Source organism: Natronosalvus vescus (genome assembly GCF_023973145.1).
Classification (GTDB): domain Archaea; phylum Halobacteriota; class Halobacteria; order Halobacteriales; family Natrialbaceae; genus Natronosalvus; species Natronosalvus vescus.
The window spans coordinates 1,647,680-1,761,820 of record NZ_CP099546.1; the positions used below are offsets into that span (position 1 = coordinate 1,647,680).

Sequence of the window (114,141 nt, forward strand, 5' to 3'; positions counted from 1 at the left end):
AGTCGAATTTCGTCGTCGGTGATCCGCTCGACGTTGGTGTCGTCGAGTTCGTAATTCTCCCCGGAGACGTCACCCCAGCCGAGTTTGGATTTGATCGTATCGGCCATACCCGGATCCGGGTTGACGTAGGCGGTTCCGTCGCGAACGTCCTCGACGATACCGATTCGGTCGCCGTTTGCGTTCACGACTGTTTTTCCTTGGTCGTCGCCGCTGAATCGTGCGGACATACAGACTACCGTCACCGAACGACCGAATATAAGCCGACCTTGAAATTGCGCGTCGAGTCCTGAATCCGGAACGTTACTGCCCGTGCAGTTCGTCCATGTGGTCGATCCGTCGCTGCACCAGATCCGCTTTTCCGATGTCGTGGCGCATGTGCAGCCCCTCGTCGCCGGCGACGCCGAGTGCGTCCTCCGCGATCTCTTCTGCCGCGGCAATCGTGTCGGCGAGGCCGACGACCGCGAACGATCGCGAGGTGGTCGTGTAGATGCCGTCCGCTCGCTCGTCGACGCTGGCGTAGTACAGCAGCGCATCACCTGCGCTCTCTTCGTCCACCCGTACCTTCGCGCCCGCTTCGGGGTCGGTGGGGTAGCCCTCGGGAACGGCGTACTTACAGACGGTCGCCTGGTTCGTGAACGCGAGTTCCGGAAGCGGGTCGCGATCCCGGGCGGCCGTCAGCACCTCGAGGAACGGCGTCTCGAGCACGGGCAGGGTGTTCATCGCCTCGGGGTCGCCGAATCGGGCGTTGAACTCGATCACTTTCGGCCCGTCTGCGGTGAGCATGAACTGGCCGTAGAGGATTCCCTTGTAGCCCTCGAGTGCCTCGACGGTTTCCTCGATGATGTCGACGGCGGCCTCGTACTCGGCCGCGGTCATGAACGGGAGTTCCCGCGAAGCATCGGAGTAACTGCCCATGCCGCCGGTGTTCGGCCCCTCGTCGCCTTCGTAGGCGCGTTTGTGATCCTGCACGGCGGGGGCGGTGCGGACGTCGCCGTTGGCGACGAACGCCTGGACGGTGAACTCCTCGCCGATCAGGCGCTCCTCGAGGACGAGGCGGTCGTAGTCCGAGTCGCGGATGTAGGCCTTGCCTTCCTCGGGCGTGACCTGGTCGCCGATGACCTTGACGCCCTTGCCGCCGGTGAGGCCGGCCGGCTTGATCACGAGGTCACCGTCGTACTCGTCGATGTAGTCGCAGGCGGCCTCACCGTCCTCGAACGTCTCGAAGTCGGGACAGCCCGTGATGTCGTTCTCGCGCATGAACCGCCGCTGAAACGCCTTGTCCGTCTCGATCCGGGCTTCGTCCTGGTTCGGGCCGAAGGCGTAGACGCCGGCGTTCTCGAGTGCGTCCGCAACGCCTGCCTCGAGTGGCGCTTCAGGGCCGACGACGGCGATGGTCGCCTCGACCGACTCGGCGTACTCAAGGACGGCCTCGGGGTCGGTCGTCTCGAGGGTCTCGAACGCGCTCGCGAGTCGAGCGATACCCGGGTTTTTGTTCCCTGCACAGGCGTACAGTTCCGCCTCGCTGTCGGCCAGCGACCGGGCGATGGCGTGCTCGCGGCCGCCGCCGCCGATCAGCAGTACGTGTTCGCGCATGGTCGAATCCGGTACGCAGGAACCTGTAAAGGTTGCCCTTTCTCGAGGAAGAGGTATGCACGGTCGTGGTGTTTCTGTGGATTCGAGGCGGAGCGAGGCGGTAGATGTGGCGGCAACGACGTGCCATACACGGAACTATTTTCGTTCGGCGTTCAAACCACCCGACGATGAACCCGCCCCCGACCAGACGCGAGAACGCGAGCTACGAACGTCACGGCACCGTCGTCGAGGATCCCTACCGCTGGCTCGAGAACGGCGAGGACGAGCGTGAGGCTATCGACGAGTGGGTCGACGCGCAGAACGATCACGCCGACGCCTCCCTCGAGTCCGCGGCAGTCCGCGACGCGCTCCAGCCGGAGTTCGAATCGGTCGCCAGGGTCACCGACTACGGCTCGATCGCGGCCCGACCGTCCGGGTACTTCCAGGAAATCGAACGTGAGGACGACGATCAGGCCGTCCTCACCTACCGGGAGTCGCTCGAGGACGATCGCGAGGTGCTTCTCGATCCGAACGAATGGAGCGAGGACGGCACCGTGGCGATGGGGTGGTGGTCGCTCTCGCCCGACGGCGACCGCCTCGCCTACGGCGTCGACGAGGGCGGGAACGAACAGTACGACGTGACCGTCATCGAGGTCGCCTCCGGCGACGTGATCGACGAATTACCCGACCTCGGGCGGTGCCACAGCGTCGGCTGGGCGTCCGACGGCCTCTACTACTACCGGACGGGCGGTGCCGACGACGGCGGCCAACTCGAGAAGTCGATCCACTACCACGCCTTCGGCACCGATCTCGCGGACGACGCCCTTCTCTACGAGATCGACGACCCCTCGACCTGGCCGCAGTTGCAGACCGACCGCGACGGCGAACACCTGCTCGTCACCCTCGTCAGTGCCTGGGAGCGTAGCGAGATCCTGTACGCGCCCGTCGGCGAGACCGAGTTGACGCCCGTCTTCGAGGGCACCGACCACCTCTACGTGCCGCTGGTCGACGGCGACACGGCCTATCTGCGGACGAACCTCGAGGCCCCCACCTACCGGCTGGTCGAACTCGACCTCTCGAGCGTCGACGGCCCGGTCGATCCGCATGAACTGCCCGAGGTGATCTCGGCTCGAGATGGGATTCTCAAGACCGTCACGCTCGCCGACGATCGGCTGATCTGTCGGTACGAGCACGCGGCGGTGTCGGAACTCGAGGTGTTCGACCCGGAGGGGACGTCACTCCACACTGTCGACCTCCCGGGACTCGGTACCGTCACTGGGCTGTCGGGCAACCGCGACGAGCCGGAACTGTTCTTCGGCTACGAATCGTTCGACCATCCGCCTGCGGTGTTTCGATACGACCTTGCTGCTGAAACCGACGGCGATGGGAACGGAGACGGAAACGGAAACGCCGACGGAAACGAGAATGAGATCGGAAACGGAGGCGACGCCCTCGAGGAACTCGACCGTCCCGATCTCGAGTCCGACGTCGACCTCGTCGTCGAACAGGTCTGGTACGAGTCGACCGACGATGTCGAAGTGCCGATGTTCGTGATCCACCGCGAGGGGCTCGAACGCGATGGACACAATCCGACGCTGCTGTACGGCTACGGCGGCTTCGAGATCAGCGTGACGCCGTCGTACTCCCGATTCGGACAGGCCTTCCTGCGCTCGGGCGGCGTCTACGCCGTCGGCAACTTCCGGGGCGGCGGCGAGTTCGGCAAGGACTGGCACCGGGCGGCCCGCCACGAGCGCAAACAGCACACCTTCGACGACATGATCGCCGCCGCGGAGTACCTGATCGAGCAGGGCTACACCTCGAGCGACCGGCTCGCGATCCAGGGCGGCTCCAACGGCGGCCTGACGGTCGGTGCGGTGATGACGCAGCGACCCGACCTGATGCGGGCCGTGCTCTGTCACGTTCCGCTGCTCGACATGCTGCAGTTCCACACGTTCCTGCTCGGTGAGTCCTGGACGACCGAGTACGGCTCGCCGGACGATCCCGACGCCTTCGAGTGGATCTACGAATACTCGCCGTACCACAACCTCGAGGAGCGCGACTACCCCGCCGTGTTTTTCAAAACGGCCGAGAGCGACACCCGCGTTCATCCGGTACACGCCTGGAAGATGGCTGCCCGAATGCAGGAACTCGACACGGGCGAGCACCCGATCCTCTGTAAGACCGATCGCGACACGGGTCACGGGACTGGCAAGCCGACCTGGATGATCGTCGAGGAGGCGCTCGACACCTGGTCGTTCGTGTTCGAGGAACTGGGGCTCGAGTACGTCGCGCCGTAAACCGCTCCGCTCGTCTCGCCTAATGTTCTAATGTTATGTAGCTCCAACCGCAACGGAGCCACAATGCGACAGTACCTCGACCTCGTCGATTCGGTGCTCTCTTCGGGTTCGTACAAACCCAACCGAACCGGCGTCGACACCATCTCCTCGTTCAGCCAGCACTACGAGATCGACCTCGAGCGAGGCTACCCGCTCCTGACGACCAAGAAGATGGACGGCTACCGCTGGAACTCGATGATCCACGAGATGTGCTGGTACCTCTCGGGCGACGAGCACATCCGCGACCTGCGCGAGGAAACCAAGATCTGGAACGCCTGGGCCGACGAAGACGGTAGGCTCGACACCGCCTACGGCCGTTTTTGGCGACGGTATCCAATTCCCGACGACGAGAGTAAACTCGAGGGCGAGTCCTGGGCCGGCATCGACGCCGGCGAGGCCTCGAGCGGATCGGTTCCCGGGAGCCAGTGGGTCAACGAGGAAGCCGATGGCCGGCAGACGTTCGACCAGCTCGGATACGTGCTCGACCAGCTCTCCGACAATCCGAACTCCCGCCGACTCGTCGTCAACGCCTGGCACCCCGCGAACGCGGCGGTCTCGACGCTGCCGCCGTGTCACTACACGTTCGTGTTCAACGTACAGGGCGACCAGCTCAACTGTCACCTCACCCAGCGATCCGGCGACGTCGCCCTCGGCGTTCCCTTCAACATCGCTGCGTACTCGCTGCTGACGAAACTCGTCGCCCAGCAGACGGGGCTCGAGGCAGGCACCTTCGGCCACACCATCGTCGACGCACACGTCTACTGCGGCACCGGTGAGCGCGGGTCGTGGTACGAAGACAATCTCGAGGCGCTGCAGGCTCGTCTCGACGACGTCGACAGCCCCGACGGGTACGCCGACGTCCGCGAGTGGCTCCTCGAGGAAGCTCCGGCCGAGGCCGAGGGCGAGGAACGATTCGATCACGTCCCGAACCTGCTCCGGCAGTGTACGCGCGACCCACTCGAGCGACCGACGCTCGAGATCGCCGACGTGACGATCGACGACCTCTCCCACGACGACGTCGAACTGATCGGGTACGAGTCCCACGATGGACTTCGGTTTTCGGTCGCCGAATGACGACGGAACGAGCCCCCTCGAGCGCCGATCTCGAGACCGATCTCGAACTCGTCGGCATCGTCGCCGTCGCCGAGAACGGAATCATCGGCCGCGACGGGGAGATGCCCTGGCACGTCCCCGAGGATCTCGCTCACTTCAAACGCCAGACCACGGGCCACCCGGTCATCATGGGCCGAATCACCTACGAGGGCATCCTCGAGGCACTCGGCGAGCCTCTTCCGAACCGAACCTCGATCGTTCTCACGAGTCGCGACCTCGAGACGCCCGAAAACGCCGTCGTTGCGTCGAGTCTCGAGGGGGCGCTCGAGGCTGCCGAGCAAGCGGCTGCCGAACGCCACGGCGGCACTGACCGCGCGTTCGTCGCCGGTGGCGCGACGGTCTACGAACAGTTGCTGCCCGCCCTCGATCGGCTCGTCGTGACCGAGATTCACGACCGGCCGGAGGGAGACACGTCGTTCCCGGCGTGGGATCGCTCGGACTGGGACGAAGTCGACCGCGAGGAACACGACGGATTTGCCTTCCTCGAGTACGTGCGGCGGGAGTGACTTGTGGCCGACGTAAACCGGTTCAAACCGTGAAGGGAGAACTCGAGGCGGCGCTGTCCGCTGCGCTCGACTCGACCCCCGAGCGCGTTACCGAACTCGAGGGCGGGATGATCGGCTCCGTTTTCAGGGTCGCGCTCGAGGACGGCCGAACGGTCGTCGCCAAAACTGGCGAGACGCCCCTCGAGACCGAGGCGTTCATGCTTCGCTACCTCGCCGACGAGGGCGACCTTCACGTCCCCGACGTGTACCACGCGAGCGACGACCTGCTCGTGCTCGAGCACGTCGCGGGAGCGACAGCTCACGACGACCGAGTGGCCCGGGACGCTGCGATCCACCTCGCGTCGCTCCACGAAATCAGCGAGGACGGCTTCGGCTTTCCGCGGGACACCCTCACCGGGCCGGTTCGCCAGCCCAACCAGTGGACGGACTCGTGGCTCGAGTTCTATCGTGACCAACGGCTTCGACACGTCGCGTCACTCGCGGCTGATCCGCGACGGGGGTCGGGGATTCTACCGTCGGACACACGGAGCCGGGTCGAGGCCGTCGCCGACGATCTCGAGGCACTGCTCGAGGGTCATGCGACGGAACCTTCGTTGATCCACGGCGACGTCTGGCGAACGAACATCCTCTCTCGAGGCGGATGGGTGACGGCATTTCTCGATCCCGCAACGTACTACGCCGATCCGGAGATCGAACTGGCGTACGTCGACTGGACGGACACCTTCGGCTCGGCTTTCTTCGACGCGTACGAGCGGCGGCGCGGTATTCGCGACGGGTTCTGGAACCGGCGTCGGTTCGTTTATCGCCTCTATCCGCTGCTCGTCCACGTCCACCTCTTCGGTGGGGCATACCTGGACGAACTCGAGGGGACGTTGACGGGGCTCGGGTACTAGCTGCTCTATGAGGTGTGAGCTTGTATTTGAGGTGAGGTTCGAGAGATAGTAGGACGGGCCGCTGTATGCTATGGCGGCTGTTTATCAGCCACTGAACTACCGACCCCATTGGTGGTTTCAGTTATACTTTTGACACTCGGTGTCGAACCGTCCGCGTATGAACACCTGGCAGCGCCGCTCGAGACACCTCGAGACCTTCGTGAGCGTCGTCGCTGAGCGCCAGACCTACCGAAACCTGGCGTACCTGCTGCTGGCGATTCCGCTCGGATTTGCCTACTACGTCGGTATGCTGTTCGGGTTCGTCCTCGGGATCATTCTGGTGCTCGCTATCGTCGGCATCCCGCTGGTCGTCCTCTCCCTAATCGGGTCGCGGTACGTCGTCGATTTCGAACGGCGACTCACGAACGCCTTGCTCGCGACCGAAATCGAGGCTCCAAACGACGTCCCATCGGTCAGCGACGATGGGATCATCTCGACCGTCGTCGGGCTGATCCGTGCGGAATCGACGTGGAGAGGGCTGGGCTTTCTCGTCCTCAAATCGGTGATCGCGTTCGTGGCGTTTCTGTTCCTCTTCATCGCCGGGTTTACCGCGCTCGCACTCACGCTCGCTCCGCTCAGCAGTTCAGTCGAGATCTGGGAGGTCTGGACGATCGAGACGCGCTGGGAGTCCGCCCTGGCCGTCCCGATTGGGGTCGTTGTCGGCGTGCTCGTTCTCCACGCGATCAACGCGATCGCTGACATTACGTCGACGATTGCGGTGGCGTTACTCGGCACCGCTCACGGATCGGCGAACGCCGAGAGCGTCTCCGCGAACGGTGATGGCCAGAAACCGGGAAAACCGTGACACTGTGTCCCATTCGATGGCAGATTTTGCGCCACGAGACCGATAGGTTCACACGGCCCCCCTTCCTCGTTCTAGCCAATATCGATGACTGAAGATACCACCGCTGATCCGTTCGGAGCGATTCGCGAGCTCGAACGGGACGGCGAGACGTACAAGTACGCCGACCTTACCGTGCTCGAGGAGGAAGGACTCTGTGACCTCTCGAGCCTGCCCGTGAGCATCCGCGTGCTGCTCGAGTCCGTCCTGCGGAACGTCGACGGCGAGATGGTGACCGAATCCGACGTGAAAAACGCCGCCTCCTGGCAGCCGGAGGTGCCCGACGTCGAAGTGCCGTTCAGTCCCTCGCGGGTCGTCCTGCAGGATCTGACCGGCGTGCCGGCCGTCGTCGACCTCGCCGCGCTGCGCTCGGCCGCCGACCGCGCGGGCGAAGATCCCACTATCGTCGAACCCGAGGTTCCCTGTGACCTCGTGATCGACCACAGCGTCCAGGTCGACTACTTCGGCAGCGCGGACGCCTACGAGAAGAACGTCGAAATCGAGTACGAGCGCAACGAGGAGCGCTACCGCGCGATCAAGTGGGCCGAACAGGCCTTCGAGGACTTCAACGTCGTACCTCCAGGGACGGGGATCGTCCACCAGGTCAACCTCGAGTACCTCGGTCAGGTCGTCCACGACCGCGAGATCGGCGGCGACCAGTGGCTCCTGCCCGACACCCTGGTCGGCACCGACAGCCACACCCCGATGATCAACGGCATCGGCGTCGTCGGCTGGGGTGTCGGCGGCATCGAAGCCGAGGCCGCACTGCTCGGCCAACCGATCACGATGACCCTGCCCGAAGTGGTGGGCGTCGAACTCACCGGCGAGCTTTCCGAGGGTGTCACCGCGACAGACCTCGTGCTCCACATCACCGAAAAGCTCCGTCAGGTCGGCGTCGTCGACAAGTTCGTCGAATTCTTCGGCCCCGGCGTCTCTCAGCTTTCCGTGGCGGATCGGGCGACCATCTCCAACATGGCCCCCGAGCAGGGGTCGACCATCTCGATGTTCCCCGTCGACGAGAAGACCCTCGAGTACCTCGAGTTGACCGGTCGCGACGAGGAACACATCGACCTCGTGCGCGAGTACCTCGAGACCCAGGGCCTCTTCGGCGAGCACGACCCCGAGTTCACCGATGTTGTCGAATTCGACCTCGGCGAGGTCGAACCCAGCCTCGCCGGCCACAAGAAGCCCCACGCCCGCATCCCGATGGGCGACCTCGACGAGCACTTCCCGACGTTGCTCGAGGAGGAAGGCGTCATCGACTCCGGAGCGGCGGAAAGCGACGGCGGCCTCGTCGCCGAACGCCAGCCCGGCCTCGACGAGAAGGTACCCGTCACGCTCGAGGACGGTACCGAGATCGAGATCGGTCACGGCTCCGTGCTCGTGAGCGCGATCACCTCCTGTACAAACACGTCGAACCCCTCGGTAATGGTCGCCGCGGGTCTGCTCGCGCGCAACGCCGTCGAAGCCGGTCTGGAGGTGCCCGACTACGTCAAGACCAGCCTCGCCCCCGGGAGCAAGGTCGTCACCGAGTATCTCGAACAGGCCGACCTGCTCGACGACCTCGAGGCACTGGGCTACCACGTCGTCGGCTACGGCTGTACGACCTGTATCGGCAACGCCGGCCCGCTAGCCGATCCCATCGAGGCCGCCATCGACGAGTACGGCCTCTGGACGACCAGCGTCCTCTCGGGCAACCGAAACTTCGAGGCCCGGATCCACCCGAAAATCCGCGCGAACTACCTCGCCAGCCCGCCTCTCGTGGTCGCCTACGGCCTCGCCGGCAAGATGGACATCGACCTCGAGAACGAGCCCATCGGCACGAACGACGACGGCGAGGCAATTTACCTCGAGGACGTCTGGCCCGACCCCGAGGAGATCCGACAGACCATCCACGACAGCGTCTCCGCCGAGCTGTTCGAGGCGAAGTACGCGAGCATCTTCGAGGGCGACGAGCGCTGGGAGGCCCTCGAGGCCCCCACGGGCGACGTCTACGAGTGGGACGACGAGTCGACGTACATCCGCGAGCCGCCGTTCTTCCAGGACTTCCCGCTCGAGGAACCCGGCGTCGAGGACATCGAGGGAGCGCGCTGCCTGCTCACCCTCGGTGACACCGTGACGACCGACCACATCAGCCCCGCGGGGCCGTTCAGCGAGGCCCTTCCTGCAGGTCGATGGCTCGCCGCGCAGGGCGTCGAACCCTACGAGTTCAACACCTACGGTTCGCGCCGCGGGAACCACGAGGTCATGATGCGCGGGACGTTCGCGAACGTCCGCATCCAGAACGAGATGCTCGACGGGAAGGAAGGCGGTTACACCATCCATCACCCAACCGACGAGGAGACGACCGTCTACGACGCCAGCATGCGGTATCAGGACGAGGACACGCCGCTGATCGTCATGGCCGGCGTCGAACTCGGTACCGGCTCGAGTCGCGACTGGGCGGCCAAAGGAACCGACCTGCTCGGCATCCGCGCGACCATCGGACAGAGCTACGAGCGGATCTACCGTGACAACCTGCTCGGCATGGGCGTGCTGCCGCTGCAGTTCACAGACGGCGAGGGCTGGGCGGAACTCGGCCTCGACGGCTCCGAAGTGTTCGAGATCCGCGGCCTCGAGGACGGCCTCGAGACGAACGCCGAACTGACGGTGATTGCGGAGGATGAAAACGGCGAGACGACCGAGTTCGACGTCACCGCCCAGGTCGGCACGCCTGCCGCAGTGAAGTACGTCGAGAACGGCGGCGTCCTGCACCTCGTGCTGCGCCGTCTACTGACGGAGTAAGTAGAACGGCGTTTTACTGTCTTCTTCGGTTACTCGAGCCCCGTACGTCGGCCTTTTACAACTCCCGTCCGTACACACACCTATGGATTCCACCGAGGGCACCCCTACCGAGCGCAATCGCCTCGAGGACGCGCCCAGTCCCTACCTGCGCCAGCACGCGGACAATCCCGTCAACTGGCAGCCCTGGGACGAGCATGCGCTCGAGACGGCGAAAGCACACGACGTCCCCATCTTCCTCTCGATCGGCTACTCGGCGTGTCACTGGTGTCACGTCATGGAGGAGGAGAGCTTCGAAGACGACGGGGTCGCCGAGTTGCTGAACGACCACTTCGTCCCCATCAAGGTCGACCGTGAAGAGCGCCCCGACGTCGACAGCATCTACATGACCGTCTGCCAGCTGGTGACGGGTCGTGGCGGCTGGCCGCTCTCGGCCTGGCTCACCCCCGACGGACGCCCGTTTTACGTGGGTACCTACTTCCCCAGGGAACCCCAGCGCGGAATGCCCGGGTTCCGTGATCTCCTCGAGAACATCGGCCACTCCTGGGAGCAGGATCGCGAGGAGATGGAAAACCGAGCTGATCAGTGGACGGCCGCGGCGCGCGACCAGCTCGAGGACACCCCCGCACCGCCGGAGGGCGTCGAGACGCCGGGGAGCGACCTGCTCGAGTCGGCCGCCGGCACGGCTCTCCGCGGGCTCGACGAGCAACACGGCGGCTGGGGCTCGAGCGGCCCAAAATTCCCCCAGCCATCGCGGCTCCACTTGCTCCTCCGGGCGGCCGACCGCACCGGCCGGCGTCAGTCGCTCGAGGCGGCGATCAAAACGCTCGACGGGATGGCCACCGGCGGGCTGTACGACCACGTCGGCGACGGCTTCCACCGCTACTGCGTCGACCGGGACTGGACGGTGCCACACTTCGAGAAGATGCTGTACGACAACGCCGAGTTGACGCGGGCGTACCTGGCGGCCTATCAGGCCGTGGACGACGACCGATACGCCGACGTGGCCCGGCGGACGCTCGCGTTCGTCGAGCGCGAACTGACCCACGACGACGGCGGCTTCTTCAGCACGCTCGACGCCCAGAGCGAGACTCCGGAGGGCGAACGCGAGGAAGGGGTTTTCTACGTGTGGACGCCCGAGGAGATCAGGGAGGCGCTCGAAGACGACCGTGACGCGGATCTCGTCTGCGATCGCTACGGCGTGACCGCCTCGGGGAACTTCGAGGGATCGACGGTACTGACCATCTCGGCGTCGGTCGCGCATCTCGCCGAGGAGTACGACCTCGAGCGGGGTGAGGTGGAATCGCGACTCGAAGACGCTCGAGAGACGCTGTTCGAGGCCCGGAAGGAGCGTCCACGGCCGAACAGGGACGAGAAGGTGCTGGCCGGCTGGAACGGGTTGATGATCGCCGCGTTCGCCGAGGCTGCGATCGTTCTCGGCGAGGACGCCTACGCCGAGACGGCGACCGAGGCGCTCGGATTCGTCCGGGATCGGCTCTGGGACGACGAGGCGGGTCGGCTCTCGAGGCGATACAAGGACGCCTCCGGTTCGGGACTGACGAACGGTGATACCAATGGCGACGGTACAGACGGTGAGGTCGGTATTGACACCGAGAGCGAGGTCGGTATTGACACCGAGGGCGAGGTCGGCATCGACGGCTACCTCGAGGATTACGCCTTCCTCGCTCGCGGCGCGCTGACGTGCTACGAGGCGACCGGCGACGTCGAACACCTGGCGTTCGCCCTCGAGCTGGCGAGGGTGATCGATGCGGAGTTCAGGGACGGCGACCGGGAGACGTTGTATTTCACCCCAGAGAGCGGCGAGTCGCTCGTCACGCGACCGCAGGAACTCGACGATTCGTCGACGCCCTCCTCGACCGGCGTCGCCGTCGAAACCCTGCTCGCGCTGGATCACGTGTCCGACGACCCATTTGGCGAGATCGCCGCGGCCGTGATCGACACTCACGCCAGCCGGATGCAGTCGAGTCCGCTCGAGTACACGAGCCTCGTCCTCGCAGCGGATCGACTCGACACCGGACTCGCGGAGCTGACGGTCGCGGCCGACGAGGTGCCCTCCGCCTGGCGCGACCGGATCGGCTCGACGTTCCTCCCCGACCGGTTGCTCGCCCGTCGTCCACCGACTGACGACGAACTCGAGGGCTGGCTCGACGCGCTCGACATCGACGCTGATTCCGACCTCGATACCGAAGCCGCCCCGCCGATCTGGGCCGGCCGGGAGGCTCGAGACGGCGAACCGACGCTGTACGCCTGCCGGGAGCGGACGTGCTCGCCGCCGACCCACGACGTCGAGGAAGCGCTCGAGTGGCTGCTCGAGGGCGGTACGTAAGCTGCGCAACGAAACGGATCCGAAAAGGGCGGTCAGTTCGTGGTCTCGAGCGCCGCCTCGATCTCCTCGGCGATGAAGACCGCTGGCGGGAGCGCTTCGCTCTCGACGAATCGGGCGACCTCGGTGCCGTCGTCGGCTTCGACGACGATCGTCGGAATGTACTCGACGTCGTAGGCGTCGACCTTCGGCCCCTCCTTGTCCGTGTCGACGGCGAGTTCCTCGATTCGATTTTCCGGAATATCTGCCGCCTCGAGCGCCGCCCCGAAGTCCGGGAGCAGCGCGCGGCAGTCCTTACACCAGTCACCGCCCCACACGAGGTACGTCAGGTCGTCGCGGTGGGCCGCGAGGGTGTCGACGGTGTCCTCGTAGGAGGCGCTGTCCCAGGTCGGGTTCGGGCGCATGGTCTCGAGCGTCATCGTTGGTCACGATATCGTTCCCAGGGGCTTAACGAATCGGTTTGGTCACCGGCACGTCCTGCCTCAGCCCGCTACGGCTTTCCGTCTCGAGTTCGTAGCAGCGATCGATGAAAGGCAGTATCCTGGACACGATCGGTTCCCCGCTCGTCCAGGTCGAGTCGCCGGAGGGTGCGACGGTCGCCGCCAAAGTCGAGTCGTTCAACCCCGGCGGCTCGGCGAAGGATCGGCCCGCCGTAGCGATGGTTCGAGCCGCCGAACGCGAGGGCGTCCTCGAGCCGGGCGATCACATCGTCGAACCGACGAGCGGCAATACAGGTATCGGCCTCGCGCTCGTCTGCGCCGCCCGGGGGTACGACCTGACGATCGTCATGTCGGCGTCGAAGTCGAAAGAGCGCCAGCAGCTCATGGCCGCCTACGGTGCGAGCCTCGAGTTGATCGATGGCGATATGGAAGCCGCCCGCAAGCGCGCAAACGAGATCGAAGCCGAGGGTGCGGTACAGCTGGGACAGTTCGAGAATCCGGCGAATCCGGAGGCCCACTACCTGACGACGGGGGAGGAGATCGTCGAACAGGTCGGCGACCGCACCATCGACGCGTTCGTCGCCGGCGTCGGTACCGGCGGGACGCTGTCGGGGGTAGGCCGTCGACTCCGCGAAGAGTTCCCCGAGATGGAGATCGTCGCCGTCGAACCCCAACGCAACGCCGTCCTCTCGACCGGCGAAGCAGGGCAGGACGACTTTCAGGGGATGGGTCCCGGCTTCGTCAGCGACAACCTCGACACCGATCTCATCGACCGAATTGAGACCGTCGCACTCGAGGACGCCGAAGTCGAGTGTCGTCGACTCGCTCGCGAGGAGGGGATACTGGTGGGGCAATCGAGCGGGGCGACGAGTCTCGTTTCCCAGGCGGTCGCGCGCGACATCGCCGACCCCGGGCTCGAGTGTCCGGAGGTGCCCGACGCGTTCGACGGCGAACTCGCTCGAGCGACCCAGACCGACGGTGGGAGCGACGTCGACGACTGTCCGCTGGTGGTCACCGTCTTCTGGGACAGCGGGGAGCGATACCTCTCGACGGGTCTGTTCGATCGGTAACAGAAGCGCTCGAAATCGTTTCACGTCGACGACGGTGCTGATCGCGAGAGCTACGGCGAAAACTCCGACTCGGTGAGTCGGACGACCAGCGTGTCCTCGACGTCGCGGAGGTCGTATTCGGGTACCTCGCCGTCGACCCGGCGGACGTAGAGCGGTTCGACGAGTTTCGGGCGGACGGTGGCGGTTCCGGGGGACGGATCAGTGGCTTCAGACGACCCGCTCTCGGCACTCGAGGTCGGATCCGAATCGGTCTGTGGCTCCTCCCCCTCGCCAGTCACGGTGGCTGCCTGATCAGTTGCAGGAGTCGCGTCGGGCCGTTCGAGGCCGAACAGTTTCAGGTGCTCACCGGTGTCCTCTGGCTCGATGTCACCGTTTCGGAGGGCCACGGCGAGGTTTCGCGAGAGCCACTCTTCGTCGCTCACGCTCGGTTCCTGGATCAGTACCTCGTCGACGAACCGCACGATGTACCACTGGAGGTCGTTACAGAGCGAGACGGCCGCGCCGAGGCTGACCGTCCGGACGGCGATGGAGTTTTCGAACGGGCGCGCCAGGTCGTAGGTCGCGAGCGCCTCTCGAGACGTCTCTCGGGAGAGGAGCTCGTACTGCAGGGTGACGTCGGGGGAACCGACGAAGCAGACGCGCGTCACTGTTCAGTACTGTGTGCGTCGCCGTAATGTATTTTCGCCTCGAGGTGGAGACTGTGTGAACCTGACAGTATCGGATCGTGGTGCCGTTCTGGCTCGTTTCACACACTTTCGTTTGTATCACCGATTTCGGGCCGTGCCACCCGTTTCGTCTCGAGCCAGAACACTTTCGTCTGAGCCAGAACACTGGCCACCCGCGTGGTACTCCACCTCATTTTACCTAGTCACAACTAATTTAATGAACCGAGTGAATAGTAACGTTATGACACGGTCGATTCGAGCTGATTTTCCGATCCTCGAGCGTGAAATCGACGGCCACCCCCTCGTCTACCTCGACAACGCGGCGACGACTCAGACGCCGCGACCTGTCTACGAGGTGTTCGAGGAGTACTTCACGGGGTACAACGCGAACGTCCACCGCGGCATCCACACGCTGAGCCACGAAGCTTCGGTGGCCTACGAGGAGGCTCACGACCGCCTCGCCAAGTTCGTCGGTGCGAGCGGCGGTCGAAAGGAGATGATCTTCACGAAGGGGGCGACCGAGAGCATCAACCTCGTCGCCTACGGACTGGGACTGAACGAACTGGAGCCCGGCGATCAGATCGTGACGACGGAGATGGAACACCACGCCTCGATGGTGACCTGGCAGCAGGTCGCGAAGAAGACCGGTGCCGACATCGAGTACATCCGCGTGACCGAGGACGGCCACCTCGACGTGGAACACGCCAAATCCCTCATCGGCCCGGAGACGGCGATCCTCTCGGTGGTGCACGTCTCGAACGTCCTCGGGACGATCAACCCCGTCGAAGCCCTCGCTGCAATGGCCCACGAACACGACGCCTACGTGGTCGTCGACGGGGCCCAGTCCGCACCCAACCGACCGGTCGACGTCGAGTCGATGGGTGCCGATTTCTTCGCCTTTTCGGGACACAAGATGGCCGGCCCGACCGGGATCGGCGGCCTCTACGGCAAGCAAGCGATCCTCGAGGAGATGGAGCCGTTCCTCTTCGGCGGCGAGATGATCCGTCACGTCACGTTCACTCGCTCGAGCTGGAACGAACTCCCCTGGAAATTCGAAGCCGGCACCCCGCCAATCGCGGAGGGGATCGCCCTGGCGGCCGCCGCCGACTACCTCGAGGCGATCGGGATGGACGCCATCGCCGCCCACGAGAACGAACTGGCGCAGTACGCGCTCGAGGCACTCGAGGCGCGTGACGACGTGACGACGTACGGGCCGCCCCTGGGCGAGGAGCGCTCGGGCCTCGTCGCGTTCAACGTCGACGGCGTCCACGGCCACGACCTCTCCTCGCTGTTGAACGACCGGGGAATTGCCGTCCGTGCGGGCGATCACTGTACCCAGCCGCTGCACGACAAACTCGACATACCCGGCTCCGTCCGAGCATCGTTCTACGTCTACAACACGACCGAGGAGATCGATCGACTGCTCGAGGCGATCGACGACGCCCCGGCGAAACTCGAGGCCTACTTGCGTTCCGGTCGCTACCACGAGCGGCTGGTCGACCACCACGAGAACCCGCGCAACGCCGGCGGTCTCGAGGACGCCACGCTGGTCAAATCCTCCGAGGAGACCTCCTGTGGGGACGACGGCGAGTTCCACGTGGACGTCACCGCAGATGGAACGATCGAGGACGTCGCCTTCGAGAGCGAGAGCTGTGCGGTCAGCAGCGCCGTCGCGAGCATCCTCTCGACGGAGCTCGTGGGGATGACCGTCGAGGAGGTCGCCGACCTCGAGGGTATGATCGTCGACCATCTCGAGGGGCAGTACCCGTCGCTGCGTCACGAGTGCGTGGTCGGGCCGGAGGACGTGATTCGGACGGCTGCACAGGAGTACCTCGAGACATTGGAGCGGTAGTCTAGAGGTTCGAACCCCGAAGATATAATTTCTATAGTGTGCTGATACAGTTACTGTAGCAAATGTTGGAGGTCACCGCGAGTGCATCGTGTCACGAGACACGTGTCCGACTATTAAGAGGTATCAGTCGGTATGTGGCCACATGATACGAGTTGCCGAGAGCCCCACACCAACCACGCACGCGCCGGCCGACTGGCCGACCGACGCGGAGCGAGTCTACGCCACCCAGCAAGCCCGCCTCGCCGACCACTACAACCTCGAGGTCGAGTCCCGGTCGCTCGAGACCAAGGTTGCCGGGCGGGTGCACTACCTCGAGGCCGGCGACCCCGACGGGGAACCGGTCGTCTTGCTCCACGGCGTCTCGATGACCGCGGCGACGTGGCTGCCGATGGTCTCCGCACTGACCGACGAGTATCGGGTGTACATCCCTGACCGTCCGGGACGAGGGCTGTCGGACGCTCCGAGCTACCGCGGTCGCGACCTGCGACGGTTCATGGTCGCGTATCTGCTCGAGCTGTTCGACGGGCTCGCCCTCGATCAGCCTCACGTCGTCGGCAGTTCCCTTGGGGGCCAGCAGGCGTTCTTGCTCGCGATCGATCACGACCACGTCGACCGGCTGTGTCTCGTGGGTGCCCCCGGCGGAATCTCACGCGAGTTCCCCGTGCTCCAGCGACTGTTGACCGTCCGCGGGGTCAACCGACTCCTCTTCTGGCTCGAGGGGCGCGGTGATCCAGTCGAGAACGCCATGGATGCGGCCGAACAGGTGCTCGTCGACGACACGTCGGCGATTCCGGACGAGTTTTACGAAGTCATCGCTGCCAGCAAGGAGCTACCGGGGCGTCAGGAAAGTCTGCGATCGCTGACGACCGAGCAGGGCTCGTTCGGCCGGATGCACCCGTTGTTCGATCTCCGCGACGAAATCATCGACATCGAGCGCCCGACGGCGTTCGTCTGGGGCACCGAGGACGCCTACTGGCCGCCCGAGGTCGGCCGTCCCGTCGCCGATCGAATGGTGAACGCGACGTTCGAGGTGCTCGAGGGACACGGCCACGTGCCCTGGATGGAGCCAGGCGACGAAACGGAAACGCGGATTCGGTCGTTCCTGGACGGGTGACGGGAGGGAGCCTCGAGTATCGATGCGAACGACCAGCGGAGGACTCTCACTCGAGACAATAGAGATCCGCTCAAGACAGAAGTGAGATTCACTCGAGCCTACAGCGGATCTACCCAACCTACAGCGAAATCCGATCGGCGTTCGCCGCCGCCGCTTCCGCGCGATCGAACAGGTCGTCGGGTTCGACCTCGAGCAGGCGCTCGAGTAGAGCGTTGGTCTCGGCGCGGTCGGGGGCGACCCGGTTACAGCCGGCGTTGATCGTCGAGTCCCGGTAGGTACCGATCTCGCGGGCCGTGGCGACGATATCCTGTTTGTCCCAGGTCAGGAGGGGGCGGTGAATCGGCAGGCGGGTCGCCCGGCTGGTGACGCCGACGTTCTGGGCCGTCTGGCTCGACTTCTGGCCGATCGCCTCACCGGTCACGATCCCGCTGGCGTCGTGCTCGTGGGCGATGTGCTCGGCGGTGCGATAGAAGAACCGACGGAGTGAGAGCATGCGGCCTTCCTCCATCGTCTCGGCGAGCAAGGAGACGGTCTCGCCGCCTGGGACGCGGTAGACCGAAAGGTCGACGTTCGGCGCATACCGGGACAGCGAGCGGATCGTTTCGATCGCCCGCGCTTCGTGATCCGGGCCGCCGTAATCGCCGAGGGCAACGTAGACCGGGATTACCGGCGACCCCCGGCGCATGATCTCGTAGGCGGCGACCGGGGAGTCGATCCCGCCGCTGACGAGGGCGACCATCGGGGCCTGGGATCGTAGCGGGAGCCCGCCGGGGCCGGAGAATCGATCGAGGAAGAGGTACGCGGCGTCTTCCCGAACCTCCACGCCGAACGTGATGTCGGGGTCGTCGAGGTCGACTTCGGGGTCGAACTCGTCCTCGACGGCCTCCCAGATGGCGGTGCCACCCCGCCGAGCGAGATCCTCGCTGGTAAACGGAAGGCGCTTGTCGGCCCGGCTGGCGTCGACGGCGAACGTACCGACGTCGGCGTCGTAGCTCGCGAGGGCTGTCTCCGCGAGCGCGTCACAGATCGTCTCGAGCTCTGGTTCCACGACGAGGGCTGGGCTGGTCGAGACGACGCCAAAGACGTCCGACGCAGCCCGGGCAGCGTCCTCGACGGCGGCTTCGGTGGTCTGGATCAGCGGTCGGTTCCAGTTCCCCTCCACGTCGCCCGACACCGAGCGGTCGGCGAGGGTGGCCTCGAGGTTTTCCGCGAGGATGTCCACCATGTACCGCTTGACGGTGTTGCTCTTCGTGTTGAGATCCCCGTGTCGGACGAGGACGGTGTCGGCGCCGGGCGGGTGCATGGATCAGGATAGATGGGCTGCGCTATAAGGGGGTTACGGGGTGGGACGACCGTCTGTACTCGCCTCGACGACGGTGTGAAACCAGCCCACACCGTACCGGGAACACGGCATTTATTCGCCCTCGAGCCCTGGTACCGTCGATGACCAGCGGGGACGTTGCCGCCTTCACCCACCTCGGCTCGCGCGTTCGCGATGCCCTCTCAGAGCGCGGGTTTGCGACGCCGACGGCGCCACAGCGACTGGCGATTCCGCCGCTCGCGGCGGGCGAGGACACGCTCGTGATCGCCCCTACCGGGAGTGGAAAGACCGAGACGGCCATGCTCCCCGTCTTCGACGACCTCGTCGCCGACCCGCCGGAGGGGTTCGGCGCGCTCTACGTCACGCCGCTGCGCGCGCTCAACCGCGACATGCGCGATCGCCTCGAGTGGTGGGGCGAGTACCTCGACCTCGAGGTGGACGTGCGCCACGGGGACACCACGCAGTACCAGCGCGGGAAGCAAGCCGAGTCGCCACCGGACGTCCTGATCACGACGCCCGAAACGCTGCAGGCGATGCTCACCGGTGAACGGCTCCGGGAGGGGCTCGAGGACGTCTCCCACGTCGTGATCGACGAGGTACACGAACTGGCGGCCTCCAAACGAGGTGCGCAGTTGGCCGTCGGCCTCGAGCGCCTGCGCGAACTGTCTGGGTCGTTCCAGCGCATCGGCCTCTCGGCGACCGTCGGCGACCCCGAATCCGTGGGCCAGTTCCTCACGGGTGGGCGACCGTGTACGATCCGGGAGATCGACGTCGGGAGCCTGATCGACGTGCAGGTACGGCGTCCCGCGGTGACGAGCGAGGACGAGCGACTGTCGGGAAAACTCGCAACTGACGCGACGACGGCCAGCCACGTCCGGTTCATCCGCGACCTCGTCGACGACCACGAGTCGACCCTCATTTTCGTCAACACCCGCCAGACGGCCGAAGCGCTCGGATCGCGGTTCACTCAACTCGAGTTACCGATCGGGGTTCATCACGGCTCGCTCTCGAAGGCGGCCCGGATCGACGTCGAGGATCGGTTCAAAGCCGGGGAACTCGACGCGTTGCTCTGTACGTCCTCGATGGAACTCGGCATCGACGTCGGTCGGATCGATCACGTAATCCAGTACCAGAGCCCGCGCCAGGTCTCGCGGCTGCTCCAGCGGATCGGGAGGGCAGGTCACCGTCGGGACGCTGTGTCGAAGGGTACCATCGTCACCACCAGGCCCGACGACACCCTCGAGGCGCTGGCGATCGCCCGACGGGCGAAAGCCGGCGAGGTCGAGCCCGCCTGGATTCACGAAGGGAGCCTCGACGTGGTCGCCAACCAGCTCCCCGGCATCGTGCAATCGACGGGATCGCGCCACCTCACCGAGGTGTACGGCCTCCTCACGCGAGCGTACCCGTTCGCCGACCTCGAGGAGGAAACGCTCAGGACTGTCGTCGAGGAACTCCACCGCAACCGGATCGTCTGGTTCGACGAGAGCGCCGACCGAATCGAGACCACCGGCGGCACCTGGCAGTACGTCTACGCGAACCTCTCGATGATCCCCGACGAGGCGACCTACGAGGTTCACGACATCGCCTCGAGCGGCCAGATCGGCACCCTCGACGAGCGGTTCGTGACGACGTTCGGGCAGCCGGGAGCCACCTTCATCCAGCGCGGGGAGATGTGGCGGATCGTCGAGATCGACGACGACGAAGAGCGGGTGAACGTCACCCCGATCGAGGATCCCGCCGGCGAGGTACCGTCCTGGATCGGCCAGGAGATCCCAGTACCGCAGGCGGTCGCCCAGGAGGTCGGCGAGATCCGTACCGCTGCCGGCTCCCAACTCGAGGTCGGAGCCGACGTGGAGGCCGTCGGTCGCGACCTGGCCGAACGCTATCCCGGCGACGAATCGACGCTCGTCGACGCCTGCGAACAGCTTCGTGACCAGCTCGACGGCGAGGCCCCGATGCCGACGGACGACCGAATCGTCCTCGAGCGACAGGGGCCGACCGTCGTGATCAACGCCTGTTACGGCCACCGGACGAACGAAACGCTCGGTCGCGTGCTGTCGGCCCTGCTCGGTCAACGTTCGGGCTCGTCAATCGGGCTCGACACCGACCCGTACCGGATCGAACTCGAAGTGCCGACGTCGGTCGCGACGAGCGAGATCGTCGAAGTGTGCACCGAGACGGATCCCGACCACGTGGAGACGATCGTCGAACTGGGTCTCAAGCGATCCGATGCCCTCGCCTTCCGCCTCTCGCAGGTCTCGGCGAAGTTCGGCGCGCTCAAGCGGTGGCAGGGATCGGGACGCCTGTCGAACGAACGCTTGCTGGCCGCGCTCGAGGAGACGCCGATGTACGCCGAGTCGATCAGGGAGGTGTTTCACGAGGATCTCGACACGGTGAGTGCAGGCCAGGTGCTTGCGGGGATTCAGTCGGGTTCGATCTCGCTCGAGACGGTTCGCGGCCGGACGGCCATCGGAAGCGCCGGTCGCTCAGGCGGCAAGGAGCTGTTGGCGCCCGAAAACGCCGATGCGAGCGTCATCAAGACGGTCAAAGAGCGCCTGCACGACGATCGGGTCGTCCTGGTGTGTACCCACTGTACGGAGTGGCTCTCGCGGACGAAAATAAAGCGAGTTTCCGACCAGCCCGAGTGTCCGAACTGTGGCTCGACCCGCATCGCCGCGTTGAGCCCGTGGGCCGATGAGGTGGTACAGGCCATCCAGGCGGATTCGAAGAGCGCCGAACAGGTGGAGCATACCCAGCGGGCCGTTAGAAACGCCGGACTGGTGCAAAGCCACGGCAAGAAAGCCGTCATCGCGATGTCAGCCCGCGGGGTCGGCCCGCACAACGCCGCCCAGATCATCAGTCGGTTACGCGAGAACGAAGCGGATTTCTACCGGGACATCCTCGAGAAAGAGCGCCAGTACGCGCGGACGAAGGCGTTCTGGGATTGATTTGGGATGTGATATGTCGGTGCCAGCACTCGAGCCAAAGATCACCGACTGCGTAACCGCCGACCAGTGGCCCGAAACGTTATTAGTTTCTGGTTTGTCAGCACGAATATGTCTGCACAGACAACTGACGGGGGAAGCGACATAGAGAAATGGAAACTACCGACGATCGCCGGCATCGTCGCGTTTCTCGGCGGATTTTTGGTCACCTACGTATTGAAGGGGAGCGACGTCAGTGGTGAAATCGCGGAAGAGTGGAACGGTGGCGCAGAGGAAGTCGGCGAACCGAGCACGTTTGAGGCCGTCTCCTGGCTCTTTTTCGAAGCCCACCAGGTGTCGATTGAGATGTCCGGTTCGTGGGGCGACGAGTCATTTACCGAACCGGCAGAAATTCAGGAGCTAGCCGCATGGGACGGCTACCTTCAGTTGATTCCGATCATCGCCATCATTGCGGTCGCCTTCGTCTTCGTCAAAAACTACACGCAGACGGCATCGGCAGAGGAGGGGGCAAAGCAGGGCGCAATGATCGCAGCAGGCTACGCACTCGCAGCGCTCGTTATCGCCTACACCGGCACGTACTCGGAGTCGATGACCGACGACTTCGTCGGCACGGTTTCGATGTCCATCGGTCCGGATCTCGTCGAAGCCCTGTTGCTCGCCGGACTCGTCTATCCAGCCCTTGGTGGCGCGCTCGGCGGTTACTTCGGCCACGAACAGCGGCCGGTGGCCGAGAATGCGGCACCCGAAAACGGGGTGGAGCAAACCTACGATGAGTCTGACGACACGGTCACCGCCCCATCGGTGGAACAATCCGATGGTACGTCCTCGGAACCTCCGGCAGAAACCGAACAGACGCAGTAACGCAGGCAAACTACCGTTTTCGAAAACCGAATTCGACCGTAATCGGCCACGAGCGGCGTCGTCGATCCCGGTCAGAAACGACGCTCGAGAGGGTACTCAGAATCTCGTTGGTCGCTCGAGCGCCACCGGTGGTACCGAGGACGACCAGGATCATTCGGCGTTGCAGTGGCCATGCAGTCCGTAACGGCCAAAACGTTCCGCTTCATTGTTTCGGTATGAAGTTTGCGCCGGGCGCATGGCGGTACGCCCTCCTCCCACTGCTTGCAGCCCCGTTCGCGTTCATCTTTAGCGTGACCGCGAGCGTCGTTCTCCTCGTTCTGGGGGCCGCGACGCTCGGCTTCTTTCGCGACCCCGAACGAACGCCGCCACCGTCGGGCGTAGTCGCCCCCGCCGACGGCACCGTCTCGGTCTGCCGGGAGGAAGGCACGCGGGTTCGCCTCGGGACGTTCATGAACGTCCACAACGTCCACGTGGTTCGCGCCCCCTTCGACGCGACAGTCCACGAGGCCGAACACGTTCCTGGCGCACACAAACCGGCCTTCTCGAAGGACTCCGACCGGAACGAGCGAGTGCACCTTCGGCTCGAGCCTACCACGGGCCGGGCGTCGACCGAACCGGACACCACTGACGAAACGAACGCCGACGACGACTCGAGTCCGGCCGCCGAGGTGACGTTTATCGCCGGTGCGTTCGCCCGCCGGATTTTCCCCTACGTCGAAACCGGCGAGTCGATCGAACGCGGCCAGCGGATCGGACACATCGCCTTCGGCAGTCGGGTCGACGTGGTGTTCCCGCCCTCCGTTTCACCGGACGACCTGGCCATCGAGATGGGCCAGAAGATGACCGCTGGCGAGACGGTAATCCTCGAGCCCGATGCTGATACGGGGCTCGGGATGAGTAGCCTCGAGGGCGAAACGGGGCTCGAAATGGGTGGCCTCGACGATGAGGCGGTCGACAGCAACGGCGACGGTTCCACAGAAGACGTCGCGAACTGACGCTACGGACACCAACGGTCGACTCGCGGAAACAGTGGTCGACTCGCGGAAACAGTGGTGAACTGCCCAAAAAACTGTCCTGACGGCCTCAACTACCGCTTGTCGTCGACCGCCGCCCGTGCGTCCTCGAGGTGGCGGCGTTCGACGACCACCTCGTCGGCGCGGTCGTTCGCTTCCGCCGGGCCGTACTTCGTCGCGACCTCCCGAATCGCCCGCATCGAGGCGTCGCGGACGAGCGCCTCGAGGTCGGCGCCGGTGTACCCCTCGAGGTCGGCGGCCACCTCGTCCAGGTCGACGTCGTCGGCGAACGGTTTGCCGCGGCTGTGTACCTCGAGAATCTCGCGGCGGGCCTCGAGATCCGGTTCGGGAACGAGCACGTGGGTGTCGAGTCGGCCGGGGCGCAAGAGTGCGGGATCGAGGTGCTCCTTGCGGTTGGTCGCTGCGAGCACGACGAGGTTCGGGTTCTCCCGCATTCCGTCGAGTTCTGTCAGCAGCTGTGAGACGACCCGTTCTGTCACCTCGTGGCTGTCCGCGCCGCGGCTGGCGGCGATGGCGTCGATCTCGTCGAAGAAGACGATGGATGGTGCTGCCTGTCGGGCGCGCTCGAAGACTTTTCGGATCGCTTTCTCGGACTCGCCGACGTAGCGATCGACGATTTCGGGGCCGTCGACCCGGACGAAGTTGACGTCGGTCTCGCCGGCGAGTGCCCGCGCGAGCAGGGTCTTCCCGGTTCCCGGCGGGCCGTACAACAGCACGCCGGATGGCGGATCGGTGTTCGTCCGTTCGAAGAGCGTCTCGTAGGTCAGCGGCCACTCGACGGACTCCCGAAGCACCTGTTTGGCGTCCTCGAGGCCACCGACGTCGTCGAAGTCCATGTTTGGCGACTCCGCGACGTACTCCCGCATGGCCGACGGTTCGACGGCCGCCAGCGCCGTGTCGAAGTGGGTCTTGGTTACGGTCGGGTTCGTACTCCAGGTGGCACGCTCCTCGGCGTCGGTCGGTCGGCCGCGGATCGCCGCCATCGCGGCCTCCGTGACGACTGCGTCGAGGTCAGCACCGACGAAGCCGTGGGTGCGACTGGCGATTTTCTCGATGCTCACCCCTTCGTCGAGGGGCATCCCGCGGGTGTGTACCTCGAGGATCTCGCGGCGACCGTCCCTGTCGGGGACGCCGATCTGGATCTCACGGTCGAAGCGCCCGCCGCGACGGAGCGCGGGGTCGATCGAGTCGACCCGATTCGTGGCCCCGATAACGATGACCTCACCGCGGGCGTCGAGACCGTCCATGAGGGTGAGCAACTGGCCGACGATCCGGTTCTCGGCGTCACCCTCGTCGTTTCGCGTGCCCGCGATGGAGTCGATTTCGTCGAAGAAGATGATCGTCGGGGCGTTCTCGCGGGCCTCCTCGAACGTCCGGCGAAGCTGTTCTTCGGACTCGCCTTTGTACTTCGACATGATCTCCGGGCCGGAGATGGTGACGAAGTTTGCTTCGACCTCGTTGGCGACCGCGCGGGCGATAAGGGTCTTCCCGGTGCCGGGCGGGCCGTAGAGGAGGACGCCCGAGGGTGGATCCACGCCGAGGCGTTTGAACAACTCGGGCTCCGAGAGCGGCAGTTCGATCATCTCTCGCACCTGCTCGAGTTCCTCGTCGAGGCCGCCGATGTCCTCGTAGGTCACGCCGGATGGCCGATCCGGCTTCGAGGGTTCAGACGGTGAGGCGGACGGCTGAGACGGCATCGACGGCCCGGAGCCGTCTGTATCGTCGAACACGAGGACGGTCGTCGAGCCGGTGATGCGGACGTCACCGGCGGGCTCGGTTTCGACGACGCTGAACGGCTCCGGCGCGACGCCCTCTATACGGATCTGTTCGCCGGCTTTGATCGGCCGGTTCCGGAGTTTCTGGTTGGCGACGCGCTCGGCGAGCCGTGATTCGGCGTCGCTCAGCGATGGTGGTGGAGACAGCGTTACCGTTTCTGCCTCCCGGATTAATGTCTTGTCGGCGGCCATCACTCGGACTGTATCACCGACGTTGACGCCAGCATTCGCTCGCGTGTCGCCGTCGATCTGTACCACCTGTTCGGGTATCGCCGGATCGGCCGGCCACATCTTCGCGACGGTCTGTGTCTCGCCCTCGATCACGACCGTGTCGCCGCTCAACACGCCGAGCTTTCGTCTGGCTAACTCCGGGATGCGAGCGACGCCACGACCTGCATCGCGCTTTTCGGCCGCGCGAACCGTCAGCGTCACACCATCGTCGTCCGACTCGCTCATGATCGTTCCTTGCAGTCGAACGACCTTGAGAATTGCCCACGTCGATGCGGACTCGAGACAATCGATAGGCTTCTTGCCCGGGCGTGGAAAAGCCAGGTATGGTGTGTCCGGGAACCGAAGTTCGCACTGACATCGACCGCCTCCGCTCTGTCGATCGGTCTTCATCTACTGGGTCAATCGTGTGTCGTACCCACCGACGGATACGCTGGCACGGATGGGGACGATAACGATGTTCGGACGGATGCGCGAGGACGTTCGCGCGATGGCCGAACGCGATCCGGCTGCGAAAAGTGCTCTCGAGGTGTTCCTCTGTTATCCCGGGTTACACGCCCTCTGGATGCATCGACTCGCCCACCAACTGTGGCGTGGCAACTGGCGACTGCTCGCTCGAGTCCTCTCACAACTCGCCCGGTTTCTGACGGGGGTCGAAATCCATCCCGCCGCACGGATCGGCCGGCGGGTAACGATCGACCACGGCATGGGCGTCGTTATCGGCGAAACGGCGATCGTCGGCGAGGACGTCCACCTGTATCACGGCGTCACTCTCGGTGGGGCGACGAACGAACCGGTGAAGCGGCATCCGACGCTCGAGGACGGGGTACTCGTCGGGGCCAATGCGACACTGCTCGGCGACATCACCATCGGCGATGAGGCGACCGTGGGCGCCGGTTCTGTCGTCACGGACTCCGTCGAGCCAGGTGCGACCGTTGCCGGCGTACCGGCCCGGAGAGTGGACTGATCGGCTCTGGCGGAACTGTTTTCGGGAATCGTTTCATGACCACCGACGAGAGCCTCGAGTGAACGACCTCGATCCCGGAGCGGAGCGACACCGATTCCGGAGCAGGACGACATCGATCACGGATCCGACTGACGATCGTCCTGTACCGCTAAGGGGTTCGAGCCCCGAGACACACTCGAGACGTACATGTCGCCCTCGCACGACCGAACGAATCCACCCGACTCGTCGCGAACGCCGGCAGCTAACGCCGAACTGGCGCTGTTACTCGAGGTTGCAGGGACGCCGAAACCCGGAAACGTCGACCGACGCCGCGATTTTCCCGACCTGCGATTCGAACACTTTCTGGCCGGTGCGGTCGGCGCTCGGCCAGGTCTCGAGCGCGCGGAACGCGGCGAGGCGATCGGGGCGACGTTCGAACGAGCCGTCGAGGGGATGGCAGCACAGCGGGGTGGAAACACCCAGTTTGGTAGTCTCCTGTTGCTCGTCCCCCTCGTCGCCGCGACTCGAGCGGAACGCGAACTGGATCACCAGACCGCCAGATCGACCGTCGAGGCGACCACGGTCGAGGACAGCGTCGGGTTCTATCGCGCGTTCGATCACGTCGACGTCTTCGTCGACGACCCGCCGGCTGACCTCGAGCCACTCGACGCTCGTCGGGGCAAGGATGCGATCCCGGCGCTCGAGGAACGGGGCATAACGCTGTACGACGTGATGGACGCGAGCGTCCCCGGCGACGACGTCGCCCGGGAGTGGGTCACCGGGTTCGAACGGTCGTTCGAGACCGCCGATCGACTGGCAGCGCTCGATCCGGCCCGTTCGGCGACCGACCGCGTCGCCTCGGTGTTCCTCTCCTTGCTCGCGGAGCGGCCGGACACGCTCATCGAGAAGCGTCACGGCGAGACGGTCGCCGCTGACGTCACTGACCACGCCACCGACCTTCTCGAGTCGGGTGGCCTCGAGACCGTCCCTGACCGGGTCGACGCCTTCGCGGCCGATCTCGTCGACCGCGGCGTCAATCCGGGAACGACGGCCGACATTACCGCTGCGGGGCTGTTCATCGCCCTCGATCGGGGAGGGTTCGACCTGTGAGCGATCCCGAGGCCGACGGCGGAGCGGAACACGATGGAGAATCGATTGGCTGGCCGATCGACCTGGACGGCGTCGCCGAAACCGTCGTCACGACGCTCGGCCCCAACGGGCTGTGGAACGTCGCAGCCCTCGGCGTGTTCGCCGGCGACCCCGCTCGAGCCCGCACCTGGGGGAACACCCGGACGCGCCGAAACTTCCACCGGCAGGGCGAGGGCTACGTTCAGTTCGTCCACGACCCCGTCGACTTCGTCGACGCCGCCTTGACGATCACCGAACGGGACGACCCCGTCCTCGACTCGGCCGACGCCTGGGTGCGGGTAGCAGTCGAGTCGGTCGATTCGGGGACGATCGACGGCACCGACTGGGAGGAGTGGACGCTCGAGCCACTCGAGTCGGTAATCGAACACGAGACGGTGACGCCGATCAACCGCGGGTTCGGTGCTGTCATCGAGGCGACGGTCGCCGCTTCGCGACTGGAAGTCGACGGCTACGATCGGACTGATCTGGAGAGCCGCCTCGATCACGCACTCGACGTCGTCGATCGAGCAGGCGGGACGCGTGAGCGCCAGGCCTTCTCGAGGCTCGTCGCCGTCAGCGAGTGGACGCCCTCGCGCGATCGTCGTGCGGTGATCGAGTGGCTGTAGCTGGAGTTGCCACGCGTCGAGCGGGCGGCGAACGGGTACTGTGACCGAACCGTCACCTGCCGTCGCAAAATGGTGCGATATAAGAGTCTCTAGACGGAAGCCCACGTATGGCCATCAAACCGGCATACATCAAGAAGACCGGGAACGTCCTCCTCGAGAAGTACCCGGAGGCGTTCACCACCGACTTCGAACAGAACAAAGACAGCGTCACGGAGCTGACGAACATCGAATCGAAAGGCGTTCGAAACCGAATCGCCGGCTACGTCACACGGAAGAAGGGCGCAGCCATTTCGGCCTGAACTGACTGTTTCACTCACTCGAGAACGGACGTTCCGAGCGACGGCACTCGTCCGTGCAACGTCCTCGTCTTTCAGGTCGTTTCGACCTCATCCACGATCGGGTCTGAGTTCGTCGATCACCCGACAGGCGTTTTTCGAGAACGCCCGACGGAGTTTGTCCGCGGACACGTCGAGTGTGAGGATCTCCATGATCGCCACGTTCGGATGCGATGCCGGCGCGCCGCTGCCGAAAAACACACGATCGGGATGCTCGAGTAATGCCCGCTCGAGAACGTCCCGGTAGCGGACGACGCTCGTGTCGAGATAGCAGTCGTCGATGAATTCGAGGCGATCGATCAGCTCGTGCATGAGCGATCGGTTCAACGGATGACCGCCGAAGTGTGAGACGATGACCGGAAAGCCGCGCCCGAGTAGGGTCTCGGCGAGGGTAGCGGGGGGTGCGCCCTCGCCACCGGCGACGATCACCGGGAGGCCGACGGTTTCCAGTTGCTCAAGGACGGCGTCGTCCGGCACGCCGTCGACGGTCGGGTCGAGGACGAAGCCGTGGAAGCGGTCGTCGTAGGCGTACTGCTCGACGTCCTCTGGGGTGGTGTGGTACGGCTGTCGTCGACGAAGGGCGTTTCGCAGCCGACCGGTCTGATCGGTGTCCGGTGCTTCCGCGCCGTTGATTCGGGCAAACGCGACGAAGGGGCGTTCGACGCTGAGTCGGGCAACGCCGTTGTTCGGGGCGACGTACGATTCCCCGGGTGTCACGCCCGGGAAGACGACCGATCTGACGATGCCGGCCTGATGCATCTCGCGCTCGAGTCGGTCTGGAGAGGCGGGCGTCGGCCCACCCCGCGGTCTGGTGGTCGCGTCGGGCGTCAACTGGGCGTGGACGTCGACGACGCGGAACTCGTGTTCCAGCTCGAGCATTCGTCCGGGTGTTGTAGCCCATCCCTCAAGGTGCTACCGGCTGCGTCCGTCTCACGACCGTGTGTCGACCTGTCGCACACAATCGCCAGAGGGGAGCGAGTTGGCACCGAAACAGTTTTATAGAAGTGCTGACGATACATCTACTGAGGTTCAACATGGCACAACAGCAACGCATGGGCGGACAGCCCCTGTTCATCCTGAGCGAGGACAGCAAGCGAACGCAGGGTCGGGACGCACAGTCGTCGAACATCATGGCCGGCAAGGCCGTCGCAGAGGCCGTACGGACGACGCTCGGGCCCCGCGGCATGGACAAGATGCTCGTCGACGGGAGCGGCAACGTCGTCATTACGAACGATGGGGCGACCATCCTGAACGAGATGGACATCGAGCACCCTGCCGCACAGATGATCGTCGAAGTGGCCGAAACCCAGGAGGACGAGATCGGCGACGGCACGACGACCGCCGCCGTTCTCGCCGGGAACCTCCTGGCCGAGGCGGAGGATCTCATCGAGCAGGACGTCCACGCGACGACGATCGTCGAGGGCTACCACGAAGCCGCTCGCATCGCGCTCGAGGCCATCGAAAACCAGGTACTCGACGCCGATGTCGACGACGATCTGCTCCGTCAGGTCGCCGAATCGAGCATGACCGGCAAAGGAACCGGTGGGCTGACGACCGAAGCCCTCAGCGAGACGGTCGTCGAAACCGTTCGGCACGTCGACACCGACGACGGCGTTCAGCGTGACAACATCGACATCCACACGCAGGTCGGCGCGTCCTCGAGTGCGACCGAACTGATTCCGGGTATCGTTCTCGACGAGGAACCCGCCCACGACGACATGCCTTCGACCGTCGAAGACGCCTCCGTGGCGATCCTCGACGTCGAACTGGGCGTTCGAACGGGTGAGATCGACGCCGAGTACTCGATCGACTCGATCGACCAGCTTAGTGCCGCGATCGACGCCGAAGAGGCCGAACTCCGCCAGTACGCCCAGGATGTCATCGACAGCGGCGTCGACGTGCTCTTTACGACTGATGACGTCGACGACCGTGTCGCCTCGCTGCTCGCTACCGAAGGCATCCTGACGTTCGACGACATCAGCAACAAGAAGGCCCGGAAGGTCGCCAACGCGACGGGTGCCCGCCGCATCGGCGCGCTCGAAGACCTCACCGAGGACGCCTTCGGTCAGGCCGACCGCATCCGCACGGAAACCTACGGCGACGACGACCTCGCGTTCGTCGAGGGTGGTGCGGCCGCCGAAGCCGTCACCGTCTTCGTCCGTGGCGGCACCGACCACGTCGTCGACGAACTCGAGCGAGCTATCAAAGATGCCCTCGACGTCGTCACCGCAGCCCTCGATTCGGGCGAGGTCGTTCCCGGTGCTGGCGCTACCGAAATCGCCATCGCCGACCACGTCCGCTCGGCTGCCGCCGGCATCGAAGGCCGCAAACAGCTCGCCGTCACGGCGTTCGCTGACGCCCTCGATATCGTCCCACGGACGCTCGCCGGTAACAGCGGCCAGGATCCGATCGACTCGCTGGTCGACCTCCGTGCGGCCCACGAAGCCGAGGGACGCGCTGGGTTGATCACCAACGGCGAAACCGTCACCATCGACGACCCCGTCGAGTACGGCGTCGTCGACCCTGCCGACGTCAAGCGTGAAGCTGTCGAAAGTGCCACCGAAGCCGCAACGATGATCGTTCGTATCGACGACGTCATCGCCGCCGAGTAAGGCGATCTTCCGTTTCTATTTCGTATCATCTTCAATGTAATTAGCCGACACTGTTAAGTGTTAACATGTGATATCTACAATCGTAATGTCCCACAGCCCACCGACTGATCGACTGACCCGTTTTGGGGGGCCAGCGAACCGGCCGGTCTACTACGACGACCGACGGGGGACGTACCACACGTGGTACGATCGTGGGGAGTACGAACCGGTGAGTACCGCTATCTTGATGGCCGTTTCATCGATTCGCGGTATCGACCCGGAGTATCTCGAGCCGCTTCGGGATGCGATCGATCCGGATGCGTTAAACGAGTTATTCAACGACTGGGACGGTCAAAAAAGGGGGCTCGAGTCCGTCGCCGTTTCGTTTATCTACGGACAGTGTACGGTCACGGTTCACGGCGATGGCGAGATCGTCATCGAACCGATGGCGTTACCAGTAACCTGATACTCGCCGAACCGGTTATCGCTCCATTCGAGCTACCCAGTGGCGTGGCGCATCGAGTTCGCTGTCGGATGGGAGGTTGTCGGGATGGTTCCAGACCTGGCTGGCGAACGTGAGGTCTCTGGCATCCGTGACGGCTTCGAAGAAGGCTTTTCCGCGTTCGTACTGGCGCTGTTTTAACCCCAGTCCGAGCAGTCGCCTGAACAGTTGCTGGAGTGGGCCACGACCCTGTCTCCGGGCGTCGAGTTTTCGACGGAGATCCTCGTACTCGTCGTCGAACGCGTGATCCATCAGGAGTTCGGCGTACCCCTCGACGACGGTCATCGTCGTATCGAGTTCACGAAACACGCTCCGGTCGAACGACCCCTCGGCGAGTGCGTCGATGCCGTCTTGCATCCGCGACTCGAGATGGGTCGACAGCCAGGGGGCAGCGCCGAACTCCGCGGCGTGGGTCACCTCGTGGAAGGCGATCCAGCGGCGGAACCGATCGGGATCGACCTCGAGAACCTCGGCCGCCTTCAGGATGTTCGGTCGGACGAAATATAGCGCGTGGTCGTCCTCTGGCGTCTCCGCGAGCAGGAGTGGGTCGTACTGGCCGAGCACGTTTCGGCCGAGAAACGCCAACAGGACGGTCATCGTCCCGGTATTGATCGTTCGCGCAGCACCCGGGAACGCGCCAAGCTGGGATTCCATCGGGGCCATCACGCGTTCGAACGTCTCGATGTTGGCGTCGATCCAGTGATGTCGGTTCTGAATTTCGACCACCTCGGGAACGTCGAACTCGAGTCCGGCGGCGGCCCGGACGCCCGCTCGCGCATCGCGGACGTCTCGAGCGTAAGCGGCCTGTTCGTCGGATTCGAGAGAGATCGATCCAGGCTCCGTGGCGGCCTTCGCGGCCTCAGAAGCGGCGTGCCAGTCCACGGCGGCGTCGCCGGAGGCGCCGGCAACGGCACGAACGCTATGAAAGAGATTCACACGACGAGATACGGGAACGGGGACAAAAAGGGTTCTGACGAAACAAACGAGAACGTACGGATCTGGATGTCAGTTTCAGACGTTCGTTGAGCGTGTCAGTTTTGGATGCGCCTCGAACGATCGAGCGAGACTCGAGTGATGATCGCTGGGCATGGGACGTCGCAGGTGGTCGGATCACTGGCCGACGGCGTCTCAAATACGGGTTCGAATACGACGGCATCTGTCAGAAAGTGTTGAGGTAGCGCAGGTTCGGCCGTTTCGGGGCGATTCAAGAGACGATGATGTCCGGTTCGTCCTGTTCCTCGAGTTCGGATTCGTCGTCGCCGCCGCGGAGTTTCTTCACGCCGATTGCGATGGCGACGAGCGCGATCAGGGCCAGCACGACGCCAACGGCAGCGCCTTTTCCTCCTTCCTCGTCGGCGGCCGCGGCGTCCTCGTCGTCGGTCGCTACGGCTTCGTCGGTGTCACTGGTGGTGCCGAACGGTGCCGCCTCACCGATTTCTTTGGGACCGAACTGGGTGTCACCGTCCAGATGCAACTCGATAAACGTGAACTTTTTTTCGCCCATAACACACAGTACGACGACTCGACATTTATCCTTTGTGCTGTGATGAGACAGGCCATAGCATTGCCACAGCACTCACCTCTCGAGGTCGGATCATGCCTCGAGACCGGGTTCCAACAGGTTCAAACCCCGACCGTTCGATTTCCGAGTATGGATACATCGGCTCGCGAGTTCCTCGTCGAGTTGCTCGAGACGCCATCGCCCTCTGGCTACGAAACCCGCGGGCAGCGCGTCTGGCTCGAGTACGTCGAACAGTTCGCGGACGACGTTCGTACCGACGCCTACGGAAACGCTATCGCCGTCCACGAGGGCGATCCCGACGCGCCGGAAATCGTCCTGACTGGTCACGCCGACGAGATCGGATTTCTCGTCAAATCGATCGACGACGACGGGTTCGTCCGCCCCGGGCGTATCGGCGGGAGCGACCCCTCCGTCTCCCGTGGGCAACACGTCACGATCCACACCGACGACGGCCCCGTGGATGGCGTCATCGGCCAGACGGCGATCCACCTCCGGGAAGACGACGGCGACGACCCCGAAATCACCGATCTCTGGATCGACATCGGTGCCGACAGCGAGGACGAGGCGGCCGAGCGCGTTCGGATCGGCGACCCGATCACGTTCTCCTCGACTGTGTCCTGGCTCTCCGAAACCCGCCTCGCTGCGAGAGGGGTCGACAACCGCGTCGGCACCTGGGCGGCCGCTGAGGGATTTCGCCAGGCTGTCGAGAACGGTACCGAGGCGACCGTATACGCCGTTTCGACCGTCCAGGAGGAACTCGGCATCAAGGGCGCGAAGATGGTCGGATTCGACCTTGAGCCCGACGCCGTCGTCGTCGTGGACGTCGGTCACGCGGTCGATTACCCCTCCGCGCCGAGCGAGAAGACGAGCCAGATGGAACTCGGCGGGGGGCCGGCGCTCGGCCGCGGTAGCACCAACCACCCGGTGCTCTTCGACGCCTTGCGATCGATCGCTGAGGACGTCGAGATCGACGTCCAGATCGAAGCCCTCGGTGGCGGCACCGGCACGGACGCGGACGGCTTCTTCACCGCCGCTGGCGGCATCCCCTCCCAGGTCGTCAGCGTCCCCAACCGCTACATGCACACCCCGGTGGAAGTGATCGAGACGGACGACCTCGAGGAGATTGCGACGCTTCTTGGCGCGTTCGCGAGCGAGGCCCACACGTTCACTCCGTTCACTGTGGACGTCTGAACGGGGTCGGACACTGACCTCGAGCGAGTCGATTCCTGTTTTGCGTTTCGGGCAATCGATTCGAGGTTCGAGTCGAACCGGCGCACGTGAAGCACCACCCAGGTTCCGCAGTACATAAACGCGATCAGACCCTACTGGGACTGCGTACCTTTAGTCCCCGGCCGAGTACACCCACTTTGGGTGCGATGACAGACCGGCGAACCCGGGTACGCGACACCGATAGCGACACCGTGTGGCGGTTCACACCGGCACACCAGTTGGTGGTTCCTGTGGAACCGCTCGCCCGGCACGAGGGTTAGCCAGCAGACGCGGCATGCCGCCTCGGGATGATGCTGGACGTTAGTGTTCCGGGTGATATTTTGCGTACACTAAAGGCATTTAACGGATAGGTGCGATGGAACGCGATGTCCCTCGAGAGAGGAGTCGACGACCCCACTCGTTTCTAACGGGGAGTGTAATGATGACCGCCCTGATGGTGCCCTCTCCTCACGGCATCGGATCGTCTCCTTGAGGCTCCCTTCATTGTTGCGTCGTCCGGGTCTCCCGGACGAGTTTGCCGCTCGATGCGGCGTTACGCTACGCCGACATCGCTCAGTCTGTACGCCAACGACGCTCCGTTATCCTTTAGCGCCCGCAGGTCAAATCGCTTCCAATGACCGCACAAACCGTCCAGCAGGGAGACCTCGTCACCGTCATCGGACTCGAGGTGCACGTCCAGCTGGAGACGAACACCAAGATCTTCTGTGGCTGTTCCACCGAACCCGCCGACGGGCCGAACCGGAACGTCTGTCCCGTCTGTCTCGGTCTACCGGGGTCGCTGCCCGTCCTCAACGAGGCCGCCGTCGAGTCGGCCGTCAAGATCGGAAAGGCGATCGACGCCGACATTCCCGAGGAAACCCGTTTCCACCGGAAGAACTACTACTACCCCGACCTCCCCAAGAACTTCCAGATCACGCAGTACGACGAGCCGATCTGCCAGGACGGCGACCTCGAGATCTCGGTCGAAGGCGAGCGCCGCACGGTCACCATTGAGCGCGCTCATCTCGAGGAGGATCCGGGCAGCCTCCAGCACGTCGGCGGAAACATCGACACCGCCGAGTACACCCGGGTGGATTACAATCGGGCTGGGACGCCCCTGATGGAGATCGTCACCGCCCCCGATTTCCGCAGCCCACAGGAGGTGCGGGCCTTCCTCGCCGAACTCGAGGAGGTGCTCGAGTACCTGGGCGTCTTCGACGCCGGTCGCGACGGCAGTCTCCGCGTCGACGCCAACCTCTCGATCGTCGACGGCGAGTTCGTCGAGGACGACGGCTCGATCGGTCTCCAGGCGCTCGAGGCGGCGAATCGTACCGAGGTGAAGAACATCTCGAGTCACAAGGGTGCCGAGAAGGCACTGGCCTACGAGGAGACGCGCCAGAAAAACGCCGTCCGCCGAGGCCGCGAGGTCGAACAGGAGACCCGCCACTGGGACGAGAGCCGCGGGATCACCGTCTCGATGCGCTCGAAGGAGGCCGAGAAGGACTACCGGTACTTCCGGGAAGCTGACCTGCCGCCCCTGCGCGTCTCTCACTGGAAGGACGAGATCCCGATTCCGGAACTTCCCAAGGCCCGCCGGAGGCGCTTCAGCGAGGAGTACGGCCTGAGCGAGGAAGCCGCCTCGAAGCTCACCTCCACGAAGCAGGTGGCGGACTTCTACGAGGACGTCGCCAGCGCGTTCGATCCCGACCTCGCGGCGACCTGGGTGGCCGACGAACTGCTCGGCGAACTCAACTACCGCGACATGGACGTCACCGACGTTGAGGGCCGCCTCGAGGAGGTTGCCCGCCTGGTCGAACTCGTCGCGACCGACGAGATCACGGCGAAGAACGCCAAAGAGGTCGTCCTGCGCGAGATGCTCGACGACGGCGACGATCCGGATACGATCGTCGAGCGCGAGGGTCTCGGCAAGACCGGCGAAGACGAGGTACAGCAGGCGGTCGTCGAAGCGATCGAAGAGAACCCCGCCGCCGTCGCCGACTACGAAGCGGGCGAAGGCGGGGCGATCAACTTTCTCGTCGGCCAGGTCATGCAAAAGACCGGCGGAAGCGCGGATCCGGGTGACGTCAACGGGATGCTCAGGGCCGAACTCGAGCGCTGACTCGAGTGTGGAGCGTACTGACTTCCGTTGGCGGTGCCCTGCTCGAGTCGACGTGGTTCGATTCTGACGCGGGGGCGTGTCGTGACCAGCGTGCCAACCGACTACTGGATCCGTCGTGGTGTTTCGGATCGCAATACTTGTGACGGATCGAAACGTACACGATCATCTATACATAATGGCCGGTATGGCCTGCTCAGATTCCCCTGTCCTCTATCGGTGTACACACTGTGAGTACGTCCACCGAACCGTCCTGAAACCGGATTCCTGTGCTATCTGCGGTGCGGAATTGTAGCAGTCATCCATCGTCTCGGTGGTGGGTAACTTGCGAACGGATCGGTCGAGTGCCCGCTGTCGCTCGAGCGTCCGGTGTACGAGAAGCGAAATGCCGTCCGTCAGCCTTACGTCACCCTTGTGCGTACCCGGGGTGTGGATCGAATCCTCGTGAGCACGGTCGTCTATCGGTCGCCCGAGACCATCTTTCCGTACCTGCAGGATTTCTCGCGGTACCCACGGTACGCCGACCACCTCGAGTCCGTTCGGGTCGACGGTGACGGTGACGTCGGCACCCGGTACGATCTTCGACTGGCGTGGTGGAAACTCAGTTACACGGCTCGGTCGGAAGTCACGGGTGTGTCTGCACCGACCTCGCTCGAGTGGCGGCTGATCAAAGATATCGACGCCGTAGGGGAGTGGCGAATCGAGTCGGTTCCCGACGAGGCTCCAGAGACCGTCGATACGGCGAGTCGAATCTACTTCGAAGCCGTCTACGACCCTCATTCGGCGGACGAGGATGTCGTCTCGTTACCGCGGTTCGTCTCGATGGGGTGGGTGATCGACAGATTGCAGCCCAGACTCATGGACGAGGCTCGACGGGTGCTCGAGCGGCTCGTCGCCGACATCGAGGGCACGCGACGATCCGTGGAGTTGACCGTGCACGAGACGCCGTGACTGGCTCGAGTGTCGGTGACTGGCTCATGCTCGAGCCAGTCACCCGTCACCCAGTTGGATTCGTTCGCCTCGAGTGAAAAACCCTCGAGTATCGAGTAGCGCTTACTCGGCGGGTTCGCCGCCGTAGCGCATGAAGAAGTAGACGAGCGAGAGCGTCGAGACCATGCCAGCGACGGTGGCGATCAGCAGCGTCCATGCGGCGTCGGGGACGAGGTCGGCCGGCCCATCCGCGACGGCACCGGCGTCTTCGGTGACCTCGATGGAGGCGACCATACCGACGCCGACGTGGGGGGTACAGACGTAGTCGTAGGATCCCTCGACGTCGAACGTGTGTTCGTAGTCGCCGTCGGCTTTCAGATCCGTGTGTCCCTCCCAGTCGGCATCGTCCGGCTGCTCGGTCGGTTCGACGTTGTGGTCAGCTTCGCCGACCCACTCCCAGACGACGGTGGTTCCGGGTTCGATCGTCAGACTGTCGGGATCGTAGTAGTTGTCACCGACTTCGACGAATTCGGTGCCGCCACCGCCGCCGTTGCCGTTCTCATCGCCATTTTCGTCGTCCTCATCCCCTTCGTCCCCTTCGTCTTCCTGTGCGAGGCCGCTCGCGCTCGCGCCCGCCGCTACTGCCGTTCCCGCCGCACCGGCGAGAAAGAGCCGCCGTGAGAGGTGTTCGTCCTCCTCGAGTGGATTCATGCCCGAAGGTTAGCAACGGTCGATACTGAAATCTTCGGTTCTGTCGTTCCATCGGTCGGTTCCGTGATGAGTTTCGATTGCGACCGAGGGGAAGGGGTAGAATTTGGACTATGGTTTTTGAAGTTGTAAACTACATATGGTGTAGTTTTAGGTCGGCTGAAAGTTCGGTGCAACAACCGTCGGCGCTCGAGCCTCGATCACCGAACGGCGCTCAGTACGTATAGTCGTGGTCGCCGGTTTCGGACTCGAGGAACGCCGTGAGCAGGTCGATCGTCGCCGAGACGTCGTCGACGTGGGCGGTTTCCGTGACCGTGTGGAGGTACCGGGTCGGGATAGAAATTGCACCCACCGGCTTCGCGCCGCTGGTGTTCTGGAAGCCGGCCGTGTCTGTACCGCCAGCGGGCAACACCTCGAGCTGGTAGTCGATCTCCTCGTCCTCGGCGAGGGCCCTCAGTCGGCGGTGTACCTTCGGGCTGGTGATGACGCTCGAGTCCTTGAGCTTGATCGCCGTACCTTCGCCGAGACGAGTCACGTGATCTGCGGCCTCGAAGCCAGGGACGTCGTTGGCGACGGTCACGTCCAGTGCGATAGCGAGGTCGGGATCGACGTCGACGCCGAGCGCTTTCGCCCCGCGGAGACCGACTTCCTCCTGGACGGTCGCACAGAAGTGGATCGTCACCGCCGGGTTCTCGATCCGGCGTGCGGCCTCGAGCATGGCGAACACGCAGATTCGATCGTCGAGTGCCTTCCCGGTGACGGTCTCGCCGACGAGTTCGGTGTCCTGATCCATCGTGACGAGGTCGCCAATGGCAACCTGTTCTTCGAGTTCGTCTTTCGGGAGGCCGGTGTCGATGTAGACGTCGTCGACCTCGGGCGTCTTCGATCGCTCCTCTTCACTAAGTGTGTGTGGTGGCGGCGAACCAATGAGGCCAGGGATGTCACCGTCTTCGGTGTGGATCGTGACTCGCTGGGCTTTGAGGACGCGGGCGTCCCACCCGCCGAGCGCGTCGACCTGGAGGAAGCCAAAGCCGTCGTCGTCGCCGGCGACGTGTTTGACCATGAAACCGATCTCGTCCATATGGGCCGCAACCGCGACGGAGTAGTCCGAGTTACCCTCGATCGTCCCGACGACGTTTCCCATCGCGTCGGTTCTTACGCGGTCGACGCTCTCCTCGAACTCGGTCTCGACGAGTTTGCGGATTCGATCCTCGTACCCCGGCACCCCACTCGTTTCGGTCAGTTCAGTTAGCAACTCGAGATCGAACGCAACCTCTGTCATGTGGGTGGGTCTGGACCGAACCGGTATAAGAGCGCGGATTCCAGTGGCGTGTGCCGGTACTTCAGGTGGTGTACGGTGGCCTACGGGTGATCGATGCACTCAGGAGCCTCGAGGACGGACGTTGTCCCGATGGAAGAACGCCACCAGGTCGCCGCACTCGTCGTGTTGTTCGTAGTGACGCTATGGCTGGTGTACACCCTCGGGAACGCCGTTCTCTGGTTAGTGTGGGGGATCGCGATGGTGGGCCTCTCGGGGGGTGCCCTCGTACGGATGAATCGATCCGCGGGCTGAGGAGTGGTTGTGATCGAGACGTTCTTCCGGTAGCGGAGCGTGATCGTACTCCACTGCCGTCCATATTCGTCGAACACAGCTCCCTCCGTCGAACACAGCTCCCTCCGTCGAACACAGCTTCCGACCGCGTTCGCCGGGATTATACTTCCTGGGTACCGAATGGGTACCAATGACGCCGACCACCGAGGGCACCTTTCGCGTCTTCCCCGGGCGCACCGACGACGAGTGGCTCCTCCTCGAGGTCGACACCGGCGACCCGACCTACGTGCCAGCGATCGACGCCGAACTCGCGGTCGGCAACCGGATCGACGCCAAAATCGAGTGGGAGGACGAGCAGCCGAGACTCGGCGAATGGGACGTCGTCGATCGAACGCGCTTTCACTTCCGTCGCACTGATGCCCCCGTCTTCCAGGCTGCCCAGGGCTGTTTCGAGGCGGCACACCGGGCCGGTGAGGCGATGAACGCGCGGGTGACTCGCGACACCGACGGGCGACCGAACGGCGTCGTCTACACCTTCGCGGATCAACCCGGTCAGCGTGACCTATTCGGCGAATTTCGTGATGGAGAGAAACCGCTCGAGCCGCTGATCGAACGCGCAGCCGAGTCGGAGGATCCCCCATTTTCGGTCTGGGTGCTCGACCTCTCCGAGCCGTTCGTCCTCGTCACGATCGTTCTCGATCCCGACGGACTGTTTGCGGAGACGATGGCGGAGACCTACGAATAGGACACCGCTCGCGTGCCGGACGCTACTCCTCGTAGGTGAAAAACCGGACGTCACAGGCGGGACAGACGAGTTTTTCCGATGGCGTCTGGCCAATCGGAGTCGTCTCCCCACAGCAACTCGAGCGGGTGATCGTCACCTCGCCGCCACAGCGCGGACACTCCTCGAGCAGCGAGCGAAGCGGTCGGCCGGCGGCCCGTCTGATCGCCTCGTCGTCGACCATCGGCTCGAGCGTTCGGGCGGCGGCGAGTTCCGCACTCGCAACGCCGCGTCGAAGTGTTACTGGCGTGCCGGATTCGGGCCCGAGAACGATGACTGGTCGCCCCCAGCTACGTCGGGCGCGGGCGTCCACCGACGGATGTGACTGTTCGTCCGCGATGGCCGCGAGTTCCTCGAGATCCTGGTTCCGGAGCGTCTCCATCTCGCGGCTCCAGGCAGACTCGACGTCGGGATCGAGCTGGATCTCCTCGCCCTCGGGAATGACGACGCCGGCCTCGAAGAGGGCGGCGAGTATCGCTTCCCCGTCTGGGGGCGTCGATTCGCTGTCACCGGCATCGGGAACACACAGACGAGATCGACCGCCGGGTCGACCAGGCCGCAAAAATCGTCCAGCTCGAGGGGATGCTCGATCGCGAACCGAACGAACTCTCCGGCGGGCAACAACAGCGTGTGGCCATCGCTCGAGCAATTGTTCGCGAACCGGATGTTTTCCTGATGGACGAGCCGGTGGCGAACCTGGACGCGAAGCTCCGGGTACACATGCGGACGGAGCTCCAGCGACTCCACAAACAGCTGGATACGACGATCATCTACGTCACCCACGACCAGGCCGAGGCGATGACGATGTCCGACCGAATCGCGGTCATCAACGGCGGTCAGCTCCAGCAGATCGATCCGCCGCTGGTCTGTTACAACGAGCCTGCGAACCTGTTCGTCGCGGGCTTCATCGGCTCGCCGTCGATGAACTTCGTCGAGGGCGAACTCACGAGCGGCGGACTGCAGACCGAGCACTTCGACCTCGAGTTCGATTCCCTCGCTATCGATCCGGTGGTCGGTGATCGAGTGACGATGGGGATCCGCCCCGAGGACATCCATCTCGCTGACAACGCGGCTTCGGCAGCGAACCCTTCGGCGGTCATCGAGGCGCGAACGGACGTCCTCGAGCCGATGGGGAACGAGATTTTCGTCTACCTGTCGCTGGACGGGGGCAGCACGGAGATGATGACGAGCGACGAGGCCTCCTCCGCGTCGAATCAGTTGCTGATGAGCGTCGATCCCGACGCCGATATCGACGAGGACGAGGCGGTGTCGGTCGTCCTCGACCGCTCGAAGATCCATCTGTTCGACAACGCGAGCGGCGAAGCGATCGCCCATGGAATCGAATCGTTGTCGGCGGCAACCGACGCAGCAGGGACGGAAACCGAGGCGAGCAGCCAGCATGACTGAGCTCATCCCCATCGTCTACTACGGCGGACTGACGATCCTGTTTTTCTTCCGGATCTACGGGATCGTCTCGTTCGCTCTGGACGTCAAGAACCGGATCATCCCGGGTATCAGGCAGTACCGACGCGGCCGAGCGCGGTCGAAACAACGACATCAAACCGAGCAAGAACGACGAGAGAATGAGGAACAACTGTGCTGACCGGATGCGGACGACCGTCGAGCGGTGGCCGCCGACGCGGGCGAGTCGTCCACTGACCCAGGGGCTACGACCACACCACTCGAGGTTCGACGTCGCGGTGAACGCGTCATGACGGCCGATCGATCGACCGTCAAAACCGGCATCGTCGGCTGTGGGAACATCGGCCAGCATCACGCCGAACGTCTGTCACAGCTCGGCGTCCCCATCGTCGGCGGGATGGACGTCTCTGAAGCCGCTCGGAGACGGTTCGCCGAGCGCTACGACGCGGAGAGCTACGCCGACCACCACGAGCTGTACGACGCCGTGGACGCGGTCGTCATCACGACGCCGAACGCGTTCCACGAAGAGTACGCCGTCGATGCGTTCGAGCGCAACCGCCACGTCCTGCTCGAGAAAACGCTGGCACACACCCTCGAGAGCGCCGAGCGGATCGCGGCCGCCGCGGCGAAGAGTCATGGTGTATCGATGGTCGGGTTCAACAACCGGTTTCGAAACGGGGTTCGATTGATCGCCGACCGAATCGCCCGGGGAGAGCTGGGAGAGGTGATGCACGTAGAGGCCAACTACGTCCGCCGGCGCGGCGTCCCTGGTCGTGGCTCGTGGTTTACCAGCAAGAACGTCGCTGGCGGTGGGTCGCTCATCGACATCGGCGTGCACGTGATCGACCTGTCGATGTACCTGCTCGAGTATCCCACGGTCGAGACCGTCTCCGGCGTCACTCGAAGCGAGTTCGGGGGCCGCGAGGAGTACGCCTACCTCGAGATGTGGGGCGAGGATGCCGGCCCGGATGGGTTCGACGTCGACGATTCCGCGAGTGCATTTATTCGCTGTGACGGCAACAGAACGATCTCCCTGGAGGTCGCGTGGGCGACGAACCGCCCGCCGACGTACGAAATCGTCGTCCGGGGCACGGAGGCCGCCGCCGTCTTCGACCTGCACGACCACGAGGTCACGATCCACTCCGCGAGGTCGACGGGTACCGACCACTTCGTGGATACGACGCTTTCGCCGGGGGAGAACGACGGCCACGTCGACGAGCAACGGGCGTTTTTCGACGCCATCGAGTCCGGAAACGAGATCGACGTCGGTGCGAGCGTCGAGGACGCACTGACCGTCCAGCGTATCGTCGACGGAATCTACCGCTCGAGCGAGCGCGGGGAGGCAGTCGAATTGCGGTCCAGCGGACGCGCGGAACCGGTTGGTCTGGATTCGGGCGAACGTGGATAACCGTTTGATCTGGACTCCGGCGAGCACCGAGCGACGACTCGAGTACCACCTATCGACGACTTGCTTCGGTAATCAGCCTCGTTAAGTGGTTCGCCCGCACTGCCTCGTGTATGAACGAGACCCGACGGGCGGTTCTCGAGCAACTGGCGGCCGGCCCCGTCTCCGGCCCGGCGCTGGCGGACGACCTCGAGATTTCCCGTGCGGCCGTCTGGAAACACGTCGAAGCGCTACGCGACGCCGGCTTCGAGATCGAAAGCACCGGTTCCGGATACCGCCTCGATGCCGACGCGGACACGATCGACGCCTACTCCGGGCCGGCGATCGAGTACGGGCTCGAGGCCCCCTTTTCGGTCGAGTTCCACGAGACGATCGGGAGCACGAACGATCGAGCGCGCGAACTGGCCGCCGCCGGGGAATCGGACGTAGTCGTCGTCGCAGACGAACAGACCGGCGCACGGGGTCGCCTCGAGCGTGCCTGGGATTCGCCCTCGGGCGGCGTCTGGATGAGCGTCGTCTGTCGCCCCTCGATACCGCCGGCTCGAGCCCCACTGTACACGCTGGCCGGAGCCGTCGCGGTGACGCAGACGGCCCGGGAGGCGGGCGTCGACGCGGCGATCAAGTGGCCGAATGACGTGATCGTTCCCGTCGGCGACGACGGCGCGTACCACAAACTCGCTGGAATTTTGACGGAGATGGAAGGTGAAACCGACCGAATCGAGTGGCTCGTCATGGGAATCGGCCTCAATGCGAACCTCTCGAGGGAATCGCTGCCCGAAGGGGCGACCAGCGTTCGGGCGGAAGTTGGCGACGTCGACCGTCGGATCTTCGTACAGCGAGTGCTCGAGGCGTTCGACGAGTATCGATCCGACCTCGAGGCGGTCGTTCCGGCCTGGCGTGACCTGGCGGCGACACCAGGCCAGCGCGTCCGGGTTGAAGTCGCGGACACGACGATCGTCGGTCGGGCTATCGACGTCACCGATCGGGGTGCCCTCCGCGTGGAAACTGACGACGGTGAGCGTACCGTGACGGCTGGCGACTGTGAGCACTTGCGGCCGGCGTGACCGCGCTCCTTTTTTATCGGTGAAACTGGCGGCTGACGGTTGACAATTGCTCCTCGAGCGTCTCGCAATTTCAATGGTATCTCGAGTTACCGTGCCCAAGTGCGTGGCCACTCCTCGAGCCGACCCTGGCCTCCTTCACCACTTACTCGACGGTCGCCTGTGCGTTCTGGACGGAATCGGCGTCGTCATCGAGCGATTCGTCGACGCGGACGGTCAACACCGGGACGCCGGCTCGCCTGACGACCCGTTCGGTGACGCTTCCGAGGAGGAGTCGGTCGATGCCCCCGCGTCCATGCGTGCCCATGACCACGAGATCGCAGTTGCCCGGTTGGGCCTGCGAGACGATCACTCGGCTCGGTGATCCTTCGAGCACCTGCGTTTCGACGGTGATGTCGTCTGGTGCGAGTTCGACCACCCGGTCGACCGCTGCCTGCCCTTCCTCACGCAGCGCATCGCTGATCCCGTCCCAGGCCGTTTCCATCGGCAACCCACCATAGTTTGCCGCGTTGACGACGTAGATCGCCCGGATCGTAGCGCCGTGTAGCTCTGCGAGGTCGATTGCGTACTCGACCGCGCGCTCGCCCTCCACCGAGCCGTCGGTGGGAACGAGGATACAGTCGTACATGCGTTATCATTGTGCATACTCCCCCCAGGGATAATAACGTTGTCGTGAAACCGACGAAACCCGTCGTCAAACCCAGTCGAACCGCAACTGTCGGTGGATTGATTTACCGCCCGACCCTCGCGCCGGTATGGAGACGAGACGGGTACTGCAGGTCGACGCGTTCACCGACGAGCCACTGACCGGCAACGCCGCCGGCGTCGTTCCCGACGGGGCGGGACTGTCAGCAGAGCAGATGCAAGCAATCGCACGCGAGGTCGCCGTCAGCGAAACCGCGTTTCTCAGCCCCAGTGGGTCCGACGAAGCCGACCGACGGATTCGCTACTTCACGCCGACCCAGGAGGTCGACCTCTGTGGGCACGCGACGATCGCCTCCTTCGGGCACCTTCACGAGGAAGGCATCGTCGAGACCGGCACCTCACGGCTCGAGACGAACGTCGGCGTCCTCGAGATCGAGGTCGAATCCGACGGCACCGTCTGGATGACCCAGGACGTACCGACGATTCGGGAAGTCGACCTGGGTTACGGCGAGGTCGCGGACGCGCTTGGGGTCGATCGGGCCGCACTCGAGGGGGCATCAGCTGACCTTCCGCTGGCGGTATCCTCGACTGGTCTCCCCTTCCTCGTCGTCCCAATTACCTACCTCTCGGACGTCGGCTCCGCGGAACCGAACATGACGGCAATCGAGTCGCTGACCGACGGGATCGACGCCACCGGCATCTATCTGTTTACGTTCGACGCCCTCGAGGCCGACTCGACGCTACACGGCCGGATGTTCGCCCCCGGCGCTGGGGTACCCGAAGATCCAGTCACCGGGACGGCGAGCGGGGCAGTCGGTGCCTACCTCGACCGATTCGACGCGTTCGATCCGCTCCCGGAGGAACTCGGACTCGAGCAAGGGCACTACGTCGACCGGCCGGGATCCGTTCGTGTTCGTGTTCGTGACTCGGTGGTGCAGGTCGGCGGTCGTGCAGTGACGGCACTCGACGGATCGATCGTCGTCCCAGACGCTGCGGACGACGACATTCTCGAGGCGTAAAACGTCCTCCGGGTGTCGACTATTCGTTTCGCATATTTGGTATCGATTACTCGTCTAGCGGATCGGATCGGTCGTCGTCCGATGGTGCGGAGGGTTGCGATTGTGTGGACGATTGCGATTGTGATGAGCGCCCACTCGTCGTCTCGCGGCTCCCACTCGATGTCTGGCTGTCCGTCCCCGATGGACCGCGCCGATTGGACGCTGTCGAGGATCCCTCGAGCGCGGGCGTCTCCGAACTGTCTTCGAGCACCGATTGTTCGTCGAAGGCGGCGGCGTGTTCGGCGCGTTTGAGTTCCTGAACGCTCCGGCGTGTTTCGGCGATGTCCTCTTCCATGTCGGTGAGACGGCCATCGAGTGCTTGCAACACGTCGCTCTTGAGCGTCTGATGATCGAACTGGCGAGCCGCCTCTCGCCCGGCCGCTCGAGGCAGCGTGTGAAACAGCGCGATCGACTTACCGAACTGCCAGACGGCGATACCGAGAAGCGCGAATGCGACCGTCACCATCGGCCGTGACGCGTCGATCGCGGGCCGCGGATCGAGTGGATCCGAGACGAGCACGCCGATAGATCCCCAGAATCCGGCGAGAAAACCGATGACGACGAGCAATCCCCCCAGGAGAAACGAACCGATAGCCACGGTGCGATGCACGAGCCCCCACTTTACGGTGTGTGGTACGTCCATGGCGGGTGCCACACTCTCGAGAGGTATAATCACTGCGACGAACCTGTCAGTATCGGCACCCGTCCAGTCGTCACCGACCCCTCAGGAGTGATCGCTCGACGCCGGGTCGGTACGCCAGATGTCGGGCAACAGGTCGAATCGACTCCCGAAGAGGAGCGCGACGCCCACCACCAGCGAGCCGAAAAAGAGGACGAAAAACGTCGACCCACCGGGGGCGAGTACGAGTGCGACCGCGGCTCCGACCCACGCCAGCCAGGCGATGGCCTCCCAGGGGTAACCGTCGTAGAGACGCCAGACGGAAAGCGAGAGTAGAAACCCGCCAAACGCGGCACCGAGAAGCGGCGTCTCGATCACGTACGAGAGCGCCACGAGCGCGACGAACCCGATGAAGGCGGTGTAGTCGAAACGGTTCATCTCGTTCGGTACTGTGGACGGTGAGGAAAAACGTGTATCGGTATCGATTCGACGGCGGTTGGGCTGTATTACCAGTGCCCCTCTCTCGGTTATCCGTTACCAGTGCCCCTCTCTCAGTTATCAGCTACAACGGCGCGGAGGAGCGCTCGCGCACGGTGGGCGCCGCCAGGTCGTCGACGAACGACTCGAGCATCGATCGGGTGACGTGGGGCATACAGACCACTCGAAGTTCACCGTTACCCGTCCGTGAGATGCGCCACCCTTTCGACCGGAGTGCGTCGAACGTCCCGGTCGGCACGGCGGCGGCCACGAGTGGGAGCGTCGGTTCGACGACGTCGTAGCCCAGGCCCTCGAGTGTGGCCGCGAGCCAGTCGGCGTTCGCCTGTGATCGCTCGTACTGGGCCGCGTAGCCGTCCGGCCACAGCGCCTCGAACGCGGCGACGGTACTCGCGACCCCTGCGCCGGATCGGGTTCCGGTGAGCGTGGCCTGGGCGGTCGTCTCGAGATAGGGGGTGTCGACTGCGAGCTCGTCGAGCAGCGCCGCCTCGCGGACGAGCAACCCGCCGGCGGGGACGGCCGCCTGTCCCATCTTGTGTGGGTCGATGGTCATCGTGTCGATCCGAGCGTGTGAGAAGTTCCACTGATAGTCCGTAAACGGGAGCACGAAGCCACCCCAGGCGGCGTCGACGTGACACAGCGCACCAGCGTCGTGAGCGATCCTCGCCAGTTCGGGAATCGGATCGACCCGCCCGTACTCCGTCGTCCCTGCCACGCCGACGACCAGTGCCGTGTCCTCGTCGATGCTCTCGGAGACAGCATCGATGTCGACGCGATGATTCTCGTCGGTCGGCACGATTCGGAGCTCGATCCCGAGCAGGTCTGCGGCCTTTCGAAAGCTGAAGTGACCCGATTCAGGCAGAACGACGTTCGGGGTGGGGGTGTTCACGCGTTCGCGGGCGATACGAACGGCCTGGATGTTCGCTTCGGTACCGCCGCTCGCGATGTAGCCGGCAGGTTCCTCGAGGCCGGTAATCTCGCCGAGGGCCGTAATGGCATCGTCCTCGAGGGCCGCCACCGTCGGATACGTCCCTGGGTCGCCCGGGTTCGTCGCGAGAAACTGGAGGGCTGCCTCGCGGGCGTCCGGATGGGGCTCCGTACACATCGACGAGAGCACCCGATCGAACGACTGGGGCTTCGCTCGCATATCTCCGGAGAGCGGGGGCACAGGTTTATTCGTTGTGCTATCCATGCGGAAAGATGAGTGTTACCCGTTCGCACATGTCGTTTCGAAGCTGCTTACTTTCCCCTCTACCACAGTCCCTGTATGGCTGTCGATCCATCCGAATGGCGAACCTACCTCGTCACCCAGGAGTCGATCTCCACCGGTCGGTCGACCCTCGAGATCGTCGAAGCAGCGCTTGAGGGCGGTATCGACGTGGTACAGCTTCGAGAAAAGGAGATGTCGGCACACGATCGGTACGAACTCGGGCGGACGCTTCGAGACCGGACGAGAGCGGCCGGGGTGCCGCTGATCGTCAACGACCGGGTTGACCTGGCACTGGCGATCGACGCCGACGGCGTCCACGTCGGGCAGTCGGATCTCCCGGTACCCGTTGCCCGTGAGCTTCTGGGATCCGATCGGATCGTGGGCTGCTCGGCGTCGACGGTGGCGGAAGCGAGACGGACCGAAGCCGACGGCGCGGATTACCTGGGTGTCGGCGCAGTGTACGGCACGTCGTCGAAGGACGTCGACCCCGACGAGGACGGGATCGGGCCCCAGCGAATCGCGACGATCACCGACGCCGTCTCGATTCCCGTCGTCGGAATCGGCGGCATCACCGCCGAAAACGCTCGAGCCGTGCGCGAAGCCGGGGCGGCTGGTGTCGCAGTGATCAGTGAGATTACGACGGCGGACGATCCGAAAACGGCGACCGAACGGTTGAGGAGGGCCTGCCAACTATAAAAATGCCGGCATCGATGGACGGCAATGCCAACGTTAACACTTCCTCGAGTGACACACTGTGGTAATGAGTACGGCTGAGGTCTCACGAACGAAAGCCTGGGTGATGGCCGCTCGGCCCCAGACGCTGCCTGCAGCCGCCGCTCCGATTCTCGTCGGGACGGGGCTGGCGGTTCACGAAGGGGTGTTCGCCCCGCTCCCCGCGCTCATGGCGTTTATCGGTGCAGCACTGATCCAGATCGGAACCAACTTCGCCAACGATTACTACGACGCGAAAAAGGGTGCCGATACGGACGACCGGGACGGATTTACCCGGGTTACCCAGTCGGGCCTCATCGATGCCTCGCAGGTCAAACTGGCAACTATCGTCACCTTCGCCCTGGCCATCCTGTCGGGAACGTACCTCGTGTACATCGGCGGGCTTCCGATCCTCGTCATCGGTCTCGTGAGCGTGGCGTGTGGCTGGGCGTACACCGGCGGACCCTACCCACTCGGCTACCACGGCCTCGGCGACCTGTTCGTGTTCGTCTTCTTCGGGGTCGTCGCCGTCGTCGGCACGTTCTACGTGCAAGCTGTCGCCCACCTCGAGCCACTGACGCTGACCATCCCTGCCGGAACGCTCCCCCGTGAGGCGTTCATCGCCAGCCTCCCCGTTTCCGGCCTCTCGACGGCGATTCTCGTCGTCAACAACATTCGTGACCGGGAAACCGACGCGGCAACGGGGAAACGGACGCTCGCCGTCAGACTCGGCTATCGCTGGAGCCGTCTCGAGTACGTCGCCCTGCTCGCCCTCGCGTACCTCACCCCACTGTGGTTCTGGCTGGGAGAAGGGTTCAACCCGACGGTGCTGTTGCCGCTGGTGACGCTCCCGTACGCCGCGCTGGTGGCACGGACGGTCTGTACCAGAACCGACGGAGCGGCGTTGAACCCCGCCCTCGAGCAGACCGGGAAGCTGTTAGCCGGCTACTCGCTCCTGTTCGCCATCGGCGTGGTGATCTAACGTGGCGTTCGACATGGATTTTCGCCCCTTCGAACTCGACCTCGAGGAGCCGTTCACGACGGCACAGGGGACGATCACCAGCCGCGACGGGTTCCTGATCCGCGTCGAACACGAAGGCGTGATCGGCGTCGGGGAGGCGACGCCGCTTCCCGGCTGGACGGAATCGTACGAGGATTGTCGGGAAGCGCTCGAGGCGGCCGAATCGGCTGCCTCGGAGGGATCCGGCGCGGCACTCGAGGCGGTGGAGGAGACCGCGGCGGCGAGACACGGCGTCTCCCTCGCCATCGCCGATCTGTACGCGACGCGGGCCGCTCGGCCGCTGTATCAGTACCTCGGCGACGCCAGCCGAGTCGCCAGAGTACCGGTGAACGCGACGGTCGGCGACGCCGATCCCGACTCGACGGCCCAGGCGGTTCGACGGGCCGTCGATCGCGGGTTTCGAAGCTGCAAACTCAAAGTCGGCAGCCGCTCTTTCGACGACGATCTCGAGCGCGTTCAGCGGGCTCGATCGGCGGCTGGTGAGGAGGTCGAACTCCGCGTCGACGCCAACGGCGCCTGGACGTTCGACGAGGCAGTTCGGGCTATCGACGAACTCGCCGAACACGACGTGTCGATCGTCGAGCAACCGTTGCCCGGTGGAGCGCTCGAGGGACACGCCGAACTTCGCGGGCGGGGCGTCCGAATTGCACTCGACGAGGGAATACTCGAGCACGGCGTCGACGCGATCTGTAGCGCCGAGGCAGCCGACGTACTCGTGTTGAAGCCGATGGCGCTGGGCGGACTCGACGTCGCCCGCGAGATCGTCGCCTGGATCAGCGAACTCGGGATCGAACCGCTGGTGACGACGACGATCGATGGCGTGGTGGCCCGGACGGCCGCCGTCCACCTGGCTGCGGCGATTCCAGACGTGCGTCCCTGCGGCCTCGCGACGGGTGACCTTCTCGCGGACGACCTCGGCCGTGACCCCGTCTTCATCGAGAAGGGGGCCGCCGTCGTTCCGCAGGCGAAGGGGCTGGGTATCGACGACATCTGGGGGGCGACCGAATGACCGGGCTCGAGTGGGCGACCGACGACTTGCTCGCTCGCCGGACGGCGGCCACGCCGGAGCGGTTGGCGCTCACCGACGTCGACACGGATCGCCGATGGACGTACCGGGAGCTTGACGCGGCAGTCGAGGCCCTCACAACACGGCTCCCTGGAAGGCCCGGTGACCGAATTGGTGTCCTGCTCTCGACACGCCCCGCGTTCGTCCACCTGCTGTTCGCGGCGATGCGGGCCGACCGGACGCTGGTGCTGTTGAACGTCGAGGAGACGGGGAGCGAGTTGGCGTCGAAAGCCGCTCGATCGGACGTCACAGCCCTGATCTGCGAAGAACGGACGGAGGAACTGGCTCGAGAGAGTGCCGGCGACCATCCTGTGTACGTTCTCGAGGAAGTGAATCGGGATGCAGGGTCGGCGTCGTCACTGACGCAACTCGAGGGAGGTGGGAACGACACTCACGTGCTCGATCACGATCCTATCGACCTCGCCGCCGACGAATCCGACCTGTTGATCGCGTTCACCTCCGGCACGTCGGGGGAGCCAAAAGCGGTACGACTCACGCCGACGAACCTCGTCTCGAGCGCGACCGCTTCGGCGTTCCGGCTCGGCGTCTCCCCCGACGACCGGTGGCTCTGTTGCCTGCCGATGTATCACATGGGTGGGCTCGCGCCGGTCTTCCGGTCGGCGCTGTACGGAACGACGGTCGTCCTCCAGCGGTCGTTCGATCCCAAACGCACCGGCAAACTCCTCGAGACCGCTGGCGTAACCGGTGTCTCGCTCGTCCCGACGATGCTGACCCGACTGCTCGAGGCGGGCTGGACGCCGGGGGAGCACCTGCGATTCGTCCTGCTGGGTGGCGCGCCGGCCGGCGAGGAACTGCTCGAGCGCTGTCGCCGCCAGGGGGTGCCAGTGTACCCGACGTACGGGATGACCGAGACGGCTTCCCAGATCGCGACGACGACGCCGGAAGCGGCGTTTTCACACCCGGGAACGGTCGGGCAGCCGCTCGTCTATACCGACGTCTCGATCATCGGCGACGACGGTACTCCAGTTGGTGCAGGCGAAACCGGCGAAATCGTCGTCTCGGGCCCGACGGTAACGCCCGGCTATCTCGAGCCAGAGCGAACGGATGCGGCGTTCGGCGAGCACGGCCTCCACACCGGCGACATCGGCCGACGCGACGACGATGGCCGGCTGTGGGTGCTGGATCGAAAATCGGATCGGATCGTCACCGGCGGGGAGAACGTCGATCCGGGCGAGGTGCAGGCCGTGCTCGAGGAACATCCAGCGGTCACGGACGCCACAGTCGTCGGCCTGCCCGACCCTGAGTGGGGCGAACGAGTTGGCGCGCTCGTCGTCGACGAAACCGGAGCGGCCGCGGACGACTCGAGCCTCGAGCCACACACGCTCCGTTCGTTCTGTCGAAAACGATTGGCTGGCTTCAAATGTCCAAAAACCATCGCTCTGGCGGCGTCGCTTCCACGAACCCACTCGGGAACCGTCGATCGGGAGGCCGTCGAACAGCGGCTTTTGAACGAGGGCGTCGACGTCTCGAGCGAACTCTGAACTGCTGAAGCGGTCATCGATCGAGCCTGAAAGCCAGAATCGCCCGTTTTCGCCGGTTTTGCATCTTCATCCGTTTTATTCTTTCTGGACAGGAGTTGGCGACTCACCGACCGATGTCTGACACAGAGTTATGGTGCTGTAGTGGTGATCGAAGACGCACCCATGACCTCGATAGTCCCCCATCAGGAGCAACTTACCGTCGTCGCCGCGCTGGCGTTTGTCTGTAGCGTCGGCGTGGGGTGGACGTTTCCGTCGCTCGAGTCGAACGCGTTTCTCGTGGTGAGCGGGATCTCGTTCGTCTCGTTGTACGCGAACGCCTGATCGGAACGTCGCTGAAACAGTTCTAAACCCCTCGAGCGCCTCTCTTCTCCTATGTGTACGCTGATACTCGCCTGGCAGGTCTTCGAGAGTCATCCGGTGACGGTTGCAGCCAATCGGGACGAGCGACTCGACCGAGCGAGCGAGCCACCAGGGGTGTACGCGACTGACCCAGAGGTGATCGCCCCTCGAGACACCAGCGCGGGCGGTACCTGGATCGGGATCAATGCCGCCGGCCTCTTCGCGGGAATCACGAATCGCTGGACGGACGTCGACCTCGCCGGTGAGCGGTCGCGCGGTCACCTCGTCGCTGACGCACTGGCCCGTGAGTCGGCCACCGCGGCTCGCGACGTGATCGTGGACGCCGTCGAGAGAACGGAGTACGACGGGTTTACGCTCGTCGTCGCGGATGCCGATAGCGCGTTGGCTCTCGAGTGGGACGGCTCGCTTCGGATCACCGCCTTCGAACCCGGTGTACACGTCGTCGCCAACACTGGAATCGACGATCGCTTCGACATCCCGGATCACCGTTCCGAGGTCGCTCGGCGGCAGGCGGAGAACGCCAGAGCCGTTCGACGGACGCTTTCAGCCGCCGTTTCGGAGGCAGACAGTTCCAGTGCGTGGCTCGAGCGTGCGGCAGCCGTGCTGGCGGATCACGAGTACGGGGTCTGTGTGCACGGTAACGGCTACGGGACGCGGTCGTCATCGTTGATCGCACTTGGCGTTCCCTCACACTACCTGTTTGCCGATGGCCCACCCTGCCAGACGGCGTTTCGATCGGTCGGTGGTGCCGAGTCGCAGTCGCGGACGATGACACTCGAGAACCTGACCGACCTCGAAGGGCACATTTAAGCGGCTTGCGACCGGTGGATGTGATATGCACGCACCGGAGCCAGGAGCGGTCAGTACGACCGGAGGTGGGTCGCGATGAGCGTCTCCGCGACCGAAGCAGCGCTGTCGGAGGACGAACGGGCTGGCCTCGCACTCGTTCGCGAAACAGGTGGCATCCACCAGAGCGATTTCTGGAAGGAACTCGACGTATCTTCCCGAAAGGGGAGTCGTATCGTCGAGTCGCTCGTCGACAAAGAACTGGTCGACCGCGAGGAGACCGTCTACGCCGGACACAACACCTATTACATCACGCCGACGGCACGTGACCTCGATTTCACGCTGCTCATGGCCGGCGACATGCTCTCGCCGTTCATCGGCGAGGAGGAAGTCGACCCCAACAGCGACGCGTTCTCTCAGTGGATCATGAACCTGGCCTACCAGGAGTAACGCTGCAAAGAGGTATTTTCGGCGATTCTCGAGTGGTCTCGGCGACTACATCTCAGACGGACGTTGCGTACTCGAGGGAGCCGTCAGTGCTGTCTCTGGCCGTGGCGTCGCTCGATGAGGACGAACGGGTCGCGTTCGCGGTTGTAGTAGGAGACGTCGCCGTCGATCGCCTCGATCAGGCGTCGGTGCACCTCACGGGCGGCCCGCCCTTCGTCGGGCGAGAGGTGGTGGAGGCCGCGCATGTCGATCCAGAAGTTGCCGTCCAGCCAGAGCAACGTCTCGTCGTTCGACTGGTAGACGACCTCTCCCTTCTCGGTGAGGCCATCGATCGCAAGCTGCCGACCGGACAGTTGGGCGCGAGCCAGCACGGCAACCAACTGTCGCCGCGAGACGGGGGCGTGGAGGGCGACGTCGTCGATCGACTCGCCGAAGTACTCCTCGACGAGGTCGCAGGCTCGAGAGAATTCATCAAACTCGACTTCCTGGTGATCGGTGATTTTCATAGACGCCTCGAAGATTCGGTTCTCGACCCACAATTTGTGAAGCGGATATATAAATCTAGGTTAAGGTCACGGCCAGTGATGGGTTCCCGTTTGTTGGTTCCATTACCAACACCGCATCGAAGCTATTCGAGGGCGCTCGCTGCTCGGACGATCCGCCGTTCGCCGAAGGCCGGCCCGACGAACTGGATGCCAACGGGGAGACCGTCACTCTTGCCCGCCGGAACCGAAATCGCCGGCAGGTCGGCGAGGTTGACCGGCGTGGTGTTCGCGTCGGCGAGGTACATCTGCAGTGGATCGTCGAGGCTTTCGCCGAGTTCGAACGGTGTCACTGGCATCGTTGGCGACGCGAGGACGTCGGCGTCCTCGAGCGCCGCGTCGAAGTCCTGTTTGACCCACGCTCTGGCGTCCTGGGCCTTTTTGTAGTACTTGTCGTGGTAGCCCGCAGAGAGCGCGTAGGTGCCGAGCAGGATGCGGCGTTTGACCTCGTCGCCGAAGCCCTCCGCGCGGGTCTTCGAGAACGCGTCGTTCCAGTTGCCGTCGGCATCGCTCGAGTGGCCGTAGCGGACGCCGTCGAATCGGGCGAGGTTCGAGGAGGCCTCGGACATCGCGATTACGTAGTAGGCCTCGACGGCGTGCTCGACGGACGGGAGGCTCACCTCCTGATAGGTGGCACCCTGTTCCTCGAGCGTCGCCATTGCTTCCCAGAACGCGTCGACGACGCCCTCTTCGGCACCCTCGAGCAGTTCCGTTGGGACGCCGATGGTGAGGCCGTCGACGTTACCGTCGGCGGCGTCTGCGTAGGAACCGCGGTCTTCGTTCTCGGTTCCGGGTTCCGAACGAGTCGTCCCGTCTCGCTCGTCTGGCCCGGCGATGACGTCGAGCAGGGCGGCGGCGTCCTCGACGGTCGAGGCGAGCGGGCCGATCTGCTCGAGGCTGTTCGCGTAGGCGACCAGTCCGTAGCGGGAGACCAGGCCGTAGGTGGGTTTGATGCCGACGACGCCACAGAACGCGGCCGGACACCGGATCGAGCCGCCGGTGTCGGAGCCGAGCGCGAGGTCGGCCTCCCCGGCCGCGACCGCTGCGGCGGAGCCACCCGAGGAGCCGCCGGGGACGTGACCCGGTGCGGCCGGATTGTCGGTGTGGCCGAAGTACGAGGTTTCGGTGGTCGTCCCCATGCCGAACTCGTCCATGTTCGCCTTGCCGACGATGGTGCTGCCCGCTTCTTTGAGTCGGGTAACGACGGTCGCGTCGTACGGCGGCACGTAGTCGGCGAGCATCTTCGAGCCACAGGTCGTGCGGACGCCCGCCGTCGAGATGTTGTCCTTGACAGCGATCGTTTGCCCGGACAATGGGCCGTCGGCGTCGGGATCGGGTTCGATCGTCTCGTCGGTGATGAAGATAGTGTCGCTCATGATGCTCAGGAGACGTTCGGTCCGGTGAAGTAGTCGTCCTCGTGGCCGGGGGCGTTCTGCAGCGCCTCGTCGGTCTCGAGCCCCGATCGAACCTCGTCGGGTCGCATGACGTTCGTCAGTTCGGCCTCGGTATCGACGTCCGGTACATCGTCGAGCGTTTCGAAGTACGCGAGAATGTCCGCGAACTGCTCGGTGAACCGGTCGACTTCCTCGTCGGTGAGATCCACTCTGGCCAGCGCCCCGACGTGACGGACAGCCTCGGGCGTGACGGCGTCGTCGCTCATATTCGTTCTCACCGGCCACCGGGGAGTAAGGGTTTCGATACGGCCGCCGAGTAGTGTTCAGAGTACCCGCTGACTGGCCAGCACCCGATTCGAACACCCCGAAAGCCCCTGCCACGCTCGACTCAGGGGCTCCATGCGCGCGCTCGCTCCGCTCGCGTGCTTTCGTCGCCCGGGAGGGGCCGACCGTGCCAGCCCCTTTCATTCCCACCCACTGTGGCTACTCGGCCAGCCGACACGGGTGGGAAGGAAGGGTGCTTTCGTGGTGGCTGCACCGCGTTCCGATTACTCGTGGTGGTATCTGAACACGGCCCGACTGCCGAAACGGGTGAATGGATACCCACCTTCTGATCGGTGATCACGATTCGAGCGACGGAACACGGCAGGAATTGCCACGACCGGGTGATGATGGAAAACCGAAACCGGCGGGTTTTACGCCTGGCGTCGAGTTACCACGAGTATGAGCCACGACGACTTTCCGACGGATCGCCCGGCGGTGGTCACGTGTGGGTTGCCCTACGCCAACGGTGACTTACACATCGGCCACCTCCGCGGGTACATCGGCGCTGATGCGTTCACTCGCGCGCTCGAGACGCTCGGCCAGCAGGCCGCCTACGTTTCCGGATCGGATATGCACGGGACACCGGTCGCTGTCAACGCCGAGGAAGAGGGCGTCGACCCCGAATCGTTCGCCCTGCGCTGGCACGAGCAGTACGAAGAGACGTTTCCGAAGTTCAACGTCGAGTTCGACAACTACGGCCACACCCACGACGAGACGAACACCGAACTCACCCAGGAAATCGTCAGGACGCTGGACGAGGAGGGGTACGTCTACGAGGACGAGGTGCTGGTCGCCTACGATCCCAAAGCGGACGATCACCTTCCCGATCGGTACGTCGTCGGCACCTGTCCGTACTGCGGCGAGAAGGCACGCGGCGACGAGTGTGACGAGGGCTGTCAGCGCCACCTCGAGCCGGGCGAGATCGAAAACCCCACCAGCGTTCGGACGGGGAACCCGGCAGAATATCGCGAGCGGACGCACAAGTTCTTCCGCGTCTCGGAGTTTGCCGACTATCTGACCGAGTTCCTCGACGACCTCGAGGGCACCTCCAATGCCCGCAACCAGCCTCGGCAGTGGATCGAGGAGGGTCTACAGGACTGGTGTCTCACCCGCGACATGGAGTGGGGGATCGACTACCCGGGTGCTGAGGAGGAAGACATCGTCCTCTACGTCTGGGTCGACGCCCCGATCGAGTACATTTCGAGTACGAAACAGTACTCCGATCGCGTCGGCAGCGACGAGTACGACTGGGAGGAGGTCTGGAAGAATGATGGTGAGATCATCCACGTCATCGGTCGGGACATCATCCAGCACCACACCATCTTCTGGCCAGCGATGCTCGAGGCCGCGAACTACAACGCGCCACGGGCGGTCGCCGCGACCGGCTTCATCACCATCGACGGGAAGGGACTCTCGACCAGCCGCAACCGGGCGATCTGGGCGAAGGAGTACCTCGAGGAGGGCTTCCATCCCGACCTCCTTCGGTACTACCTGACGACGACGGGCGGTCTCCAGCAGGACGTCGACTTCACCTGGACGGCGTTCCAGGAGAAGGTCAACGGCGAACTCGTGGGGACGATCGGCAACTTCTGGTACCGGTCGCTACTGTTTGCCTACCGGAACTACGAGGGACGGCCCGACGTCGAGGTCACCTCGGAGGTCGAAGAGCGCATCGAGGGCGCAATCGGCGAGTTCCGCGAGGCCGTCAACGACTACTCCCTGCGCGAGTGCGGCCTCGCTGCGACCCGCCTCGCCCAGTTCGGCAACGAGTACATCCAGCGCAACGAGCCCTGGAAGCTGACCGACGACGACCCCGAACGGGCCGCACAGGTCATCCGCGACTGCGTCCAGATCGCCAAAGCCGTCGGGGTTCTCCTCGAGCCGGTCGCGCCCGGCAAGGCCCAGGCGCTGTGGGAACAACTCGGCGAGGACGGTTCGGTCGCGGACGCCCACCTCGAGGACGCCCTCGAGGCCCCACCCCGCCGCTTCGAGCAACCGGGCGAACTGTTCGAGAAGATCGAGGACGACCGCGTCGACGAACTCGAGACGAAACTCGACGAGAAGATCACCGCCGCGGCCGAACAGGAAACCGAAAGTGACGAGGGAGACGAGGCTGAGGAGACGGATATGGCAGACGAGACCGAGACAGCAGCCGACACGAGCGACCTCGAGCCCCTGCTCGAAGATCGAATCAGCTTCGAGGACTTCCAGAATCTCGACATCCGCGTCGGGCGGGTCGAGGTCGCCGAAGGGATCGACGGTGCCGACGATCTGGCCCGCCTCGAGGTCGACATCGGCTTCGAGACCCGCCAGGTCGTCGCCGGCATCAAACAACTCCACGATCTCGAGTCGCTGTCGGGGACGAAGTGTATCCTACTGGCGAACATGGCACCGGCCGAACTGTTCGGGGTCGAATCCAACGGCATGATCCTCGCCGCGGGCGAGGAGGCGGATCTGCTGACGACCCACGGTGACGCCGACATCGGCGAGAAGGTTCGCTGACGTCGCCTTTTTTTCGACTGCATCTGCACGCACGACCTCGAACGATCGATTTTGGGTGAGCCTTCCCATTACCAGAGGTACGTTGATTTAGAGTGCGACGGGATCACGTCGTATCAGGGTATAGTGGCCGTGAATTCCTCGAGGTTTCCAGATTCGATCGCCTCGACGCTGGCTGGAACGCCCTCGTCGAACTCGAGTCGGACGCGGTACGGCTGGGAGACCACGTCGTCCGTACACTCCTGACCGGCCTCCCTATCGGTTCGACCAATGATGCGCACGGACGCCGATTCGTCCTCGCTATCGTAGCGAGCCCAGTTGAGGACGACCTCGCCGCAGGAACTCGAGGAGTAGCTGATCGTTCCCTCGATCGTGACCGGCGATGTCGATTCCTCGAGTGTGATCGTCGGCGATTCATCCACCGAGGGGACGTCAGAGAGATCGCCGACCGTTGTGAGTTCCGAACGCTGGAGTTCGGTCGGTCGAGCGGGATCAGTGTCGTCGGTGTCGGTTCCGTTTCCGTTTGCACCGGTTCCATCTCCGTTCGTGCCGGTTCCGTCCCCGTTCGCACCCTCCGTTGGCCTCTCGAGACAGCCGACGAGCGGCGTTGTGAGCACGATCACGACTCCGCTGAGAATCGATCGGCGATCCATAGTGAAAGCAAACTGTCACCTCGGGATAAGTTTTCTGCACCCTGAAATGGCTCTTTACCTATCGCGTTCTCTGGCATGTGCAGTTATTGGCGACTGTTGAGCAACCCTTATCGAGGTAATTTACGCTTGAAACGGCCGTGGATGCACACGCAAGGCCAACTCACAGGGATGTGACGGATGTGAATCGGTGTGAACCCAGTATGGCCGAAAACGAGAACGTACGAGACGACAGGTCGGCAGCGTCGACGTCACGCTCGAGGAGGGAGTGCGTCCCCGTTCGCTCGTCGAAACCGGACAGATCCGGATCGCGTCCGCTTTTACCCGATGGAGGGGTTGCCGAATCGTCGGTGGAGGAATCCGATTCCGACGACGCCTCCGACGAAGATGAATCGGAAGGTGATGACGATGATGTCGAGACTGAGGCCGAAGAGGAATCCGAATCCGAGTCCGAAGACGAGGAGGACTCCGAAAGCGAGGATGGCGAGGATTCAGACGAGGACGAATCGGCGGCAGAGGAAGAGACGGAGGAACCCGATTCGACAGACGATGAAGCGACAGATCAGGAAGAAGACGCGGAGGAAGAAGACGCGGAAGACGACGAAACCGAGGATAGTGACGAGACGGAGGAGGCCGACGAACCCGGTGAGCAGCACGGCATCGACGCCGAAGAAGTCTACGAGAGCGAGGACACGTCCGGCGTCGCCCACCTCGATCTCGACGGCCTCTTTCTCGACGTGCTGGGCCTCGAGGTCAACCTGAACGAGGTAACCCTCGACGTGTCGGCGCGACCAGGCGAGAACAACCTCCTGGGCAACCTCCTCTCCTCGGTCACCGGGTTGCTCGATGGGCTTGGATCGCCGCTCGAGTCGATTACGAACGCCCTCGGGAAGATCCCAGGCGGGCTCAAGAGCGCCGCCACCGGTTTGCTCGGGGGGTTGAAAGACCGACTCTCGGGGCTCATTCCTGGACTCGGCGGCGGTGACGAGGATGCAGACGAGGAAGAAGCCGACGCCGAATCGGACGAGGAAGACGAAGGTGGTGTTCTCTCGACGATCAGCGGGTGGTTCCGATCACTCGGCTCGAAGATTGCCGACTCGGTGCGCGGATTGATCAAGCGCGCGGTCTCGTCGCTCCCGCTCGAGCAGGTGCTCGCGAGCATCCTCAGGACGACGCTCAAGGCTGTCGTCGACCGGATGGAATCGGGTTCGGACGATGAAGACGGTGGGGCTGACGAGGGTGACACCGAGGAAACCGAGGAAGAGAGTGCCGAGGACGAAAGCGAAAGCGACGCCGACGGAGACGGAAATGGAGACGAGGAATCGCAGGGGGACGAACCGGACGACGAGGAGCAATCCGAGGAAGCGGAGGTAAAAGCATGACCGACGACTCACTCACACAGCGACTCGACTACGAAGAGATCATCGAGGGAATTGACTTCGAGTCAATCTTCGAGGGGACGCCGCTCGAAGGCGAGTTCCACGGCGACGAACCGATCGGAAAGGCCCTTGGCGGAATGATCGGGGCCCAAATCGGGCGAAAGCTCGGCGAACAAATCGGTGCTTCAGTCGGCGAAATCCTCGTCGAGGAGTTCCTCAAGGAGGACGAGGAAGACGAGGACGAAGAAGAGGAAGACGAGGAAGAAGAGGCTGCGGAAGACGAAGCGGAAGACGAGGACGAAGCGGAAGACGAGGACGAAGCGGAAGACGAGGACGAAGCGGAAGACGAGGACGAAGCGGAAGACGAGGACGACGCCGACGAGGAATGACCGCTACAATTCCACTCCCTCGAGGACGGGTCACCCGAGCACCACGCCCAGCCGAAATCGAGCGTACACCCCTGGGCGTGTTCCACACGGGAGGCTCCCCTCATCGTGACCCCTTACACAGCGGAGGCGATCGACATGAGTGATCGACCGTCCGTGAAAGAACTCGTCGTCGACGAAGCACTCGAGCAGGTTGACCTCGAGTCGGCACTCAACGGCGGCCCGCTACGGGATGAGATCGATGCCACCGAGATCGGCTCTGCGGTCGGTCGACAGGTCGGTGAACAACTCGGACGGTCGATGGGGGAGGAGCTGGGTGCCTCGATCCAGGAGACGGCATCGACCAGCCTCGAGGAAGGTCGATCGTTTCGGGCGTTCATCGGCGACCTGGTACGCGCGATTCGCGAGGCGCTCGTCGTGTGGCTCGAGGATCTCGGACTCGATGGGATCGCCTCAGGAGTGGCACCGACAGTCGAGGAGACTGCCGATGACGGAGAGACGGACGCCGACGAAGCCGATGCGGACGAGACGACGGAAGAAACGGGTGACGAGACGGAAGAGGCTGATGAGGACGGAGACGAGGAGACGGAAGAGGCTGATGACGAGGCGGCAGAAGACGAGAACGAAGCCGTCGAAGAGGACGAAAGCGAACCCAACGTCGATGACAATGGTGTCCCGGACATCGACGACCTGGAGGATCTCCGCCGTGACGCACTCGAGGACGTCCTCGAGATGGTCTCGTACCGCGATCTGCAGTCGATCGCGAAGGAAGTCGGCGTGAAGGCGAATCTCGAGGGGTCGGAGATGCGGGATCGAATCGTCGACGCCGTCACGGACGAATCGGAGACGAGCGAAGAAGCGGCCTGATCGACTCGAACGAACACTCGTCGGCTATCACTGATATCGACTACAAATGACCGACTTCAACTCCAACTCCAACTCCAACGACAAATCAGTTCACTCGCTGCTCGATGACGCGACGGAGGTACTCGAAAATATCGGCATCGAACTCGAGGACGCTGAGGAGGCTGACGAGGCGGGAATCGATCTCGAGACCGACTTCGAGTCCGACGCCGACTCGGAGGAAGTTCTACCGGAACCGCTTGCCTCGTCCGACCTGCCGGCGCTCGCCCAGTCGGCTCACGACCTTCTCGAGGAACGCGACGTCGATCGGCTCCTCGAGGAGATCGGTTTCGACGACGTCGATGAAGATGCTCCTGAATCGATCCCGGCGGCGATTCTCGCGGGCGACCCGGGTGACGTCTCGACCCTCCGTGGAGTGCAGCGACTCGCGAGGCTCGCGGAGATCCAGGACGAAGACGGCGCGGCTGAATCCGTCGAAGAGACGATCGCGGAACTCCGAACGATTCTGGCACGGCGACGAGACGAAGACGGTGGCGATGCATCGGAGGCAAGCCAGAACGAACCTGTGGACGAGGCCGAGGATCAAGCCGAAGCTGAGGATGAATCCGAGGACGAATCAGACACGGATGCAGACGCCGACAAGAGTGACGAGGCAGCCGATGAGAGTGACGGGACGGACGACGGCACAGCGGCTGACGACGAGAGCGAGGGAACAGACGACGAACCCAGCGATAGCGAAGACGGCGGCATCGGATCGTCGATCACGGATACGCTCGGAGAGAGCGTGAGCGGGTTCAGAGACGAAATCGAGGCCGTTCAGAACGGACTCGAGGCGATCGGTGCTGACGATGATTCCGGGAAGGCGGACGATGATGGCTCGAGTGATGACGGTGTCGAGGGCGATACCGGGGATGGGGAAGGTGTTGAGGGCGATACAGAAGATGAGGCGGAAGAATCGGACAGCGACGAAGACGACGGTCTCCTCAGTGGTTCGGGTGACTCGCGGCGACGCGGGACGATGTACTCCACCGTCGCCCTCTCTCCGTCGAAGCGAACGGACATGAAGGCCGTCAAACGGCACTCGACGGTTCCGGATCGACGGTGAGGTGAGTCTATAACTCGAGAAACGCGTCGTCGCCGTGGTCGTCGGCCCAGGCGAACGCGAACAGCCGTTTCACCGGGAGTGCCTCGAGGTGACGTCCGTCCGCACCTCGTCCGGTAACGAGGTCCCAGGTCGTGCCATCACCGATCAGTACCGGGTCGTTCTCGGAATCGTCGCTTGTGCCGGTGTCGGTAGCTGTCTCGAGTGACCACTCGAGATCCGCATCGACAGTGGAATCGGAACCAGGATTCGGATGGGGAAGCTCGAATGCGTGGAGGCCGAGGTCACTCGCGACGACGAGAACGGGCGTTTCTCCGACCGTCGTCGTGACGGTGCCGCCGTGGTCGCGTACCCACGGGCGGGGCACGCCACACGCTTCGCCCTCGCGTTCGATCCCGAGGACGATCGCCTTTGGATCGAGGTCGTCGCGTTCCCACGTCCGATCGTTCTCGCCACCGCGGTGGCCAGCGAGCCCCACGGCGTCGCTCGAGAAGTAGCCCGCGTACGGCCGTTCGCTGTAGTCGACCGGCGCAGGGTCGTCGTCGTCGCTCGCGGCTTCGCTCTCGGCATCGGGTACCGGCTGGAGTATTCGCCCGTCCGGGTAGCGATCGGTGAACGTGGCGACGGTCGTCATGGTCGCCGTACGCGGGCGTAACCGGCTACCTTCGAGCGGGCCATCGATACAGTGTCCGGACGATTGTTTCCACTCGGAGTCCGTCTGTCGATCGTACACCACGAGGTCGTCGTCGGCGAGTTTGCCGCTGACGCCAAACGTCAACGGGGTACCGTCGACGACCGCATCGTACACGACGGCACTGGCACAGAGTGGACACCAGGTGACGGCGACTGGCCCGTCCTCGTACTCGTCGTTGACGACTTCATGGTAGTCGAGAATCCGCACTGGGTAGGCTCGAGCCGGCGCGTCCGCTGGATCGACGACGATCACTTCGTCGGTCGGTTCGCCCGCGTGGGTGCGACCGAACACTGGGTCGTCGATAGCGGGAATCGCATCGCGGGGGATGACCTGTCTGACGTTCATATTCGCTCGGAGACGGCCGCGTACTGTAAATCGACGGGATCGACGGCACATCGTCCCCGCTGACCCCGTATCGCTATAGTGACCGATGGCTTACGAAGCGGTAGACCAACCCCGATGTACGTGTACGATTCACTGCTCGTCGCGACGGACGGCAGCGAGGACGCAGCAACCGCGATCGCTCACGCCGTCGAACTCGCCCGCCGACTCGAGATTCCGCTGTACGGGATCGCGGTTCTCGATTCGCGAACGGCCTACGATTCGGGGATCGTGGATCCGGAAACCATCCGAGAACGCCAGACCGAGCAGGCCGAGGAGGCACTGGCCGCGCTCGAGGAACGAGCGACTGACGACGGCGTCTCCGTCACGACGACGATCAGATCCGGTACGCCGCACGAGGAGATCCTGGCTGAGGCCGAGGAACGGGGCTGTTCGGCGATCGTGGTGGGCTCTCGAGGACGTTCGGCGTTTCGGGAGGCGCTGCTCGGGAGTACGGTGGATGCGCTGGTTCGGCTGTCGTCGCTGCCAGTACTGGTGGTCGACGGCTGAACTGGAGCGGTTCAAACGATTTCTCTCGAGTGGAGGCTCACACTACCGACTCGAGTATGGCGAACCCAGTCACTGCGCCGACCGTGATGAGTACCGTCCAGAGGGCGATGCTGGCAGTCATCCAGACGAGCGTGGCCCGGCGCCGCGCTCCGAGGCTGAGCGCGAGTACCGTCGCGAGGTGGACGCCAGTCACGATCGGCGACAGCAGTGCCAGACCCGGCAGGCCGTAATCGTTCCAGATGCGTGTCGCTCGTTTTCGACGTGCCGATGGCTCGTTCGATCGCCGGCGCTCGAGCCAGGCCGAGACCCGTTCGGACAGGGCGACGATCCCGTATATCGGAATCAGGTTTCCGGCGAAGGCAACGATGGCGACGAGCACGGGATCGAGTCCCAGGGCGATTCCGATCGGAATCACGACGAGGATCTCGAGCAGCGGCGTCGCCGCGAGCAGAAAGACGAGGACGTACTGCCAGGGGCCGCTCGCGGCGTCGATCCACTCGCGCGTCCACGTCTCGAGGCCGGAGAGAGACAGAACGCTCACCTCGAGGTCAGTGGCGCCAGCCGTTTGGACGACGGAAATGCCCGAGGAAGCGAATTCGAGAAGGAGCGTCGATAACATTGGTACGATAGTCGGTTCAACTGCTCGGTCAGTGTCGGTATCCGATTACAGCACCGACCAGGCTTTCCGCGCTCGATTCCACGAGGTCAGGTCGGCGATCCAGCGCGCCGCGATGAGTTTCTTCAGGTTCTTTGCCGGGAAGCCGCCGAAGGTGTCGACTGGAAGCAGTTTGACGCCGTGGGCGACCGCTTTGTCACCGACGGAGACGACGGTTCCTTTGTCGTCGTACTCCCACGTCTTGAGCGGTCGGTTGTCGATAGCGCGGGCGATGTTCTCGCCGACGACTTCCGCCGCCTGCCAGGCAGCCTGCGCGGTCGGTGGTGCGGGCTGATCGCCCTGGTCGATGATCGCAGAGTCGCCAATCGCAAACACGCGTTCGTCGGACGTCTGGAAGTTCGCCTCGGTCGTGACTCGGTTGTGCTGGTTGTCGAGTTCGGTACCGTCGAGGGCTTCCCGACCGGTGATGCCGCCGGTCCAGACGAATACGTCGTACTCCAGTGGGTCGCCTTCGTCGAAGTGGATGACGCCGTCTTCGGCCTCGGTGATTGGGTCGTCCGTGTGGATACGAACGCCGGCTTCCTCGAGCAGGTTGCGGAGGGCCTGCTGGATCTCGGGGTCGTTACCCGGGAAGATCTCGTCGAGGGCTTCGACCAGGTGGATCTCGAGGGGAGCCCGGTTGGCGTCGCGGAACTCGGCGATTTCGCCGGCCGTCTGGATGCCGGAGAGCCCGGCCCCACCGATGACGATCTGAGCGGGTTCGCCGCGGGTCGCTTCCCGACTGGCAGTTTTGATCTGCTCGTGGATCTCGAGGGCGTCCTCGAGGCACTTGAGTGTCAGGGAGTTTTCTTTCAGGCCGGGGATGCCGTAGTACGCCGTCTGGCTGCCGAGGGCGACGAGAACGTAGTCGTACTCGACGTCGTCACCGTCCTCGAGTTCGACGACTTGCGCTTCGGTGTCGAGGTTGGTGACGCTGTCGTTGATGTACCGGGTCGTCGGTTCGGCGATATCGGCGACGGGAATCGTGATGTCAGCACGAACGGATGGGTCGCGGATGACGCGGTGGGATTCGTGCAAGACGAGGTGGTAGTCGGTGTCCGATATCCACGTCAGACGCGTACTGCCATCGAGCTCCGATTGGAGCGATTTGATCGCACCAGCACCGGCATATCCCGAGCCGAGTACGACGACGTTCTCAGTCATATGTGTCTCTCAGGAATACTCCGATACAAAGGTGTTGAAACCCGTATGGCCGTGTGTAGGGTTCCCATATGGCAGATTCCGCCACAAAATGTAAGAAGCCTGTCTGTGGTTTCGAGACTGATTGTGCCTCTAGAGAATGCGCTTGCCAAATGCACTCGAGGCGAGTTCGACGGCGAGGTTCGCGGTCTCGTTCTGTTCGTCGAGGATGGGATTCACTTCGACGAGATCCATCGAGCGGAGGATCCCGTCGTCGGTGTCTCGATTCGAGACGGTCTCGAGGGCCGAATGGGCTTCGCGATAGGTAACGCCACCGCGAACCGGTGTGCCGACACCGGGGGCCTCTTTGGGGTCGAGCCAGTCCAGATCGAGGCTGACGTGAACGCCGTCGGTGCCAGTCGTGGCGATGTCGAGTGCGTCCTCGACGACAGCCGTGATCCCCCGTTCGTCGATGTCCGACATCGTGAAGGCCGTCATTTCGCTCTTACGGACGAGTTCGCGCTCGTGCTCGTCAATGCTGCGCAGACCGACGTAGGCGATCGATTCTTCTCGCACCCGCGGCGCGTGGGCCCACTCGAGATCCTCGAACATCCCGCGACCGAGAACGGCCGCCAGTGGCATACCGTGGACGTTTCCACTCGGCGAGGTATCCGGTATGTTGAGATCCGCGTGGGCGTCGAACCAGATGACCCCGAGGTCGGCGTCTCGAGCGGCACCGTTCATCGACCCGATCGCTATCGAGTGATCCCCGCCGAGCAGGAGCGGGAACGCCCCGTCATCGAGGGTCTCGGCGACTGTCTCGGCGACGCGGCTGTTGACGTTTTCGACCTCGCGGAGGAACTTCGCGTTGCCTTCTGTCGGTTGGTTCGCGTCGGGATCGCGTTCTTCTGCACGAGGGATGAGGAGATCTCCCTGATCGAAACACTCGACGCCCGCCTTCTCGAGTTCGTCGGCAAGTCCGGCGTATCGGATCGCTGAAGTACCCATGTCGACGCCGCGTCTGTCGGCCCCGTAGTCCATCGGTGCACCAATGACGTGGATCGTTCGTCCCATACGCCTCGTTCACCCAGCCATCGTTTATGTTAACCGGATTTCGGATTCGGCTCCACAGCGGTTCACGATCACGGGGCGGAAGATTTAGGTTTAGACGGGGCTAAATTCCCGTAATGATGCTGAGTGACGTCATGGAGGACTATCTCAAGGCGATCTATCAGCTCCAGCGCGATACCGACGAGCGCATCAAGACCTCGGCGATCGCCGACGAACTCGACGTGACGTCTCCGACGGTCACCAGCATGCTCGAGAAACTCGAGGATCGTGGCCTGGTCGACCGCGAAAAGTACCGCGGGGTGACGCTCACGGACGAGGGGGTGACTGTCGCCCTCGAGGTCATCCGACACCATCGGTTGCTCGAGGCGTACCTGACCGAACACCTCGATTACGACTGGTCGGAAGTTCACGAGGAAGCCGACCGCCTCGAACATCACATTAGCGAGGACTTCGAAGCTCGCGTGGCGGCCGCCCTCGGCGAACCCGACGTCGACCCACACGGCTCGCCGATTCCGAGCGCCGACCTCGAGCCACCACAGACCCCGACGGGGAAAGCCCTCTCGGAGTTCGAGGAGGGCGACACTGTCATCGTCAGAGAGGTTGCCGACCACGACGCCGAAATACTCTCGTATCTCGCCGACAACGGCGTCGAACCTGGTGTGACACTCGAGATCCTCGAAATAGCCCCGTTCGGCATGGTGACGGCTCGTCCCCTCGAGCGAGACGAGCCGGTATCGCTGCCACAGGAGGTCGCCCACCACGTTCGAGTAGGCGCGCCCGCGGAAACGACCCCGTAAACGGGTTTTTAAGAAGGGAGCTGTCCAGACTGAAATCCGCTCGAGCGACCGCACCAGCACATCAACGGATCGCCGACATTTGATTCGACTCATTCTAAACCTTGATGGGAAAAGCATATTATTAGACGCGTCTAATCACGACGTAGTGATGGAACTTCGATGTATTGAGAGGTGCTCGGAAGATGAGTGACGACAATCTGTACGGGCTGCCGCAGTGGGTTCTCGCAATCGGGCCAGTCGTTATACTCGCGGCCGTTTTCTCGGTGCTTTATCTGACGTCTCCCTTTGGAAACATCGACCAGATGGCGGACGCTGGAACGGCCGAGATTCTCTGGATGCTGCTGATTATCGGCCTGATCGCCGGCATCGTTCCCGTCGCGATCGGAATGCTCTGGTTTCCCTTCATCAAGGGGCTCGATCCTCGCTACCTGCACGGTTTTCTAGCGCTTGCAGCAGGTGTGCTGGCGTTCATCGCCCTCGAGATGACCGAAGAGATCGTCGACCATGCCGGAGCCGTCGAAAACGGGTCACTGGCGATCGGTGCCGCGTTCGTTGGCGTCGTGGGCACGTTCGTGGTGATGTACCTCGCGAGCCAGTGGCGTCAGCGGACGGCGATCGACGGTGAAAAGAGTGGCCTCCACATCGCGTATCTCGTTGCCCTCGCCCTCGGTCTCCACAGCATCGGCGAAGGGCTGGGGATCGGCGTCGCGTTCGTCAATGGCGACGCCGGGCTCGTGACGCTGTTCGTTCTGGCGTTCATCATGCACAACGTGATGGAAGGGCCGACAGTCGTCGCCGCGGTCGCGAAAGATCGTGCGACGCCACCGCTGTATCACTTCGCCGCGATGGGCGTCATCGCCGGCGGGCCGGTCGTTCTCGGTGGATGGATCGGCAGCCTCGCCAACTCCGACCTCCTCGCCGTATTGTTCTACGCCATCGCCGTCGGTGCCATTATACAGGTGCTCATCGAAGTCGCCGAACTGATCCGGTTCGACGCAACGGTGCTGACCCGCCTCAACGTATCGACGTTCGTCGGCGGCTTCATCATCATGTTCGTATTGGAGGACGTCCTCACCGAGGTGTTGCTCGAGGGCGTCCTCCTCGGCCCCTGACGTCGGTTGCTCGAGTACATATCGGAACGACTTACTACACCAGTCAATAATATTTTGAGACGGACGATCACAGCGGCGTGACCATCGGATTTAAGCAAATCAATTACGAAGGATTCACCATGTCATCAATCGAGCTCACCCCGAGTCAAAAGAAGATTTTGCGTGCGTTAACGAATCTTCACTCCGAGGACGAAGACGCGATCAAAGGCGAAGAGATCGCTGAACAGGTCGATCGGAACCCCGGCACGATCCGCAACCAGATGCAGAGCCTCAAAGCTTTACAATTGGTCGAGGGGGTTCCCGGCCCGAAAGGCGGATACAAACCGACCGCAGCAGCGTTCGAGGCCCTCGAGATCCAGCAGATGGACGAGCCGGCTGCCGTCCCGCTCACCCACGAGGGCGAGGAAGTTGAGGGTGCCCTCGTCGAGGAAATCGACCTCTCGAGCGTCCACCACCCCGAACTCTGTCGAGCCGAAATTCACATCCAGGGGTCGATGAGCGACATCCACGAGGGTGATACGGTCATCGTCGGCCCGACGCCACTTTCGAAGCTCGTCATCGAGGGTGAACTCGACGGGAAAGACGACACGAACAACATCCTCATTCTCCGGATCAACGAGATGGTTGCACCGGCCGAAGAGCCCGCCCACTGAGGCCGAGCCGTCTCGACGGCAACCATTTTTTCTCTCCTCACCACGCTCTATAGTAGCCACTGCACGTCGATGCACACCCGATCACGGACTCATAGTGCGATCGGGTGTGTCCAGGGTGTGTGCATCGTTTCAGTTGTACTATACCGGTCGGAACCGCCGGTATCACTGCCGATTCGTCTCGAAAAATACAACGTCGTGAAACCGAGCCCTCGGAGTGGGTCAGTTGTCGTCGTCCGCGTCCGCGTCCACGTCCGCATCCACATCTACGCCTGCGTCCACGTCCGCGCCCCCCTCCAATTCGTCAGTCTCGTCTTCGTCGTCGATAACCGCAGCGGCATCATCCTCGAGCGCGGCGGGAATCACGTCGACGCTCGCGACGGCGTCGTCTTCGACGACGTCCATCAGGGTCACACCCATCGTGTTCCGGCCGACCGTCGAGATGTCGCTCGCTCGGGTACGCATGATCTGCCCGCGCTCGCTCATCAACACGAGTTCGTCGTCGTCGGTGACGGCTTTGACGGCCGTCACCGGGCCGTTTCGCTCGTTCGTCTTGATGTCGATCAATCCCTTACCGTATCGCGACTGGGTACGATAGGCCGAGAGCAACGTTCGTTTGCCGTAGCCGTTTCGGGTCACCGTCAACAGCGCGCGGCCGTCGTCCTCGTCCGTCGAGGCGAGCCCTGCGACGGCGTCTCCGTCCTCGAGTTTGATGCCGTTGACGCCGCGTGCGTTTCGTCCCATCGCGCGCACTTCGTCCTCGTCGAATCGGATCGTCATCCCCTGTTCGGTGGCGATGACGAGATCCTTCGAGCCGTCGGTGACATCGACGTCGACGAGTTCGTCGCCCTCCTCGAGGCTCGCGGCGATGATGCCGGTCGAGAGGATGTTCTCGAAGTGATCGCCCGTCGTCCGCTTGACGTAGCCGTTCCGGGTGACCATCGTCACGTACTCGTCTTCGCCGAAGGCGTCGGTGTCGACGATGGCGGTGATGTTCTCGCCGGGGTCGAGGTCGAGAATGTTGACCGCGGATTTCCCGCGCGCCGTTCGCCCCATCTCCGGGATTTCGTATGTCTTGAGCTGGTAGACCTGGCCGTGGTTGGTGAAACACAGCAGGTAGTCGTGGGTGTTCGCCCGGAACACCGTCGTGACGCGGTCGTCTTCTTTGACGTCCGCACCGATGATCCCTTTTCCGCCGCGACCCTGTGCGTCGAAGGACGCGGTCGGCATCCGTTTGACGTAGTCGTCCTCGGTCATGACGACGAACACGTCTTCCTGGGGGATCAGATCCTCGTGGGTGACCGTCCCCATGTCTTCGATGATCGAGGTTCGTCGATCGTCGGCGTACTCGTCTTTGATCTCCAGCAGTTCGCGCTTGATGACCTCGAACAGCGCCGACTCGCTCCCGAGAATGTCCTCGAGGCGCTCGATTTCCGCCATGACCTCCTCGTATTCTTCCTCGATTTCGACGGACTCCATCGAGGTGAGGCTCCCGAGTTGCATCCGGACGATGTGTGCGGCTTGCTCCTCCGAGAAGTCGAACGTCTCCTCGAGGCTAGCCCGGGCCTCGTCCCGATCGTCGGAGTTTCGGATCAGGTCGACGACCTCGTCGATGTTGTCCAGCGCTTTCAGGCGCCCTTCGAGGATGTGGGCACGATCCTCGGCTTCGGCGAGGTCGTACTCGCTGCGACGACGCACGACTTCCTTTCGGTGGTCGATGTACTCCGCGAGGGTCTCTTTGAGGGTGAGAACCTTCGGCTGGCCATCGACAAGCGCGAGGTTGATGACGCCGAACGTGCGCTCGAGGTGGTTCTCGAGCAGCCGGTTCTTGACGACGTCCGTGTTCGCCCCGCGTTTGAGTTCGATGACGATACGGACACCGTTCCGATCGGATTCGTCGCGCAGATCCGAAATTCCCTCGAGAATCCCTTCGTGCACGTCGTCGGCGATCCGTTCGACGAGGCGTGCCTTGTTCGCCTGGTAGGGGACTTCGGTGACGACGATGCGCTCGCGGCCGTTCTTCCACTCCTCGACCTCGAACTCCGCGCGAACGCGGATGCGCCCGCGCCCCGTCTTGTACGCCGAGTAGATGGCGTCCCGACCGACGATGTTGGCACCGGTGGGGAAATCAGGGCCTTTGACGTGCTCCATCAGCTCCTCGACGGTCGCGTCGGGATTGTCGATGAGTTCGACCGCCGCGTCGATGACTTCACCGAGGTTGTGTGGCGGGATGTTCGTCGACATCCCGACGGCAATGCCCGAAGAGCCGTTGACCAGTAGGTTCGGGAACGCTGCCGGCAAGACGTTGGGCTCCTGCAGGCGGTCGTCGTAGTTCGAGGAGAAGTCGACCGTGTCTTTCTCGATGTCCTCGAGCAGTTCCTCGGCGATGGCGTCCATCCGGGCCTCCGTGTATCGCTGGGCGGCCGGCGGATCGCCGTCCATCGAACCGAAGTTCCCCTGACCGTCGACGAGGGGATAGCGCATCGAAAAGTCCTGAGCCATCCGCACCAGAGTGTCGTAGATTGCCTGGTCGCCGTGGGGGTGGTAATCACCCATCGTCTCCCCGACGATCGAGGACGACTTCCGGTGACTCGAGTGACTGGTGACGCCCATCTCGTGCATCGCGTAGAGAATGCGTCGGTGGACGGGCTTGAGGCCGTCCTCGACGCGCGGAAGGGCACGCCCCGCGATGACGCTCATCGCGTAGTCGATGTAACTTTGCTCCATCTCGTCCTCGATGCGGACGGGTTCGACCGAGGCCGCATCGATGTCCGTTGGGTCGGGTACCTCTGAGCTCATACGAGAGTCACCTCACGTCGTCGGTGCGTCGTCATCGTCGATTGCTGTGTCACTGTGTACATAATCGTTCTCGAGATCAAATGTCGATCCACTCGGCTTCGGGAGCGTGATCTTTGATGAATTGCTTTCGCGGTTCGACTGCGTCGCCCATGAGCACCGAGAACATCCGGTCGGCCGCTGCGGCGTCCTCGACCGTGATTTGCTTGAGAATGCGGTTCTCGGGGTTCATGGTCGTACTCCAGAGCTGTTTCGGGTTCATCTCGCCGAGCCCCTTGAATCGCTGTACCTGGGTCGGGTTACCGTCGCATTTTTCGGCGACGATCTCGTCTCGCTCGGCGTCGGTCATCGCGTCGTAGGTTTCCCCGCGGTACCGAATCCGGTACAACGGCGGTTGTGTGGCGTAGACGTAGCCGCCTTCGAGCAGCGGGCGCATGTGCCGGTAGAAGAACGTCAGCATGAGGGTGCGGATGTGGGCACCGTCGACGTCGGCGTCAGTCGCCATGATTATCTTCTTGTAGCGGACGTCGTCGATGTCGAACTCGTCGCCGATCCCCGCACCGATGGCGGTGATCATGTTCCGGATCTCCTCGTTCTCGAGGATTCGATCGAGCCGGTGTTTCTCGACGTTCAGGATCTTCCCCTTGATGGGGAGGACGGCCTGGAACTCGGGGTTTCGGGCCTGTTTCGCGCTGCCGCCTGCGGAGTCACCCTCCGCGATGAACAGTTCGGCCTCCTCGGGATCGCGCGTCTGACAGTCCGCGAGTTTCCCCGGTAGCGAGGTGGACTCGAGGGCGGACTTCCGGCGGGTCAGTTCTTCGGCCTTCTTCGCCGCCTTGCGAGCTTTCGCCGCCTCGACGGCTTTCATGATGATGGCCTGTGCCGAGTCCGGGTGTTCCTCGAAGTAGGTGCTCAGGCCCTCGTGCATCGCGCTCTCGACGATGCCGCGAACTTCGCTGTTGCCGAGTTTCGTCTTCGTCTGCCCCTCGAACTGCGGGTCAGGGTGTTTGATCGAGATGACCGCGGTCAGCCCCTCCCGAATGTCGTCTCCGCGAAGGTTCTCCTCGAGATCCGAGAGCAGACCGTTCTCGCTACCGTAGTCGTTGACGACGCGGGTCAGGGCGGTCTTGAACCCGGTCAGGTGAGTTCCCCCCTCACGCGTGTTGATGTTGTTCGCGAAGGCGTGGATCGATCCCTGGAGCTCTTCGGTCGCCTGCATGGCGACTTCGACCTGGATGTTCTGGTCGTCGTCTTCGAAGTAGATCACGTCGTCGTGCAGCGCCGAGCGCGTCTCGTTGATGTACTCGACGAACTCGCGAATGCCACCCTCGTAGACGTAGGTGTCTTCGACTGGCTGCCCCTCGTCGTCCGTTTCGCGCTCGTCACGGAGCGTAATTCGAACGCCGGAGTTGAGGAACGCGAGTTCGCGCAGGCGATTCGAGAGCGTCGAGAAGGAGAACTCGGTCGTCTCGAAGATTTCGGTATCCGGCCAGAAGGTGATCTGGGTACCCGTCTCCTCGTCCGCGAGGTCGCGAACCCGTTCCATGTCGCCCTGGGGTTCGCCGTTCTCGAAGGCGTGTTCGAAGACGCCGCCGTCACGTTTGACCGTAACCTCGAAGCGAGAGGAGAGGGCGTTGACGACCGAGACGCCCACACCGTGAAGGCCACCTGAGACCTGGTACGACTTGTTGTCGAACTTCCCGCCGGCGTGGAGGACGGTCAGAATGACCTCGAGAGCGGGTCGATCGTACTCTTCGTGGGTGTCGACGGGGATGCCGCGCCCGTCGTCTGCGACGGACACCGCCCCATCTTCGTGGATGGTGACGGTGATATCGTCACAGTGGCCAGCCAACGCTTCGTCGATGGAGTTGTCCACGACCTCGTAGACGAGATGGTGGAGCCCTCGCGTATCCGTCGAACCGATGTACATTGCCGGCCGCTTTTGTACCGCTTCCAGCCCTTCTAAGACCTGGATTTGTCCGGCACCGTACTCGCTATCCTGGGACATACAAAACCTGATTGCGGGTAGTGTACGGGGGGTAATAAAAGTCACGTACGCGCGCGAGCGCGCGATTCTCGGATTTGTGACAACCCAGAAACGTGAAACGAGATCAATGCAGAAACGTGACAGGATCTAACGGCACCTGACGGGCATGGCTGTGCCTCGAGAGCGTTGCTGTTGCCCGAATCTGGGTGCCTCACTACCAACTATAGTGGTTAGCGATATCACGCCACACGATGCGTCCACTACTTTCACTTCGGTAGCACACACCTTTTACCCTCCCCGGAACAATGAGACGACGATGACGTCGCTACAGTCGACACTCGGCGAGGAGGGGATCGCCGAAGAACTCGCTGATAATCAGCGAGCGATCTCCATTGCCGAGTTCTTCGAGAAGAACAAGCACATGCTGGGCTTCGACAGCGGTGCTCGCGGGCTCGTCACGGCCGTCAAAGAGGCCGTCGACAACGCCCTCGACGCCGCTGAAGAGGCCGGTATTCTGCCCGATATATACGTCGAAATTCAGGAAGCCGACGACTACTATCGTCTGATCGTCGAGGACAACGGGCCGGGGATCACGAAGGAATCGCTGCCGAAAGTATTCGGAAAACTGCTGTACGGGTCTCGATTCCACGCGCGCGAACAGGCTCGCGGCCAGCAGGGAATCGGGATCTCCGCGGCGGTCCTGTACTCCCAGTTGACCAGCGGGAAACCCGCCAAGATTACCAGCCGAACCCAGGGGTCTGCGGACGCGCAATACTTCGAACTCATCGTCGACACCGACGAGAACGAACCCGAGATCAGTGTCGCGGAGACGACGACCTGGGATCGCCCCCACGGTACCCGGATCGAACTCGAGATGGAGGCGAACATGCGCGCCCGCGGGCAGCTTCACGACTACATCAAACACACCGCAGTCGTGAACCCCCACGCCCGCCTCGAGCTGCGCGAACCGAACGCCCACTTCAAGTTCGAGCGGGCGACCGACCAGCTTCCCGAGGAGACCGAAGAGATCCGCCCACACCCCCACGGGGTCGAACTGGGGACGGTGATCAAGATGCTCGCGGCGACGGATTCGCACTCCGTCTCCGGATTCCTCCAGGAGGAGTTCACGCGCGTCGGAAAGAAAACCGCCAACACGATCATCGACGAGTTCCGCGACCGTCACTACGGCCGCGAGATGGCCTGGACGCCGCCGGAGTCCCACGAGGCAGCAGACGTTGCGACTGCCGTCGAGAACTCCACCGCGAACAAGGGAGCGAAGGCGACGACAGACTTCGCCGAGGGAATCGCTGACACCGTCTCGAACCGGAACCGCATCGCCCACCACCAGCTGTCCACGATCGTCGAGAACGTGGCCGACAACGTCGGTGATGAGTACGGTACCACGTTCGGATCGACGGTTCGGGAGAAGGCCCTCGAGGCCGCCTGGCAGTCGATCATCGGTCATCAGGAGGCTGCCGACGTCCCCGATAGCGAACAGGCCGTTCTGGCAGACGAGAACGACGTAGCAGTTCAGGAGAACGTCTCCCGAATCGTCGCCGATCTCTACGCGCTGTGCGACGACGCGACGAGTACCCGGAAGGACGACGAGGTCGTCCATGCGTTCGCCGTTCGACTGGCCGGGACGTTCGAAGATCACGAGGATCAGCGCCACCGGCTCACCCTCAACGACCTCCGGTCGTACGTCGACCGAGCCGCGGATCTGACCGAAGAGTACGACGAGGTGGTCTTCGGTGACACCGCCCGCGAAAACGTCACGGATGCGATCTGGAACGTCATGGTGACGGTTCCGGACGATCCGCCGCTCGTGCGCGAACTCGCTGGTTCTCGCGACGCGACGAGCGACCTCGTCGAGGGGATGCGCGCGACGAACATTATGGCGCCCCCGACGCGGTGTCTCTCGCCGATTACGTCCGACCTGGTCGAAGCGGGTCTGAAAAAAGAGTTCGATGCAGACTTCTACGCAGCTGCAACCCGCGATGCGGGGGTCTCCGGTGGGGATCCGTTCATCGTCGAGGCCGGTATCGCCTACGGCGGCGACCTCCAGGCCGAGGGGACGATCGACGTCCTCCGGTTCGCAAACCGGGTCCCGCTCGTCTACCAGCGCGGTGCCTGTGCGACGACCGACGTCGTCAAGAGCATCGGCTGGCGAAACTACGGCCTGGAGCAACCCGGTGGCTCCGGCCTCCCGAACGGCCCCGCCGTCCTCATGATCCACGTCGCTTCGACCAACGTTCCCTTCACGAGCGAGTCGAAGGACGCCGTCGCGAACGTTCCCGAGATCGAAGACGAGATCGAACTCGCTATCCGTGAAGCCGCCCGCGAACTCAAACGCTATCTCAACAAGCGCCGCTCGATGCAAAAGCGCCGCAAGAAACAGAACGTCCTCGGGAAGATTCTCCCCGAGATGGCCGAGAAAGTCGCAGAGGTAACCGGTCGGAACCAACCGGACATCGACGATGCGATCGCCCGGATCATGAACAACGTCCTCGTCGAGCGCCGGGTCGAGGAGAACGGCGATCAGACAACTGTGACGCTCGCCGTGGAAAACCACTCGAGCACCGGCGAGACACTGGAGGTGACGGACATCGTCACGGACGAACCGACGGGGCTCTCCGACGGTGCCTCGGTGGTCGAGATGGACGGCGAGTGGTTCATCTCCTGGGAGGCCGACGTGGCCGGTGGCGACGAGGCCACCCTCGAGTACACGGTGTCGACCGACGCGACGTTCGACGTCGACGTGAACGGTGTGGACGACGAGAAATTGACGGTGGTCTCATGAGCACACGAGTGGTCAACGAGTGTGCGAGTGAGATCTCGAAACGTCGGGTTCGACGTTTCGGTGGTTGTATGAGTCCACGACCGACTAGGAGTGGACGAGTGCAGGCTCGGAATGAACGCAATGAAATGACGGTGGTTGTATGAGTCCACGAGCGATTGGGAGTGGACGAGTGCAACCTCGGAATGAACGCAGCGAAATGACGGTGGTTGCATGAGTACAGATACGAATTCACAGGCCAGAGAACAGCTCATCGAGCTCGCCGCGCAGTTTTACGACCAGTTCGAACTGGGAGAGATCCCCCACATGGAGCTGCCGACGCGGACGAAGAGCAACATCGAACTCGACGAGGAAGCGAACGTCTGGGTGTACGGCGATCGAACCACCAGCCGAACCGCCAACTCGGTTCGCGGCGCCCGGAAACTACTGAAAGCCGTCTACACGATCGAGTTCCTCGCACAACAGCTCGAGCAGGATCGGTCGTCGACCCTGCGTGAGTTGTACTACCTCTCCGAAAGCTGGGACAACAAAGAGGCTCACTTCAACGACCAGGACGAGTCCAATCAGCTCATCGAGGATCTCGAAATCGTGAGCGAGGTCACCCGCGAGGATTTCCACATGCGCCCCGAAGAATCGGGCGCGACGATAATGGGGCCGCTTCACCTGCGCGAGCAGACGCGTCGAGGCGACCGCGAGATCCACTGTCAGGAGGACGTCGGTGAGGGCGGTTACCAGATTCCGAACAATCCGGACACGATCGAGTTTCTGGACTCCGATGCGGAGTTCATCCTCTGCGTGGAGACCGGTGGGATGCGCGACCGGTTGGTCGAAAACGGCTTCGACGAGGAGTACGGTGCCCTCGTCGTCCACCTCAAGGGGCAGCCCGCTCGAGCGACCCGGCGAATCACCAAACGCCTCCACGACGAACTCGAGTTACCGGTGACGGTCTTTACTGACGCTGACCCGTGGTCGTACCGCATCTTCGGCTCGGTCGCCTACGGGTCGATCAAGTCCGCTCACCTCTCGGAGTACCTCGCGACCCCGGCCGCGCAGTTCATCGGGATCCAGCCGGCGGACATCGTCGAGTACGATCTACCGACCGATCCGCTCACCGACTCGGACATCAACGCCCTGGAGAACGAACTCACCGACCCACGATTCCAGACGGACTACTGGGAAGAACAGATCGAACTCCAGCTCGAGATCGAAAAGAAGGCGGAGCAGCAGGCACTCGCCGCCCGCGGCCTCGACTTCGTGACCGACACCTACCTCCCCGAGCGACTCGAGGATATGGGCGTCTTCTGACGCTGGAATCGATCACGAGAACCCGTTTCGATCCTCTCCGTACTCGAGTCCTGAGCTACTGCGACGGCGTCTCGAGGGCCACCGGCACCCCGCGTTTGGCGACGTCGAGAACGAACGCGTCTTCGTCGGTCTCGAGGGCATCGAACGTGTTGTAGTGGATGGGCACCACCGCGTCCGGACGCATCGTTTCCGCGAGGGTGGCGACGTCGTGGCGATCCATGGTGAAACTGCCGCCAATCGGGGGCAGTAACACGTCGATATCGAGTTGCCCGTGGATCGGGAGCACGTCGCTGTCGCCCGGCCAGAACGCACAGACGCCGTCGATGGTGACGCCGAAGCCACACCCCTCGCCCTCGGGGTGGTACGGTGTGCCGTCGTCGCGGGTGTACGGTCCACCGGGTTCGTTGTACGCCGGCGTCGTAAAGAGATCGAGCGGGCCGAGGACGAACGACTCGTCGGCGCGGACGCGTTCGACCTCGTAGGGGAGGGCTTCGGGCTGTTCGTCGACCCGGTCGATAGCGTCGGCGTCGACGGCCTCGTGGACGACCACGATCGCATCCTCGTGAGCCACCCGTCGGATCCCCTGGGGGTCGTAGTGGTCGCCGTGGGTCACGAGCACCAGGTCGCTGTCCTGTGCCTCGTAGTCGTCGAGCACGCCGTAGCGACCGGGATCCATGTAGACGACGGCCCCGGTTTCGCCCTCGAGGCGGACGGTCGCGTAGCCGAGCCAGTCGATTCGAACGGCGTCGAACGTAACGGTCATGTTCGTCCGTTCGGCCAGCGGGTCGAAAAGGGTTGGGCTGTCGGCACGCCTGACTTATTGAGCCGTGGACGCACAGCCGTCAGGGGAGCACCTGATTCTCGAGGTCGTCGTACCTGTCGGTCTCGAGAACCCGCTCGACGTTCCCGGCCACGATATCGGCCAGTCGCTCGTAGTACTTCGGCGTGTGCCCCGAGTTGTGCGGGGTGATCTGGACGTTCTCGAACGTCCACAGCGGGTGATCCTCGGGGAGCGGTTCCGGGTCGGTGACGTCGAGGGAGGCACCCCGGATCCCGTTCCGGCGTAGCGCGCCGACGAGGGCGTCGGTGTCGACGACCGGACCCCGAGCGACGTTGATCAGTACCGTCTGGGGCGCCAGCGTGTTGAACGCGGCTTCGTCGATGAGGCCTCGAGTTTCCTCGGTGAGCGGACAGGCAAGGACGAGGTAGTCGGTTCGGGAGAGCGCCTCGTGGAGGCTGTCCGCATCGAAGCCGAACACCTCGTCGACAGGGCCGTCCTTTTCGGGAGAGTATCGAACGCCCAGCGTCTCGACGCCGAAGGGCTCGAGTCGCTCACACACAGCCTGCCCGATGGCGCCAAGCCCGACGACCGTAACCGTCGAGCCCTGTAATTCGTGCGCCTGGTAGTGACGCCACTCGCGGCGGCGCTGCCGTCGCGCACCGACGTGGAATCGCCGCGTGAACGAGAGGATCGCCCCCAGGACGTGTTCGCTGATGTTCGGACCGTGGACGCCCGAGGCGTTGGTCACCGACACGTTGCGCTCGGCCAGCGCCTCGAGCGGGAGGTGGCCGGTTCCGGCGTACGCGCAGGCGAACCATCGGAGGTCGTCGGCGTGCTCGAGGAGCGATTCGTCGATCGACATCCCGGTGACGATGGGTGCCTTCTGGATCAATTCGCGTTCGTCGGCTGGCGTCTCAGCGACGTGGACGTCCACCGACGGCAATCGGGAGCGAAGCGCCTGTGCGTACTGTTCGATCGGTGTTCCGTGGGTTCCGCGCCGAAGCACGAGGATCGACGGATCCGGAGTCATATCGTCTATCTCGGAGGGATTCCCCTTGAACGTGTGGCATCCGGTAGTCGCGTTTCCAGGTGGTAACGAGTGAGCCCAAATCGGTCACTCGCCGTGGAACGTCGGCGGCTCCTTCTCGAGGAATCCGCGCAAGCCGGCGGCGTAGTCGTCGGTGTCCGCCAACGAGACGATTCGCGACTGTTCCTCCTCGAGGTGTTCGTCCAATCTTCTCGTCGAGGACGTGGCGAACAGTTCCTTGATCTCGGCATACGCCTTCGTCGGCCCGCTGGCTAAGTCGGCCGCGAGGCGCTCGAGGCGCTCGTCGAACGAGTCGGCCGACACGGATTCGGTAGCGAGTCCCATTTCGACGGCTGCCTCGGCGTCGATCGGCTCGTCGAGAAACGCGATTCGTTGGGCCGTTCGACGCCCGACGAGGCGTGGGAGCAGCCACGTCGCGCCACCGTCGCCGGAGAGACCGATCTTCGGATAGGCGTACTCGAACCGGGCGTCTTCGGCGGCCAGGACGACGTCACCGGCGAGCGACAGTCCTAGTCCGCCGCCGGCAACGACGCCGTTGATGCCCGTAATAACCGGTTTCGGTGCGGACACGAGCGTCGAGACGGCGTCGTGAAGCGGGGTTGCGATGCCCTCGAGCCGTTCGCTATCGCTCGGGTCACCCTCGAACGTCGAGAGGTCGGCGCCAGTGTTGAACACGGCACCAGTGCCCGTCAGGACGATACAGCGAACGTCGTCGTCGGCCGCTTCCGCCTCGAGCGTTTCGGCGAGGGTGGTCGCCATCGTTTCGTCCATAGCGTTGTGTCGTTCGGCTCGATCCATGACGACTCGTGCGATGGCGTCGTCCCGTTCGACCCGGATCGTCTCCTCCGTACCAGACATACGTGACTCGAGGCTCGTAGGTGAGAAAAAACCGATCGATTCGGTTCGACAGAGGCGGTGAGAATCGTTTGGAGCCGCCTCCAAATTAGTCGGCGGCGACCGTCTCGGGCCGGTACGCCCGACTGACGACCTTCCACCGCCCAGTAGAGAATCGATAGCAGGTGACCGCGGCAGGGACGAGCGTTTCGACCACTAACGCCGCATAGAGGGCTGCGATCCCGAGTGCCGGAATCGTGACGAGACCGGGGATCTCGAGGGCCGTCGTCCCGAGGTAAGCGATCGGGAGCGTGAATCCGTAGAGTCCGAGTACCCGTCCGTAGAACGGCCATCGCGTATCGCCGCTGGCGGTCAGCGGCCCGGAGGCAGCGCCGTTGAGACCGTTGAAGATCACGCTCGCCGCCGCAACCTGGATCATCACGGTGGTCAGCGAGAGCGAGTCGCCCGGTTCGACGAACACCGCTGCGATCGGTTCCGCGAAGATGCCGACCACGACGGCGATCACGAGGTAGATCGCGATCGTGGTTCGGAGAATGTCCCGTCCGTAGGCGTTCGCCTCGAACTCGTCGCCCTTTCCGAGTTCTTGGCCGACGAGGCTCGAGGAAGCCAGACTGAGACCCCAGCTCGGTGTGTCCATCAGGCCACGAACCCGCTGAGCGATGATGTACGCGGCGACGACTTCGGGGCCGAAGACGGTGATGATGGCGAGGATTGGGAACTGTGCCGTCGACCAGGTCAGGTTGGTCAACACGATCGGCGTCGAAATGTGGACGAGATCCTCGATTAGTCCCCGATCGACGTACGGCCCGTTGAGGGACACAGTGACCGGGAACCGGCCGACGAAGGGGACGACACCGCCCAGGAAGCCGTAGACGAACAGGCCGGTGACGAAGACGTTCGCCAGCACCGAGCCGAGCGCCGCACCGGTGACGCCAAGGCCGAGGCCAAAGATGAAGATCGCATTCAGCACGATGTTCGCAATCGCACCGCTTCCGCGGACGACCATCGCCGCGTAGGCGTCGTCGGCCCCGACGAGCGTTCTGCTGCCGATGAGATTTATCCCGATGAAGATCGTCCCGACGCTCATCACCTGCAGGTAGGTCGTGGCGTGGCCGGCCATCGCCGCATTGTTGGTGACCAACCCGATGAGTTCCGCCGGGTACAGGAAGAAGACGATCGTCAGCGGGAGCGTTACCGCGACCGTCACCCAGACGCTCTGTTTGACGACGAGATCCAGTTCGTCGTAGCGCTCGGCACCGAAGCGCTGGGAGACCAGTGCGATCGTTCCACCTGCGATACCGCCACCGAGGGTACCCGCGAGGAACGCGAACGGCGTCGCCAGCCCGATCCCGGCGACGGCGCTCGATCCAAGGACGGCGCCGACCATCGCCAGGTCGGCCACAGATTTCGACATTCGGGCGATGCCGGTGACGATTCGTGGCCAGGCGAGATCCGTCGTCCGATCGACCCGGTGGCGGTCGACGTAGCCGGCCCTCGCGAGGGCCATGCCGACGTACCAGAGGGCTGCACGGACGGGGTTCCGGAGAATCGTAAGGCTGTGGCGACGGAGGGCGAATAACAGGGTAAAGAGGGCGTGACGCATGCGGGGCTCGATTGTTTCGTTTCGTAATGGATGTCGAGCCCACGGATAGCCATTTCGATTCGAAACACCATCGCGGTGCGGTAGCTGGTTCCATGCTCACTGTCCACGCATTTCTCCACGCAATTGCTCGTCGGAAATGCGGTGCGGATGGCAGTGCCGTTCCTCGCGAGATTGTTCGCGTTGCTCGTCGTCTATTTCGTGAGAAAACGGTGGATGGGATTTGAACCACGGTCGGACGTGCTCGCTCGCTTCGCTCGCTATGCGCGACCTCCCTGATTCAAATCCCACGAACCTCGCTATCGCTCACGGGATTGTTCGCGACAATAACGGTGAGGATGGGATTTGAACCCATGAGGCTTGCGCCACCTGCTTTCAAGGCAGGCGCGTTAGGCCGCTCTGCCACCTCACCTCGAGTCACCCTTTTCGACGGACTCAAAAAGCGTTGTCGGTCTCGAGCAGTCACTGAGTGAAGTGAGTCGACCGATCTCAAAGCCCGCGATCTTCGATCACGGACGCCGTCGCCACCGGAATTGCTCGTCCAGCGATCCGTCGCGCTTCGATCTCCGCGCAGGTTCCAGCCAGCCCTTGTTCCTCCGCTACCGTCGGCACTCGAGGCGCGAACCCGATTCCCAGATCGGCTTCGTCCGCCCTCATCGCCAGTGTCGACACTGCTGGCTCGGCGAACGCGTCAGTGAAATCGATCGGTTCGGAAAACGCCGCCAGGTAGATCCCACCACCATGAGAGGGGCCGAGGACGACCTCGTTCCGCCGAAGTGCCATTGCCACTCCATCGATTTGCGTCCGTCCAACGAGCGCTGCCGTTGGCTCGAGAATCCCGACACTCTGGGCGTCCTCGCGTTCGAGCAGGTGGGTCACGGTGTTGCCCATCCGAGCGGTGTAACTCGAGCCGACCTGGCGTTCGAACCGCACCTCGTCCGTTCCCTCGAGAGCGTCGGCGACGATCCCGCGAACGGTCGCCTCGGGGTCGTCGATGGCACCTGCGACGTCGTCGGAAAGCGACTCCTCGTCTCGATAGTTGATCAGGAGGTCGCCGCCGCTCGAGTCGACGGCCCTCGCGACGTCAGCGACCATCGCACGGTACAGCGCCGTGGCGTCGGCAGCCGACACCGAGGGGTGCTCGAGGAGGTCGGCCGGAACCAGTGCTTCGTGTGGCGGGTCGACGGGCACGACGACGATCATGTCGCTCGAAGCTCCGTCCGGACGGGACTTCAACGCGTCGAACGTCGAACCGGTTAGCGCTCACAGCACTCTGCAACGGCTTCGAGACACGTACAATTATACCTCGAGCGGCCGTCCTGTCGGGTATGAATCGGTTTGTATCCGGTCTGGGAACGGTCGTCGTGGTCGCCGCGCTCGTCGTTGCGGGCCTGTGGGGGGTGATCGACACCTACATCGTCGAGTCGACGACGACGTACATGCTCCCGACGCTCGGAACGCTCGCCGTGGCGTTCGGGTTCGTCTTCGTCCTGTTCGTTCTCGGTGCAAAATCCGATCGGTGGATTCGAAGCCCGTACTGGTAACCGAGGGAAAAACGGCGGTCAACGTTACCGAGGGTGAAACAGCGGTCAACGTTACCGAAAGAAAAACGTCGATCGGCGTTACCGACCCTGTCGTCCTTTCGTCTGGCGATAATCGGACGCCATCAGATCGACGAAGTGTTCGAGCCACGCCTGCGTCTGTTCGTCGGTTTGCTCCTCTGGCTCGAGCATCGGGACGAGTTCGAAGCCACGGCCGCGAATGGTCGTCGCGTGGGCGGCCTCTATTTCGAAGTCGGACGCTGGCCGGGTCGTGTACTCGGTCGCGATCGCCTCGAGTGCACGCTCGCCGACGGGGATGAGAATCTCGGGGTTGACCATCCGAATCTCTGCGTTGAGGTAGGGTTCGCAGGTATCGATCTCCTCGTCCGTTGGCGGTCGTTCGGGATCGCGACAGCGGGTGAGGGTCGTCAGATAGACGTTGACGACCTCGGGTGACGCGGGGTCACTGTCAGTTTTCGATAGGCCTAGACGCTCGAGCATCCGGTACAGTCCGTCTCGCCCATCCTCGGTGGCGAACGGGATACCCATCTCGTCCGCCTCGGCCGAAGGACGCTCACCGACGAACAGGAAATCGGCGGCGACGTCGCCGTAGCCGTGAACGACCTGCGTCCGGGGTTCACAGAGTTCCGGACAGTTCGTACACGCTTCGTCCATGCCGAACGGGTTCGCCCTCGAGCGTTGATTCGCGTCCACACGCCCACGTGGGTCGGCGAGTACAAAAACGACGCGCCTCGAGTCGTTCGGGACGGCCGTCTCGCGGTATCGACCTGCCGAATGCTACCATCTAAATCCACTGCAACCGCAATTGGGACGCTACCGCCCCAACCCGCCGCGTTCGGTGACCTCGAGGATGAACTTGACGTTTCGAACGATCTCCTCGGGGGAGGTGTCCTCGGCCTCGTCGTAGAGGTCGCTCGTCCGGTAGAGGATGTTCGAAAGTTGTTTGCTCTCGCTCGAGTCGCCGCGAACGTCGTCAGCGACCTCGCGAAGGAAGGCGACCCGTTCGGGGTCAGGATCGAACTCGCTCATGGATCAGTGGGCACTCGAGTCGGACGGTGGCGTTCGATCCTGCACCGATTCGGAGACCGCTCGACGGTGGACGATGCCGGTGTTGTTCGCGACGGCCGCGGTCAGCTCGCGGAACGCCTCGCCGGTCTCGTTCTCGTCGTCGAGCACCGTCGGTCGCCCCTCGTCGCCGCCTTCTCTCACTCGCGGATCGAGTGGAATCGACCCCAGGAACGGCAGGTCGTGGGAGTCCGCAAACGCAGATCCACCGCCGGCCCCGAAGATGTCGTGTTCGCCACCACAGTCCGGACAGACGAACGTGGCCATGTTCTCGGCGATACCCAGGACGACGGTGTCGTGGCGGGCGAACATCTGGAGCCCCTTCCGCGCGTCGTCGAGCGCGACGTCCTGTGGGGTCGTGACGATGACCGACCCCGTCACTGGCATGGTCTGGAGCATGGTCAACTGGGTGTCGCCGGTTCCCGGCGGGAGGTCGACCACGAGGTAATCCAGGTGCCCCCACTCGACGTCCTCGGTCAGTTGGGTGATCACCTTGTGAACCATCGGGCCGCGCCAGATCACCGGGTCGTCCTCCCCGAGGAGGAACGCCATGCTCATGAGCTTCACGCCGTACTTCTCCGGCGGAATCAACGTCTCGTCTTCGGTCGCCATCGGTGGTTCGTCGGCGTCGACCATCCGGGGGACGTTCGGGCCGTAGATGTCGGCGTCGAACAGTCCGACGCGTGCGCCACGCTGAGAGAGCCCCGCGGCGAGGTTGACCGCGACGGTCGACTTCCCGACGCCGCCCTTCCCGGAGGCGACGGCGATGACGTTCTTGACGTTCGGGAGCACTGCGTCCTCGCTCGAGTCGTCCCGACCGGGAATGCTCGCCGAGAGGTCGGGGTCGATCCCATCTTCGGCGAAGGCATCCCGTACGGCTCCGGCAATCCCCGTCTCGGTCGGCGAGTACGGCGCCCCGAGCGCGAGATCGATGGCGACGTCCCCATCGGCGTCGATCGTGATCTCGTTCACGAGCCCGAGCGAGACGATGTCTTCCCCCAGTTCCGGATCCTCGACGGTTCGCAGGCGGTCGCGAACGGCGGCTTCGTCCATGTCTCCCACTGGATTCCCGCGGTCGAAAAGCGTTGTGTTCGGGTATCACGGGAGTCGTCGCTGGCTTGGCTGACCGAGACGCGTCCGGATCACTCGAGCCGACTCAGGATCGAAAATCGAATCGCGGGCCACCGTATGTTGGCGGATCGGGCTCGAGTTCGACACCGCGCTCGAAGCGAACGAAATTGAGGTAAAACGGACGGCCACAGCCGTCGGTCGGGTTCCCGTCGCGGTCGGTCACTGAGACGTTCTCCCCGCAGACGAACGCGATACCGTCGGCCGCTTCTCGCTCCGCGAAGGGGGCGTCCTGCCTCGCGTACTTCCACCCCGCCTGACGCGTCATCGTCACCGACCGGTCGGCGAGATCCGGCGGACGCTCGAGACTCACGACGGCGTCGCAGTGGGGGCAGGTGTATCGAACGGTGATGGTCATAACCGTTTTAGAGCCGAGACGGGCAAAACGTGTGTGGTTCCGGACGGATGGAACGCAGAAGTAACGCGTACTCGAGTACGGAACCGCCCACCCGGAACACCTTTTGCACTGACGGGAGTCCGTTCGAGTATGATTGACGAGACGGCCGAGGAGATCAAGGAGATGCAGACACACAGTTCCTCTGTCGTGGCTATCAAGGCGACACGGGCACTCTCCGACCTGCTCGAGCGGGAGTTCGCGACTGCCGAGGAATACGTCCGTGCGCTCGACCGGAACGCGACGGTACTCAGACGGGCCAACCCCTCTCACGCCTCGCTCCAGAACGCCGTCCGGGAGGTCGTCCACCAGGTCGAAGACGCCGACCCGGCGAGCGTCGATGAAGCGAAAACGCTCACGGAGACGGCGATCGAGGACGTCGTCGCCCGGGTCGAATCAGGTAAACAGCGAGCGGCCGAGAACGCCGTGGAGTACCTCTCCGACGGGGAGACGATTCTGACACACGACTACTCCTCGACCGTCATCGAGTCACTCGAACTCGCGAGCGAACGGGGAATGCACTTCGACGTGTACGTCACGGAGGCCCGGCCGCGATACATCGGCCGAAAGACGGCCCGTCGGCTCGCCCCGCTCGAGGGAATCGACGTGACGTTGATCACCGACAGTGCTCACGGTCACTACCTTCGGGACTGTACACGGGTGCTCCTCGGCATGGACTGCATCGTCGACGACCAGTTGTACAACCGCGTCGGAACGTTCCCCATCGCGTCGACGGCGTCACGGCTCGAGGTGCCCGTTACCGTCCTCGGCTCCGCGGCAAAGATCGTGACCGAAGGGTTCGTTTTCGAAAACGAGTACCGGTCGTCCGCTGAAGTCATGGCCGAACCCGCGGACGGCTTCGCGATCGAGAACCCCGCTTACGACGCGACACCGGTCGAGTTGCTCGAGAGCGTGATCACGGACGAAGGCCGAACGACGTTCTGAGCGGCTGCGACACGTTTTCTCCAATCTCCCGAGCGGACTGTTCGATCCTCGAGTTAGTTTGCGCGTCGATTCAGGGAACGGCGGCAAGCGCCAGAATGGAGAGATTCAAGGGGCCGGCGCGTGCCATCACGAACGGAGAGATGCGCCACGATCACCTCATCACGAGCAAACACCTCACGCGAGCGGACATCGAGGCCGTTCTCGACCGGGCCGCCGAAATCGACGCCGACCCGGACGCCGTCGCGGAGAAGTACGCCGGAAGCCTTCTCGGACTCCTCTTTTTCGAACCGAGCACACGGACGAAGATGAGTTTCGAGACGGCGATGAAACGCCTCGGCGGCGATATCGTCGACATGGGTTCGGTCGAATCCTCGAGCGTCAAAAAGGGGGAGACGCTCGCCGACACGGTTCGCGTCATCGCGGGCTATGCCGACGCCCTCGTCGTCCGACATCCGAGACAGGGAGCGGCGACGATGGCCAGCGAGTTCGTCGACGTGCCGCTGATCAACGCCGGGGACGGCGCCGGTCACCACCCCTCTCAGACGCTGCTGGATCTGTACACAATCCGGGAAAACGCCGGCCTCGACGACCTCTCGGTCGGCATCATGGGCGACCTGAAGTACGGCCGAACGGTACACTCGCTCGCTTACGCGCTGGCGAAGTTCGACGTCCATCAGCACTTCATTAGCCCCGAGAGCCTGCAACTGCCCCGGGAGGTCGTCTACGACCTCCACCAGGAGGGTGCCTCCGTTCGCGAACACGACGCGCTCGAGGACGTCCTCGCCTCGCTGGACGTGCTGTACGTCACACGGATTCAGCGCGAACGGTTCCCCGACGAAAACGAGTACCAGAAAATTGCGGGCGAGTACCAGATCGATCTCGAGACGCTCGAGGGAGCCCAGGACGACCTCACGGTGATGCACCCGTTGCCACGCGTCGACGAGATCGATCCGGCGATCGACGACACCGATCACGCGGCCTACTTCGAACAGGCGCACAACGGCGTTCCGGTTCGCATGGCACTGCTCGATATGTTTCTTGGAGGTGAGCGTCAATGAGCGGCGACGACCACGAACTACGGGTGAGCAAGATCAGAGACGGCACCGTCATCGATCACGTTCGCGGCGGACAGGCACTGAACGTGCTGGCAATCCTCGGCATCGACGGCAGCGAGGACGAGGAGGTTTCCGTCGGCATGAACGTTCCCTCCGATCGCCTGGCCCGGAAGGACATCGTGAAAGTCAGCGGCCGCGAACTCAGCCAGGAGGAAGTCGACGTCCTCTCGCTGATCGCGCCGGATGCGACGATCAACATCGTCCGGGACTACGAGGTGGCGAGCAAACACCGCGTCGAGCGACCGGCCGAGGTTGAAGGCGTCCTGACGTGTCCGAACGCGACCTGCATCACGACCGGGGACGAACCCGTTACCTCCCGATTCGACGTTCTCGACGACGGCGTGCGGTGTGCCTACTGTGAGACGATCGTCCGGGAGTCGATCGCGGAACTGATCGACTCGAGGTGACCGTCGACGTTCGTGTTTTCACGATAGAGAGAACTTCCCGAATCTCTAAGTGAGCGGAGAGCGACTATTCGGTTGGTATGTCCCGCACAATCAAATTCCTGTTCGTACTGGTCGCCGTCGTCGTCCTCTGGAAGGTCGTCTTTAGCACCTCCGAAGTCGACGTCGAGTACGATCCGATCGAGTAACGACCCTCCGCTGATCAATCAGAACCGCTTACCGTCTCGACGCCGTACCGCTGCCCATGTACGGCGTCGTTACGCGAAACCCCGAGGAAGTCACGTGGGATGACTTCGATCGCGCGTTCTACGAAGTCAAGGACGTGACCGGTCGGTCTGCCGAACCGCTCGCCGACGCGGTGAACATGGTCTCCTGTTTCGGCGACAACGCTGCTGCCGATGCCGACCCCTCCCTCGTGCCGGTCGACGACGAGGGTCGTCCCGCCACCCGCGACCGGAAGTACTTCGACTGGGCGTACATCTGCCCCACCCGGAGCGAGTACCGTGAAGGATTACTCGAGATCATCGACGACTGCGTCGTGGCGAACGAGGACGTGCGGCTCGACGACATCGGCTTCCCGAGAGCGGAGTACTGTCACTGTGAGAGCTGTACTCAGGCGTTCGAGGCCAGCGACTTCGAGGATCGGTTCGACTGGCGGGCGAACGTCATCACCGAGTTCGTCGCCGAGGCGACCGAGCGCATCCCCGGGCGGGTCTACCTGACGCTGTACCCCGACCCCTACCCCGGCCACCTCTACGAGCGCGCCGGCCTCGACCTCGAGGCGCTCGAGGAATACGTCGACGAGTTCGTCGTCCCGCTGTACGACATGGGCTACACGACGACCTACTGGCTCGAGGTGATCGCGAAGGGATTCGAGAGCGCACTCGAGACGCCGTTCAGTATCGAACTGTACGCGGTCAACGTCGAGGTCGAGAACCTCTGTAAGGCGACCGAGGTCGCCAACGCCTACGGGAAGGACGTCTTTTTCGGGTACGAAGCGAGCAACTCGAGAGCCGCGTTGCGACGGATGCGAGCCGATGCCCGCGACGGGGTCTCACACGGGGAACCGTCGTCCTGATCTGGATCCTGATTTTGCTCGAGATTCCGATTTCGCTTCCGATTCCGATTCCGATCTTGCTATTTCCCCTTCGCAGTAATCCAACGAACGTGCAAGGCGGGCAACGATATTAGTCGATGGCCGCCGAACACCCCACATGACTGGTATGTACGACCGCATCCTCCTCCCCACCGACGGCAGCGAGACGACGACTCGCGCACTCGATCACGCGGCCGACCTCGCGCTGCGGTACGACGCTGCGCTGCACATCCTGTACGTCATCGACAAAGCCGTCTTCGCTGGCGACATCGAAACGGGGCCGATCGTCGATCAGTTCGAGGCAGTCGGCGACTCGGTGCTCGAGGACGTCGCCACCGAGGCAGCTCGCGCCGGCGTCGACCCTATCGTCACTCACCTGGGCCGAGGGAGCCCCCACAGCGAGATCCTCGAGTACGCAACCGACCAGGACATCGACCTCATCGTCATGGGAACGCGCGGGCGAACCGGCCTCGATCGTTACCTGATCGGCAGCGTCACCGAAAAGGTCGTTCGGCTCTCCGACGTGCCGGTGTTGACGGTACAGCGGGAGAACGATGGGGATGACGACACACCCGAGGGCACGGAGTAACATCGAACACGTCACCCTCGAGATCGAAGCAGTCGAGGTACGCGTGTCAACTCGGGTGCCTATGCGCCCGACGGCTCGTCCCCGTCAGCCGCAGCAGCAACCTCCTCGAGTACCTCCTCGGCGTTCTCGACTGCGTACGCCTTTTTGGCCGGGTAGGCTTCGACCTTCGCCCGGAACGTGATCCCCTCACCGAGGCGGACGTCGCCGCCGAAGGCCGCCTGTTTGTCGAACCTGAGGAACAGTTCGCAGTTCTCGGTCACCCGCTGGTCGAGTTCGTCGATCAACCGATCGAACGACTCGAGGCTGGTGAGTTCGGCGAGCACGTGACGGACGTCGTCGGCGTTCTCGACCCGTGCCGACAGGATGAGAATGCGGTCGCCGTAGTGTCCTTCACTTTCGACGCGTTCGATGTCGAACTCGTCGGGCAGAAAGCGGCGGAGAGACTGTTCGACCCGTTTGTCGTCTTCCGTGGCGTAACAAAACGTCCGTAAGTCGACGTAGTGGAGCGGTATCTGTGGCATCGGCAGTTAGTGAGTTTGCGAGGCTGGAATCGGACTCGAGTATGCGAGTGTGCGAGCGTGCGAGGCTCGGTGTACGAGTCCGAACGTGGCCGTCTCAGTCTTCGTCTTCGTCTTCGTCGTCCTCAGCCGCGTCGTCCTCAGGTGCCGCCTCGAGGGCGTCCTCCGGGACGCCGGACTCCTGCCCGTCCTCGAAGCTAATCGTGTAGGTCACGTCACCGAACATCGACTCCATCGTCTGGGTGATGGTACCGGTCTCGCCGTCGAACTCGCTGTGTTTGTCGTGCAACACGACGCGGTCGTCTTCGTCGAAGCTCATACCGGTCTTTCCCCACCATCGGGTAAAAAGGGCGTGATTCGCGTCCCCCGGTTACTGGTCGGACTCCGATAGCTGCTCGCACACCCACTCGTAGCTCGCGCCAACGGCGACCGAAATGGCGTAGCAGGCGGCGATAAACGGAACCCAGTACACCCAGAGTTCGAATCGCGGAGCGATGGCGTTGCCGATGGCGCTCCCCACCGCGTAGATCAGATACCCCGGGAGTGCCAGTGGCGTGAACAAGGCCGTCTTGAGCCAGCCGAGACCGAACGGAACGACCAGTAGAATGAACGTCACGATCGTCGCTGGGCCAGCAAGTATTCGACGGATCGTGGGCGTCATCGCTCCACCTCCATCGACACCTCGAGCATGCCGTGGCGGGCGAGGACGCGAGCCGTCGCCGCTCGCGTAAATGTGTTTTTCGCCTCCTGGTCGAGCATAAAGCTGGTCGTCTCGAAGAGATACGCCGTCGATCCTAACTCGTGAGCAGCCTTCTTGAACAGGAGTGGACTCGGGTGGGTGCTCGGTTCGGCGACGAACCGGTGAGCAGGCATGTACCAGGGAACGACGTCGTTGAGCGAGGCGACGATTTCCTTAGCGGGAGCGTCAGCCGAATGGAACAGAGCCTGGCCGACGTAGCGCTGGTGGAGATCGAATATCCCGAGCGACCGGTGGAGGTCGAGTACGACATCTGGGTCGTAGCGTTCGACGGCATCCCAGATCCCGCGGGCGAGCTCGGTCGTCGGTTCCTCGTCGATCGGGAAGTGTCGGTTTAGATCACCATCGACCCCCTCGCGTCGCTCGTTTTCGACGGCCACGCGATCCGTTTCGGGGACGACGACCAGCGTCCCCGCGTTTGGTCGCCACTCGGTAACCTCGTGGGAGACCTCAATACCGTTGTACTCGTCGCCGTGAACGCCACCGAAGACCATCACTGTCGCTCCGTCAGCCGGTGCTTCGATCGTATATATTGGGGTCTCGTGAACCGTGTCCGGAAGGAGCTGTTCCGTAACGACATCGTCTGCTGGAGGCCCGTTGCGGGCAGCCGAGACGAACGCGTCGTCGCTGCGTGACCTGACCACGGCCGTTGCGACGGTGATCGTCCCGACAGCGAGCGATCCGGCGGCACCGAGTACCGTCCGTCGGTTCATTACCCGGATGGATTATGTTCTCACATAAGGTGGTTTCTATCGTCGGTGGCGTTGTCAAAGAAAGGACATCCCGCGATGTCGCCTCGAGCCCCTACAGATCCAGTTCCTCGAGCAACGTCTCGGCGGCGGCACGGGAAGACGCCGGCCCTCGCCCCGTGATGAGGTCGCCGTCGACGACGACGTCCGTGTCGGCCTCGAGGTCTGCGTCCCAGTTTGCGCCCGCAGTCACCACCTCGTCTTCGACCCAGTACGGGAGCTTTCGGCCATCCGGAAGCAGGTCGTGATCGTCGACGATGTCCGCTTCCCACTCGTTCGGGAAGCCGGTGACTATTCGGTCGTGGCCGAGGAACGCGCCCTGACTATCGCGGGCAAACGCCAGAATGCCGACGGCGTGACAGACGACGAGTGCTTTTCCGTCACCCTCCAGTATCGCTCTGAGCGCGTCGCGAGCGTGATGATCTTGATTGACGTCCCACTCGGTGCCGTGTCCGCCCGGGAACACGATGACGTCGAAATCCTCGGCGTGGACGTCCGCGATTGCGACCGGATCGTTCAATCGTTCGTCGGTCTGGTGGCGTTTTTTCACGCGTTCTGCCGTCTCTTCGCCGACCTGTTCGGGGTCGATCGATCGGTGGTCGATCTCCGGCGGGCCACCGGAAGGCGTCGCAATCGTCACCTCGACGCCCGCGTCCTCGAGGGTCTCGAGCGGGTCGATACACTCCTCTCCCCAGTAACCGTACTCGCTGACGACGAATAGTGCGTCCGTCATTGGATGTATCGACCACGCCGGCAGGGGAATACTCCATCCTATACAATGCAGGTAGGTGCTAGCATGGTGAGTCGAACCTCGACTGAAACGAGCGTCCGCATCGGTCATTGCCGAGTACGCAGGTCTGCTCGGGTTCCATTCAACAGCCTCGGCTGTCAGGAACCGCGACCGTCACCCCGGCCTGAACAGCGCTTTTCGACGGCCAGTGCATAGTTGACAGATGCCATGGCACCACGATCCAACCCATTCGACGCCCTCGAGGACGCACTCCGACGCCTTCGTCAGGAACTCGAGACCGCGTATCGAGCCTGGAACGAGGACGTCGATACTCGTGGCGGGTTTGGCTGGTCGATGCAGGATCGCGAGCCGATGATCGACATCGCCGACCACGGCGATTCGTTCGTCGTCACCGTGGACGTGCCCGGGTACGACAGCGACGACCTCGACATCCGCCTCGGTGATCGAACGCTCCACATCAGCGGCTCTCGAGAGCGATCCCGGTCGCCAGGGCAGGACGGTCACCTCATCAAGCAAGAGCGCCAGGCGAGCGCGTTCGATCGGCACGTCTCGCTTCCCGCTGCCATCGATCCCGACGACATCGATGCCACGTTGAACAACGGCGTGTTGACGATCACGCTCGAGAAGGCGACGCCAACGGACGATCGAACCCACATCGATATCGACTGACGCGACCGTCACACCCCCGTTTCGGATTCGGCATCGAGGTTCAGCGCCTCGAAAAACCGCCGGGTGACTCGCCGGTCGACGAACTGGAGGAGATCGTCGTCATCCGTTTCGTCGACGAACAGCCCCAGGTCGATTCGACCACCGGCCATGTCGTGATGGCCGCCGGCGGAGCCGAGGTCGCCGTAGGCGCTCTCGAGAATCGAGCCGACGTCGATTCGCGGGTCGATCGATCGCCCACTCAGTCGAATCCGGTCGCCGATCACACCGTAGGTGAGGACGGTGTCGACACCTTCGATGTTGAGCAGGTAGTCCGCCGCCTGTGGCAAGGCATCCGTCTCTGGGGTTCGCCCGACGCTCGCGACCACCGACGATCCTCGTCGCTTGCGCGAGGTAATCGCCCGACCGATCGCGTCGATCGTCGCCGGCGAGAACGCGCTCCCGTACAGCTGACCCAGAATCTCGAGGTCGGCCTCGGGATACACCGCGAGCGCAGCTTCGTACTCACGTCGCGTTGGGTCACGAACGAAATCGAGTCGCTCGCGATGGAGGGCAAACAACAACGCCGAGGCCAGTCGCGTCGATGGCTCGATGTCGAGGTCGAGCAGATACTCGACGAAAATCGTCGCCGTTGCGCCGTAGTCAGTTCGCACGTCGACGAACGTCGTGTCGACCGGGTCGCCCGGGTGGTGATCGACGACGATATCCGGTGTGTACGCGGATGAGAGGCTCGTGGTGGCCCCGTGCCGGGAGTGATCGACGAACGCGAGGCACTCGTAGTCATCGTCCGCGAGGTGCTCGAGCGGTTCGACGTCGAGTTCGAGCTGGGTAACGAACGCTCGATTTTGCTGGTGAGAGATTTCACCACCGTAAACGATGACGACGTCGGTCACGTCCCGTTCGAGGGCGATGGACTCCAGCGCGAGTGCGCTCGCGAGCGTATCCGGATCGGGATTGTCGTGACAGACGATCGCGAGCGATGCACAGTCGTCGAGTACGCCGGCGAGCGCCGCGCCGCGAGACATACGGTCACTACGAGGACGAGAGGCTTGAACGTCGCGACTGGCTTCAATCAGTGAGTACCGAAACCAAATACAGTCATCGGGGGATTGAAATTGTACCCGAATATCGGCGGGTTGTCAGGGGCGTCGACTACCCTCGGCGCTTGATCAGGAACTTCATGTCGCCCTCGAAGACGACCTTATCGTCCTGGTTGGTCATCGTCGTGTCGATGACCACGAGTCCGGAGTCCTCCCGACTCGAGAGTTCCTTCGTCTCGATGACCTCCATGCCGAGGGAGATGGAGTCGCCCATGTTCACCGGTGCGGGGATGTCCATGTAGTTCATCCCGAGGAACGCGAGGACGGTGCGCTCGAGGAAGCCACAGCGGTAGACGAAGCCGGTCGCCAGGATGAACGTCATCGGCCCGTGGGCGACGCGCTCGCCGAAGTACTCCTCATCGGCGTAGTGGCGGTTGGTGTGTAGCTCCGTCCAGTCGCCCGACACCATCGAATGGACGACGAAGTCGGTCTCGGTGACGGTTCGACCGACGCTCTCGAACTGCTGGCCCTCCTCGAAGTCCTCGAAGTAATGGGGTTCGTAGCTGTAGGGCATACCCGCAGATTCACGCGATACCACCTTTAATTGTGAGGGTTCGTTCCTCGAGTACCAATTGGCCTCGACCAGGGCGACGTGCCTCCAAAACGTGCCTCGAGTCTCCATCGGAGACGGTTAGAACCGCATCCACACCCACGTTCCGATAGCTCTTAGCACCACCACACCTAGCCACACCTATGGATCAACACGAGTTCGTGAAACTCGCACTCGTCGCCTTCGGCCTCGTTATTCTGAGCTTCATGATCCTCGGGTTCAGTCGACTCGTCCTCTCCTTCCGGACGGCACAGATACTCGCTGCACCGGTCGGCGTGATCGGATTCGGCCTGGTCGTCTTCCTCTTCCTTAGAGCGACCGCTGCCAAGATCGGACTCGCACCGATCGAGAAGTAAGGGCGACCGCGAAAGAAACCGTTTTTCACGCCCCGCCCGAACCCGAAGCCATGACCACGACGCTAGCCGTCACCGAAATCGCCGACCTCGGCCTCGAGGCGCGTGCGGCCCTGTTCGATCGGGACGCCGGGATCGACTCCGCTCGAGCAGACGCTCAGGAGATCGTCGACCGCGTCCGCGAGGAGGGCGACGTCGCCGTCCGGGAGTACTGCCGGGAGTTCGACGACGTCGACGTTGGCAACCTCGAGATCACCGACGCGTGCGAACGCGCGGTCGACGACGTTTCCGAGGACGTCCGAAACGCCATCGACATTGCCATCGAAAACGTTCGCGAGTTCCACGAGGCGCAGGTGCCGGAAGACTGGCGTCGCGAGTTCGACGACGGCCGCGAACTGGGCCGGCGCTTTCGCCCGCTCGAGCGCGTCGGCGTCTACGTGCCCGGCGGGACGGCCGCATATCCCTCGAGCGCGATCATGGGGGTCGTCCCGGCCGTCGTCGCCGGTGTCGATCACATTTCGGTCGTCACGCCGCCAGCCGACGACCTCAACCCCGTCACGCTCGCAGCGATTCACCTCGCGGGCGCCGACGCCGTCTACAGCGTTGGTGGCGCACAGGCCATCGCCGCGCTCGCCTACGGCACCGAGACGGTCACCCGCGTCCAGAAGATCGTCGGTCCCGGCAACCGCTGGGTAACGGCCGCGAAAGCCGCGGTTCGAAACGACGTCGAGATCGACCTGCTCGCCGGCCCGAGCGAGGTCGTCGTCATCGCGGACGACACGGCCGACCCCCGTTACGTCGCCGCCGAACTGCTCGCCCAGGCCGAACACGACCCGAACGCCTCGGTGGTCGCCGTCACGGACGACGAGGCAACCGCGGCCGCCATCGTCGAGGCTGTCGACGACCAGCTCGACGAGCGGGCGCGCGCCGACACCATCCGCGAGGCGATCTCGAGCGACGCCAGCGGCGTCTTGCTCGCCCGGTCGATGAGCGAGGCCATCCTCTTTACCGAGGAGTACGCTCCGGAACACCTCGCGATCATGGCCGACGACGACGAATCGATCCTCGAGCGCATCGACAGCGCCGGGAGCGTCTTCCTCGGGCCGAACACGCCGGTCGCCGCAGGCGATTACGCGAGCGGAACCAACCACGTCCTCCCGACGAACGGCGGCGCAAAGTTGACCGGCGGCCTCTCGGTCGATCACTTCCTCCGGGCGACGACCGTCCAGCGGCTAGCGGAATCCGCGCTCGACGATCTGGCACCGACGATCACCACGCTGGCCGACGCGGAAGGCCTCGAGGCACACGCCGAAAGCGTCCGCCTTCGAACGGACGATTCTCGGGAGTGAGGTCGTGGCTGTGCCAACGGCGTCACAGTTAACATCCCGGCCACGTAAGGTAGGCTATGAGCACTGAGAGCGCAGATGGTGACGGTGGCACCACCCGCCCCCGTATCGAGGTAACCGAGACGGCCGCCGAGCGCGCCCTCGCCCTCCTCGAGGACGAGGCGTACGACGTAACCGAGGCCGGACTCCGGCTGTTCGTCCAGCAAGGCGGCTGTGCGGGCCTGTCCTACGGCATGCGATTCGATAAAGCGCCCGAAGCGGACGACGCCATCTACACCCACCACGACCTCCGGGTGTTCGTCGATCCGGCGAGCCTGAAATACATCGGAGGGAGCGTTCTCGATTACGAGAGCGGCCTCCAGGGCGAAGGGTTCCACGTCGAAAATCCGAACGTCGTCAGCGAGTGCGGGTGCGGGGAGTCGTTCCGCACCTGATCTGCCGACGGTGACGGCGACCGCTTAGTCCTCGAGTTCGAACGCGACCGTTACTTCTGCCTGGTACTCCCGACCTTCTACCGACGCGACTTCGACGCCGAGTTCGTCGACTTCGACCCACTTGACGTTGTTGAGCGTCGATTCCGCTCGATCGATCGCATCGTCTGCGGCGGCATCGAAACTATCCGGACTCGTCCCGATCAGGGTGATCTTTTTGAAGACCATTGCAGGATGTCGTACTTTGGGTGACGCCTTAAACGTACACCCGCTCGAGGTGTACGAGTCGACCCCTCGGTTCCGAGAATCGGATCGGCGTCGGAGGTCGCGTTCGGGGAGGGGTGACGTGAACGCGGCCACCCCTGGAGCTCATCCACGCTGTCTCGACTGTGTCACCCCTTACTGGCCAATCGCCCGCTTCCCGGTGAGCGCGGAGACCAGCGCCGTGATCACGAACCCACCGATGACGATCAGGAGCACGATGGCGACCACCGAATCGACTCCAATCTGCGTCAGGATGAGCACGCCGATGAGGGCCGCGATGAGGGCGAACAACTGGACGATCCGATCGAGCTTTCGGGCGACGTCGCCGTTCATACCACACCTACGTGTTCGATAGTACAAATATCTGTGATGACGATCGCAGAAATGAACCACCGGCACAGCAGACTCGTAATCTCACTCCTCGTCAGCGGCCTTGGCCTTGATATCCGCTAACTGCCCGAGCAACTCGTCAGTCGACGCGCCGTTCTCGAGGGTCATCTCGCCGTCGTGTTCGTGCTGGTGCACGTTCACCGCCGCGTCCTCGCCGTCGTCTGTCTCTCGCTGTTGATGCTTTTGCTCGGACTCATCGTAGCTTCCAAAACCCATACACGACTAATAGGGCGATTCCCGTTTAGTTCCACCGATCGCACGTGTGGTTCAGAGTGTTACGAATTGGTATAGCGCACGAATCCGTCGTTAACGCCTCCACCGCTGTCGCTCTCGGGTAAAATCGAATGAATGGAGGCGGCGAACCGGGCTTCCCAGCGGGTCTCCCACGCCAGTATGTGCCGGAACGCAAACGAGCTTAACTACCGTGTTCGGGATGGGTACGGGTGGTAACCTCGTCGCTGTGGCCGCCGTAATGCCGACCGGCGGAATCGAACCGCCGTTTGATAGACCACTGTCGGTGACTCGAGGGGTGCTCGAGTTGTATATGGTGTATAGTGTATGAGTGGGAGGCGGCGAACCGGGCTTCCCAGCGGGTCTCCCACGCCAGTATGTGCCGGAACGCAGACGAGCTTAACTACCGTGTTCGGGATGGGTACGGGTGGAAACCTCGTCGCTGTGGCCGCCTGAACGCCGATCGACGGACTCGAACCGTCCTCACACAGCCCGTTGCTGTGTGTCTCCTGTAATCGGTGGTCTCTCCGACCGTGTGTGCGTGTAGTCCAGTTTGCGTCTGGACCCGTTCGCGGGTCCAGTGCAGATTCCAAATCCAATGATTGATGATTGTGTGGCTTGGTCTGTTAGTGCTCGCGGGCTCAACACCTCGTTGCCTCGGTGCGTACACCCCGAGTCTATCGAACTCGTCTTCTACGAGTGACCTCAGTGGTATCTCTTTTTCAAGTGGGTTTCGAGCTTAGATGCGTTCAGCTCTTACCCCGTGGTGCGTCGCTGCCCGGCACGTGCTCTTTCGAACAACCGGTACACGAGTGGCACCCATTCGTAGTTCCTCTCGTACTATACGAACGTTCTCGTCAGATACCTCACACCCCCAATAGATAGCAGCCGACCTGTCTCACGACGGTCTAAACCCAGCTCACGACCTCCTTTAATAGGCGAACAACCTCACCCTTGCCCGCTTCTGCACGGGCAGGATGGAGGGAACCGACATCGAGGTAGCAAGCCACCCGGTCGATATGTGCTCTTGCGGGTGACGACTCTGTTATCCCTAAGGTAGCTTTTCTGTCAGCAATTGCCCGCATTGGGCAGGCTAATTGGTTCGCTAGACCACGCTTTCGCGTCAGCGTCGATTGTTGTGCTCGACACTGTCAGGCTTCCGTATGCTCTTGCGCTCTTTCTCGGGTCTCCGACCCGAGTGAGGAAACCTTGGGGCGCGCTCGATATCTTTTCAAGCGCGTACCGCCCCAGTCAAACTGCCCGGCTACCAGTGTCCTCCGCCAGGAGTGAGAGTCGCAGTCACCATCGGGTAGTATTTCAGTGGCGCCTCGGTGGCCCGCTAGCGCGGGTACCTGTGTAACGGCTTCTACCTATGCTGCACAATGGCGACCACGTCTCAGTGACAGCCTGCAGTAAAGCTCTATAGGGTCTTCGCTTCCCCTTGGGGGTCTCCAGACTCCGCACTGGAATGTACAGTTCACCGGGCCCAACGTTGGGACAGTGGCGCTCTCGTTGATCCATTCATGCAAGCCGCTACTAAAGCGGCAAGGTACTACGCTACCTTAAGAGGGTCATAGTTACCCCCGCCGTTAACAGGTCCTTCGTCCCCTTGTACGGGGTGTTCAGATACCTGCACTGGGCAGGATTCAGTGACCGTACGAGTCCTTTCGGATTTGCGGTCACCTATGTTGTTACTAGACAGTCGGAGCGCCCGAGTCACTGCGACCTGCCTCTTTCCGAGGCAGGCATCCCTTATTGCGAACGTACGGGACTAACTTGCCGAATTCCCTAACGTCGGTTATTCCCGACAGACCTTGGCTTTCGCCGCCATGAGTACCTGTGTCGGATCTCGGTACGGACAGTGTGCTCGTCTTTTCACGGGCTCCAGGTTGGCCTCACTTGCGCTATCCCGACATTCATCCGCTTCTTGCCATTACGGCTTCCACGAACTTCGACGGTTCGACCGGGCGAGTGCCCGGCTGAGGTGGCCCCAAAGCGTCGACTTTTACTGCACACTGGCATAGGAATATTAACCTATTTCCCTTTTGTCAGCTTCGAATTGCGGGCTGACTTAGGACCGGCTAACCCTCAGCTGATCAGCATTGCTGAGGAACCCTTACTCGTTCGGCCGTCGGGGTTCTCACCCGACTAACGCTGCTACTATGACCAGGATTTTCGTGACTGCACGGTCCACACGACCTCTCGGCCGTGCTTCCGCCCGAACAGACTGCCAACCTACGGGATCACTCTCTAAAGAGTGCCGCCAGGTCTCGGTGATGGACTTGAGCCCCGATCATTTTCAGCGCCGCAAACCTCGGCCGGTAAGCTGTTACGCTTTTCTTAGAGGGTAGCTGCTTCTAAGCTCACCTCCCGGCTGTCTAGGGCTTGCGACCACTTTCAATCGCACTTAGTCCATACTTGGGGACCTTAACCCAGCTCTGGGTTGTCTCCCTCACGGTACACAGGCTTACCCCGCGCACCGGACTCCCCACGTCGACGGCGTCTGTAAGTTCGGAGTTGGACAGGGGGGCGAACTCCTCTCGGAGTCCGGTCCCCCAATCCGTCGCTCTACCTCACAGACTACCTCGGTGGAGGTCATGCTTCGACATGTTTCGGTTGGAACCAGCTGTTTCCGAATTCGATGGGCCTTTCACCCCTAGACGTAGGTCACGCGAGGGTATTGTAGGACACCAACGCTATCGGGCCTCCACGTGGCTTTCGCCACGCTTCACCCTGCCCACGCCTAGATCATCCGGTTTCGGGTTGTACCCGCTTGACTCCCCGCGCTTGAACACGGTGGCCCTCGTCGTAAGACTGCGGCCGTATCGGTTTCCCTCTGCCTCCCCTGATGAACAGGTTAGACTCGTCAAACAGGTACACTCCCTGGTTCGTTTTTCAAAACGTACGACGGAACATCGGCTCCCCGCGGTTCCTACTACAGGTTTGCACCTGGTTTGTTACCCGCAGGGCCTTGTATGCCCCGTCGTTCTATCGCCAACTGATTTCACGCCCTATTGCACCTCCCTTTTTGGGGTGCTTTTCAGCATTCGCTCACGCTACTAATTTCGCTATCGGTCTCGAGGAGTGTTTAGTCTTCGCGGTCAATGCCCGCGATATTCACGAGGGATATCCAACCCCCGATACTCTGGAGCTGACGCACGGAGTACTGATCGACGCTACGGGACTGTCACCCTGTTTCGTACCCTGTTCCAAGGGATTTCGTGTCGATTGTCGTCCGATGAGAGTCAGTCCGAACACCACATTGCCCCAAAGGGGCTTCGGTTTGGACTGTGTCGGGTTCACTCGCCGTTACTAACGACATCGCGTTGCTTTCTTTTCCTGTCGATACTAAGATGTTTCAGTTCTCGACGTTCCCTATTGCGCAAAGCAATTGCAAAGAGGATTCCTATTCGGAGATCCCAAGTTCTTCCCCTCCGTGCGGGTCCCTTGGGCTTATCGCAGCTTGGCACGTCCTTCTTCAGCTCTCGAGCCGAGCGATCCACCAGCTGGCACAGTAGCCACGTTCTTCGGATCTGGAATAGTGTTACTCGATGTAACATGTGACCCGGGAACGGGTCCAGTGGACGCCTGGACTACACGTACACACGGTCTCATCTGCACGCCGGTAGACGGCCGGCCTGCATTGACCCTTCCCACCCGCACTTGCGCGGGGTGGTGCATCGGTTCATTCGGGATCGGATGCAGATGCTGTATCCAGAGGATACAATCTACAATCGTCACCCGAGAGATGGACCCACAGGGATTCGAACCCTGGGCATCCTCCTTGCAAAGGAGGCACTCTACCACTGAGCTATGGGCCCACCCCCTCTCGGGGGCATAACGTTAGCCTTGATAGTTCAAAGGTGCTCGCTCGGCCGATCGAGCGGTACCGAACGGACACGTGGTGGGCTGGGGCGTCGCCCCAGTCCCGGTCTGTGGAGGTGATCCAGCCGCAGATTCCCCTACGGCTACCTTGTTACGACTTAAGCCCCCTTGCGAAGCCCAGATTCGACCGGCGTTACGCCGGCCTCATCCGGACCTCACTCGGGTGCTTTGACGGGCGGTGTGTGCAAGGAGCAGGGACGTATTCACCGCGCCCTTCTGAGGCGCGATTACTACCGAATCCAGCTTCATGAGGGTGAGTTTCAACCCTCAATCCGAACTACGATCGAGTTTAGGAGATTAGCGTCGCCTTTCGGCGTAGCATCCCACTGTCTCGACCATTGTAGCCCGCGTGTAGCCCAGCACATTCGGGGCATACTGACCTACCGTTGCCCGTTCCTTCCTCCAGTTTGGCACTGGCAGTCCTCCTAATGTACCCAACCACCACAAGGGTGTTGCTGGCAATTAAGAGTGCGGGTCTCGCTCGTTGCCTGACTTAACAGGACGCCTCACGGTACGAGCTGACGGCGGCCATGCACCTCCTCTCAGTAGCTCCACTAAGCTCATCACACTGAGCTTCACAGCATACTGTCGGTGCTGGTGAGATGTCCGGCGTTGAGTCCAATTAAACCGCAGGCTCCTCCGGTTGTAGTGCTCCCCCGCCAATTCCTTTAAGTTTCATCCTTGCGGACGTACTTCCCAGGCGGTCTGCTTCACGGCTTCCCTACGGCACAACGCTGGCTCGTAGCCAGCGTCACACCTAGCAGACATCGTTTACGGCTCGGACTACCCGGGTATCTAATCCGGTTCGTGACCCGAGCTTTCGTCCCTCACTGTCGGATCCGTCTTCCTGAGGCGCTTTCGCCACCGGTGGTCCGTCCAGGATTACGGGATTTCACTCCTACCCCAGACGTACCCCTCAGGTCTTCCGGTCCCTAGCCGAACAGTTTCCGCCGGACGTCTACTCGTTAAGCGAGTAGATTTCCCGACGGACTTGTACGGCCAGCTACGGACGCTTTAGGCCCAATAATAGCGGTCATCACTTGGGCTGCCGGTATTACCGCGGCGGCTGGCACCGGTCTTGCCCAGCCCTTATTCGTGTACCACCTTACGGTACACAAAAGCGAGGACTATATGCCCTCGCACTTGGAGTCCCCTTATCGCACTGTCGTGCAGTGTAAAGGTTTCGCGCCTGCTGCGCCCCGTAGGGCCCGGAATCTTGTCTCAGATTCCGTCTCCGGGCTCTTGCTCTCACAACCCGTACCGATTATCGGCACGGTGGGCCGTTACCCCACCGTCAACCTAATCGGCCGCAGCCACATCCTGTCGCGCCTGAGCATTTCGAGCTCGAGCCAGTTCCAGGCATCGAGCCGTATGAGCTATTAGCCTCAGTTTCCCGAGGTTATCGCTCTCGACAGGGTAGTTTGGCCACGTGTTACTGAGCTATCCGCCACGAATCTAAATTCGTACGACTAGCATGGCTAAATCGGACTCCAATAGCAATGACCTCCGGCAGGATCAACCGGAATGCTATCCCCCAGCGAAGCTGGGGCATTTGGCGGTGAATGTAGGTACACACTCACACTAAATGGGTCCGTTCGGTGACCAGCATCGATCGACCGATCGAGCGTCACCGAACTATCAAGGCTAACATCAGATCCCATCTGTACGGCGGACCGCAGGGGTGGAATCCTCATTTCCTTCGGACTACTTTGTAGGTCTTCTGGGGTACTTAACCCCTTCGAACCGAGTCCGAGATGACGGAGCGAGTTGAACGCCCCGTCGATCACGCGTTCTTTGCGTTTGCATCCGAGTGCCCTCGTTTACTTAAGGGCGTCGGATCGGATCGAAGCCGGCGAAGCCGACCTCGTTCACATCCAATCCGAATCCCCTTACACACTTAAGGGCATCGGATCGCGCCCCTGCCAGAAGTCGCATCCGGCAAGGGTGTTCGCGTTCCAATCTGAACGTCCCTAAGTATATAAGGGCGTCGGATCGGTAAGGTCGGCAGAAGCCGACGCGTTTGCAACCAATCCGAGTTGACTTACACACTTAAGGTCGTCGGATCAGCTCGACGCCCAGTGTAAGGGTGGGGATGCAGTGCCTACCTCCGTGCCGGGATACGGCCAGAGGGAACGTGGCTGCGTGCGCCACGTCGTTCGCATTCTAACCGAGGAGTGGGTTCGTATATAAGGCCGTCGAACCACTGTCTCTGTGGGAACCCGCTACCATGGCATGGTTTTCCATCGGTCACGGTGGATGATCAGAGCTTCAAATTAGTTATAAATCTATCTCCAGGTTGGCACCCCTTCGAGAATGTTCCGCGGGCGGAGGTCGATCGGTCATCCCAGCCTCGTAGGTGCGGTCGAATCGAGTGGTACCCGCGTGTGCGTACGCTCGAGCGTACACGCGTATGAAGATGTTGTTATCGTCCTGTTTCGTTCCGTTGTGCCCGTTGCCGTCTTCCCTGTGACCGTGACCCATCGATACACCGACCCTCGAGTATAGTAGCGACTGTACGTCATTGTACACCTCTTCGTCAGGCGTTTCGGCATCAGCTGTGAACCGTTTCAATCGGAACTACACCCGAAGCGAGAGAGCTTTGGGCGTGACGGCGAAGGGTTCACCAGGAAATGACCTCGAGTTCGAGTTCCGGTTTCGATTCCGACTCCCAGTCTCGGTCGCGACAGCGACCGACCGTCGACGAACGGCCGCAACCGACCAGACGGCGGCTCCTCGCCGCTGCCGGGGCCGTATCCCTCACCGCACTGGCTGGCTGCATTTTCGGCGGCAACGACGAAGACTACTACGACGGCGAGACATTCGTCGACGAAGACGACGAACCGGAGTACGACGGGTTCCTCGAGGGAATCGACCATCCGGGTACCGTCGACTGGACGGAGACACCCGACGAGGAGATGGTCATCTACGTGGGAACCGGCCTCGAGGGGATGGGCTACGCCCCTCGTTCCGTACGCGTGCCCGTGGGCGCGACAGTCACCTGGGAGTGGACTGGCGACGGCGGTCGACACGACGTCGTCGACACCGACGACGCGTTCGACAGCGGCGAGAAACACAGCGAAGGCGAGACCTTCGAGTTCACCCTCGAGGAGCCGGGTACCTACACGTACTACTGCACGCCACACCACCATCGAGGAATGGTCGGCGCGCTCGAGGTCGTCTGAGCCAGACTCCAGGTCGGCGAACGGGATTACTCGAGATGGATGAAAAGAGAGGAGTGACAGCGTAATTCAGCGGTTCAGCGTGTGAATCGCGTGGCCGAGGGCGTTTTCTGCAGCTTCCATGACTGATTCGGCGAGCGTCGGGTGCGCGTGAACCGTCGCGGCGACGTCCTCGAGGGTTGCTCCCAGTTCGATCGCGAGGCCGAGTTCGGCGATCAGTTCGGAGGCCTCAGGGCCGACGACCTGTGCACCGAGGATGAAACCGGCATCGGCGTCGGCGACGATCTTGACGAAGCCGTCAGTGTGGCCCGTCGTGAGCGCCCGGCCGCTGGCCTGGAACGGGAACTTCCCAACGGCCGTCTCGAAGCCCATCTCCTCGGCTTCGGATTCGGTCATGCCAACGGTGCCGATCTCGGGGTCGGTGAAGACGGCTGCGGGCATAGCCTGGTAGTCCAGCGCCGACGGCTCGCCGGCGATGACTTCCGCGGCGACCTGTCCTTCCTTGCTGCCGGCGTGGGCGAGCATCGGTTCGCCGGCGACGTCGCCGACGGCGAAGATGTGGTCGACGTTCGTGCGTGCGCGATCATCCGTCGTGATGAAGCCGCGGTCGTCAGTCTCGACGCCAGCAGCCTCGAGGTCGAGCGTGTCCGAGACCGGGGCACGGCCGACGGCGACGAGCACCTTCTCGGCGTCGAGTTCGAGCGTTTCGTCCTCGACTGCGGCCTGGCTCCCTCCGTCGGTTTCGGCTGCTGCCTGTTCCGCGGGTTCGGCCTCGACGCGGATGCCGGTACCGTGGTCGTACCACTTCGAGGCACCGTAGCCGAAGTGAAAGTCGATCCCCAGCGCTTTCGCGCGCTTTTTGACCGGGCGGGCGAGTTCGGGGTCGAAGCCGGGGAGGGCATCCTCGAGCATCTCGACGACGGTGACGTCGGTGCCGAGTTTGGCGAAGACCGTCGCGAGTTCCATGCCGATGTAGCCCGCGCCGACGACGACCAGCGAGTCAGGGACGGAGTCGAGGGCGAGCGCCTGTCGGGAGTTGAGGACGGGTTCGTCCCCGTAGGAGAAGTTCGGGATTTCGATGGGACGCGAGCCGGTGGCGATGATGGCGTGTTCGAAGTCGATGGATTCGCTGCCCTGCCCTTCGCCGCCGTGTGAGACGCGAACGCTGTTCTCGTCGGCGAAGTGGGCCGTCCCCTCGATCAGATTGACGCCGTTTGCCTTACAGAGCTTCTCGACGCCCCCGGTGAGCTGGTCGACGACCCCGTCCTTCCAGGAGACCATTCCCTCGAGATCGATTGCCGGGTCGGCGTGGATGCCCATCTCCTCGGCGTTGCCGGCCTCGTGGGCGAGGTCGCTGGCGGTGATCAGTGCCTTCGAGGGGATACAGCCGTGGTTGAGGCAGGTACCCCCGTAGGCTTCCTTTTCGACGAGCGTGACGTCCAGATCGAGTTGTCCGGCCCGAATCGCGGCGACGTAGCCTGCGGGGCCAGCACCGACGACGAGGACGTCCGTTCCAGTTGCGATGTCTCCGACGACCATACTGCTAGATGGCCAGTCCAACACATAAAAAGACGCAAGATTTGCAGCGGGCCTCGAGAGGAAGCCACACACGTCGTCGGATACGCGAACCAACGTAGAATTTCGCCTGGCAGCTCGAGGGGGTTCACGATTCGTCACTGCCTCGGGCGTCGCTCGACACGGGTGAGTGGACCGGGATTCAGTGCACCCGCGTGACGTCGTAGCCGCGTGATTCGATCGATTCGATCACGTTACGGGCGTGTTCCTGCCCGCTCGTGACGACCTGAAAGACGAGATACGCCTCACCGACCCGGAGATCGTCGACGGCCCGGTCGTGGCGCACCGTTCGAATGTTCGCCCCGTGGTCGGAGATCACCCCGGAGATCTCTTCCATCTTCCCCGGCTGGTCGGCGATTCGAACCCGCAGCCGGAGCAACTGGTCGCGATCGGTGAGCGCGTGCTCGAGCACCGTCTGGAGCATCGAGATGTCGATATTTCCGCCACCGAGTACCGGAACGACGGTCTCGCCGCTCACGTCGAGGTCGTCCGAGAGCAACGCCGCAACCGAGGCCGCGCCGGCCCCTTCGACGAGCTGTTTCGCCCGCTCAAGCAGGATGAGCGTGCTCTGGGCGATCTGATCGTCTGAGACGGTGACGACGTCGTCGACGTGCTCCTGGATAAGGCCGAACGTGAGTGCGGAGATGCCGCCGGTGGCGATCCCGTCGGCGATCGTCTCCGCGTCGTCGATCGACTGCGGGATGCCCTTGTCGAGGCTGTCGGGAACCGTCGCCGCGGAGGCGGCCTGGACGCCGACGATCCGGATCTCGGGATCGAGCGCCTTCAGGGCAGTGGCGATCCCCCCGATCAGTCCACCGCCACCGATCGGCACGATCACCGTGTCGACCGCCGGGAGCGCGTCGTAGATCTCGAGGCCGAGCGTCCCCTGGCCGGCGACGATGTCGGGGTCGTCGTAGGCGTGGACGAACCCTACGTTCGGGTCGTCGGTGAGCGTCTGGGCGTAGGCCATCGCCTCCCGGAAGTCGCTGCCTTCGAGTACGACGTCGCCGCCGTAACTCCGGGTCGCGTTCACCTTCGCCTGTGGGGCGTATCTGGGCATGACGATGGTCGACTCGAGCCCCGTCTTGGTCGCCGCGAGCGCGACCCCCTGGGCGTGGTTGCCGGCGCTGGCAGCGACGACACGTTCGACGCCCCCACGTGCGGCCACCTGAACGAGTTTGTTGTACGCGCCGCGCGTCTTGAACGAGCCCGTCCGCTGGAGGTGTTCCATCTTCAGGTACACCGTCGCGTCGGCCATCTCGCTGAGCGATCGATTGGACTCGAGCGGGGTCTCACGGACGACTGACTCGTCGTCGAACCGGGCTCGAGCGTCCTGGACGTCTTCGAGGCGAAGGGCGGCCATACCGACAATACCGTTGTGGTTCCCGCATCATTTTCCCTTCGGTTTCGGTCGGTGTCTCGACACAGGGTGGTATTGCAAGGGTGGGGGAGACCACTCAGGCGAGCCGTTGAGCCATTGACGGACGATCGAACCGTTGAGCCATGGCGAACGAGCGAGCCGTTAAGCCATTGACGGACGAACGAACGACAATGGATTCGCCGCGAGAGTCACGGATCGACCCGGCAATGGTCGAGGCCATCGGCGCACTCGGCAACGAACAGCGCCTGCAGATCCTCCTGGCGCTGGCCGAGACGACGAACGATCACCAGGATCAGTGGCACGCGATGTCGTTTACGGCGCTGTACGAGGCGGTCGATATCGGCAGTACCTCGCAGTTTTCCTACCACCTCTCGAAACTCGTTGGCCCCTTCATCACCGAAACCGACGACGGTTATCGACTGACCTACGGTGGCGACAAACTCGTCCGCGGGCTCCGATCCGGCATCTACGAGAGCACCACCGGGTTCGAGGAACGAACGGTGGCCGGAACCTGCGTCTTCTGTGAGACGGATGCACTCGTCGCCGCGCTCGAGAACGAACTGTTCGTGGTTCGATGTACGGCGTGTGAGTCGACGCTGCTGACGGATAGTTTTCCCACGAGTCAGGAGCGACACCGAACCCCGGAAGAGATCATCGACAGTTTCGGCTCTCGGATCTGGAGTTCGGTCGTCTTGCTCCGTGGAGGCGTCTGTCCGGAGTGCTACGGCCCCGTAGACACCGCCGTCGACGCCCACGATCACGATCACGATCACCGAACGGCCTACACTCACCGGAGTACCTGCGAGGGCTGTCGGTTCGTCATCCACCTTCCGCTCGAGGTTGTCGCCGCGTTCCACCCGGCGGCCATCGGCTTCCTCTGGGAACACGGCATCTCACTGTTCGAGCTCACCCTCTGGGAGATGTTCGCGTTCATCGTCAACGGTCAGATGCGGACGCGGGTACGCTCGCTCGAGCCGTTCGATGCGACCGTCACCCTGGCAGTCGACGGCGCGGGCCTCGAACTGCAATTCGACGAGACGCACTCGGTCTCGAACGTCAATCCTCGGTCGGCACCTGCCACCGACCGCCAGCACTGATCGCTGAGACGACCGGCGGCAATCGGGCTCAAACAATTTTGAGTAAACGGATCGTCAATATGTAAATGAAACAACAATGATTATCCGTCCCGAGTCCAACAAACTGGTATGCAACGCGAGCGAATACCAATTAATTGTCAGCCTACCGAAATCGGTCGACACGGCGAGAGGTCGGCGTAACCATGCCGGCAATCGAGTGTCGAAACCTGACGAAGCGCTTCGGTGACGTCGTCGCCGTCGACGACCTCGACCTGACCGTCGAGGAGGGCGAGATTTTCGGCTTCCTGGGCCCGAACGGTGCCGGAAAGTCGACGACCATCGACATCCTTCTCGATTTCATCCGACCGACCGACGGTAGCGTGACGGTACTCGGCCACGACGCCCAGACGGAGGGAGAGGCCGTCCGGCGCCGAACCGGCGTCCTCCCCGACGCCTACCACGTATACGACCGCCTCACCGGCCGTCAGCACCTCGAGTTCGTCCTCGAGATGAAAGGGAGCGACGAGGATCCGCTCGCCTTACTCGAACGTGTCGGTATCCCCGAGGCCGCCGACCGGAAAGCAGGTGGCTACTCGAAAGGGATGCGCCAGCGCCTCGTTCTCGCGATGGCGCTGGTGGGCGACCCCGACCTGCTCGTGCTCGACGAACCCTCGACCGGCCTCGACCCCAACGGCGCCCGCGAGATGCGCGAGATCATCCGCCAGGAGAACGACCGGGGCACGACCGTCTTCTTCTCGAGTCACGTCATGGAACAGGTCGAAGCCGTCTGCGACCGGGTTGCGATCATCGACCGCGGACAGCTCGTCGCCGTCGACACGATCGACGGGCTTCGAGACGCCTCCGAAACGGGCGAAACTCTCTACGTCTACGTGACCGAGCCGGACGAGTCGACCGCCACGCAGGTGGCCGCACTCGAGGGAGTCACAGACGCCGCCCTCGTCGACGGTCGACTCGAAGTGCGCGTCGGCGACGTGTCGAAGTTCGCCGTCTTGCACGCCATCGACGCCGAAGTGGCGCCAGTGCAGGACTTCTCGGTCGTCGAATCGTCGCTCGAGGATCTGTTCGTTCGCTACACCAACGAGGGACGGGCAAACGAGGTGCGGCCATGACCTGGCACGTCGTCGCGAAGAAAGACTTTCGGGACGCCGTCCAGTCGCGGGCGCTGTGGGCGCTCGTGTCGATCTTCGTGCTCCTGTCTGTGGTGTCGACGTACGCATACGTGGAGGTACCCGAGATGTTCGGCGAACCCGGCGGGGCGACCTTCGGTGGGTTGCTCTTTTTCACCGTCGGCCTGACCGGCCTGTTCGTCCCGCTGGCAGCCATCGTCGTCTGTTACAAATCGCTCGCCGGCGAGCGCGAACTCGGGAGCATCAAGCTCCTGCTCTCCTTACCGACGACCAGAGGGAACGTGTTCGTCGGGAAGGTGATCGGACGGGCGGCCGTACTCACGTTCGGCCTCGGGGTCGGATTGGTCGTCGGCCTCGGGTTCGGTTCCGCGCTACTGGGAACCGTCGACGTGGGCGCGCTCGTGATCTTCGTACTCGCGACGCTAGCGTTCGCCGGCGTCTACACCACGATCATGGTCGGGCTGTCGGCGACGACCGGCTCGACCACCCGCGCCACGACGCTGGCGCTCGGCTTTTTCGTCGTCTTCGAGCTGTTCTGGGACGTCGTCCCGATGGGGATCCTCTACGTCGTCGAGGGCTTTTCGTTGCCCACACAGATTCCCGACTGGGTGTTCCTCGTGACGCAGGTCTCCCCGTCGACGGCGTACTTCTCGGCGATCGTCTCCCTGTTCCCCGGCTTCGCGGAGGCAGCGAACGCCGATCCCGCCGGCGGAGGAGCGGGGGCTGGGGCCGACGTCGCCCCCGCCGATCCGTTCTACGTCACCCCCGAGGTCGGCATCGTGATGCTCGGCCTGTGGCTGGTACTCTCGCTCGCGGTCGGCTATCTCCGGTTCGACGCCGCCGACGTATAGCCGACGATCGGCCGGCTCGAAGACGGGCGAGAACCAAACTATAAATATCGTATTTTTATACTACAACTAGTGTAATTGGATGGGGCGTCGCGGCAACGTCCGTCGCTCGCCGGTTCGAATCGAGCCCGACCCGCCACCTGGCACACACGCGGTCATGACTTTTCGATCCAGACGGCGTCCGGGTTACACATGGACTGGTACGACCTCCGCGAGGCGTGTGACGGCCTCGAGCCCGGAACCGAACTGGTGACGCCGGTCTCCGATCGCGCGTTTCGAATCGACGACGCCCTCGAGGATCGGATCGTGATTCAGTTCGTCGACAGCGGCCACGAGCGGCCGCTCCACCGCGAGCAGTTCGATGTGCTCGCCGACCAGCTCGAGGCCGGCCCTATCCCCCTGTCAGAGCTTCCGCCGGGCGTCGAGCCGTACGCGACCGTCCTGAGCCTCTCGGTGGAACACGTTTCAGACGGCGACACCCTCGAGCGAGCGCCCAGAGCAGCAGTCGCCGGCGAGAGTCCCCACCTCGTCTCGCCCGAAGAGGCTCGGACGAGCCTCGAACGGGTGCACGATGACGCCACGCTGCTCGCCGATTTACTCGAGCGCCTCGGGCCCGATCAACCGTCCTCGCTTGATACCGAGTCGCTGACCGACCTGTACGTCCTCCTGTCGGACGTCCAGCGAGGGGCCGACAGGGTGCGGCGGTCGGCCAGCGAAACGCTGCTCGAGCGCCTCGGCCCCGGCCAGGAACTCCACGGTCGGTTCGGGACGGTTCGACGAACGACCCGTGATCGGCGACGACCGAAGGACGACGATGTCGTCCTGGACGCGCTCGACGAACG

General features: G+C 63.3%; 108 protein-coding genes, 2 tRNA genes, 4 rRNA genes and 1 pseudogene (2 of these 115 only partly in view). 62 read left to right on the top strand and 53 right to left on the bottom strand.

Annotation, left to right across the window (positions count from 1 at the left end):
* Together NGM68_RS07915 and purD are read right to left on the bottom strand one after the other, a co-directional pair.
* Positions 1–227 carry the 5' portion of a PRC-barrel domain containing protein gene (locus tag NGM68_RS07915; protein WP_252701106.1) on the bottom strand. The gene continues 13 nt to the left of window position 1, outside the view, so only the first 227 of its 240 coding nucleotides appear in the window; its start codon is at positions 225–227; its stop codon lies off the left edge, out of view.
* 73 nt (positions 228–300) lie between these two features.
* Positions 301–1,593, bottom strand: coding sequence for a phosphoribosylamine--glycine ligase (gene purD, locus NGM68_RS07920; protein ID WP_252701107.1), 1,293 nt, complete (start codon positions 1,591–1,593; stop codon positions 301–303).
* A gap of 167 nt (positions 1,594–1,760) precedes the next feature.
* Between purD and NGM68_RS07925 the strand changes: the two genes are divergently transcribed.
* From NGM68_RS07925 to NGM68_RS07955, 7 genes are all read left to right on the top strand, one after another.
* A complete protein-coding gene (locus NGM68_RS07925) occupies positions 1,761–3,869 on the top strand; it encodes a prolyl oligopeptidase family serine peptidase (protein ID WP_252701108.1) in 2,109 nt (702 codons plus the stop codon).
* Between the two features lie 63 nt (positions 3,870–3,932).
* Positions 3,933–4,982: a thymidylate synthase gene (gene thyA, locus NGM68_RS07930; RefSeq protein ID WP_252701109.1), complete on the top strand. Its 1,050-nt coding sequence runs from the start codon at positions 3,933–3,935 to the stop codon at positions 4,980–4,982.
* Positions 4,979–5,527 (top strand): dihydrofolate reductase, encoded by a 549-nt coding sequence (locus tag NGM68_RS07935; protein ID WP_252701110.1) that lies wholly within the window; start codon positions 4,979–4,981, stop codon positions 5,525–5,527. The genes thyA and NGM68_RS07935 overlap by 4 nt, the downstream gene beginning before the upstream one ends.
* A gap of 29 nt (positions 5,528–5,556) precedes the next feature.
* Positions 5,557–6,420: a fructosamine kinase family protein gene (locus NGM68_RS07940; RefSeq protein WP_252701111.1), complete on the top strand. Its 864-nt coding sequence runs from the start codon at positions 5,557–5,559 to the stop codon at positions 6,418–6,420.
* A 157-nt stretch (positions 6,421–6,577) separates the two neighbouring features.
* Complete coding sequence (locus tag NGM68_RS07945; RefSeq protein ID WP_252701112.1) at positions 6,578–7,264, top strand: sensor domain-containing protein; 687 nt, start codon at positions 6,578–6,580, stop codon at positions 7,262–7,264.
* Positions 7,265–7,348: 84 nt separating this feature from the next.
* Entirely contained in the window at positions 7,349–10,084 is a 2,736-nt protein-coding gene (gene acnA / locus NGM68_RS07950) for an aconitate hydratase AcnA (protein ID WP_252701113.1), read from the top strand.
* An 82-nt stretch (positions 10,085–10,166) separates the two neighbouring features.
* On the top strand, positions 10,167–12,428 hold the full coding sequence (locus NGM68_RS07955) for a thioredoxin domain-containing protein (protein ID WP_252701114.1): 2,262 nt from the start codon (positions 10,167–10,169) through the stop codon (positions 12,426–12,428).
* 32 nt (positions 12,429–12,460) lie between these two features.
* On the opposite strand, the gene NGM68_RS07960 is transcribed toward NGM68_RS07955, so the two are convergent.
* Positions 12,461–12,844, bottom strand: a complete 384-nt coding sequence (locus NGM68_RS07960) for a TlpA family protein disulfide reductase (protein ID WP_252701115.1) — start codon at positions 12,842–12,844, stop codon at positions 12,461–12,463.
* Between the two features lie 107 nt (positions 12,845–12,951).
* Between NGM68_RS07960 and NGM68_RS07965 the strand changes: the two genes are divergently transcribed.
* Positions 12,952–13,935, top strand: coding sequence for a PLP-dependent cysteine synthase family protein (locus NGM68_RS07965; RefSeq protein ID WP_252701116.1), 984 nt, complete (start codon positions 12,952–12,954; stop codon positions 13,933–13,935).
* Positions 13,936–13,985: 50 nt separating this feature from the next.
* Here NGM68_RS07965 and NGM68_RS07970 read toward each other — a convergent pair whose 3' ends face one another.
* Positions 13,986–14,582, bottom strand: coding sequence for a DUF5804 family protein (locus NGM68_RS07970; RefSeq protein WP_252701117.1), 597 nt, complete (start codon positions 14,580–14,582; stop codon positions 13,986–13,988).
* A 259-nt stretch (positions 14,583–14,841) separates the two neighbouring features.
* Between NGM68_RS07970 and NGM68_RS07975 the strand changes: the two genes are divergently transcribed.
* Together NGM68_RS07975 and NGM68_RS07985 are read left to right on the top strand one after the other, a co-directional pair.
* Positions 14,842–16,452: a SufS family cysteine desulfurase gene (locus NGM68_RS07975; RefSeq protein ID WP_425493605.1), complete on the top strand. Its 1,611-nt coding sequence runs from the start codon at positions 14,842–14,844 to the stop codon at positions 16,450–16,452.
* A 142-nt stretch (positions 16,453–16,594) separates the two neighbouring features.
* Positions 16,595–17,566 (top strand): alpha/beta fold hydrolase, encoded by a 972-nt coding sequence (locus tag NGM68_RS07985; protein ID WP_252701118.1) that lies wholly within the window; start codon positions 16,595–16,597, stop codon positions 17,564–17,566.
* 118 nt (positions 17,567–17,684) lie between these two features.
* Here NGM68_RS07985 and NGM68_RS07990 read toward each other — a convergent pair whose 3' ends face one another.
* Positions 17,685–18,869: a tRNA sulfurtransferase gene (locus tag NGM68_RS07990; RefSeq protein ID WP_252701119.1), complete on the bottom strand. Its 1,185-nt coding sequence runs from the start codon at positions 18,867–18,869 to the stop codon at positions 17,685–17,687.
* Between the two features lie 140 nt (positions 18,870–19,009).
* On the opposite strand from NGM68_RS07990, the gene NGM68_RS07995 reads away from it, so the two are divergent.
* From NGM68_RS07995 to NGM68_RS08005, 3 genes are all read left to right on the top strand, one after another.
* Positions 19,010–21,835: a DEAD/DEAH box helicase gene (locus NGM68_RS07995; protein WP_252701120.1), complete on the top strand. Its 2,826-nt coding sequence runs from the start codon at positions 19,010–19,012 to the stop codon at positions 21,833–21,835.
* A 108-nt stretch (positions 21,836–21,943) separates the two neighbouring features.
* A complete protein-coding gene (locus NGM68_RS08000) occupies positions 21,944–22,693 on the top strand; it encodes a DUF7978 family protein (RefSeq protein ID WP_252701121.1) in 750 nt (249 codons plus the stop codon).
* A 215-nt stretch (positions 22,694–22,908) separates the two neighbouring features.
* A complete protein-coding gene (locus NGM68_RS08005) occupies positions 22,909–23,688 on the top strand; it encodes a protein sorting system archaetidylserine decarboxylase (RefSeq protein WP_252701122.1) in 780 nt (259 codons plus the stop codon).
* Between the two features lie 92 nt (positions 23,689–23,780).
* Here the strand turns inward: NGM68_RS08005 and NGM68_RS08010 are convergent, their stop codons facing one another.
* Complete coding sequence (locus tag NGM68_RS08010; protein WP_252701123.1) at positions 23,781–25,958, bottom strand: CDC48 family AAA ATPase; 2,178 nt, start codon at positions 25,956–25,958, stop codon at positions 23,781–23,783.
* Positions 25,959–26,187: 229 nt separating this feature from the next.
* Between NGM68_RS08010 and cysE the strand changes: the two genes are divergently transcribed.
* From cysE to NGM68_RS08030, 4 genes are all read left to right on the top strand, one after another.
* Positions 26,188–26,697, top strand: coding sequence for a serine O-acetyltransferase (gene cysE / locus NGM68_RS08015; protein ID WP_252701397.1), 510 nt, complete (start codon positions 26,188–26,190; stop codon positions 26,695–26,697).
* A 186-nt stretch (positions 26,698–26,883) separates the two neighbouring features.
* On the top strand, positions 26,884–27,786 hold the full coding sequence (locus NGM68_RS08020) for a triphosphoribosyl-dephospho-CoA synthase (protein ID WP_252701124.1): 903 nt from the start codon (positions 26,884–26,886) through the stop codon (positions 27,784–27,786).
* Entirely contained in the window at positions 27,783–28,430 is a 648-nt protein-coding gene (locus tag NGM68_RS08025; protein WP_252701125.1) for a DUF447 domain-containing protein, read from the top strand. The genes NGM68_RS08020 and NGM68_RS08025 overlap by 4 nt, the downstream gene beginning before the upstream one ends.
* A gap of 107 nt (positions 28,431–28,537) precedes the next feature.
* Positions 28,538–28,729, top strand: coding sequence for a 30S ribosomal protein S17e (locus tag NGM68_RS08030; RefSeq protein WP_252701126.1), 192 nt, complete (start codon positions 28,538–28,540; stop codon positions 28,727–28,729).
* Between the two features lie 87 nt (positions 28,730–28,816).
* On the opposite strand, the gene NGM68_RS08035 is transcribed toward NGM68_RS08030, so the two are convergent.
* A complete protein-coding gene (locus NGM68_RS08035; protein WP_252701127.1) occupies positions 28,817–29,644 on the bottom strand; it encodes an amidohydrolase family protein in 828 nt (275 codons plus the stop codon).
* Positions 29,645–29,817: 173 nt separating this feature from the next.
* Between NGM68_RS08035 and thsA the strand changes: the two genes are divergently transcribed.
* A complete protein-coding gene (gene thsA, locus NGM68_RS08040; protein ID WP_252701398.1) occupies positions 29,818–31,377 on the top strand; it encodes a thermosome subunit alpha in 1,560 nt (519 codons plus the stop codon).
* 85 nt (positions 31,378–31,462) lie between these two features.
* Positions 31,463–31,822, top strand: coding sequence for a HalOD1 output domain-containing protein (locus tag NGM68_RS08045; RefSeq protein ID WP_252701128.1), 360 nt, complete (start codon positions 31,463–31,465; stop codon positions 31,820–31,822).
* A 15-nt stretch (positions 31,823–31,837) separates the two neighbouring features.
* On the opposite strand, the gene NGM68_RS08050 is transcribed toward NGM68_RS08045, so the two are convergent.
* Both NGM68_RS08050 and NGM68_RS08055 read right to left on the bottom strand, forming a co-directional pair.
* Positions 31,838–32,794, bottom strand: a complete 957-nt coding sequence (locus tag NGM68_RS08050; RefSeq protein WP_252701129.1) for a zinc-dependent metalloprotease — start codon at positions 32,792–32,794, stop codon at positions 31,838–31,840.
* A 268-nt stretch (positions 32,795–33,062) separates the two neighbouring features.
* Positions 33,063–33,362 (bottom strand): hypothetical protein, encoded by a 300-nt coding sequence (locus NGM68_RS08055; RefSeq protein ID WP_252701130.1) that lies wholly within the window; start codon positions 33,360–33,362, stop codon positions 33,063–33,065.
* A 147-nt stretch (positions 33,363–33,509) separates the two neighbouring features.
* On the opposite strand from NGM68_RS08055, the gene NGM68_RS08060 reads away from it, so the two are divergent.
* From NGM68_RS08060 to NGM68_RS08070, 3 genes are all read left to right on the top strand, one after another.
* On the top strand, positions 33,510–34,571 hold the full coding sequence (locus tag NGM68_RS08060) for a zinc-binding metallopeptidase family protein (protein WP_252701131.1): 1,062 nt from the start codon (positions 33,510–33,512) through the stop codon (positions 34,569–34,571).
* A 652-nt stretch (positions 34,572–35,223) separates the two neighbouring features.
* Entirely contained in the window at positions 35,224–36,708 is a 1,485-nt protein-coding gene (gatB, locus tag NGM68_RS08065; protein WP_252701132.1) for an Asp-tRNA(Asn)/Glu-tRNA(Gln) amidotransferase subunit GatB, read from the top strand.
* A 426-nt stretch (positions 36,709–37,134) separates the two neighbouring features.
* Complete coding sequence (locus NGM68_RS08070; protein ID WP_252701133.1) at positions 37,135–37,656, top strand: SRPBCC family protein; 522 nt, start codon at positions 37,135–37,137, stop codon at positions 37,654–37,656.
* 102 nt (positions 37,657–37,758) lie between these two features.
* Here NGM68_RS08070 and NGM68_RS08075 read toward each other — a convergent pair whose 3' ends face one another.
* Together NGM68_RS08075 and NGM68_RS08080 are read right to left on the bottom strand one after the other, a co-directional pair.
* Positions 37,759–38,346, bottom strand: coding sequence for a plastocyanin/azurin family copper-binding protein (locus NGM68_RS08075; protein ID WP_252701134.1), 588 nt, complete (start codon positions 38,344–38,346; stop codon positions 37,759–37,761).
* Positions 38,347–38,557: 211 nt separating this feature from the next.
* A complete protein-coding gene (locus NGM68_RS08080) occupies positions 38,558–39,625 on the bottom strand; it encodes a M42 family metallopeptidase (RefSeq protein ID WP_252701135.1) in 1,068 nt (355 codons plus the stop codon).
* A gap of 129 nt (positions 39,626–39,754) precedes the next feature.
* On the opposite strand from NGM68_RS08080, the gene NGM68_RS08085 reads away from it, so the two are divergent.
* A complete protein-coding gene (locus NGM68_RS08085; protein ID WP_252701136.1) occupies positions 39,755–39,916 on the top strand; it encodes a hypothetical protein in 162 nt (53 codons plus the stop codon).
* A gap of 169 nt (positions 39,917–40,085) precedes the next feature.
* A complete protein-coding gene (locus tag NGM68_RS08090) occupies positions 40,086–40,640 on the top strand; it encodes a DUF6663 family protein (protein WP_252701137.1) in 555 nt (184 codons plus the stop codon).
* A 22-nt stretch (positions 40,641–40,662) separates the two neighbouring features.
* On the opposite strand, the gene NGM68_RS08095 is transcribed toward NGM68_RS08090, so the two are convergent.
* Positions 40,663–41,238 (bottom strand): DUF8054 domain-containing protein, encoded by a 576-nt coding sequence (locus NGM68_RS08095; protein WP_252701138.1) that lies wholly within the window; start codon positions 41,236–41,238, stop codon positions 40,663–40,665.
* Between NGM68_RS08095 and NGM68_RS08100 the strand changes: the two are divergent.
* The 4 genes and pseudogenes from NGM68_RS08100 to NGM68_RS08115 form a co-directional block, all read left to right on the top strand.
* Positions 41,205–42,083 (top strand): annotated as a pseudogene (locus tag NGM68_RS08100) (ABC transporter ATP-binding protein); the annotation flags it as partial. The gene NGM68_RS08095 and the pseudogene NGM68_RS08100 sit on opposite strands and share 34 nt — an antisense overlap.
* Positions 42,076–42,279 carry a DUF8005 family protein gene (locus NGM68_RS08105; RefSeq protein WP_252701139.1) on the top strand — a complete coding sequence of 68 codons (204 nt, stop codon included), beginning with the start codon at positions 42,076–42,078 and terminating at the stop codon, positions 42,277–42,279. The pseudogene NGM68_RS08100 and the gene NGM68_RS08105, both read left to right, overlap by 8 nt.
* 108 nt (positions 42,280–42,387) lie before the next feature.
* Complete coding sequence (locus NGM68_RS08110) at positions 42,388–43,506, top strand: Gfo/Idh/MocA family protein (RefSeq protein ID WP_252701140.1); 1,119 nt, start codon at positions 42,388–42,390, stop codon at positions 43,504–43,506.
* Positions 43,507–43,616: 110 nt separating this feature from the next.
* A complete protein-coding gene (locus NGM68_RS08115) occupies positions 43,617–44,567 on the top strand; it encodes a biotin--[acetyl-CoA-carboxylase] ligase (protein ID WP_252701141.1) in 951 nt (316 codons plus the stop codon).
* Positions 44,568–44,709: 142 nt separating this feature from the next.
* On the opposite strand, the gene NGM68_RS08120 is transcribed toward NGM68_RS08115, so the two are convergent.
* Complete coding sequence (locus tag NGM68_RS08120; protein ID WP_252701142.1) at positions 44,710–45,192, bottom strand: universal stress protein; 483 nt, start codon at positions 45,190–45,192, stop codon at positions 44,710–44,712.
* A gap of 127 nt (positions 45,193–45,319) precedes the next feature.
* Between NGM68_RS08120 and NGM68_RS08125 the strand changes: the two genes are divergently transcribed.
* Positions 45,320–46,228, top strand: a complete 909-nt coding sequence (locus NGM68_RS08125; protein WP_252701143.1) for a PhzF family phenazine biosynthesis protein — start codon at positions 45,320–45,322, stop codon at positions 46,226–46,228.
* A gap of 46 nt (positions 46,229–46,274) precedes the next feature.
* On the opposite strand, the gene NGM68_RS08130 is transcribed toward NGM68_RS08125, so the two are convergent.
* From NGM68_RS08130 to mfnA, 3 genes are all read right to left on the bottom strand, one after another.
* Entirely contained in the window at positions 46,275–46,910 is a 636-nt protein-coding gene (locus tag NGM68_RS08130; RefSeq protein ID WP_252701144.1) for a hypothetical protein, read from the bottom strand.
* Positions 46,911–46,991: 81 nt separating this feature from the next.
* Positions 46,992–47,324 carry a hypothetical protein gene (locus NGM68_RS08135; RefSeq protein ID WP_252701145.1) on the bottom strand — a complete coding sequence of 111 codons (333 nt, stop codon included), beginning with the start codon at positions 47,322–47,324 and terminating at the stop codon, positions 46,992–46,994.
* 124 nt (positions 47,325–47,448) lie between these two features.
* A complete protein-coding gene (mfnA, locus tag NGM68_RS08140) occupies positions 47,449–48,528 on the bottom strand; it encodes a tyrosine decarboxylase MfnA (RefSeq protein WP_252701146.1) in 1,080 nt (359 codons plus the stop codon).
* A 120-nt stretch (positions 48,529–48,648) separates the two neighbouring features.
* Between mfnA and thiE the strand changes: the two genes are divergently transcribed.
* The 7 genes from thiE to NGM68_RS08175 all read left to right on the top strand — a co-directional run bounded on the left by thiE (position 48,649) and on the right by NGM68_RS08175 (position 54,487).
* Positions 48,649–49,287 carry a thiamine phosphate synthase gene (gene thiE, locus NGM68_RS08145; protein WP_252701147.1) on the top strand — a complete coding sequence of 213 codons (639 nt, stop codon included), beginning with the start codon at positions 48,649–48,651 and terminating at the stop codon, positions 49,285–49,287.
* Positions 49,288–49,351: 64 nt separating this feature from the next.
* Complete coding sequence (locus tag NGM68_RS08150) at positions 49,352–50,284, top strand: 1,4-dihydroxy-2-naphthoate polyprenyltransferase (RefSeq protein WP_252701148.1); 933 nt, start codon at positions 49,352–49,354, stop codon at positions 50,282–50,284.
* A 13-nt stretch (positions 50,285–50,297) separates the two neighbouring features.
* On the top strand, positions 50,298–51,332 hold the full coding sequence (gene menC, locus NGM68_RS08155) for an o-succinylbenzoate synthase (RefSeq protein ID WP_252701149.1): 1,035 nt from the start codon (positions 50,298–50,300) through the stop codon (positions 51,330–51,332).
* On the top strand, positions 51,329–52,891 hold the full coding sequence (locus NGM68_RS08160; RefSeq protein WP_252701150.1) for a class I adenylate-forming enzyme family protein: 1,563 nt from the start codon (positions 51,329–51,331) through the stop codon (positions 52,889–52,891). The genes menC and NGM68_RS08160 overlap by 4 nt, the downstream gene beginning before the upstream one ends.
* Positions 52,892–53,053: 162 nt before the next feature.
* A complete protein-coding gene (locus NGM68_RS08165; RefSeq protein WP_252701151.1) occupies positions 53,054–53,212 on the top strand; it encodes a hypothetical protein in 159 nt (52 codons plus the stop codon).
* A 51-nt stretch (positions 53,213–53,263) separates the two neighbouring features.
* Positions 53,264–54,061, top strand: coding sequence for an NRDE family protein (locus tag NGM68_RS08170; RefSeq protein WP_252701152.1), 798 nt, complete (start codon positions 53,264–53,266; stop codon positions 54,059–54,061).
* A gap of 75 nt (positions 54,062–54,136) precedes the next feature.
* Positions 54,137–54,487 (top strand): helix-turn-helix transcriptional regulator, encoded by a 351-nt coding sequence (locus NGM68_RS08175; RefSeq protein ID WP_252701153.1) that lies wholly within the window; start codon positions 54,137–54,139, stop codon positions 54,485–54,487.
* Between the two features lie 83 nt (positions 54,488–54,570).
* Here NGM68_RS08175 and NGM68_RS08180 read toward each other — a convergent pair whose 3' ends face one another.
* The 3 genes from NGM68_RS08180 to gatC all read right to left on the bottom strand — a co-directional run bounded on the left by NGM68_RS08180 (position 54,571) and on the right by gatC (position 56,686).
* Positions 54,571–54,990 (bottom strand): DUF8048 family protein, encoded by a 420-nt coding sequence (locus NGM68_RS08180; RefSeq protein ID WP_252701154.1) that lies wholly within the window; start codon positions 54,988–54,990, stop codon positions 54,571–54,573.
* A gap of 122 nt (positions 54,991–55,112) precedes the next feature.
* The gene (gatA, locus tag NGM68_RS08185) at positions 55,113–56,402 is read right to left on the bottom strand and encodes an Asp-tRNA(Asn)/Glu-tRNA(Gln) amidotransferase subunit GatA (RefSeq protein WP_252701155.1); all 1,290 of its coding nucleotides are present in this window, start codon (positions 56,400–56,402) and stop codon (positions 55,113–55,115) included.
* A gap of 5 nt (positions 56,403–56,407) precedes the next feature.
* On the bottom strand, positions 56,408–56,686 hold the full coding sequence (gene gatC, locus NGM68_RS08190) for an Asp-tRNA(Asn)/Glu-tRNA(Gln) amidotransferase subunit GatC (RefSeq protein ID WP_252701156.1): 279 nt from the start codon (positions 56,684–56,686) through the stop codon (positions 56,408–56,410).
* Positions 56,687–57,143: 457 nt separating this feature from the next.
* Between gatC and metG the strand changes: the two genes are divergently transcribed.
* The gene (metG, locus tag NGM68_RS08195) at positions 57,144–59,246 is read left to right on the top strand and encodes a methionine--tRNA ligase (RefSeq protein WP_252701157.1); all 2,103 of its coding nucleotides are present in this window, start codon (positions 57,144–57,146) and stop codon (positions 59,244–59,246) included.
* A 113-nt stretch (positions 59,247–59,359) separates the two neighbouring features.
* Here metG and NGM68_RS08200 read toward each other — a convergent pair whose 3' ends face one another.
* Positions 59,360–59,896, bottom strand: a complete 537-nt coding sequence (locus NGM68_RS08200; protein WP_252701158.1) for a hypothetical protein — start codon at positions 59,894–59,896, stop codon at positions 59,360–59,362.
* A 200-nt stretch (positions 59,897–60,096) separates the two neighbouring features.
* Here NGM68_RS08200 and NGM68_RS08205 point away from each other — a divergent pair, with 200 nt between their 5' ends.
* From NGM68_RS08205 to NGM68_RS08220, 4 genes are all read left to right on the top strand, one after another.
* Positions 60,097–61,275: a DNA primase gene (locus tag NGM68_RS08205; RefSeq protein ID WP_252701159.1), complete on the top strand. Its 1,179-nt coding sequence runs from the start codon at positions 60,097–60,099 to the stop codon at positions 61,273–61,275.
* Complete coding sequence (locus NGM68_RS08210; protein WP_252701160.1) at positions 61,272–61,661, top strand: hypothetical protein; 390 nt, start codon at positions 61,272–61,274, stop codon at positions 61,659–61,661. Before NGM68_RS08205 ends, NGM68_RS08210 begins: the two co-directional genes overlap by 4 nt.
* 135 nt (positions 61,662–61,796) lie before the next feature.
* A complete protein-coding gene (locus tag NGM68_RS08215; protein ID WP_252701161.1) occupies positions 61,797–62,525 on the top strand; it encodes a hypothetical protein in 729 nt (242 codons plus the stop codon).
* Between the two features lie 46 nt (positions 62,526–62,571).
* Positions 62,572–63,627, top strand: coding sequence for a hypothetical protein (locus NGM68_RS08220; protein ID WP_252701162.1), 1,056 nt, complete (start codon positions 62,572–62,574; stop codon positions 63,625–63,627).
* A 7-nt stretch (positions 63,628–63,634) separates the two neighbouring features.
* Here NGM68_RS08220 and NGM68_RS08225 read toward each other — a convergent pair whose 3' ends face one another.
* A complete protein-coding gene (locus NGM68_RS08225) occupies positions 63,635–64,663 on the bottom strand; it encodes a DUF3179 domain-containing (seleno)protein (RefSeq protein WP_252701163.1) in 1,029 nt (342 codons plus the stop codon).
* 120 nt (positions 64,664–64,783) lie between these two features.
* Between NGM68_RS08225 and NGM68_RS08230 the strand changes: the two genes are divergently transcribed.
* Positions 64,784–65,209 (top strand): universal stress protein, encoded by a 426-nt coding sequence (locus NGM68_RS08230; protein WP_252701399.1) that lies wholly within the window; start codon positions 64,784–64,786, stop codon positions 65,207–65,209.
* A 37-nt stretch (positions 65,210–65,246) separates the two neighbouring features.
* On the opposite strand, the gene NGM68_RS08235 is transcribed toward NGM68_RS08230, so the two are convergent.
* From NGM68_RS08235 to rocF, 3 genes are all read right to left on the bottom strand, one after another.
* Positions 65,247–65,828, bottom strand: coding sequence for a small multi-drug export protein (locus NGM68_RS08235; RefSeq protein WP_252701164.1), 582 nt, complete (start codon positions 65,826–65,828; stop codon positions 65,247–65,249).
* Positions 65,829–65,873: 45 nt separating this feature from the next.
* On the bottom strand, positions 65,874–67,028 hold the full coding sequence (locus NGM68_RS08240) for an NAD(P)/FAD-dependent oxidoreductase (RefSeq protein WP_252701165.1): 1,155 nt from the start codon (positions 67,026–67,028) through the stop codon (positions 65,874–65,876).
* Between the two features lie 129 nt (positions 67,029–67,157).
* On the bottom strand, positions 67,158–68,078 hold the full coding sequence (gene rocF, locus NGM68_RS08245) for an arginase (RefSeq protein WP_252701166.1): 921 nt from the start codon (positions 68,076–68,078) through the stop codon (positions 67,158–67,160).
* 113 nt (positions 68,079–68,191) lie between these two features.
* Between rocF and NGM68_RS08250 the strand changes: the two genes are divergently transcribed.
* The 3 genes from NGM68_RS08250 (at position 68,192) to NGM68_RS08260 (ending at position 70,637) form a co-directional block, all read left to right on the top strand.
* Positions 68,192–68,872, top strand: a complete 681-nt coding sequence (locus NGM68_RS08250; RefSeq protein WP_252701167.1) for a metal-dependent transcriptional regulator — start codon at positions 68,192–68,194, stop codon at positions 68,870–68,872.
* A 182-nt stretch (positions 68,873–69,054) separates the two neighbouring features.
* A complete protein-coding gene (locus NGM68_RS08255; protein ID WP_252701168.1) occupies positions 69,055–69,984 on the top strand; it encodes a ZIP family metal transporter in 930 nt (309 codons plus the stop codon).
* Positions 69,985–70,103: 119 nt separating this feature from the next.
* Entirely contained in the window at positions 70,104–70,637 is a 534-nt protein-coding gene (locus NGM68_RS08260) for an Rrf2 family transcriptional regulator (RefSeq protein ID WP_252701169.1), read from the top strand.
* 219 nt (positions 70,638–70,856) lie between these two features.
* On the opposite strand, the gene gyrA is transcribed toward NGM68_RS08260, so the two are convergent.
* On the bottom strand, positions 70,857–73,433 hold the full coding sequence (gene gyrA, locus NGM68_RS08265) for a DNA gyrase subunit A (protein ID WP_252701170.1): 2,577 nt from the start codon (positions 73,431–73,433) through the stop codon (positions 70,857–70,859).
* Between the two features lie 76 nt (positions 73,434–73,509).
* Entirely contained in the window at positions 73,510–75,438 is a 1,929-nt protein-coding gene (gene gyrB / locus NGM68_RS08270; protein ID WP_252701171.1) for a DNA topoisomerase (ATP-hydrolyzing) subunit B, read from the bottom strand.
* A gap of 295 nt (positions 75,439–75,733) precedes the next feature.
* Between gyrB and NGM68_RS08275 the strand changes: the two genes are divergently transcribed.
* Positions 75,734–78,217, top strand: coding sequence for a DNA topoisomerase VI subunit B (locus NGM68_RS08275; protein ID WP_252701172.1), 2,484 nt, complete (start codon positions 75,734–75,736; stop codon positions 78,215–78,217).
* A 210-nt stretch (positions 78,218–78,427) separates the two neighbouring features.
* Complete coding sequence (locus tag NGM68_RS08280) at positions 78,428–79,519, top strand: DNA topoisomerase IV subunit A (protein WP_252701173.1); 1,092 nt, start codon at positions 78,428–78,430, stop codon at positions 79,517–79,519.
* Between the two features lie 55 nt (positions 79,520–79,574).
* On the opposite strand, the gene NGM68_RS08285 is transcribed toward NGM68_RS08280, so the two are convergent.
* The 6 genes from NGM68_RS08285 to NGM68_RS08310 form a co-directional block, all read right to left on the bottom strand.
* Complete coding sequence (locus tag NGM68_RS08285) at positions 79,575–80,282, bottom strand: MBL fold metallo-hydrolase (RefSeq protein WP_252701174.1); 708 nt, start codon at positions 80,280–80,282, stop codon at positions 79,575–79,577.
* 79 nt (positions 80,283–80,361) lie between these two features.
* Entirely contained in the window at positions 80,362–81,330 is a 969-nt protein-coding gene (locus NGM68_RS08290) for a D-2-hydroxyacid dehydrogenase (RefSeq protein WP_252701175.1), read from the bottom strand.
* Positions 81,331–81,414: 84 nt separating this feature from the next.
* Positions 81,415–82,206 (bottom strand): enoyl-CoA hydratase/isomerase family protein, encoded by a 792-nt coding sequence (locus NGM68_RS08295; RefSeq protein ID WP_252701176.1) that lies wholly within the window; start codon positions 82,204–82,206, stop codon positions 81,415–81,417.
* Between the two features lie 85 nt (positions 82,207–82,291).
* On the bottom strand, positions 82,292–83,806 hold the full coding sequence (locus NGM68_RS08300) for an MATE family efflux transporter (protein WP_252701177.1): 1,515 nt from the start codon (positions 83,804–83,806) through the stop codon (positions 82,292–82,294).
* A 327-nt stretch (positions 83,807–84,133) separates the two neighbouring features.
* Positions 84,134–84,215: transfer RNA gene (locus tag NGM68_RS08305), tRNA-Ser, on the bottom strand.
* Positions 84,216–84,292: 77 nt separating this feature from the next.
* Positions 84,293–85,006, bottom strand: coding sequence for a hypothetical protein (locus NGM68_RS08310; RefSeq protein WP_252701178.1), 714 nt, complete (start codon positions 85,004–85,006; stop codon positions 84,293–84,295).
* Positions 85,007–85,131: 125 nt separating this feature from the next.
* On the opposite strand from NGM68_RS08310, the gene NGM68_RS08315 reads away from it, so the two are divergent.
* Complete coding sequence (locus NGM68_RS08315) at positions 85,132–85,347, top strand: hypothetical protein (RefSeq protein WP_252701179.1); 216 nt, start codon at positions 85,132–85,134, stop codon at positions 85,345–85,347.
* 78 nt (positions 85,348–85,425) lie between these two features.
* On the opposite strand, the gene NGM68_RS08320 is transcribed toward NGM68_RS08315, so the two are convergent.
* From NGM68_RS08320 to NGM68_RS08335, 4 genes are all read right to left on the bottom strand, one after another.
* Positions 85,426–86,058 carry a uracil-DNA glycosylase gene (locus NGM68_RS08320; RefSeq protein ID WP_252701180.1) on the bottom strand — a complete coding sequence of 211 codons (633 nt, stop codon included), beginning with the start codon at positions 86,056–86,058 and terminating at the stop codon, positions 85,426–85,428.
* 120 nt (positions 86,059–86,178) lie between these two features.
* Complete coding sequence (locus NGM68_RS08325; protein WP_252701181.1) at positions 86,179–86,394, bottom strand: DUF7976 family protein; 216 nt, start codon at positions 86,392–86,394, stop codon at positions 86,179–86,181.
* A 3-nt stretch (positions 86,395–86,397) separates the two neighbouring features.
* Entirely contained in the window at positions 86,398–87,483 is a 1,086-nt protein-coding gene (locus NGM68_RS08330) for an Mrp/NBP35 family ATP-binding protein (RefSeq protein WP_252701182.1), read from the bottom strand.
* Between the two features lie 103 nt (positions 87,484–87,586).
* On the bottom strand, positions 87,587–87,916 hold the full coding sequence (locus NGM68_RS08335; protein WP_252701183.1) for a DUF7969 family protein: 330 nt from the start codon (positions 87,914–87,916) through the stop codon (positions 87,587–87,589).
* A 129-nt stretch (positions 87,917–88,045) separates the two neighbouring features.
* Between NGM68_RS08335 and NGM68_RS08340 the strand changes: the two genes are divergently transcribed.
* The 5 genes from NGM68_RS08340 (at position 88,046) to NGM68_RS08360 (ending at position 92,101) form a co-directional block, all read left to right on the top strand.
* On the top strand, positions 88,046–88,897 hold the full coding sequence (locus NGM68_RS08340; RefSeq protein ID WP_252701184.1) for an eIF2B alpha/beta/delta subunit family protein: 852 nt from the start codon (positions 88,046–88,048) through the stop codon (positions 88,895–88,897).
* Between the two features lie 140 nt (positions 88,898–89,037).
* The gene (pyrB, locus tag NGM68_RS08345; RefSeq protein WP_252701400.1) at positions 89,038–89,955 is read left to right on the top strand and encodes an aspartate carbamoyltransferase; all 918 of its coding nucleotides are present in this window, start codon (positions 89,038–89,040) and stop codon (positions 89,953–89,955) included.
* Positions 89,952–90,419: an aspartate carbamoyltransferase regulatory subunit gene (gene pyrI / locus NGM68_RS08350; RefSeq protein WP_252701185.1), complete on the top strand. Its 468-nt coding sequence runs from the start codon at positions 89,952–89,954 to the stop codon at positions 90,417–90,419. Before pyrB ends, pyrI begins: the two co-directional genes overlap by 4 nt.
* 241 nt (positions 90,420–90,660) lie before the next feature.
* A complete protein-coding gene (locus NGM68_RS08355) occupies positions 90,661–91,494 on the top strand; it encodes a hypothetical protein (protein ID WP_252701186.1) in 834 nt (277 codons plus the stop codon).
* 136 nt (positions 91,495–91,630) lie between these two features.
* Positions 91,631–92,101: a universal stress protein gene (locus NGM68_RS08360; protein WP_252701187.1), complete on the top strand. Its 471-nt coding sequence runs from the start codon at positions 91,631–91,633 to the stop codon at positions 92,099–92,101.
* 59 nt (positions 92,102–92,160) lie between these two features.
* Here the strand turns inward: NGM68_RS08360 and NGM68_RS08365 are convergent, their stop codons facing one another.
* The 5 genes from NGM68_RS08365 to NGM68_RS08385 form a co-directional block, all read right to left on the bottom strand.
* Complete coding sequence (locus NGM68_RS08365) at positions 92,161–92,622, bottom strand: RNA-binding protein (RefSeq protein WP_252701188.1); 462 nt, start codon at positions 92,620–92,622, stop codon at positions 92,161–92,163.
* A gap of 94 nt (positions 92,623–92,716) precedes the next feature.
* Complete coding sequence (locus NGM68_RS08370; protein WP_252701189.1) at positions 92,717–92,938, bottom strand: DUF1918 domain-containing protein; 222 nt, start codon at positions 92,936–92,938, stop codon at positions 92,717–92,719.
* 51 nt (positions 92,939–92,989) lie between these two features.
* Positions 92,990–93,280, bottom strand: a complete 291-nt coding sequence (locus NGM68_RS08375; protein ID WP_252701190.1) for a hypothetical protein — start codon at positions 93,278–93,280, stop codon at positions 92,990–92,992.
* On the bottom strand, positions 93,277–94,089 hold the full coding sequence (locus NGM68_RS08380) for a succinylglutamate desuccinylase/aspartoacylase family protein (RefSeq protein WP_252701191.1): 813 nt from the start codon (positions 94,087–94,089) through the stop codon (positions 93,277–93,279). The genes NGM68_RS08375 and NGM68_RS08380 overlap by 4 nt, the downstream gene beginning before the upstream one ends.
* A 91-nt stretch (positions 94,090–94,180) precedes the next feature.
* A complete protein-coding gene (locus tag NGM68_RS08385; protein WP_252701192.1) occupies positions 94,181–94,858 on the bottom strand; it encodes a type 1 glutamine amidotransferase domain-containing protein in 678 nt (225 codons plus the stop codon).
* A gap of 225 nt (positions 94,859–95,083) precedes the next feature.
* Between NGM68_RS08385 and NGM68_RS08390 the strand changes: the two genes are divergently transcribed.
* Positions 95,084–95,545: an Hsp20/alpha crystallin family protein gene (locus tag NGM68_RS08390; protein WP_252701193.1), complete on the top strand. Its 462-nt coding sequence runs from the start codon at positions 95,084–95,086 to the stop codon at positions 95,543–95,545.
* Between the two features lie 8 nt (positions 95,546–95,553).
* On the opposite strand, the gene NGM68_RS08395 is transcribed toward NGM68_RS08390, so the two are convergent.
* A complete protein-coding gene (locus NGM68_RS08395; protein ID WP_252701194.1) occupies positions 95,554–96,567 on the bottom strand; it encodes a DHH family phosphoesterase in 1,014 nt (337 codons plus the stop codon).
* Between the two features lie 127 nt (positions 96,568–96,694).
* Positions 96,695–97,156, bottom strand: a complete 462-nt coding sequence (locus NGM68_RS08400) for a MaoC/PaaZ C-terminal domain-containing protein (RefSeq protein ID WP_252701195.1) — start codon at positions 97,154–97,156, stop codon at positions 96,695–96,697.
* A 179-nt stretch (positions 97,157–97,335) separates the two neighbouring features.
* Between NGM68_RS08400 and NGM68_RS08405 the strand changes: the two genes are divergently transcribed.
* From NGM68_RS08405 to NGM68_RS08415, 3 genes are read left to right on the top strand one after another with little or no spacing between them, the layout of a single operon-like run.
* Positions 97,336–97,548 (top strand): hypothetical protein, encoded by a 213-nt coding sequence (locus NGM68_RS08405; protein WP_252701196.1) that lies wholly within the window; start codon positions 97,336–97,338, stop codon positions 97,546–97,548.
* Between the two features lie 50 nt (positions 97,549–97,598).
* A complete protein-coding gene (gene hisD, locus NGM68_RS08410; RefSeq protein WP_252701197.1) occupies positions 97,599–98,894 on the top strand; it encodes a histidinol dehydrogenase in 1,296 nt (431 codons plus the stop codon).
* A gap of 56 nt (positions 98,895–98,950) precedes the next feature.
* Positions 98,951–99,325: a HesB/IscA family protein gene (locus tag NGM68_RS08415; protein WP_252701198.1), complete on the top strand. Its 375-nt coding sequence runs from the start codon at positions 98,951–98,953 to the stop codon at positions 99,323–99,325.
* Between the two features lie 24 nt (positions 99,326–99,349).
* Here NGM68_RS08415 and NGM68_RS08420 read toward each other — a convergent pair whose 3' ends face one another.
* The 8 genes from NGM68_RS08420 to NGM68_RS08455 form a co-directional block, all read right to left on the bottom strand.
* A complete protein-coding gene (locus NGM68_RS08420; protein ID WP_252701199.1) occupies positions 99,350–99,550 on the bottom strand; it encodes a dodecin in 201 nt (66 codons plus the stop codon).
* 171 nt (positions 99,551–99,721) lie between these two features.
* Positions 99,722–99,919 carry a hypothetical protein gene (locus NGM68_RS08425; protein WP_252701200.1) on the bottom strand — a complete coding sequence of 66 codons (198 nt, stop codon included), beginning with the start codon at positions 99,917–99,919 and terminating at the stop codon, positions 99,722–99,724.
* Between the two features lie 81 nt (positions 99,920–100,000).
* Positions 100,001–100,192 carry a DUF5786 family protein gene (locus NGM68_RS08430; RefSeq protein ID WP_252701201.1) on the bottom strand — a complete coding sequence of 64 codons (192 nt, stop codon included), beginning with the start codon at positions 100,190–100,192 and terminating at the stop codon, positions 100,001–100,003.
* Between the two features lie 133 nt (positions 100,193–100,325).
* A 5S ribosomal RNA gene (gene rrf, locus NGM68_RS08435) occupies positions 100,326–100,448 on the bottom strand.
* 92 nt (positions 100,449–100,540) lie between these two features.
* Positions 100,541–100,663: ribosomal RNA gene (rrf, locus tag NGM68_RS08440) — 5S ribosomal RNA — on the bottom strand.
* A gap of 152 nt (positions 100,664–100,815) precedes the next feature.
* Positions 100,816–103,734: ribosomal RNA gene (locus NGM68_RS08445) — 23S ribosomal RNA — on the bottom strand.
* A 222-nt stretch (positions 103,735–103,956) separates the two neighbouring features.
* Positions 103,957–104,028, bottom strand: a tRNA-Ala gene (locus NGM68_RS08450).
* Positions 104,029–104,143: 115 nt separating this feature from the next.
* A 16S ribosomal RNA gene (locus NGM68_RS08455) occupies positions 104,144–105,618 on the bottom strand.
* The 16S, 23S and 5S rRNA genes sit together here with 1 tRNA gene alongside, the layout of an rRNA operon.
* Positions 105,619–106,722: 1,104 nt before the next feature.
* On the opposite strand from NGM68_RS08455, the gene NGM68_RS08460 reads away from it, so the two are divergent.
* Positions 106,723–107,274, top strand: a complete 552-nt coding sequence (locus tag NGM68_RS08460; RefSeq protein WP_252701202.1) for a plastocyanin/azurin family copper-binding protein — start codon at positions 106,723–106,725, stop codon at positions 107,272–107,274.
* A 66-nt stretch (positions 107,275–107,340) separates the two neighbouring features.
* Here the strand turns inward: NGM68_RS08460 and lpdA are convergent, their stop codons facing one another.
* Together lpdA and ilvA are read right to left on the bottom strand one after the other, a co-directional pair.
* Positions 107,341–108,810 carry a dihydrolipoyl dehydrogenase gene (gene lpdA / locus NGM68_RS08465; protein WP_252701203.1) on the bottom strand — a complete coding sequence of 490 codons (1,470 nt, stop codon included), beginning with the start codon at positions 108,808–108,810 and terminating at the stop codon, positions 107,341–107,343.
* A 178-nt stretch (positions 108,811–108,988) separates the two neighbouring features.
* Positions 108,989–110,209, bottom strand: coding sequence for a threonine ammonia-lyase (gene ilvA / locus NGM68_RS08470; protein ID WP_252701204.1), 1,221 nt, complete (start codon positions 110,207–110,209; stop codon positions 108,989–108,991).
* 188 nt (positions 110,210–110,397) lie between these two features.
* On the opposite strand from ilvA, the gene NGM68_RS08475 reads away from it, so the two are divergent.
* The 4 genes from NGM68_RS08475 to NGM68_RS08490 all read left to right on the top strand — a co-directional run.
* Complete coding sequence (locus tag NGM68_RS08475; protein ID WP_252701205.1) at positions 110,398–111,324, top strand: ArsR/SmtB family transcription factor; 927 nt, start codon at positions 110,398–110,400, stop codon at positions 111,322–111,324.
* Positions 111,325–111,506: 182 nt separating this feature from the next.
* Positions 111,507–112,433 (top strand): ABC transporter ATP-binding protein, encoded by a 927-nt coding sequence (locus tag NGM68_RS08480; RefSeq protein WP_252701206.1) that lies wholly within the window; start codon positions 111,507–111,509, stop codon positions 112,431–112,433.
* Complete coding sequence (locus NGM68_RS08485; RefSeq protein ID WP_252701207.1) at positions 112,430–113,302, top strand: ABC transporter permease subunit; 873 nt, start codon at positions 112,430–112,432, stop codon at positions 113,300–113,302. Before NGM68_RS08480 ends, NGM68_RS08485 begins: the two co-directional genes overlap by 4 nt.
* A gap of 189 nt (positions 113,303–113,491) precedes the next feature.
* On the top strand, positions 113,492–114,141 hold the 5' portion of the coding sequence (locus NGM68_RS08490; protein ID WP_252701208.1) for a DUF7983 family protein. It continues 280 nt past the right edge of the window; the window shows 650 of its 930 coding nt (coding positions 1–650); it begins with the start codon at positions 113,492–113,494; its stop codon lies beyond the right edge, outside the window.

Coding starts and splice junctions, on each gene's coding strand:
- purD (WP_252701107.1), bottom strand. CDS start 1,593: ATGCGCGAACACGTACTGCTGATCGGCGGCGGCGGCCGCGAGCACGCC.
- NGM68_RS07925 (WP_252701108.1), top strand. CDS start 1,761: ATGAACCCGCCCCCGACCAGACGCGAGAACGCGAGCTACGAACGTCAC.
- thyA (WP_252701109.1), top strand. CDS start 3,933: ATGCGACAGTACCTCGACCTCGTCGATTCGGTGCTCTCTTCGGGTTCG.
- NGM68_RS07935 (WP_252701110.1), top strand. CDS start 4,979: ATGACGACGGAACGAGCCCCCTCGAGCGCCGATCTCGAGACCGATCTC.
- NGM68_RS07945 (WP_252701112.1), top strand. CDS start 6,578: ATGAACACCTGGCAGCGCCGCTCGAGACACCTCGAGACCTTCGTGAGC.
- acnA (WP_252701113.1), top strand. CDS start 7,349: ATGACTGAAGATACCACCGCTGATCCGTTCGGAGCGATTCGCGAGCTC.
- NGM68_RS07955 (WP_252701114.1), top strand. CDS start 10,167: ATGGATTCCACCGAGGGCACCCCTACCGAGCGCAATCGCCTCGAGGAC.
- NGM68_RS07960 (WP_252701115.1), bottom strand. CDS start 12,844: ATGACGCTCGAGACCATGCGCCCGAACCCGACCTGGGACAGCGCCTCC.
- NGM68_RS07965 (WP_252701116.1), top strand. CDS start 12,952: ATGAAAGGCAGTATCCTGGACACGATCGGTTCCCCGCTCGTCCAGGTC.
- NGM68_RS07975 (WP_425493605.1), top strand. CDS start 14,842: ATGACACGGTCGATTCGAGCTGATTTTCCGATCCTCGAGCGTGAAATC.
- NGM68_RS07985 (WP_252701118.1), top strand. CDS start 16,595: ATGATACGAGTTGCCGAGAGCCCCACACCAACCACGCACGCGCCGGCC.
- NGM68_RS07990 (WP_252701119.1), bottom strand. CDS start 18,869: ATGCACCCGCCCGGCGCCGACACCGTCCTCGTCCGACACGGGGATCTC.
- NGM68_RS07995 (WP_252701120.1), top strand. CDS start 19,010: ATGACCAGCGGGGACGTTGCCGCCTTCACCCACCTCGGCTCGCGCGTT.
- NGM68_RS08000 (WP_252701121.1), top strand. CDS start 21,944: ATGTCTGCACAGACAACTGACGGGGGAAGCGACATAGAGAAATGGAAA.
- NGM68_RS08005 (WP_252701122.1), top strand. CDS start 22,909: ATGAAGTTTGCGCCGGGCGCATGGCGGTACGCCCTCCTCCCACTGCTT.
- NGM68_RS08010 (WP_252701123.1), bottom strand. CDS start 25,958: ATGAGCGAGTCGGACGACGATGGTGTGACGCTGACGGTTCGCGCGGCC.
- cysE (WP_252701397.1), top strand. CDS start 26,188: ATGTTCGGACGGATGCGCGAGGACGTTCGCGCGATGGCCGAACGCGAT.
- NGM68_RS08020 (WP_252701124.1), top strand. CDS start 26,884: ATGTCGCCCTCGCACGACCGAACGAATCCACCCGACTCGTCGCGAACG.
- NGM68_RS08030 (WP_252701126.1), top strand. CDS start 28,538: ATGGCCATCAAACCGGCATACATCAAGAAGACCGGGAACGTCCTCCTC.
- NGM68_RS08035 (WP_252701127.1), bottom strand. CDS start 29,644: ATGCTCGAGCTGGAACACGAGTTCCGCGTCGTCGACGTCCACGCCCAG.
- thsA (WP_252701398.1), top strand. CDS start 29,818: ATGGGCGGACAGCCCCTGTTCATCCTGAGCGAGGACAGCAAGCGAACG.
- NGM68_RS08045 (WP_252701128.1), top strand. CDS start 31,463: ATGTCCCACAGCCCACCGACTGATCGACTGACCCGTTTTGGGGGGCCA.
- NGM68_RS08055 (WP_252701130.1), bottom strand. CDS start 33,362: ATGGGCGAAAAAAAGTTCACGTTTATCGAGTTGCATCTGGACGGTGAC.
- NGM68_RS08060 (WP_252701131.1), top strand. CDS start 33,510: ATGGATACATCGGCTCGCGAGTTCCTCGTCGAGTTGCTCGAGACGCCA.
- gatB (WP_252701132.1), top strand. CDS start 35,224: ATGACCGCACAAACCGTCCAGCAGGGAGACCTCGTCACCGTCATCGGA.
- NGM68_RS08075 (WP_252701134.1), bottom strand. CDS start 38,346: ATGAATCCACTCGAGGAGGACGAACACCTCTCACGGCGGCTCTTTCTC.
- NGM68_RS08080 (WP_252701135.1), bottom strand. CDS start 39,625: ATGACAGAGGTTGCGTTCGATCTCGAGTTGCTAACTGAACTGACCGAA.
- NGM68_RS08085 (WP_252701136.1), top strand. CDS start 39,755: ATGGAAGAACGCCACCAGGTCGCCGCACTCGTCGTGTTGTTCGTAGTG.
- NGM68_RS08090 (WP_252701137.1), top strand. CDS start 40,086: ATGACGCCGACCACCGAGGGCACCTTTCGCGTCTTCCCCGGGCGCACC.
- NGM68_RS08105 (WP_252701139.1), top strand. CDS start 42,076: ATGACTGAGCTCATCCCCATCGTCTACTACGGCGGACTGACGATCCTG.
- NGM68_RS08110 (WP_252701140.1), top strand. CDS start 42,388: ATGACGGCCGATCGATCGACCGTCAAAACCGGCATCGTCGGCTGTGGG.
- NGM68_RS08115 (WP_252701141.1), top strand. CDS start 43,617: ATGAACGAGACCCGACGGGCGGTTCTCGAGCAACTGGCGGCCGGCCCC.
- NGM68_RS08120 (WP_252701142.1), bottom strand. CDS start 45,192: ATGTACGACTGTATCCTCGTTCCCACCGACGGCTCGGTGGAGGGCGAG.
- NGM68_RS08125 (WP_252701143.1), top strand. CDS start 45,320: ATGGAGACGAGACGGGTACTGCAGGTCGACGCGTTCACCGACGAGCCA.
- NGM68_RS08130 (WP_252701144.1), bottom strand. CDS start 46,910: ATGGACGTACCACACACCGTAAAGTGGGGGCTCGTGCATCGCACCGTG.
- NGM68_RS08135 (WP_252701145.1), bottom strand. CDS start 47,324: ATGAACCGTTTCGACTACACCGCCTTCATCGGGTTCGTCGCGCTCGTG.
- mfnA (WP_252701146.1), bottom strand. CDS start 48,528: ATGCGAGCGAAGCCCCAGTCGTTCGATCGGGTGCTCTCGTCGATGTGT.
- thiE (WP_252701147.1), top strand. CDS start 48,649: ATGGCTGTCGATCCATCCGAATGGCGAACCTACCTCGTCACCCAGGAG.
- NGM68_RS08150 (WP_252701148.1), top strand. CDS start 49,352: ATGAGTACGGCTGAGGTCTCACGAACGAAAGCCTGGGTGATGGCCGCT.
- menC (WP_252701149.1), top strand. CDS start 50,298: ATGGATTTTCGCCCCTTCGAACTCGACCTCGAGGAGCCGTTCACGACG.
- NGM68_RS08160 (WP_252701150.1), top strand. CDS start 51,329: ATGACCGGGCTCGAGTGGGCGACCGACGACTTGCTCGCTCGCCGGACG.
- NGM68_RS08165 (WP_252701151.1), top strand. CDS start 53,054: ATGACCTCGATAGTCCCCCATCAGGAGCAACTTACCGTCGTCGCCGCG.
- NGM68_RS08170 (WP_252701152.1), top strand. CDS start 53,264: ATGTGTACGCTGATACTCGCCTGGCAGGTCTTCGAGAGTCATCCGGTG.
- NGM68_RS08175 (WP_252701153.1), top strand. CDS start 54,137: ATGAGCGTCTCCGCGACCGAAGCAGCGCTGTCGGAGGACGAACGGGCT.
- NGM68_RS08180 (WP_252701154.1), bottom strand. CDS start 54,990: ATGAAAATCACCGATCACCAGGAAGTCGAGTTTGATGAATTCTCTCGA.
- gatA (WP_252701155.1), bottom strand. CDS start 56,402: ATGAGCGACACTATCTTCATCACCGACGAGACGATCGAACCCGATCCC.
- gatC (WP_252701156.1), bottom strand. CDS start 56,686: ATGAGCGACGACGCCGTCACGCCCGAGGCTGTCCGTCACGTCGGGGCG.
- metG (WP_252701157.1), top strand. CDS start 57,144: ATGAGCCACGACGACTTTCCGACGGATCGCCCGGCGGTGGTCACGTGT.
- NGM68_RS08200 (WP_252701158.1), bottom strand. CDS start 59,896: ATGGATCGCCGATCGATTCTCAGCGGAGTCGTGATCGTGCTCACAACG.
- NGM68_RS08205 (WP_252701159.1), top strand. CDS start 60,097: ATGGCCGAAAACGAGAACGTACGAGACGACAGGTCGGCAGCGTCGACG.
- NGM68_RS08210 (WP_252701160.1), top strand. CDS start 61,272: ATGACCGACGACTCACTCACACAGCGACTCGACTACGAAGAGATCATC.
- NGM68_RS08215 (WP_252701161.1), top strand. CDS start 61,797: ATGAGTGATCGACCGTCCGTGAAAGAACTCGTCGTCGACGAAGCACTC.
- NGM68_RS08220 (WP_252701162.1), top strand. CDS start 62,572: ATGACCGACTTCAACTCCAACTCCAACTCCAACGACAAATCAGTTCAC.
- NGM68_RS08225 (WP_252701163.1), bottom strand. CDS start 64,663: ATGAACGTCAGACAGGTCATCCCCCGCGATGCGATTCCCGCTATCGAC.
- NGM68_RS08235 (WP_252701164.1), bottom strand. CDS start 65,828: ATGTTATCGACGCTCCTTCTCGAATTCGCTTCCTCGGGCATTTCCGTC.
- NGM68_RS08240 (WP_252701165.1), bottom strand. CDS start 67,028: ATGACTGAGAACGTCGTCGTACTCGGCTCGGGATATGCCGGTGCTGGT.
- rocF (WP_252701166.1), bottom strand. CDS start 68,078: ATGGGACGAACGATCCACGTCATTGGTGCACCGATGGACTACGGGGCC.
- NGM68_RS08250 (WP_252701167.1), top strand. CDS start 68,192: ATGATGCTGAGTGACGTCATGGAGGACTATCTCAAGGCGATCTATCAG.
- NGM68_RS08255 (WP_252701168.1), top strand. CDS start 69,055: ATGAGTGACGACAATCTGTACGGGCTGCCGCAGTGGGTTCTCGCAATC.
- NGM68_RS08260 (WP_252701169.1), top strand. CDS start 70,104: ATGTCATCAATCGAGCTCACCCCGAGTCAAAAGAAGATTTTGCGTGCG.
- gyrA (WP_252701170.1), bottom strand. CDS start 73,433: ATGAGCTCAGAGGTACCCGACCCAACGGACATCGATGCGGCCTCGGTC.
- gyrB (WP_252701171.1), bottom strand. CDS start 75,438: ATGTCCCAGGATAGCGAGTACGGTGCCGGACAAATCCAGGTCTTAGAA.
- NGM68_RS08275 (WP_252701172.1), top strand. CDS start 75,734: ATGACGTCGCTACAGTCGACACTCGGCGAGGAGGGGATCGCCGAAGAA.
- NGM68_RS08280 (WP_252701173.1), top strand. CDS start 78,428: ATGAGTACAGATACGAATTCACAGGCCAGAGAACAGCTCATCGAGCTC.
- NGM68_RS08285 (WP_252701174.1), bottom strand. CDS start 80,282: ATGACCGTTACGTTCGACGCCGTTCGAATCGACTGGCTCGGCTACGCG.
- NGM68_RS08290 (WP_252701175.1), bottom strand. CDS start 81,330: ATGACTCCGGATCCGTCGATCCTCGTGCTTCGGCGCGGAACCCACGGA.
- NGM68_RS08295 (WP_252701176.1), bottom strand. CDS start 82,206: ATGTCTGGTACGGAGGAGACGATCCGGGTCGAACGGGACGACGCCATC.
- NGM68_RS08300 (WP_252701177.1), bottom strand. CDS start 83,806: ATGCGTCACGCCCTCTTTACCCTGTTATTCGCCCTCCGTCGCCACAGC.
- NGM68_RS08310 (WP_252701178.1), bottom strand. CDS start 85,006: ATGATCGTCGTCGTGCCCGTCGACCCGCCACACGAAGCACTGGTTCCG.
- NGM68_RS08315 (WP_252701179.1), top strand. CDS start 85,132: ATGAATCGGTTTGTATCCGGTCTGGGAACGGTCGTCGTGGTCGCCGCG.
- NGM68_RS08325 (WP_252701181.1), bottom strand. CDS start 86,394: ATGAGCGAGTTCGATCCTGACCCCGAACGGGTCGCCTTCCTTCGCGAG.
- NGM68_RS08330 (WP_252701182.1), bottom strand. CDS start 87,483: ATGGACGAAGCCGCCGTTCGCGACCGCCTGCGAACCGTCGAGGATCCG.
- NGM68_RS08335 (WP_252701183.1), bottom strand. CDS start 87,916: ATGACCATCACCGTTCGATACACCTGCCCCCACTGCGACGCCGTCGTG.
- NGM68_RS08340 (WP_252701184.1), top strand. CDS start 88,046: ATGATTGACGAGACGGCCGAGGAGATCAAGGAGATGCAGACACACAGT.
- pyrB (WP_252701400.1), top strand. CDS start 89,038: ATGCGCCACGATCACCTCATCACGAGCAAACACCTCACGCGAGCGGAC.
- pyrI (WP_252701185.1), top strand. CDS start 89,952: ATGAGCGGCGACGACCACGAACTACGGGTGAGCAAGATCAGAGACGGC.
- NGM68_RS08355 (WP_252701186.1), top strand. CDS start 90,661: ATGTACGGCGTCGTTACGCGAAACCCCGAGGAAGTCACGTGGGATGAC.
- NGM68_RS08360 (WP_252701187.1), top strand. CDS start 91,631: ATGACTGGTATGTACGACCGCATCCTCCTCCCCACCGACGGCAGCGAG.
- NGM68_RS08365 (WP_252701188.1), bottom strand. CDS start 92,622: ATGCCACAGATACCGCTCCACTACGTCGACTTACGGACGTTTTGTTAC.
- NGM68_RS08370 (WP_252701189.1), bottom strand. CDS start 92,938: ATGAGCTTCGACGAAGACGACCGCGTCGTGTTGCACGACAAACACAGC.
- NGM68_RS08375 (WP_252701190.1), bottom strand. CDS start 93,280: ATGACGCCCACGATCCGTCGAATACTTGCTGGCCCAGCGACGATCGTG.
- NGM68_RS08380 (WP_252701191.1), bottom strand. CDS start 94,089: ATGAACCGACGGACGGTACTCGGTGCCGCCGGATCGCTCGCTGTCGGG.
- NGM68_RS08385 (WP_252701192.1), bottom strand. CDS start 94,858: ATGACGGACGCACTATTCGTCGTCAGCGAGTACGGTTACTGGGGAGAG.
- NGM68_RS08390 (WP_252701193.1), top strand. CDS start 95,084: ATGGCACCACGATCCAACCCATTCGACGCCCTCGAGGACGCACTCCGA.
- NGM68_RS08395 (WP_252701194.1), bottom strand. CDS start 96,567: ATGTCTCGCGGCGCGGCGCTCGCCGGCGTACTCGACGACTGTGCATCG.
- NGM68_RS08400 (WP_252701195.1), bottom strand. CDS start 97,156: ATGCCCTACAGCTACGAACCCCATTACTTCGAGGACTTCGAGGAGGGC.
- NGM68_RS08405 (WP_252701196.1), top strand. CDS start 97,336: ATGGATCAACACGAGTTCGTGAAACTCGCACTCGTCGCCTTCGGCCTC.
- hisD (WP_252701197.1), top strand. CDS start 97,599: ATGACCACGACGCTAGCCGTCACCGAAATCGCCGACCTCGGCCTCGAG.
- NGM68_RS08415 (WP_252701198.1), top strand. CDS start 98,951: ATGAGCACTGAGAGCGCAGATGGTGACGGTGGCACCACCCGCCCCCGT.
- NGM68_RS08420 (WP_252701199.1), bottom strand. CDS start 99,550: ATGGTCTTCAAAAAGATCACCCTGATCGGGACGAGTCCGGATAGTTTC.
- NGM68_RS08425 (WP_252701200.1), bottom strand. CDS start 99,919: ATGAACGGCGACGTCGCCCGAAAGCTCGATCGGATCGTCCAGTTGTTC.
- NGM68_RS08430 (WP_252701201.1), bottom strand. CDS start 100,192: ATGGGTTTTGGAAGCTACGATGAGTCCGAGCAAAAGCATCAACAGCGA.
- NGM68_RS08460 (WP_252701202.1), top strand. CDS start 106,723: ATGACCTCGAGTTCGAGTTCCGGTTTCGATTCCGACTCCCAGTCTCGG.
- lpdA (WP_252701203.1), bottom strand. CDS start 108,810: ATGGTCGTCGGAGACATCGCAACTGGAACGGACGTCCTCGTCGTCGGT.
- ilvA (WP_252701204.1), bottom strand. CDS start 110,209: ATGGCCGCCCTTCGCCTCGAAGACGTCCAGGACGCTCGAGCCCGGTTC.
- NGM68_RS08475 (WP_252701205.1), top strand. CDS start 110,398: ATGGATTCGCCGCGAGAGTCACGGATCGACCCGGCAATGGTCGAGGCC.
- NGM68_RS08480 (WP_252701206.1), top strand. CDS start 111,507: ATGCCGGCAATCGAGTGTCGAAACCTGACGAAGCGCTTCGGTGACGTC.
- NGM68_RS08485 (WP_252701207.1), top strand. CDS start 112,430: ATGACCTGGCACGTCGTCGCGAAGAAAGACTTTCGGGACGCCGTCCAG.